77 protein-coding genes and 4 pseudogenes are annotated in these 105868 nt (G+C 67.9%); 27 read left to right on the top strand and 54 right to left on the bottom strand.

Going from position 1 to position 105868, the window contains the following annotated elements:
- Nucleotides 1-168 precede the first annotated feature (168 nt).
- Nucleotides 169-1032: a hypothetical protein gene (locus tag Raf01_RS37725; RefSeq protein WP_203922888.1), complete on the bottom strand. Its 864-nt coding sequence runs from the start codon at nucleotides 1030-1032 to the stop codon at nucleotides 169-171.
- Between the two features lie 104 nt (nucleotides 1033-1136).
- Nucleotides 1137-1604: a peptidase inhibitor family I36 protein gene (locus Raf01_RS37720; protein ID WP_203922887.1), complete on the bottom strand. Its 468-nt coding sequence runs from the start codon at nucleotides 1602-1604 to the stop codon at nucleotides 1137-1139.
- Between the two features lie 485 nt (nucleotides 1605-2089).
- Here Raf01_RS37720 and Raf01_RS50705 point away from each other — a divergent pair, with 485 nt between their 5' ends.
- Both Raf01_RS50705 and Raf01_RS37715 read left to right on the top strand, forming a co-directional pair.
- Nucleotides 2090-2221, top strand: a complete 132-nt coding sequence (locus Raf01_RS50705) for a hypothetical protein (RefSeq protein WP_275413136.1) — start codon at nucleotides 2090-2092, stop codon at nucleotides 2219-2221.
- A 67-nt stretch (nucleotides 2222-2288) separates the two neighbouring features.
- Entirely contained in the window at nucleotides 2289-3812 is a 1524-nt protein-coding gene (locus tag Raf01_RS37715) for a glycosyl hydrolase (protein ID WP_203922886.1), read from the top strand.
- A gap of 107 nt (nucleotides 3813-3919) precedes the next feature.
- On the opposite strand, the gene Raf01_RS37710 is transcribed toward Raf01_RS37715, so the two are convergent.
- Nucleotides 3920-5161, bottom strand: a complete 1242-nt coding sequence (locus tag Raf01_RS37710; protein ID WP_203922885.1) for a glycoside hydrolase family 27 protein — start codon at nucleotides 5159-5161, stop codon at nucleotides 3920-3922.
- A gap of 262 nt (nucleotides 5162-5423) precedes the next feature.
- On the opposite strand from Raf01_RS37710, the gene Raf01_RS37705 reads away from it, so the two are divergent.
- Nucleotides 5424-6587: an NADAR family protein gene (locus Raf01_RS37705; protein WP_203922884.1), complete on the top strand. Its 1164-nt coding sequence runs from the start codon at nucleotides 5424-5426 to the stop codon at nucleotides 6585-6587.
- 6 nt (nucleotides 6588-6593) lie between these two features.
- Here the strand turns inward: Raf01_RS37705 and Raf01_RS37700 are convergent, their stop codons facing one another.
- Nucleotides 6594-8048 (bottom strand): hypothetical protein, encoded by a 1455-nt coding sequence (locus Raf01_RS37700; RefSeq protein ID WP_203922883.1) that lies wholly within the window; start codon nucleotides 8046-8048, stop codon nucleotides 6594-6596.
- 648 nt (nucleotides 8049-8696) lie between these two features.
- Between Raf01_RS37700 and Raf01_RS37695 the strand changes: the two genes are divergently transcribed.
- A complete protein-coding gene (locus tag Raf01_RS37695) occupies nucleotides 8697-9200 on the top strand; it encodes an NUDIX hydrolase (RefSeq protein WP_203922882.1) in 504 nt (167 codons plus the stop codon).
- Nucleotides 9201-9486: 286 nt separating this feature from the next.
- Here the strand turns inward: Raf01_RS37695 and Raf01_RS37690 are convergent, their stop codons facing one another.
- From Raf01_RS37690 to Raf01_RS37645, 10 genes are all read right to left on the bottom strand, one after another.
- Nucleotides 9487-10347, bottom strand: a complete 861-nt coding sequence (locus tag Raf01_RS37690; protein WP_203922881.1) for a DUF350 domain-containing protein — start codon at nucleotides 10345-10347, stop codon at nucleotides 9487-9489.
- 16 nt (nucleotides 10348-10363) lie between these two features.
- The gene (locus Raf01_RS37685; RefSeq protein ID WP_203922880.1) at nucleotides 10364-11674 is read right to left on the bottom strand and encodes a glutathionylspermidine synthase family protein; all 1311 of its coding nucleotides are present in this window, start codon (nucleotides 11672-11674) and stop codon (nucleotides 10364-10366) included.
- Nucleotide 11675: 1 nt separating this feature from the next.
- Entirely contained in the window at nucleotides 11676-12032 is a 357-nt protein-coding gene (locus tag Raf01_RS37680; protein WP_203922879.1) for a hypothetical protein, read from the bottom strand.
- 323 nt (nucleotides 12033-12355) lie between these two features.
- Nucleotides 12356-14194 (bottom strand): hypothetical protein, encoded by a 1839-nt coding sequence (locus Raf01_RS37675; RefSeq protein ID WP_203922878.1) that lies wholly within the window; start codon nucleotides 14192-14194, stop codon nucleotides 12356-12358.
- Entirely contained in the window at nucleotides 14191-15327 is a 1137-nt protein-coding gene (locus Raf01_RS37670) for an acyl-CoA dehydrogenase family protein (protein ID WP_203922877.1), read from the bottom strand. Before Raf01_RS37670 ends, Raf01_RS37675 begins: the two co-directional genes overlap by 4 nt.
- Nucleotide 15328: 1 nt before the next feature.
- A complete protein-coding gene (locus Raf01_RS37665) occupies nucleotides 15329-16498 on the bottom strand; it encodes an acyl-CoA dehydrogenase family protein (RefSeq protein WP_203922876.1) in 1170 nt (389 codons plus the stop codon).
- A complete protein-coding gene (locus tag Raf01_RS37660; protein WP_203922875.1) occupies nucleotides 16495-22560 on the bottom strand; it encodes a non-ribosomal peptide synthetase in 6066 nt (2021 codons plus the stop codon). Before Raf01_RS37660 ends, Raf01_RS37665 begins: the two co-directional genes overlap by 4 nt.
- Entirely contained in the window at nucleotides 22557-23567 is a 1011-nt protein-coding gene (locus Raf01_RS37655; RefSeq protein WP_203922874.1) for a sulfotransferase-like domain-containing protein, read from the bottom strand. The genes Raf01_RS37660 and Raf01_RS37655 overlap by 4 nt, the downstream gene beginning before the upstream one ends.
- Nucleotides 23567-26629 carry a non-ribosomal peptide synthetase gene (locus Raf01_RS37650; protein WP_203922873.1) on the bottom strand — a complete coding sequence of 1021 codons (3063 nt, stop codon included), beginning with the start codon at nucleotides 26627-26629 and terminating at the stop codon, nucleotides 23567-23569. The genes Raf01_RS37655 and Raf01_RS37650 overlap by 1 nt, the downstream gene beginning before the upstream one ends.
- Before the next feature lie 8 nt (nucleotides 26630-26637).
- Nucleotides 26638-29682: a non-ribosomal peptide synthetase gene (locus Raf01_RS37645; protein WP_203922872.1), complete on the bottom strand. Its 3045-nt coding sequence runs from the start codon at nucleotides 29680-29682 to the stop codon at nucleotides 26638-26640.
- A 734-nt stretch (nucleotides 29683-30416) separates the two neighbouring features.
- Between Raf01_RS37645 and Raf01_RS37640 the strand changes: the two genes are divergently transcribed.
- Complete coding sequence (locus tag Raf01_RS37640; RefSeq protein WP_203922871.1) at nucleotides 30417-31481, top strand: radical SAM protein; 1065 nt, start codon at nucleotides 30417-30419, stop codon at nucleotides 31479-31481.
- A gap of 56 nt (nucleotides 31482-31537) precedes the next feature.
- Here the strand turns inward: Raf01_RS37640 and Raf01_RS37635 are convergent, their stop codons facing one another.
- Nucleotides 31538-31711, bottom strand: a complete 174-nt coding sequence (locus tag Raf01_RS37635; protein WP_203922870.1) for a hypothetical protein — start codon at nucleotides 31709-31711, stop codon at nucleotides 31538-31540.
- A gap of 17 nt (nucleotides 31712-31728) precedes the next feature.
- Complete coding sequence (locus Raf01_RS37630) at nucleotides 31729-32343, bottom strand: TetR/AcrR family transcriptional regulator (protein WP_203922869.1); 615 nt, start codon at nucleotides 32341-32343, stop codon at nucleotides 31729-31731.
- Between the two features lie 91 nt (nucleotides 32344-32434).
- On the opposite strand from Raf01_RS37630, the gene Raf01_RS37625 reads away from it, so the two are divergent.
- A complete protein-coding gene (locus tag Raf01_RS37625; protein WP_203922868.1) occupies nucleotides 32435-33430 on the top strand; it encodes an alpha/beta hydrolase family protein in 996 nt (331 codons plus the stop codon).
- 164 nt (nucleotides 33431-33594) lie between these two features.
- Complete coding sequence (locus Raf01_RS37620; protein WP_203922867.1) at nucleotides 33595-34089, top strand: hypothetical protein; 495 nt, start codon at nucleotides 33595-33597, stop codon at nucleotides 34087-34089.
- Nucleotides 34090-34130: 41 nt separating this feature from the next.
- Here the strand turns inward: Raf01_RS37620 and Raf01_RS37615 are convergent, their stop codons facing one another.
- Nucleotides 34131-35372, bottom strand: coding sequence for an acyltransferase family protein (locus Raf01_RS37615; RefSeq protein WP_239134279.1), 1242 nt, complete (start codon nucleotides 35370-35372; stop codon nucleotides 34131-34133).
- 174 nt (nucleotides 35373-35546) lie between these two features.
- On the opposite strand from Raf01_RS37615, the pseudogene Raf01_RS51030 reads away from it, so the two are divergent.
- The 3 genes and pseudogenes from Raf01_RS51030 to Raf01_RS50115 all read left to right on the top strand — a co-directional run.
- Nucleotides 35547-40154 (top strand): annotated as a pseudogene (locus tag Raf01_RS51030) (type I polyketide synthase); the annotation flags it as partial.
- 44 nt (nucleotides 40155-40198) lie between these two features.
- Nucleotides 40199-42061 (top strand): annotated as a pseudogene (locus tag Raf01_RS51305) (SDR family NAD(P)-dependent oxidoreductase); the annotation flags it as partial.
- Nucleotides 41982-42653 carry a thioesterase domain-containing protein gene (locus Raf01_RS50115; protein ID WP_308442688.1) on the top strand — a complete coding sequence of 224 codons (672 nt, stop codon included), beginning with the start codon at nucleotides 41982-41984 and terminating at the stop codon, nucleotides 42651-42653. The pseudogene Raf01_RS51305 and the gene Raf01_RS50115, both read left to right, overlap by 80 nt.
- A gap of 282 nt (nucleotides 42654-42935) precedes the next feature.
- On the opposite strand, the gene Raf01_RS37585 is transcribed toward Raf01_RS50115, so the two are convergent.
- Both Raf01_RS37585 and Raf01_RS37580 read right to left on the bottom strand, forming a co-directional pair.
- Complete coding sequence (locus Raf01_RS37585) at nucleotides 42936-43313, bottom strand: hypothetical protein (RefSeq protein WP_203922863.1); 378 nt, start codon at nucleotides 43311-43313, stop codon at nucleotides 42936-42938.
- A gap of 276 nt (nucleotides 43314-43589) precedes the next feature.
- Nucleotides 43590-44783, bottom strand: coding sequence for a WD40 repeat domain-containing protein (locus Raf01_RS37580; RefSeq protein ID WP_203922862.1), 1194 nt, complete (start codon nucleotides 44781-44783; stop codon nucleotides 43590-43592).
- A 370-nt stretch (nucleotides 44784-45153) separates the two neighbouring features.
- Here Raf01_RS37580 and Raf01_RS50110 point away from each other — a divergent pair, with 370 nt between their 5' ends.
- The 3 genes from Raf01_RS50110 (at nucleotide 45154) to Raf01_RS37565 (ending at nucleotide 51370) form a co-directional block, all read left to right on the top strand.
- Nucleotides 45154-45366 carry an SDR family oxidoreductase gene (locus tag Raf01_RS50110; RefSeq protein ID WP_239134277.1) on the top strand — a complete coding sequence of 71 codons (213 nt, stop codon included), beginning with the start codon at nucleotides 45154-45156 and terminating at the stop codon, nucleotides 45364-45366.
- 84 nt (nucleotides 45367-45450) lie between these two features.
- Nucleotides 45451-49530 carry a M14 family zinc carboxypeptidase gene (locus Raf01_RS37570; protein ID WP_203922861.1) on the top strand — a complete coding sequence of 1360 codons (4080 nt, stop codon included), beginning with the start codon at nucleotides 45451-45453 and terminating at the stop codon, nucleotides 49528-49530.
- Nucleotides 49531-49570: 40 nt separating this feature from the next.
- Nucleotides 49571-51370, top strand: a complete 1800-nt coding sequence (locus tag Raf01_RS37565) for a M1 family aminopeptidase (RefSeq protein ID WP_203922860.1) — start codon at nucleotides 49571-49573, stop codon at nucleotides 51368-51370.
- Between the two features lie 157 nt (nucleotides 51371-51527).
- On the opposite strand, the gene Raf01_RS37560 is transcribed toward Raf01_RS37565, so the two are convergent.
- The 6 genes from Raf01_RS37560 to Raf01_RS37535 all read right to left on the bottom strand — a co-directional run bounded on the left by Raf01_RS37560 (nucleotide 51528) and on the right by Raf01_RS37535 (nucleotide 57424).
- Nucleotides 51528-52625 (bottom strand): hypothetical protein, encoded by a 1098-nt coding sequence (locus tag Raf01_RS37560; protein WP_203922859.1) that lies wholly within the window; start codon nucleotides 52623-52625, stop codon nucleotides 51528-51530.
- Between the two features lie 80 nt (nucleotides 52626-52705).
- Nucleotides 52706-53455 (bottom strand): HAD family hydrolase, encoded by a 750-nt coding sequence (locus Raf01_RS37555; protein WP_203922858.1) that lies wholly within the window; start codon nucleotides 53453-53455, stop codon nucleotides 52706-52708.
- Nucleotides 53452-54138, bottom strand: coding sequence for a glycerophosphodiester phosphodiesterase (locus Raf01_RS37550; RefSeq protein ID WP_203922857.1), 687 nt, complete (start codon nucleotides 54136-54138; stop codon nucleotides 53452-53454). The genes Raf01_RS37555 and Raf01_RS37550 overlap by 4 nt, the downstream gene beginning before the upstream one ends.
- A gap of 2 nt (nucleotides 54139-54140) precedes the next feature.
- Complete coding sequence (locus Raf01_RS37545; protein ID WP_203922856.1) at nucleotides 54141-55520, bottom strand: ABC transporter substrate-binding protein; 1380 nt, start codon at nucleotides 55518-55520, stop codon at nucleotides 54141-54143.
- A 72-nt stretch (nucleotides 55521-55592) separates the two neighbouring features.
- On the bottom strand, nucleotides 55593-56453 hold the full coding sequence (locus Raf01_RS37540; RefSeq protein ID WP_203922855.1) for a carbohydrate ABC transporter permease: 861 nt from the start codon (nucleotides 56451-56453) through the stop codon (nucleotides 55593-55595).
- Nucleotides 56450-57424 carry a carbohydrate ABC transporter permease gene (locus Raf01_RS37535; RefSeq protein ID WP_203922854.1) on the bottom strand — a complete coding sequence of 325 codons (975 nt, stop codon included), beginning with the start codon at nucleotides 57422-57424 and terminating at the stop codon, nucleotides 56450-56452. The genes Raf01_RS37540 and Raf01_RS37535 overlap by 4 nt, the downstream gene beginning before the upstream one ends.
- A 206-nt stretch (nucleotides 57425-57630) precedes the next feature.
- Here Raf01_RS37535 and Raf01_RS37530 point away from each other — a divergent pair, with 206 nt between their 5' ends.
- Nucleotides 57631-58620: a sugar-binding transcriptional regulator gene (locus Raf01_RS37530; protein WP_203922853.1), complete on the top strand. Its 990-nt coding sequence runs from the start codon at nucleotides 57631-57633 to the stop codon at nucleotides 58618-58620.
- 278 nt (nucleotides 58621-58898) lie between these two features.
- On the opposite strand, the gene Raf01_RS37525 is transcribed toward Raf01_RS37530, so the two are convergent.
- Nucleotides 58899-59978 carry a helix-turn-helix domain-containing protein gene (locus Raf01_RS37525; RefSeq protein ID WP_203922852.1) on the bottom strand — a complete coding sequence of 360 codons (1080 nt, stop codon included), beginning with the start codon at nucleotides 59976-59978 and terminating at the stop codon, nucleotides 58899-58901.
- 195 nt (nucleotides 59979-60173) lie between these two features.
- Between Raf01_RS37525 and Raf01_RS37520 the strand changes: the two genes are divergently transcribed.
- The 5 genes and pseudogenes from Raf01_RS37520 to Raf01_RS37505 all read left to right on the top strand — a co-directional run bounded on the left by Raf01_RS37520 (nucleotide 60174) and on the right by Raf01_RS37505 (nucleotide 68878).
- Nucleotides 60174-64523: a S8 family serine peptidase gene (locus Raf01_RS37520; RefSeq protein WP_203922851.1), complete on the top strand. Its 4350-nt coding sequence runs from the start codon at nucleotides 60174-60176 to the stop codon at nucleotides 64521-64523.
- Nucleotides 64524-65144: 621 nt separating this feature from the next.
- Nucleotides 65145-65300: pseudogene (locus Raf01_RS51020) on the top strand (hypothetical protein); the annotation flags it as partial.
- Nucleotides 65301-65358: 58 nt separating this feature from the next.
- On the top strand, nucleotides 65359-65697 hold the full coding sequence (locus Raf01_RS50105) for a hypothetical protein (protein WP_239134276.1): 339 nt from the start codon (nucleotides 65359-65361) through the stop codon (nucleotides 65695-65697).
- A 65-nt stretch (nucleotides 65698-65762) separates the two neighbouring features.
- Nucleotides 65763-66299, top strand: a complete 537-nt coding sequence (locus Raf01_RS37510; protein WP_203922849.1) for a thioredoxin domain-containing protein — start codon at nucleotides 65763-65765, stop codon at nucleotides 66297-66299.
- 29 nt (nucleotides 66300-66328) lie between these two features.
- Complete coding sequence (locus tag Raf01_RS37505) at nucleotides 66329-68878, top strand: S8 family serine peptidase (protein WP_203922848.1); 2550 nt, start codon at nucleotides 66329-66331, stop codon at nucleotides 68876-68878.
- Nucleotides 68879-68945: 67 nt separating this feature from the next.
- Here the strand turns inward: Raf01_RS37505 and Raf01_RS50700 are convergent, their stop codons facing one another.
- The gene (locus Raf01_RS50700) at nucleotides 68946-69068 is read right to left on the bottom strand and encodes a hypothetical protein (protein ID WP_275413135.1); all 123 of its coding nucleotides are present in this window, start codon (nucleotides 69066-69068) and stop codon (nucleotides 68946-68948) included.
- Between the two features lie 368 nt (nucleotides 69069-69436).
- Between Raf01_RS50700 and Raf01_RS37500 the strand changes: the two genes are divergently transcribed.
- The gene (locus tag Raf01_RS37500) at nucleotides 69437-69694 is read left to right on the top strand and encodes a hypothetical protein (RefSeq protein ID WP_203922847.1); all 258 of its coding nucleotides are present in this window, start codon (nucleotides 69437-69439) and stop codon (nucleotides 69692-69694) included.
- Between the two features lie 246 nt (nucleotides 69695-69940).
- On the opposite strand, the gene Raf01_RS37495 is transcribed toward Raf01_RS37500, so the two are convergent.
- From Raf01_RS37495 to Raf01_RS37485, 3 genes are read right to left on the bottom strand one after another with little or no spacing between them, the layout of a single operon-like run.
- Nucleotides 69941-71047: a Gfo/Idh/MocA family protein gene (locus Raf01_RS37495; protein WP_203922846.1), complete on the bottom strand. Its 1107-nt coding sequence runs from the start codon at nucleotides 71045-71047 to the stop codon at nucleotides 69941-69943.
- On the bottom strand, nucleotides 71044-71856 hold the full coding sequence (locus Raf01_RS37490; RefSeq protein ID WP_203922845.1) for a sugar phosphate isomerase/epimerase family protein: 813 nt from the start codon (nucleotides 71854-71856) through the stop codon (nucleotides 71044-71046). The genes Raf01_RS37495 and Raf01_RS37490 overlap by 4 nt, the downstream gene beginning before the upstream one ends.
- A gap of 23 nt (nucleotides 71857-71879) precedes the next feature.
- On the bottom strand, nucleotides 71880-72611 hold the full coding sequence (locus Raf01_RS37485; protein WP_203922844.1) for an alpha/beta hydrolase: 732 nt from the start codon (nucleotides 72609-72611) through the stop codon (nucleotides 71880-71882).
- 257 nt (nucleotides 72612-72868) lie between these two features.
- On the opposite strand from Raf01_RS37485, the gene Raf01_RS37480 reads away from it, so the two are divergent.
- Nucleotides 72869-74146: an RNA-guided endonuclease InsQ/TnpB family protein gene (locus tag Raf01_RS37480; protein WP_203922843.1), complete on the top strand. Its 1278-nt coding sequence runs from the start codon at nucleotides 72869-72871 to the stop codon at nucleotides 74144-74146.
- An 11-nt stretch (nucleotides 74147-74157) separates the two neighbouring features.
- Here the strand turns inward: Raf01_RS37480 and Raf01_RS37475 are convergent, their stop codons facing one another.
- Genes Raf01_RS37475 through Raf01_RS37450 form a run of 6 tightly spaced genes read right to left on the bottom strand, consistent with a single transcriptional unit; the run spans nucleotide 74158 to nucleotide 81562 of the window.
- Nucleotides 74158-74901: a ThuA domain-containing protein gene (locus tag Raf01_RS37475; RefSeq protein ID WP_203922842.1), complete on the bottom strand. Its 744-nt coding sequence runs from the start codon at nucleotides 74899-74901 to the stop codon at nucleotides 74158-74160.
- Nucleotides 74898-76001, bottom strand: a complete 1104-nt coding sequence (locus Raf01_RS37470) for a Gfo/Idh/MocA family protein (protein WP_203922841.1) — start codon at nucleotides 75999-76001, stop codon at nucleotides 74898-74900. The genes Raf01_RS37475 and Raf01_RS37470 overlap by 4 nt, the downstream gene beginning before the upstream one ends.
- A complete protein-coding gene (locus Raf01_RS37465) occupies nucleotides 75994-78012 on the bottom strand; it encodes an alpha-L-fucosidase (RefSeq protein ID WP_203922840.1) in 2019 nt (672 codons plus the stop codon). Before Raf01_RS37465 ends, Raf01_RS37470 begins: the two co-directional genes overlap by 8 nt.
- A gap of 60 nt (nucleotides 78013-78072) precedes the next feature.
- Nucleotides 78073-79611: an ABC transporter substrate-binding protein gene (locus Raf01_RS37460; protein WP_203922839.1), complete on the bottom strand. Its 1539-nt coding sequence runs from the start codon at nucleotides 79609-79611 to the stop codon at nucleotides 78073-78075.
- Entirely contained in the window at nucleotides 79608-80510 is a 903-nt protein-coding gene (locus Raf01_RS37455; protein ID WP_203922838.1) for a carbohydrate ABC transporter permease, read from the bottom strand. Before Raf01_RS37455 ends, Raf01_RS37460 begins: the two co-directional genes overlap by 4 nt.
- Before the next feature lie 14 nt (nucleotides 80511-80524).
- The gene (locus Raf01_RS37450) at nucleotides 80525-81562 is read right to left on the bottom strand and encodes an ABC transporter permease (RefSeq protein ID WP_239134275.1); all 1038 of its coding nucleotides are present in this window, start codon (nucleotides 81560-81562) and stop codon (nucleotides 80525-80527) included.
- A 325-nt stretch (nucleotides 81563-81887) separates the two neighbouring features.
- Between Raf01_RS37450 and Raf01_RS37445 the strand changes: the two genes are divergently transcribed.
- Together Raf01_RS37445 and Raf01_RS37440 are read left to right on the top strand one after the other, a co-directional pair.
- Nucleotides 81888-82559 carry an SGNH/GDSL hydrolase family protein gene (locus tag Raf01_RS37445; protein ID WP_203922837.1) on the top strand — a complete coding sequence of 224 codons (672 nt, stop codon included), beginning with the start codon at nucleotides 81888-81890 and terminating at the stop codon, nucleotides 82557-82559.
- Complete coding sequence (locus Raf01_RS37440; protein ID WP_203922836.1) at nucleotides 82559-83287, top strand: sugar phosphate isomerase/epimerase family protein; 729 nt, start codon at nucleotides 82559-82561, stop codon at nucleotides 83285-83287. Before Raf01_RS37445 ends, Raf01_RS37440 begins: the two co-directional genes overlap by 1 nt.
- Before the next feature lie 14 nt (nucleotides 83288-83301).
- Here the strand turns inward: Raf01_RS37440 and Raf01_RS37435 are convergent, their stop codons facing one another.
- A complete protein-coding gene (locus tag Raf01_RS37435; RefSeq protein WP_203922835.1) occupies nucleotides 83302-84402 on the bottom strand; it encodes a substrate-binding domain-containing protein in 1101 nt (366 codons plus the stop codon).
- 173 nt (nucleotides 84403-84575) lie between these two features.
- On the opposite strand from Raf01_RS37435, the gene Raf01_RS37430 reads away from it, so the two are divergent.
- Entirely contained in the window at nucleotides 84576-85586 is a 1011-nt protein-coding gene (locus tag Raf01_RS37430) for a hydroxyacid dehydrogenase (protein ID WP_203922834.1), read from the top strand.
- Between the two features lie 55 nt (nucleotides 85587-85641).
- Here Raf01_RS37430 and Raf01_RS37425 read toward each other — a convergent pair whose 3' ends face one another.
- Genes Raf01_RS37425 through Raf01_RS37415 form a run of 3 tightly spaced genes read right to left on the bottom strand, consistent with a single transcriptional unit; the run spans nucleotide 85642 to nucleotide 89037 of the window.
- Nucleotides 85642-87570, bottom strand: coding sequence for a DUF2264 domain-containing protein (locus Raf01_RS37425; RefSeq protein WP_203922833.1), 1929 nt, complete (start codon nucleotides 87568-87570; stop codon nucleotides 85642-85644).
- On the bottom strand, nucleotides 87567-87767 hold the full coding sequence (locus tag Raf01_RS37420; protein WP_203922832.1) for an aldo/keto reductase: 201 nt from the start codon (nucleotides 87765-87767) through the stop codon (nucleotides 87567-87569). Before Raf01_RS37420 ends, Raf01_RS37425 begins: the two co-directional genes overlap by 4 nt.
- A complete protein-coding gene (locus Raf01_RS37415; RefSeq protein ID WP_239134274.1) occupies nucleotides 87754-89037 on the bottom strand; it encodes an L-fuconate dehydratase in 1284 nt (427 codons plus the stop codon). The genes Raf01_RS37420 and Raf01_RS37415 overlap by 14 nt, the downstream gene beginning before the upstream one ends.
- A 138-nt stretch (nucleotides 89038-89175) precedes the next feature.
- On the opposite strand from Raf01_RS37415, the gene Raf01_RS37410 reads away from it, so the two are divergent.
- On the top strand, nucleotides 89176-89412 hold the full coding sequence (locus tag Raf01_RS37410) for a hypothetical protein (RefSeq protein WP_203922830.1): 237 nt from the start codon (nucleotides 89176-89178) through the stop codon (nucleotides 89410-89412).
- A 72-nt stretch (nucleotides 89413-89484) separates the two neighbouring features.
- Here Raf01_RS37410 and Raf01_RS37405 read toward each other — a convergent pair whose 3' ends face one another.
- From Raf01_RS37405 to Raf01_RS37365, 9 genes and pseudogenes are all read right to left on the bottom strand, one after another.
- Complete coding sequence (locus Raf01_RS37405; RefSeq protein WP_203922829.1) at nucleotides 89485-92805, bottom strand: right-handed parallel beta-helix repeat-containing protein; 3321 nt, start codon at nucleotides 92803-92805, stop codon at nucleotides 89485-89487.
- A gap of 245 nt (nucleotides 92806-93050) precedes the next feature.
- Nucleotides 93051-93658: pseudogene (locus tag Raf01_RS37400) on the bottom strand (class I SAM-dependent DNA methyltransferase); the annotation flags it as partial.
- A 179-nt stretch (nucleotides 93659-93837) separates the two neighbouring features.
- Nucleotides 93838-94272: a S26 family signal peptidase gene (locus Raf01_RS37395; RefSeq protein WP_239134273.1), complete on the bottom strand. Its 435-nt coding sequence runs from the start codon at nucleotides 94270-94272 to the stop codon at nucleotides 93838-93840.
- 11 nt (nucleotides 94273-94283) lie between these two features.
- Nucleotides 94284-96149 carry an ABC transporter ATP-binding protein gene (locus Raf01_RS37390; RefSeq protein WP_203922828.1) on the bottom strand — a complete coding sequence of 622 codons (1866 nt, stop codon included), beginning with the start codon at nucleotides 96147-96149 and terminating at the stop codon, nucleotides 94284-94286.
- Complete coding sequence (locus Raf01_RS37385) at nucleotides 96146-96688, bottom strand: TlpA family protein disulfide reductase (RefSeq protein ID WP_203922827.1); 543 nt, start codon at nucleotides 96686-96688, stop codon at nucleotides 96146-96148. The genes Raf01_RS37390 and Raf01_RS37385 overlap by 4 nt, the downstream gene beginning before the upstream one ends.
- A 16-nt stretch (nucleotides 96689-96704) precedes the next feature.
- Entirely contained in the window at nucleotides 96705-97277 is a 573-nt protein-coding gene (locus Raf01_RS51015) for a MauE/DoxX family redox-associated membrane protein (RefSeq protein WP_373319697.1), read from the bottom strand.
- 437 nt (nucleotides 97278-97714) lie between these two features.
- Nucleotides 97715-98134, bottom strand: a complete 420-nt coding sequence (locus Raf01_RS37375) for a hypothetical protein (RefSeq protein WP_203922825.1) — start codon at nucleotides 98132-98134, stop codon at nucleotides 97715-97717.
- Between the two features lie 294 nt (nucleotides 98135-98428).
- The gene (locus tag Raf01_RS37370) at nucleotides 98429-98644 is read right to left on the bottom strand and encodes a hypothetical protein (protein ID WP_203922824.1); all 216 of its coding nucleotides are present in this window, start codon (nucleotides 98642-98644) and stop codon (nucleotides 98429-98431) included.
- A 657-nt stretch (nucleotides 98645-99301) separates the two neighbouring features.
- Nucleotides 99302-99592 (bottom strand): response regulator transcription factor, encoded by a 291-nt coding sequence (locus Raf01_RS37365; RefSeq protein WP_203922823.1) that lies wholly within the window; start codon nucleotides 99590-99592, stop codon nucleotides 99302-99304.
- 471 nt (nucleotides 99593-100063) lie between these two features.
- On the opposite strand from Raf01_RS37365, the gene Raf01_RS37360 reads away from it, so the two are divergent.
- Nucleotides 100064-100732, top strand: coding sequence for an alpha/beta fold hydrolase (locus Raf01_RS37360; RefSeq protein ID WP_203922822.1), 669 nt, complete (start codon nucleotides 100064-100066; stop codon nucleotides 100730-100732).
- Between the two features lie 285 nt (nucleotides 100733-101017).
- On the opposite strand, the gene Raf01_RS37355 is transcribed toward Raf01_RS37360, so the two are convergent.
- From Raf01_RS37355 to Raf01_RS50100, 5 genes are all read right to left on the bottom strand, one after another.
- Nucleotides 101018-101446 (bottom strand): SRPBCC family protein, encoded by a 429-nt coding sequence (locus Raf01_RS37355; RefSeq protein ID WP_203922821.1) that lies wholly within the window; start codon nucleotides 101444-101446, stop codon nucleotides 101018-101020.
- An 82-nt stretch (nucleotides 101447-101528) separates the two neighbouring features.
- Complete coding sequence (locus Raf01_RS37350; RefSeq protein ID WP_203922820.1) at nucleotides 101529-102002, bottom strand: MarR family winged helix-turn-helix transcriptional regulator; 474 nt, start codon at nucleotides 102000-102002, stop codon at nucleotides 101529-101531.
- Nucleotides 101999-102877, bottom strand: a complete 879-nt coding sequence (locus tag Raf01_RS37345) for an N-acyl homoserine lactonase family protein (protein WP_203922819.1) — start codon at nucleotides 102875-102877, stop codon at nucleotides 101999-102001. The genes Raf01_RS37350 and Raf01_RS37345 overlap by 4 nt, the downstream gene beginning before the upstream one ends.
- 534 nt (nucleotides 102878-103411) lie before the next feature.
- Nucleotides 103412-104593, bottom strand: a complete 1182-nt coding sequence (locus Raf01_RS37340) for an ankyrin repeat domain-containing protein (RefSeq protein WP_203922818.1) — start codon at nucleotides 104591-104593, stop codon at nucleotides 103412-103414.
- Nucleotides 104590-105252 carry a hypothetical protein gene (locus tag Raf01_RS50100; protein ID WP_239134272.1) on the bottom strand — a complete coding sequence of 221 codons (663 nt, stop codon included), beginning with the start codon at nucleotides 105250-105252 and terminating at the stop codon, nucleotides 104590-104592. Before Raf01_RS50100 ends, Raf01_RS37340 begins: the two co-directional genes overlap by 4 nt.
- 12 nt (nucleotides 105253-105264) lie before the next feature.
- Between Raf01_RS50100 and Raf01_RS50095 the strand changes: the two genes are divergently transcribed.
- The gene (locus Raf01_RS50095; RefSeq protein WP_239134271.1) at nucleotides 105265-105807 is read left to right on the top strand and encodes a hypothetical protein; all 543 of its coding nucleotides are present in this window, start codon (nucleotides 105265-105267) and stop codon (nucleotides 105805-105807) included.
- Nucleotides 105808-105868: the final 61 nt, after the last annotated feature.

The following is a 105868-nucleotide window of genomic DNA, read 5'->3' as shown; positions in this document are numbered from 1 at the left end:
ATGCGCATCTTGACCACCTCCATGGCCTTCACCACCTTTGTTGTTGGACGATCCCGCCTTCCGGACGGTTGTCGCGATCCGGCGCGCATCCGCTGCGGGGCAGTACGTTGTAACACCCAGCCGAGGACGCAGAGGAGTGAACTCGGACTACCTCGGACAGGTCGGCGTTCAGGAGGACAGGGCCCGTCGAGCGACCTGGCCGGCCCGCCCGCGAGCGGCATAGATGCTGTCGAGTTGAGCCAGCACCTGCCCGGACAGGTCGGCAGTGAACTGGGTGAGCGCGTTGCCGCGGTTGGCCCGCAGGTGGGACCGGGAGTCGCAGTCGCGGTCCGCGGCGGCGATGGCGGCCTGACGCCGGCCCAGCGACGCCGCGTCCAGTTGCGCGGTCTCCAGCGACGAGATGGCCGCCGATGGTGAGTCGAAGCTCCACTGCCGGTCCGTCATGCACGATTGCCAGTCTTTGAGCGCGGTGGTGTAGCGACCATCGGTGGCGAGGAAGGCGTTGAACTCGTCCCGGACGACCTGTGGCACGTACGCCGATGCGACATATGCGCGTACCGACCCGAACAGGCCCGTGCGGGCTTGACCGGTGCACCCGCCCGTTTCGTAGCCGATGGTGCTGCCGTCGGGAAGAGTCATCGCCGCCACGGCCGTCGGCGCACCCTCGAGCGCGGAGCGGAAGGACACCTGATCAGCGCCCGGACTGCTCGGCTGATCGTGGTGCGGGAAGACGCCATAGGTAGGCGGAGCGCCACTGCCCAGTGCATCCGCGGTCATCGTCTCCGCGTCGGGTTCGGGGTCCGCGGCGGGAAGCGGATAGGCGAATCCGTGGCCTTTCATGCACTGGGCGACGAGTTGATTCTCCGCCCGGCCCACCAGCCACGACCACTGCAGGGTGGCGGCGTCCTGCGCTATCACCGAACTGGCGTGGGCCTGCGGCATCGCGCTCGCGGAGACCCCGTTCGGCACCGTCGCGGTGGGCCGGGGTGGGCGGCTGCGGGAGCAGCCGCCCATTCCGGCGATGACGGTCATTGCCGAGACCATGGCCAATGCCAGCACGAAGAGTCGCAAGACACGCTGCCGTGGGGACCTGTCCATGGCGGGCCACCGCCCTTTCGCGGTTCGACAACCGTCGGTCATGGGCACGCGCTGGAGACCCAGTCGTTGCTGCTGATTTGGTCGTTCATCTTCACGCCGTTGTCGAAGTAGTGTGAGGTGAGGTTGCTCCACATCGTGCCGCGCGGCAGGCAGGAGCCGCCGCCACCTCCGTTGTCGTCCTTGAAGACTCGCGCATTGCTGTACTGGCCATGGTTGTAAATCGCCGAAGCGCAGTCGTTCCACGTCCCGCCGTTACACTGCGGCTCGGCGAATTTGGTCCAGGATCCGTTGTTTCCGGAGACCATTCCCATCTTGCCGATCCAGTTCGCGTCAACCCAGAAACACAGATCTCCGAGCGGGCAGTCCGCGGTACTCGATGCTGGCACAACGCTCGATGGCCGGACGCTGCTCGTCGTGGACGGATGCGCTGACGCCGGCGCGGCCAGTGCAGCCGCCGCGAGCACCGGCAGGCCGATGAGGGCCAGCTTGGTGACAATTGACTTCACGCCCGTTCCCTTCTCCTCGTGCGCGGATCCGACTGCCGCGCTAACGAAACTTCTATCCGGGCGTAGGCGGAAGGTCCACGATCTCGGACGCGCTCGGACTGTCTCGGACGTCGGGTTCGGTTAAAGCCCGCGGTGCGCTACCTTCCCGTGCCGCATCCACCCGCGGCCCGCGCCGTTGGGCCGCGCACAGCTGGAGGATCGGTGGAGTCCGGCGCCGTCCGAGAACGTCCGATCCGCTGTTCGTCGGCCCAGCACAGGCACCCCGGTGGGCGGGTCACCTGACGCGACACGGGGTCGCCACCGGGATGCCACGCCCTGGGGACAAGCTAGCTGCTGCCGTCGGCGAGCCGGATCGTCGAGGTATCGGCAGCCGTCGGTGCCTCCGCCGCGATCCGCAGTCGCCGGCCGCAAAGAATGTCCTCAGGCCAGCGACCGCCTGTCGCTCGCAGCAACCGGGCGACGGGATGCATGAGAGGGAGATGAAAATGGCAGGACCCATCCGCTACCTCAGAGGTGACGCACCAGTCGTGGGCGTGGCGGGCGCCCTCACGGCGGCCATGCCCACCAGCGCGCCCGCGGCATCGGCATACGCCAACACGGCCGCGCCCGAGCGGTGAACTGGACCGCGCACAGCTCTGCGGCCGCACCCGCGTCGCGGAGGCATCTACAGAGAAGGAGGCCCAAATGACCCGCAAGCGCCGCGCCGGCGGAGCTGCACTCGGCGCAGCGATGGCAGCCACAGCGCTGCTCACCGCTACCGGACTATCGGCCCAGGCATCCACCGCACCGTCCAAGCCGGCACCCCCGCCCGCGACGCTCGGCATCTACGCCGGCGGATCGGCTTCGCAGGGGCAACACCCCAACATTCTCAACGAGTACTACGCCTGGGGCGACACCAGCATCAGCTCGTTTCTGAACTCGGCGCACTCGCAGGGAGCGACCCCGTTCATCGAGCTGGAGCCCTGGACCGAAGCCAGCGCCAGCAACTGCACGGTATCCATGTCCGGAATCGCGAACAACACCTCCTCGGCCGTCAGCTACGAGAAGGCCATCGGCACGGCGATCGCGAACTTCGGGCATCCGGTGATTCTGACGTTCGCGCACGAATTCAATGTCTCCGGCCAGTACCCGTGGGCTACCGGCGGCGGCTGCAACACCAGTCCGTCTGGTTGGATCGCGGCGTGGAAGAGCGTTGTCACCAACGTGAACAGCACCGCAGGCCAGAACGCGTACTGGCTGTGGGCTCCGAACGCCGACACGGGTGGCACCACGCAGAGCCCGGCTCCATGGTGGCCTGGCATCAACTACGTCGACATGGTCGGCGTGGACGGCTACCCGGATACCGAGTGGGGCTCCCAGTTCGGTACATTCTCCGGCGAGTTCGGCCCCGCGTTCAGCGAAATCCGCAGTGTCGGTTGGAGCGGGCCGATTTTCATCTCCGAGACGAACCTGGCCCGGCTTGACCACAGCGGGTACGAGTCGTTGACCGGCTTCGTCAACGACCTGTTCAACGCTGGCGGTTCCGGTGTGCTGGAGTTCGAGGACCCGAGCTGGGGTTCGCCGACGATGACCAGCCAGCAGTGGACCGAGCTGGACAACGCCATCGCCGCCCACAACGGTGGCGGCACCCAGCAGGCACCGGCAGCCACCACGAACGCGGCCAGCAACGTGACCAGCTCCGGGGCTACGCTCAACGGGTCGGTCAACCCGAAGGGCGCGGCGACTACCTACAGGTTCGATTACGGCACGTCGACCAGCTACGGGAGCAGCACCACGGCCGGGAGCGCCGGGTCGGGTACGGCGGCGGTGAACGAGTCGGCCAACGTGTCCGGCCTGGCGGCGTCCACCACCTATCACTACCGGATCGAGGCGACGAACAGCGCCGGCACCACCTACGGTACTGACAGGACGTTCACCACGTCCGCCGGCGGTACCGGCGCGCCGGTCCTCTGCTGCGGCCACGTTGTCTCCGTGAACAACAACCGCGCGGTCGTCGCCTGGGACTCCACTGTGGAGCCAGGTACCTGGAAGGTGACGATCGTCGGCCCCGGCACGATCAACGGGACCACGAACACCGTGGGCATCCCCCAGGCGTCGTACTCGGGTCTGGAGGCTGGCCACACCTACACGGTGACGGTCCAGCAGCTCGACTCGAACGGGCAGCCGTGGGGGGCCTCCGGACAGATCGTGTTCGTGACGACGAGCTGAGTACCGACGCAAGGGCCTCGTCGCGGCCCGGATCGGGTCACCACACCCCGACCGGGCCGCGACGAGGCCGCGGACACGCCCGCGCATCCAGTTATGCGCCCGCCGGCTCAGCTGCTCACCGGTTTGATCACCACCGTCTCGGTCTGCCCGGCGGCGAGCGTGACGGTCACGCCGCTGAACGTGGTGGTCGTCTTCTTCCAGACGTTGTAACCGGTCGCCCGTGGCGTGCTGATCCCGAGCTGCGACAGCGTGAACGTCCCGGTGCCGCTGCCCGTACCGAGGTTGGCGAACAAAACCGCCTGGCCGCCGTCGGCCTTTTTGACCACCGCCTCGATGTGCCCGCTGGTCACGGCGGTGGCGGGCTGCGAGCCGCTCTGATCGATCGCGATGATGTCCGGGTTCTCCAGCGCGGCCAGTTCGGCCGGGGTCAGCGTGGTCAGGTCGGTGGAGATCAGCAGCGGGCTGGCCTCCTCGGCCCAGACCGACAGCTGGCTCTGCTCGTCAGCCAGCGACCAGCCGAACGGGTGTGCCGACGGCGTGCCGGGTACCAGCATGTCCAGGTCGTTCCAGTGGCCGGGACCGGCGAAGGCGTGCAGATGCAGGTCGGCCGCGAGGTGGCCGAGGATGGTGTCGGACGCCGAGTCCAGGGTCGACTCGTCGGCCGCCACCCGCCACATGTTGGCGAAGCCGGCGGAGGACTGCACGGCGGTCACGAAGTCGGACTGGCCCAGCACGTAGATGGGCAACTCCTCGCTGTACACGACGCCGGGGATGGCCGCGTGAAGATCCGCGCCGTACTGCTCGAACGCGGTGGTCAACGAACTCAGCGTCGTGCCCGATGGGAGACCGCCGCACTCGTCGACCTTCACGAAGTCGACGCCCCAGGCCGCGAACGTCCGGGCGTCCTGCGCATAGTGGTTGCCCGATGCGGTGGCGCCCCCACTGCCGGGCAGGTTCTGGCACGTGCGGGTGCCGATGGCCTCATAGATGCCGAACTTGAGGCCGAGCGCGTGGATCTGGCCGGCCAGCCACGGAATGCCGTCGGGAAACCTGGCGGTGTTCCACGTCAGCGCGCCACCGGCGGTACGGGCGGACGCCATCCAACCGTCGTCCAGGTTCACCGTGTCGTACCCGGCCGCGGCGAGCCCACTGCTCACCAGGTACCGGGCCTGCTGAAGCACGTTCTGTTCGGTCGCGCCCGCACCGTACTGGTACCACGTGTTGTAGCCCATCACCGGCAGCCGCCCGAACGGCGCCGGATCGGCGCCGGCGGCCGGAGCCGTGGTGGACAGGGCGGCTGCCAGCGCGACAGCCAGCGAGGCGGCCACCGCCGCGGCCCGTTTAATCATCGGTCACCCACCTTCTCTCGTGCGCGCCGCACCTGTGGTCACCTCGCTGTCGCCGGCATGGCCGGCTGGGACAGTGCTGCCGCGAGTACCGGCCGAAGTGCCCGCGGTACGGCCCGCCAATCGGCATGCATCCATCTTCGGGCGACCGCGTGGCAGGACGGTGGCAAGCCCGTGGCGTCAAGGCTGAATCAGCTCGCCCACCAGTCCACCCAACGCCCGTTGACGGGCCAACGACGCGTCCCAGCTGGACTACTGTTTCCCGGTGGCTATCGGACGACGCACCTACCGCAGCGTGGACGGGGAACGGGTCGAGGGCACCTGGCGGTACATCTTCACCCGTAGTCTGGACACCTACTCGCTGAACGAACTGTTCATCTACGCCGACGGCGCCGTCGACTGTGGTGGGAAGCTGACCGATCTGGAGGGACTGCGGGAGCAACTGCGCCGCGGCCGGGCGGCTACCACACTGGAGAACGGCGCACGGGCCTACGTCCACCACCTGGCGAGCTGGCGCTTCGCCGAACCGCAGGCGTGGATCGACCCGGACATGCTCGTCGGTGAAGTCGCCGACGAGATCGACCGGCTCAACGACCGGCCCGACTCGATGCAGCGTTGCCTGCTCGAGGTCGAGACCTACCTGGCAGACATCACCGAGGACAACCGCCTCGCCCTGCGCGAGCGATACCTGGCCATCCCACAACACTTCCGCCTGTACACGCTCGGCGACATGGACCGCAAAGACTATCCACTCCGAGTTCTGATCAGCGCGATAGGCGAACCGCTGCATGGTGATCCACAGGGTCGGGTCGTCACCGCGCAGATGCACGGCCAAGCGGTTGAGTACTTCCGGGAACGGGAACGCTCGATTGCCGAATGGCAAGCCAGCACACCCTCCGACGGTCCAGCCACCGCGGTAGCGGCTCCGATCAGCATCCACCACACCGTGTACCCGAAGGGATGGCCACAGGATCCCGGCGTACAAGTGCTCCAGAACGACTACCCAGCCACCATCACCATCAATGGCCGGGACTACCCCAGCGTCATCCACGCATATTGGGCGATGTCGACCGACGACTCCGACTGGCACGACCGCATCGTCGCCGCGCCACGCAGCTTCGACGCGGCCGACCTGGCCAAGCAAGCACCCCGCCGCGCGGGCTGGCCAGCAGCCCGCCTCGCCGTCATGACCGCACTGCTGCGCGCCAAATACACCCAGCACCCCCACCTAGCGCACACGCTGCTCGGCACCGGCGACGCACGCATCATGTACATCGACTTCGATTCCGCCTACTGGGTCGCCGGGCAGAAGCGGGGCACCAACTGGATCGGTCGCCTGCTGGAAGTCATCCGCTCCGAGCTGGCCGCAACTGAGGCAGGCATACCCGTGGCCCCAGCTCATGACGCCCGTCCCTCGGCGTCGCCGTGAGCGGGATCAGCCGAAGCAGTTCGGGACTGTGACGGTGCTGCCGGCACAGTTGGTGGGTCGGTTCCCGACGATGGCCGACTTCTGGTCCACCGTGACCGCGTCCCTGTTGGTGGCGAGCCCGCCGGGCGCAACCGTTGAAGAGTTCCCGGTGACCTGAGTCGCCGTGAGCGTGACGGCGCCGTTTCCGTTGACGATCCCGCCGGCCTGCGAGGCGGTCCCGATGGCTCTGTTCAGGCTCACGCGACTGCGCCTCAGCACCAGGCTGGAAACTCGGTTGCTGATCCCGCCGCCGCTGCCACTCGCGGTGTTTCCGCTGACCTCGCTGTCCTCGATCACGGCAATGCAGGATCCGCCGCCGATGAGGGGGGAAGGCTCGGTGTCGATGCCGCCGCCGTCGCCGGTCGCTGTATTGCGGTCGACCTTGGTGTTCTGCAAAGAGATGGTGGCTGCCTCACAGGCGATGCCGCCGCCGTCCCTAGCGGCGGTGTTATCGGAGACGGAGCTGTCCTCGAGTTTCGTGACGCCCGAACCGCTGGCGATGCCGCCGCCGGACGCCCCCAGGACGTCGCCGGCCGCTGCCGTGTTGTGGTCGATTCGAGCTCTCTTCAGTACCGCGTTCCCTATGTCGGTGAGCCCTCCTCCAAAACCGCCGCTGTGGTTGTAGCTGATCTCGACGTTGTCGGCGGACAGGCGACCGTCGTTGAAAATTCCTCCGCCGGAGTCCGTGGTGCTGTTGTTGTCGACCTTGCTGATGGCCTGCCCCGCGTCCGAGTTCGTGGCCGATCCGCCGCTCTGACCGCCGGGCGGGGCCTGCGTCGGCCCGTTACCGGATGCCTTGTTGGGCGCGCCGCTGTTGCCCCACGTTCCCGTGCCAGAGCCGTCGTCCTGCCCAAGGATCGTGGTGATACCGTAGTTGGCGATCCCGCCCCCGACGCTGGTGCTCTGGTTGCCGGCAACGGTGGCGTTGCGGAGGGTGGCCTGGCCGCCGGACTGCACCAGGATGCCGCCACCGCCGGCCGAGTTGGGCGCGAACCCGCCCGCGACGGTGAGGTCTTCCACCGTCAGATTCCCGCCGACCCCGACGTTGAGGATACGGAAGTTGGCCGCGCCCGCGGCGCGCGCAATCGTCGCGCCCTGGCCGTCAAGGCTGATCGGTTGGGTGATGACCGGAAGCCCATCGGGCCCCTGAGCCGCCGTCAGGGTATATACGCACCGAGCGGTGAGTCTGAGGCTCGCTCCACCGGAGGCGTTCGCGCGCACGATCGCCGCGATCAGCCTGTCGGCATTGCACGGCACCAGCTGTTCGTTCCCGCGAGAGCCTTGCTGGCCGCTGCCAACGTCCTGGACCCCGTTCCCGTTCGGGTCACCGTCTACGCGATCCGCGGCCAGAACCTGCGTCGCAGCGGACGACAAGTTCAGCAAGCTGTTGGACCCGTGCTTGAGACCGTTGGCTCCGGCCAATCCGGAAACTCCGCTGAACGCGGTGAGTCCCGCCAGTCCGGCCGCGTACCACCGCGCCCGTCCCCGTGTTCGTGGCGGCGCTGGCCGGGCGGCTTCCACTTCGCTGATACCCCGGCGTACCGGTACATCGTTAGACATCGAAGTCTACCTAACCCTCCAGTAAGCACCACGGACGCATCACTCGAGTGCCACGAATAACTGCACGTCGGATGTAGCTATCGAAGACCACCGTAGAGCGAATATTTTTCGCTTGACACCCTTACTGCAAGAAAACACGCATTCGGGGCTAGAAGGTCGCAGGCTTGGGGCGCGCGCCTGGCGCCGGAGGGCCATTACGCCTGGAACAGGGCGAGTGGTGCCTCGGCCCTTCGGTAACGCTGGCTGATCGGCGGGCCGGGAACGAGGAAGTGCCTTCGCCGACGTGGCTGGGGTGACCGGGCCGAGTGCCGGGTTTACTCAGGTGATGGGCGGGCTGCGGCAACGGCGCGGCGCTCACGACCCGGGCCGGGTCCAAGGTGGACCTGGCCGGTCCAATGTGGATTGTCCCGCATGGAGGTGCAGCCGTGACCGGGTGCGCGGACAAGCGAGCGGTTGTTAGTCTGCGGCGGTGCCGATCACCGTCTGCCTCGCCGCCGCGTCCTACACACCATGACACCGAACCTGCGTCCCGCCGTACGCGCAATCATTCTCGACGAGGACGATCGAATCCTGCTCTGCCGGTTCGTCTTCCCTCACCCGGCGGTGCCAGTCCAGACGAAAGCCGTGTGGGCAGCCCCAGGCGGCGGCATCGAACTCGGCGAGGACCCGCTGACCGCCCTACGCCGTGAGCTTCGCGAGGAGACCGGTTTGGCGATCACTGCCGATCCGCCGCACGTCTGGCACCAGCAAGTCGTGGCCGCCGGCCACGCACCGGGCTTCGACGGCATCGTCAACGACTACTTCCTCGTCCGGACCAACCATTTTGAGCCGCGTGGCGAGCTGACAGATGAGCAGCTCGCCGCAGAGAACCTGGCCGCGTTTCGATGGTGGCGACTCTCGGAGATCGCTGGTTACACCGGACCTGACCTGTTCTCACCGCGGGACCTCTCAACGCCCTTGACGACGCTGCTCACCACGGGAACGCCGACCCAGCCGGTCCACCTTGGCCTCTAGCCCCGGCCCTCACAGACCGGCCGGGCACGCGGATCTCGTTACGGGGAGGTGGTGCTCGCGTCGGCGTACGTCACCTCGGAGCTGAGTACCGACCCGGCCGCGCCGATGCTGCCGACGAGCGACGCGACGGCGCTGTAAGGTGCATGATCCACAGCCTGTGGCCGTCGTCGCGATAGCGCCGCCGGCTGCGGCCGATCCACTCAAGCGTCTCCGCCCGAGCCGGCGTCGACCCTCTCGCGCAGCACCGGCCGCACCGTGGTCAGCATCGTCACGACCGCCGGCCCGACTACTCGATATAGAGGTTGACCACAGCGCTGATCGGCAGCGCCACCATCACCAGCAGGAAGGCCAGCAGGGCGGCGGCCCCGCGCTGCTGCTGGGCGTGGATCGTCTTGAGGGTGCACTGGCCGGTGAGGACGAACCAGTCGATGAGGTACCGCGCCACGTACAGGCCCACGTAGGCCACGCCCAGGGCCGTTCCGAAGCCGGCCAGGCTCTCCGGCCACGTGGTGAAGTCGCCGGCCATCGCGCCATAGAGGATCAGGCCGACGGCGGTGAGCACGGCGGCGGACTCGAGGCCCTCAGTCTCGCCGCCGGCTACCACCGCGGTACGCAGGTTGCCGTGCGACACCAGGCTGTGCAGGAATGAGGCGATGATCAGGCCGGCGATTCCGGCGACGGTGAACACGGCGATGGACAGCAGCGACATGGCCAGTTCGGGCGCGTGCCCGACGAACGTGGCCCGCACGATCAGGGCCAGGCCGAGGTAGAAGCCGAGCCGGACCAGCCCGACCGACAGCGGCACGGCGTTGAGCGCGCCGAACGGGGTGGTCCGGGTGCGCAGGATCATCCAATCGGTGATCCACAGACCAAGGACGGCCAGCACCGTCGCCCAGACGATGCCTCCGCCGACCCAGACCAGCGAGCCCCAGCTGGTCAGGTTATGGCCGATGAGGCTCGACACGCCGATCACCTGCACGGCGACGAAGCCGATCCGCTGGACCAGGTAGCCCCAGTTGGCCCGCTCCCACAGCTCGTGGTGGTCGTCGAACGACGTGACAGCGTTGAGTAGCCACCAACCACCGCCCACGCCGACGATCACGATGAGCACCTGGAGCACCGCGATCAGGGCGGCGGTACCGTTCATTGCCGTCACTCCTACGTCAAGACAATCGGCCGTCGTGGTCGATGGTGTGCGGGACGAAGTGGCTCAGGTTGTCGGTGATGAGCCCGGCGCTCTCCCGGACGCCGAGGCCGGCCGGCTCGCCGTCGATCATCCAGACGCCGAGCACCGGGTGCCACTCGCCGCCGCGCTGGTCGGCATACGCGGGCAGCGGGGCGAACGCCTGGCACACGAACGGCCCGCCGTACTCGCCGGGAGCGCTGGCCACGGTGACGCCGTCGACGACGATCGAGACATTGGCGCCCTCGCGGCCCAGCAGCGGCTTACGCACGTAGGACGTCATCCACTCGGGGCGCTCGGACTCGAAGTACGCCGGCAGGAGCAGGTCGCGCTTGTCGGGATCGTCGCCGTACAGGTGCCACAGGATCGGCAGGAGTCCCTTGTTGCTCCAGAGCATCTTGTACGGCGGTTCGATCCACACGGTGCTGTCCCGCTGCGGGTCGGCCATGTCGCGGAAACACTGCTTGGCGAACCTCTCCCGGAGCATCCACTCCCAGGGGTACAACTTGAAGATGACGTCGATGCGCTGTCCGTCGGGGTCGTAGAAGTGGTCGCCCGCCGCGACGTCGCCGGCCCCAATCTGGTCCATCCAGAGGAACTTCGTGCGGTACCCCATAGGCTCCAGCGCCTGGCGCGCCGTCTCCATGAGGTACTGCGTGTTGAAGAGGTCCTCACCACTGTCCTCCTCGCGATCGCACGCGAAGTGGATGGTCACCGGGTTGAGCAGATGCGCGCGGGCCTGGCGCAGCCGCCCGATGTTGCGCTTCCATGCCTCGACCAGCATCTCGTGGATCGTGTTCCACTGGTCCTTGCCCTGGCCGGTCTGCTCGTGCCAATACCACTGGGAGACCGCCGACTCCGGCAGCGCCGTCGGGGTGTCGGCGTTGAACTCCAGCAGCTGCGGGCGGCCCGCGTACTCCCCCGCGTAGCGCACGTCGAAGCGGCCGTAGACGCTGGGCGAGAAGTCGCCCTTGGACCGCCCGCCGGGCTCGGTCTCGTCGTCCCACCAGGTGCGCTTGATCTGGTCCCAGGCGAACTCGGGGATGCCCAGCAGCTGGAACATGTTGTGGTCGACGACGAAGTCGCCGGCGGCCACGCACATGTCGAACAGCGTCGTCGCGCCCGCAGCCAGCGCGTCGATCTCGGCCGAGGTGAAGTCGTAGAACGGTCCCTCGTGCCAGTACGACGTCATGCCGCCTTCCGGCGTCGGGGTGTCGTTGTAGACGATCCCCTGGGTGGCCAGCTGCTGGCGCCAGTCGGGCCGGACGGTGCCGTCGGCGATGCGGCGCACGTCAACCGCCCGAGCTGCCGTGACCGCTGCTGCCAAAACCGCCGGAAGTTACGTGGCCGTTGCTCACGTGGCCGGTGGAGGGCAGCCCAGCGCGGGCGCGGCCGTTCGAGTCAGTGGAGGCGATTCGGCTGCCGCCGCCGAGCCGGTAGCCCGGCCGGCGTCCGCGGCCATAACTGCCCGTGTAGTAGTAGTAACCGGGCGAGCCGTCGTCGCAGCGCACGTCCGGCACGACGACGCCGTTCTGGTCAGCGCAGTAGGTCTGCTGCTCGCGGCCGCACGCAGCCAGGCCCCCGGTCGTGGCCAGCGCCGCGAGTGCGAGGTAGCCTCGGCCCAGCGGCACCGAAGTGGATCGCCTCATCGTCTGCTCCCTCAGGTGTGCCTCTGCACGGTAGATGACCTTCGCAACGGAGGCGACCGGACGACAGCCACCGACACGAGCGTCGGGACGTCCGCTCCCACCGTCCAGGACCTTCGCTGTTGGAACGCCTCACCCACCAACACGTCGGCAACGCCGGCTGACCCACAACGCCGCTCGCTACACCACGATCCCCGTACGCGCCGTATCGAGCGTCCATGTTGGACAATCGAGGAGGCCGCTGTGTTTCTGACCTACTGCTAGCCCAGAGGAGTCATCCCGGCGGCTTGTGCCCTGCAAATGCCGGGCCTCCCACGGGCGATGGGTCAGGTTTTGCGGACTGCGCTGGTGAAGCCGGCGATGAAGAGGGTGGCGAAGGTCCAGGCGAGCAGTTGCAGGAACCAGCCGGCGACGGTGAGGGTTTGGCCGGCGGCGGTGTCGGTGGGTTCGCAGCGGTCGCGGGCGCCGGTGTTGATTAATGGGGTGCCGAGGTCGAGGCCCACCCCGATCTGGTCGATGGTGGTGCACGCGGCGGCAGTGACTGCCCCGGTGATCGCCGGCTTTTGGGTGAGGCCGCCGTGGTGGCCTCCGGTGACACTCAGGGTGACTGCGGTCGCAAGCGTGGCGAGGAGCAACAGCAGGGCGCGCCAGGGCTGGTAGCCGTAGCCGAGAGTGAGGCCGGTCAGACGACCCCAGGCGCGTTCGGAGCCGGTCAGTCCGGCGCGCTCAATCTGGTCGCGGCGTTGAGCGATGAGAATGGTGCGGGCGTCGCGGTCGTGACCGGCGGCCCGGTACGCGGCGGCGAGGTGCTGGTATGGCTGGGCGGCATAGCCGGGGGTGTGCTCGCCCAGCAGGGTCAGCCAGCACCGCAATGACGCCGGCCGCGGCAACCCGCTGTAGGTCAGCCCGTCCAACTTGATCAGCGATCCCTCCGGCGCCATGTGCGTCGCTCGGTCGGTGTCGAGGTGGAAAGTCCCGCCAATTCGCGTACCGGTCAAGACCAGTACCGCGCGGCCATCTGCGCTGGTGGCGGTGAAACCGTCGTCCAGGAGAAGGTCCTGGTCGACCCGAAGGCCGTCGGTGTTGAGGGCGGGTCCGGTGGTGTTCTTCAGCCGCGCCCCGCCGCAGTACAGGACCCCGCCGATGTGAGCGCCGGGCAGCTCGATCGTGCCCAGCTTGCTGACGCTGGTGGCGGTGAACCCGCCATCCAGCGCCACGTCCCGGTCAACGTGGAGGTGGTCGGCTTCGAGGGCGGGTCCTTTGGTGTTCTTCAGCCGCCCCCCGCTGCAGTACATGGCGCCGAGGTGGGCACCGAGTAGCCGGACCGTGCCCTGCTGGCCGGCGCTGGTGGCGATGAATCCGCCCGACAGGAACACCTCACGGTCGACCTGGAGACCGTCGGCGTTGAGCGCGGGGCCGATGGTGTTCTTCAGCCGCGCCCCGCCGCAGTTCAGTTGAGCGCCGAGGCGGGCACCGAGTAGCCGGATCGTGCCTCGCTCGCTGGCGCAGGTGGCGGCGAACCCGTCGCGTAGGAACACGCTTTGATCGACCTGGAGGCTGTCGGCGTCGAGGGCGGGCCCGGTGGTGTTCTCCAGCCGTGCCCCGCTGCAATCCAATGTGCCGAGCTGGGCAGCGAGTAGCCGGATCGTGCCTCGCTCGCTGGCGCAAGTGGCGGTGCTCCCTTCGAGCGAGAACATCCGCGCGGCAAAGCGTGTCGCGTCGACTGGAGCGTCATCCGAACCCGCCGCTTGCTCGATGCGACACCTGGTCAAGGCAACCGCCAACAGTCGGGCATTGCGGAGATTCAAGCCGTCGGGCAGCAAACAGTCGCGCAGCTCCAGCGTCAGGTCACTGGTGATGTTCTCCAAATCGATCTGACCGGCGATCCGAGCCCCGCGTAAACGCAGACCGTGTGGGTCGGGTTCGCTGACCAGACGGCCGCGGACGAGCTCACGGATGACCGAAGCCGAGACCGTCCGCTCATCGCCCCAGGACCGCATCGCCGCCTCGTCAACCGGCCCGTCACCGGCCAGATCGAGCACCTCACCCCAGGCGACGGACTCAATCAGTCGCTGCTCGACAGGACTGTACACTCGACCGTCCGCATCCCTCACCCGCTCGCCGCCCGCTGACGTCATGGCACCAATAATGGACGGCCCCGTCATATACCGCGATCGACACGGCGCCGGTGCGACGTTCCTCCGCGCAACAGGTGCACCGTCCCGAGCCAGACGCTTTCCGTCCCGGCCACGCGGTGAAAGCGTTGTGCGGAGGCGGCCAGCGTCATTCCGTAGGCGCCATGGACGTGGACGCACTCGGCGGTCGCAGCCCGGCTGGTCTCCGCGGCCAGGGCCAGCACGTCGGCCGTTTCCTCCAGGACCGGTTCGCCGCCGTCGGAACGGACAGCGACGTCGTGGACAAGCATCCTGGCCGCGTGGATACGGCAGCTGATGGCCGCGAGGCGAAACGCAACGGCCTGGAACGACCCGATCGGCCGGTGGAACTGGCGCCGGTTTCGCGCGTACTCAGTCGCCGCGTCCAGTGCACCAGAGGCAATACCGACGAGGTAGCCGGCTTGCCAGACCCGGGCACGCGCGAGCGCGGTAGTCCACAGCGCGTCCAGTGCGCCGGGGACATCGAGCAGATCTGTGCGTGGCACCCGTACCGCGGCAATCTCGACGTCGAACAGACGACGATCCCCCATCGTCGATCGCGCCTCGATCAAGGGACTCGACGCCGCAGTCGGGATGACAACGACACACGGGGCCTTGGCGCCCAGCACCACCAGCACGTCCGCCTCGTCCGCCGATTCGACGAAGGCTCGCCGGCCGCCGAGCTCAACCTGCTCGCCGGACTCGCGCCATTGCCTCCACGCAGGCAGATTCGCAGGGTCGCTCGCTGCGGCGGTCCCGTCGGCACGATAGGCGAGCGCGACCGACCGGGACCCCGACATCACGTCCGCCAGCAGCTCGTCGCGAGTCGTCGACGGTGCACATCCGCGCAATACCTCGACAGCCATCAATGTGTCGAGATATCGGCCGGCCGGGAAGCCGGTTCGGCCCATCAGCTCGGCGAGGGCTGCCACAGCCGTGTCGCCCAACCCGAGACCGCCGGCCTCGCGCGACTGCAGCAGCGACAGCGCCCCACGCTCCACCAATGACGCCCACACCGCGGCCGGCGCGGATGGCGCCGGCGTCTCGGCCAGTTCGGCCGGATGGCGCGCTGCTGCCGGAACGTGTTCGGCCAGGAACCCGCCGAAGCGTGCGGTAAGTAGCTGTTCCAGCTGGGTGCGGTCCACCTCAGGCACCCAGGCCCATGAAAGTCGCGACGACCTTGAGCATGATCTCTGACGTCCCGGCTGACAGCGTGAGGCCGGGACTCTCGCGGTACATGGCTTCGATTGTCTGCCGCCACCCCGGCTCACCATCCCACCGGGTCACCGTGCCAAGCAGACCCGTGACCTCCAACCCGAGGTCAACGACCTCGGCAGCGAGCTCTGTGTTGTACCACTTGGCACGCGCCGACACAGCCGGGTCCACCGCCTGCGCATCGATGGCCGCGACCGCCTCGTAGGCGAGCAGCCGTCCCGCTCGGATCCTGGTGTCGAGGTCACGAAACCGCGAGTCGAGCGTGTCGGTCCTAGCGGCCGACGCCGTGTAGGCGGCACGGATCTGGTTGAACCAGCGCCGTACCCGGCCCTGGTAGTCGATGGCCGTCCGTTCGAGCGCGAGGACAGTATTCAGCACCTCGAACCCGGCGTGGACGGGTCCGATGACGTCCTCGGCCGCGACCCGGACGTCGAGCGTGACGTCGTCGAATCGCTCCTCGGTCGCATTCCAGATTGGCGCGATACGGATCCCAGCGGCCGCCATATCGACCATGAACAACGTAATCCCGCTGCCTTCACTGTCGGCCGTGCGTGCCGCACACAGCCCGACCCCGGCGAACTGCGACTTCTGACTGTAGATCTTGCGACCGCTGATCCGCCAGCCGGATCCCTCGCGCTCGGCGGTGGTACGCAGCGCACTGAGGTCCGAGCCGATCCCGGGCTCGGTGTACAGGACGCCAGCGAGCTGCTCGCCCCGTGCCAGCGCGGGTAGGAAGCGTGCCTTCTGCGCAGCCGTACCGGCCATCAGGACAAAGGACCCTACGATGTCGATACTCAGTACGTGTGCGACGTCGGGGATGCCGGCCAGTGCGAGTTCCTCGGCGACCGTCGCCGCGTCGAGGGCCGAGCGGTCGAGCCCGCCGTACTCCCGCGGCCAGTTCACGGCCAGCCACGCGCGTTCACCGAGCATCCGATAGATCCCCGAGTGGCCGGGCTCCTGTCCGGGCTCGAGCCGGTCCAGCAGCGTCAGCTCGGCCTGGACGTCCGCCGACGCGAGGAAATCTCGTACGACGTCACGAAACGACGGCTCAAGCGAACCCGCTGGCCGATCGACGTCCGCTGCGCGTACCTCGCTCGTCACGACGAAGCCTCGACGCCCTCGCGCTCCTGCTCACCGAGCACGGTGACGGTGTCGAGACGCTGCCGCGGTGACGTCACGATGGCCCGCACGACGCGTTCGAACCGCGCGCCGAACTCGACGACGGTGGTGCGATCGAACAGGTCGGTGCTGTACTCGATCTCGAGCGCGAGCCGATCGGCCGTCTCCGCCACGATGAAGGTCAAGTCGAACTTGGCGAAATCGAGGTCGACCGGCTCGCTGGTGACCTCCAACGCGCCCAGCTTCGTCATGGCGGCGAGTCCGCCCGTATGTGTGGTCATCCTGACGTGGAAGAGTGGGTTGGGGGTCAGCTCACGCGAGACCCGCAGTTCCTCGACCAGCCTGTCGAAAGGCAGTTCCTGATGCGCCGCCGCCGCGATGACGGCCGTGCGGGCGCGTTCGACGAGCGTGGCCAGATCCGGGTTGTCGCCGGTCTCGATACGCATGACGACCGTGTTTACGAAGAAACCGACGACGTCCTCGATTTCGGCATGCGTGCGCCCTGAGACTGCCATGCCAAAGACCTGCGACCCTGCACCGGCGGTGGAATCGCTGGCCGCGGTGTCGTTGTGCAGGTGTAGCAGCCCGGCCAGCGCGGCCATCATCAACACTTGCAGCGTCGTGTTGGTCTGCCGCGCGCAGTCGGCGACCAGGGATGCGAGCTCGGCGTCCCAGTTCAGCCGTACCCGGGCACCTGCTCCGCTGAGCACGTCCGGGCGGGGACGATCGGTGGGTAGTTTGACAGTCGGGATGTCGGCCAGGTGATTCAGCCAGTACGCGAGGTCCTTGTCGAAGCGTTCCTCCCGGGCGGAGCCGCGCTCCCACGTGGCGAAGTCACCGTACTGCAGAGCCGGAGCGGGCAGCGACGAGGGACGGTTCTCGGCAGCGGCGGCGTACAAGCTGTCGAGTTCTCGGAAAATGACCGCGAACGACCAGGCGTCGCAGACGATGTGATGCACGGTCAGTGCGAACAGATGCTCGTTCGGTGCCGTCCGCACCAGCCCGGTGCGAAGCAGCGGCCCGACCGTGAGATCGAACGGCTCGGACACACAAGCGTGAACGAGCCGGGCGGCCTCGCCGTCGCGAACCCGGGGGTCGGCTTCGGTCAGATCGGTGTAGGGCAGCTCGACCGCGACCGGGTCGTGCACCACCTGGACTGGCATCCCATTGACGGTCGTAAACGTCGTGCGCAGCGCCTCGTGGCGCGCGGCAAGTCGTGACAGTGCATCGGCCAGTGCCGCACGGTCGAGCGGCCCGCGCACCCGAAAGACGAACGGCGCGTTGTAGGTGGTCTGCCCGGGCGACCGCTGGTCCAGGAACCACAGCCTGGTCTGGGCAAGGGATGCGGGTACCGGGGCCGTGCTCCGCGGTCTCGGGGTGATCCGTTCGGCGACCTCCCTCTCGCGGGCCCGCTGACGGACTCGCCGTGCGACCAGCAGGCGGCGCGCCTCGGCCGGGTCCAGCGTCGCGTCAGCATCGGCGGGGTCCACGCTCTCCGCGAGCATCTGGGCCGCCTGGTCGTCGGTCAATTCGCCGACCTCGGTCTCGATCGCGGTACGTTCGTCACGGTCGGCTTGCCCGGAGGCCGCCCGCGCCGTATCGATGAGGCGCGCGAGTTCGGCCATCGATGCCGCGGAGTACACCGCCTGCAGGTCGATCTCGGTGGCGAAGGTGGCATGGATACGTGCCGCGAGCTGGGTGGCCTGCAGCGAGCTCCCGCCCAGGTCGAAGAAGTTGTCCTGCGTACCAATCTCGGAAGCGGGCAGGAGCCCGCTGACGACTGCGTCGAGCAGAACGCGTTCGGTTTCGGATCGGGGCGCGACGTAGGCGACGTCCCGGTCGGCGCCGAGTTCTGGCGCCACCAACCGCGCATAGTCGATCTTGCCGCTGGAGGTCAGCGGCATAACCTCGAGCCGGACGAACTGGGCCGGGATCATGTGCGCGGCCATCGTGTGTCCGAGTTCGGCGCGCAGTGCCGGGACGTCGAGTTCGCCTTCGGTGCGGACGTACGCGACGAGACGGGCTGTGGCGCCCTCTCCCACGAGTTGGGCTGCCGCCTGGCGAACGCCCGCGCACGACGCGAGCACCGACTCGATCTCGCCGAGCTCGATACGCAGGCCGCGTAGCTTCACCTGGCGGTCGACGCGGCCGAGGAACACGATCTCGCCATCCCACCGCTGGTGCACGAGGTCTCCGGTGCGATACATGCGCTCGTCGCCCGGCTGGAACGGGTCGCGAGGGAACCGCTCGGCGGTCAGATCCGGCCGGTCGTGATAGCCACGGGCGAGACCGACTCCGGCGAGGTGCAGCTCGCCCGGAATGCCGGCCGGCTGCGGATTGCCGTATCGGTCGAGGACGTATGCGCGATAGTTGCCGAGTGGACGGCCGATGGGCGGGCTGGTGTCGTCCGGGCCCTGGCACTCGTGGACGATGCAGGTCACTGTCGCCTCAGTCGGGCCGTAGCCGTTGAAGAACCGGCGACCGGGCAGGTTCCATGCCTCGACCAGGGAACTCGAGAACGCCTCGCCGCCGACGAACACGACGCGCAAAGAGGCGAACTCCGCGGCGGGCAACAGCGCCATCACCGCCGGGGCCATATCCATGACCGTGATGCCGTACCGCTTGAGGAATTCGCCGAGCCGGTCTGGCGCGAGCAGGGTTTCGCGCGAGGCCATGCACAACGTACCTCCGGTGACCAGCGACCCGAAGATCTCGAACACCGACACGTCGAAGGTGGGGTTTGCGAACTGGAGCATCCGGTCGTCCGGCCCAAGGTTGAACAGGCGGCCGACCTGGGTGAGGAAGTTGACCACAGCGCGGTGCTCGACCACGACGCCCTTCGGCTTCCCGGTCGATCCGGAGGTGAAGATGACGTACGCAGCGTCAGCGGCCGTGTGCCTCGGCATCGGTGCGTTCAGCGAGCTGCGGGGCGCCGGGGCGGCACCGGTCGGCGCGAACACGGGCAGGTCCGCTGGGAGGTCGAGGTCGGACCCGGAGACGGCCACGACGGCGCTGGCACCGGTGTCGTCGAGCAGTAAGGCCCGGCGTGCCGGCGGGTCGCCCGGGTCCAGCGGAAGGTAGGCGGCGCCACTGCGCATCACTCCGAGCATGCTCACGACCAGTTCCGGCGAACGGTCAACGCATACCCCGACGATCCGGCCGACACCGCCGAGATCGCCCAGCCGTTCGGCCAGCGCTGATGCCTCGGCGTCCAGCTGGGCGTAGGTCAGTGTCCGGGAACCCATCGCGACTGCGACGTGATCCGGCTGCGTCGCGGCGCGCCGCGCGACCAGGCCGTCGACGGTAGCGTCGCTCGGGAAATCGCGGGACGTATCGTTGAACTCCTCGATCAGGAACCGGAACTCCTCTGCAGTGAGCAGTGGGAGGTCGCGCACCAGGGCGTCCGGATCGGCGAGCACCGCGCGCAGCAGCGTCTCGTAGTGACCGAACATGCGCTCGATGCGCTCGGCGTCCCACAGTTCGGTCGAGTAGTCCGCCCACAAACTGTACCCATCCGCGCGCCTCTCCAGGTTGAAGGCCAGGTCGAAGCGCGACGTGCCCGAGTCGACGGGGACGTCGGTGACGGCCAAGCCGGGCAACCGGAAACCCAGGCCGGTCGCGCTCTGCAGGGCAAACGACACCTGGAACAGCGGATTGCGTGAAGCGTCCCGGACGGGACTGAGCGCGTCGACCAGCCGTTCGAACGGGACATGCTGGTTTTCGTCCGCGTCGAGAACCCAGTCCCTCACCTGGTCGAGAACGTCGGCGAAGGAGAACTCACCACGGACCTGCGTCCGCATGACGAGCATATTCGCGAACATGCCGATCAATGGTTCGGTCTCCGGCTGGGAGCGTCCCGCGAACGGCGAGGCAACGACAATGTCGTCCTGTGCCGTGTACCGATGCATCATGATCTGGAACGCGGCGAGGGCAGTCATGAACAGGGTCGCGCCACGCTCCTGCGACAGTCGCTGCAGTGCCGGCACCAGCTCGTCGTCGAGGCGGTGCTCGAGCCGCTTTCCGGCATAGGGCGGATGGTCAGGGCGGGGCCGGTCTGTCGGCAGCTCAAGGATCGGCAGATCCTGCAGATGTCTGGTCCAGTGGGCGAGCTGCGCGGCGGCCTCGGGGCCGTCGTTCCACTCGCGGTGCCACAGCGAGACGTCCGCGTACTGGACAGGCAGCGGCCGCAGTGACGGCGCGCGTGCGGACAGGTATGCCTCGTAGAGGTGCGACAACTCGTCGCTGAGGACTCCGAGAGACCAGCCGTCCAGAGCTAGGTGGTGACCCGTGATCAACAGCAGATTCTCGTCCTGGCTCAGCTGCAGCACCGTCGCGCGGACGAGCAGGTCGTGTTGAAGGTCGAACGGCGCGGCGGCCTCAAGGCGCATCAGGCGCTCGGCCTCGCGCTCGCGGGCGCGCGGCGGGAGCCGGGACAGATCACGCCACGCCAACGGGACGTCCGCGGCCGGGCGCACCACTTGCATGGGCACGCCGTCTCGTTCGACGAGGGCGGTACGCAGGATCTCGTGGCGCGCCACGATCTCGGCGAAGGCGCGGCGCAGCGCATCGGCATCGAGCGCGCCGCGCAGCCTCAGCGCGATGGGAACGTTGTAGATCGGCTGGCCTGCCGCGAGTCGGTCGAGAAACCACAGCCGTTGCTGAGCGAACGCTGCGGGCACCTCGTCCAGTCGTGGGTCCCGCGGCCGGATTTTCCTCGTGGCGACCGCACGCCGCGACGCCAGCCTTGCCGCCAACGCCGCGCGTTGCTGTGCGGTCAGGGAACCGAGCCCGGTTGCGGTGGACGCCGGCGGTTGCGGGGCGGCGCTGCTCGCCGAGGCAGGCTCGGATTCGGCGACCTCGGCCCGCTCGTCTTCGGCGAGCACCGCCCAACGGAACCCTCCTGCCGAGAACCGGGCCTGCCTGGGCACCGCGCTGCGAGCCGGCAGATCCCGCAGCGCGAAGGGGAACACGTTGCCCTTGTAGAGCTCCACGTCCACGGTACCGGTTGCCGCCGCGACAACGGTGTCGGCCTCGGCTCGGGCTTCGTCAGCCGCGGCGTCGAACCACCGGCCCGCGTAGAGGTTTTCGCCAAGGACAGCGCCGAGTTCCCGCAGCCGCCGCGCCGCGCCGGCGGGCAGTGTCGCCTGGTGCAGGCGTTGCAGGCAGTTGTGCAGCAACGTAAGCCCCGGTGCCTCGTAGACGCCCCGGCATTTGGTGCCGTTGAGTCGGTTCTCGAGAACGTCGAGAAAGCCGAGCCCGTGCCGCCCGCCGGCGGCGTTCGCGCGCTGCATCAGCTCGAGTGCGTCGGTCTCGACACCGTCCACGGCCACCGGTCGCCCCTCGGCGATGCGCAGCTCGAAGTGCTCGCAGCGGTCAGGCGCCTGTGTGGCCGCCACGCTGAGCATCCGATGGATCGCGACGTCACCCGACAGCGATTCCAAGTCCGCCGCCTCGTGGGAGAACCCGCCGAGGTTGCCGTCAACGGAGCGGACCACCTGATCACCCACCTGCAGGCCACGCGAGGAGATGAACGCGGCGAGCCCCTGGCGGTCGGCGAAGCGGTCGGCGCTGCGCGGGTCCTGCCAGGGTGTATACGCGGTGAGTCCGGGGCACAGCGACTGGATGTAGCCGGTGAAGCGACGCTGGTCGTTGCCGCCGTGCACGGACGCGTGCGCGAAGACATCGAGCTCGTCGCGCACCATGAGTGGGGACAGCTGCGAGACGAGGACGGCGCGGGCCGCACCGGTGGTGTTCCAGTACCCGTCCTCGTACCGGGCTGAGTAAGTGACGACGTCGTGGAGCAACTCGGCCATCGGACGCCGCAGGTCCACGACCTGGGTCGGCACGCCGGTCGCGGTGAGCTCGCCGGCGATCACGTCGAGGTCCGCACGCGGGCACTGCCCGAGGTCGGCGAGGTAGCCACGCACGTCGTACCCGAGTTCGGTGAGCCATACCGCGCCGGCACGCGACAGCAGCCCCTCCGAGACGCTGAACCCGATGCGTGCACCGGCGGTGAGTCCGGTCGTCGCCTCAGTGGTGGTCACAGGGTGCTCCTGGGTGTCGGGGCGAGCGCCAGCTCGGCCATGCGGTCGTAGAAGGTTTGGTGGTGGTCGCGGAACCGGGCGAGAGTGGCGTGGGAGTCGACAGTGTCGGCGTAGACCGTCCGCGGCACGCGGAACGAAGTGGAGGCGCTGGCGGCGCGGTGCCAGTGCTCGGTGCGTTGCCACTCGGGGCGCACGCCGGGTGCCCAGGTGAGTGCCTGGGGCCGGTAGGGCAGCCCGACATGTTCGCAGTAGGCCGCGACGATGCCCTGCGGATCGGCGACCAGGTCGGCGGCATCGATGACCGCGGGAACGACGCCGAGCACAGCCCGGACCCGTTCGAAGAGCCTGAACTGCTGCTCGAACCCGACCTCGGCGAGGGTCATCGCCGGGTTCACCGCGTAGTGTGACGCGATCGCGTCGGCCGGATCGCGGACCATGAAGGTGTGCGTGATCGCGCGGATCGTCGCGTTGTCGAGGTGGGGCAGGTAGTCGTACTCGGTCGTGTCCTTGAAAAACACGGTGCTTGTCTGCGCGACTTCCAGCACGCGCGCGAAGAGTTTGGCGGGCGTGTCGACATGCGTGCCGGCCACCTCAAACTGTCCGGTGCTCAACAGGTTGGACACCGGTTCGTGCAGCACCACGACGTCGCCGCGTTCCATCATCATGCGTGTGAACGCCGTCGACATCGTCCGTGGCGCTGCCCACAGCGCGATCACCGGTGGCCGGCTCATTGCGACCATTCCGTCGGCTCGCGATCCCATCGATGAGTGGATCAGGTTCTCCCCCACGAAGTAGCTGTTGCGCCAGTCGCCCGCGGGCCAGGTCATGTCCGCGGTGAGTGGACCGGTGAGGGTGTACTCGTCGAAAGGCACGCGGGCGATCACGCCGACATCGTGCTCGGCGCACGCGGCGAACAACGCATCTTCCGGTGCCTCGGCGATTCCCCACATGCCGTAGCCGATCTCGCTCACCGCGCGGTCCAGCCGGCCGAGTCTGCGGTAGCGCATCAGCGGTCCACCGCAGTTGCTGGGGCGCTCATCGCCAGCGTGACTCGCGGATTCGTCCAGCCCTCGACGTACTCGATGCAGCCGGCGGCGCAACGCTCGACGATGGCGGCGTGCTCGGCGTGGGCGATGCCTGCCTCGGCAGCGAGCCGATCGGCTTCCGCCGCGACAAAGCGCGTGGTCGTGTCGGCGAAGACCGCCGCGAGCGGATCCGCCGCGGCGGTGGCTACCGGTTCGGGCAGCAGCGCGCGCAGTCGGAGGGACCCCTCGGTCGATGCGAGCGCCTCCCAGAACCGGTCGTACGACACGGGGGCCGACGCCGACCACTGGCGGATCGCGGTGAACAACTCGTCGAGAGCGAATCCGGTGGGCCGGATCGGGTGGTACGTGTGCCCGATGCGACCCCGGACCAGGGCCGCGACGAGCAGCCGCGCGACGTGGTCGACCGGCGTGTAGTCGATGACGACCGAGGTGACGGGGCTGACCCCAAGGTCGACGGCCGTGCACAACAACGCGTCCACGAGCCCGCGCTCGCTGGGAATGCCGGTGGACGCGTTGGGCCCGAGCTCGCCGAGTCGGTACACCGAGGACGGGATGCCGCGACGGCGAGCGGCCAGGACGAGTTGCTCGGCGACCCACTTCGACTGCGAGTACCCGTCCGAGGGCGGGGCGTGCTCGTCGGGCGTCAGGGTCTCGGGGACCGGGTCGCCGGGATTGGCGCCACCGAATACCCCCAGAGTGGATACATGGTGCAGCTGCTTGCAGCGGCCGGCGCCGGCCAATCGCAGCAGTTCGATCGTGCCGTGGACGTTGGTGGCCCGGTGCGAGCGGTAGTCGAGCAGCAGGTTCACCATCGCCGCGCTGTGCACGATCGTGTGGACGGACGAGGCCAGCGTCACGTACTCGTCGGCCGTCACGCCGAGGCGCGGCGCGGTGAGATCCCCAACCAGGGGCACGATGCGCTCAACGGGGCACGACTCGCGCAGTCCGTAGCGCTCCAGGGTGCGCTCGAGGCGGTACAGGGCGGCGGCACGGTTGGCGGCCCGCACCAGGCACACCACTGGCAGGTCGGTGGTCGTAAGCAGCTCGTGTAGCAGGTGCACGCCGACGAACCCCGTCGCGCCGGTCAGCAGCACGGTCCCCGGGGTCCACACGTCGGCGGTCTCGCGGCACACGTCGTCTGGCAGCGCCCGGTCGGCCTGCAGGTCGGTCGGCGGCGCGACCGGATCGGCTGTCCTGCTCTGCGCAAGCAGCGCCTGGTCACGCACCGTGGGTCGCGCGACGACGTCGCGGACCGACACGCGCCGGCCCACAACGCGGCCGAGTTCGAGTGCGAGGCGCAGTGCGGACAGCGAGTCCCCACCCAGGTCGAAGAAGCTGGTCGTGATCCCCGGCACCGAACAACCGAGAACCGTGGCCCAGGCGGCCGCGATCTGATGCTGTAGGTCGTTCTCGGGTGCGACGCCGACGACGCCCTGGCCGCTGACGAACGACTCGCTCGCCAGCCGGGCCAGCGCCGCGCGGTCGGTCTTCCCGTTGGGCGTCAGGGGGAACGCCGCGAGGAAGCGGACCTCCTTCGGGATGAGTGCGGTGGGCAGGCGCTCGGCGAGGTGGCCGGCCAGTTCGTCGCGGTCGAGGACGCCGTCGGTGATCACGAAGGCGACCAGCCGCCTGCGGTGGACCCCTTCAGCGACGACGACCTTCGCGTCGCGGACTGCCGTGTGGCCGGTCAGGGCTGCTTCGATCTCCGCCAATTCGATGCGGACCCCACCGATCTTGACCTGATGGTCACGCCGCCCGGCAAAGTGCAGTACGCCGGCCTCGTCCTTCCAGCCGAGGTCGCCCGTGCGGTAGACGAATTCGCCGGGCAGGGTAGGGAAGGGATTGGGAACGAATGCGGCACGCGTCCGCTTCGGGTCACCGAGGTAACCGCGGCCGACGCAGTCGCCGCCGATATGGATCTGGCCGATCGTTCCCGCCGGTACAGGGCGCATGGCGTCGTCGAGGACGACGGCTGCCGTGTTGTCGATGGCCCGGCCCAGGGGAATCGACTCGCCGTCCTCGACCTCGTGGAAAACCGAGCCGATTGAGCATTCGGTCGGGCCGTAGGTGTTGGTGACGCGCACGTTCGGCAGCAGCTGCCGGAACCGGTGCACCGCCCGGGACGAGATCTCTTCGCCGCCGATGAGGACGCGCCGCATCGAGGCGAGGTCGGCGCTCACCTGTGGGTCCGCCTCGGCGAGGGCGACGAGGGCGTTGAAGATCGACGGAACGAAGTCGGTCATTGTGACGCGATGTCGCGCGATCACGCGCGCGGTCTCGGCCAGGTCGACAATCCCGTCCCGGATCGGAATGACGACCCGGGCTCCCGTGGTCAACGGCCACAGCAGCTGCCAGAGCGACGCATCAAAAACATGGCTGCTGTTCTGCAGAACGACCGCGCCGTCGGCATGGAACCGCCGTGACATCGTGAGGAAGCGGTTCAGCAATCCGAGGTGTCCGTTGAGGGCGCACTTCGGCCGACCGGTGGATCCGGAGGTGAAGAATCCGTACGCCAGGTCGGCGCACGTCGGGCCGGGCACATCGGGTGCCGCGACGGTCGTCCGTAGGTCGCGGACGTCGACCTCGATCACCGCGGAGGCACCGGTCCGGCGGGCGCTCTCGGCCTGGCCTGGCGTAGCGAGCACGACCGGAGCGTCGAGTCGGGCGAGAACCTCCACGAGACGCGGCCGCGGCCATCTCTCGTCCACCGGCACGAACGCTGCCGAGAGACTCATCACCGCGAGGAGAACGACCGGCAGCTCCGCGCTGTCGGCGACGAGCAGCGGAATCAGGTCCCCGTGACGCACCCCGGCTTGGTGCAGCTGTCCCGCGAGATCGTCCGCTTTCCCGGCGAGTTGCGCGTAGCTGAGCTTGTAGTCGCCGTGCTCGACAGCAATCCGGTGGCCATCCTCGCGTGCCGCGGCACGGAACAGGTCAAGCACTGTCGCTTCCGTCGAGTACGGGACGTATGTGTACCCCAGCAGGGCGTCGCCCGGCCGGCCGTCAGTTGGTCGCGTCGGCACAGTGCCTCTCAATCGGTGTCCGGATGCACCTGCGTGAGCAGTTCGTTGAGCTCGCTCGCGTCGAGGCCAGCGAGAAGTTCTGTGTCGATCAGGGCGGAGAACGCGGCGAGATCCGTGGCCCGCAGAAGCTGGCGCAGCGAGAGGTCGACGCCGTAGGCACGCCGCACCAGGCCGAGCATGGCCGTCGCTCTCAGCGAGTCGCCGCCCAGCCGCATGAACGAGTCGGCCCGCCCGATGCCGCCGCAGTTGACGTTCAGGACGTCGGCCCAGATGCGGGCGACCGCGATCTCAGTCTGGGTGACAGGCGGGTCGCTCGGCTCGGTTGTATCAGTGATGGACTCGGCGGGGTCGGGCAGGGAGTCAAGGTCCAGCTTGCCATTGCCAGTGAGCGGCAGTGTGTCCATCACCACGAAAGCAGCGGGACGCAGGACCTCGGGCAGTCGCTGCGCGCACTCGGCGTGCAACAGGTCGACCAGCTCCGCCGGTTCGGCTGCGGCTCGGCTCGGGGTGTTGTGCAGCGGCCCGATCACCGCGACGGCCGGGCCGAAGACGTCCTCCCATACGGTCGCGCCGATCACAGCGTCATACCGCCCATCGGCGTCGCCACGGGAACAGCTCAGTGCGACAGGGCGGTCGAAGCGCGCCAGTTCCGCGGGCGACCAACCGCGAGTCGGCAGCCGGTCGTCCACCTCGGTATGCCTCACCGCCGGCACGTGCGGGTGGACGGCGGGGTGGGTCACGCCGCGAAGGCCGAGCCGCTCGTGGCGGTTCAGCAGGTCGGGCAGCAGGTCGGTGGTCACCGTCGCCGCGTCGTACCAGGCGACCGGTGCGGCACGCGTCACCGTCGGCGTCCGCGGCAACACGACGTCGAACCGGAAACGGGTGAGCTCGTTGTCGGCGTCGGCGATTTTCGGGGCGACGCGCACGCGGCCGACGCCATGGTCGGCCGCGAACTGCTGGAACCAGCCGGGCGCAAGCAAGAGTTCGGCTTCGCCGTCACGCAACCGCGAAACGAGTTCGCGCTCTTCGACGGCGGTACCGGCGGCAATGCGGGCCCGGGCGACATCCAGGTAGTGCGTGTCGACGAGACCGAGGTGGCGCACGTCGCCGACGAAGATGTGCCCACCCGGTTCCAGCAACTGGAGAGCGCCGAGCAGGACTCTGGTGAGGTACTCCTGGTCCGGGAAGTACTGTACGACTGAGTTCATCACGACGCAGTCGAATCGCTCGCCGCTGACCGCAGCGAAGTCGGTCGCCTCCGCCTGCTGTAATGCGACGCCAGGTGCCGGGTGTTGCTCCAGTCGGTGGCGCAGCGCGCGCAGGGTCACCCCGGAGATGTCGGTACCGACGTAACGCTCGCAACTGGGGGCGATACGCCTCAGCAGCATTCCGCTGCCGACGCCGATCTCGAGCACGCGACGCGGTTCGAGGGCCTGGATGCGCCGGGAGGTCTCGTCCGCCCACGCACTCATGTCCGCGACGGGCAGCGCAGCTCCGTCGTAGCTGTTACGCCAGCCTCGGACTTCGTCGTCAGCTCCGTCGCCGTCGCTGCCATGGTGAATGTCGTCGAAGACCTGACGCCACCGATCCACGACAGCGTTGTTCCCGTTGGGTGCGGGCACCACGTATCCGACCAAGCGGTTGTTGCCGTTGGCATCGCGGCGCGACACAACCGCGACCCGCTCAACCGCGGGATGCCCGGCGAGGACCGCCTCCACCTCGCCCGGTTCGACGCGTACGCCTCGCACCTTGACCTGGCTGTCGGTGCGGCCGAGATACTCGAGGCGGCCGTCGGGACGGCGGCGCACCGCGTCCCCGGAGCAGTAGACGCGCTGCCCGGGGCGTTCGGGATCCGCCCGGAAAGACTGTGCCGTGAGATCTGGACGATGACGGTAACCGCGGGCCACTCCCGGTCCGCCGATCCACAATTCGCCTTCGGCCGTGTCGGACGTCAGAACCCGTCCGTGCTGATCAACCACGTAGATGTGGACGCCCGGCACCGGACGTCCAATCGTCGGCCGCTCACCTTCCGGGCCAGCCACCATCCGTTCGGCGGTCGCGTAGACCGTCGCCTCGGTCGGGCCATAGAGGTTGAAGAAGCGGGTTGAGGCAACGGTACGCAGCCGGTCCCACAACGATTGGGGCAACGCCTCGCCCGCGACGATCACGAACCGGGGCGAGTGCGCTCGGGCACCGCGCGGTGCGACCATGTCGAAGAGTCCGAGTGGCAGCATTACCGCCAACTGGGACGGAGTCACGTCGATGACATCGATACACTGCCGGTGCAGAAATCGAACGAACGCCGCGGAGTCCCGGCGCGTGTCATCGTCAACGACGACGACCGTATCGCCACGCAGCAGCCACGACATCTGGTTTACCGACGCGTCGAAGCCGAAAGAGGCACTGAGCGCAACTCTGGCCTGCCGCTGACCCATCGCTTCGACCAGCACGGGGTGCAGGACCACCGCGTTCACGGCGTGAAGATGAGCCAGCGAACCTCGCGTCACTTCGACGCCCTTGGGTGTCCCTGTCGAGCCGGAGGTGTAGATGAGGTACGCGAGCTGACCCGGGTCGACTGGACGCTTGGCCGCAGCCACAGCCGCAGCCACAGCCGCAGCCCGGTCTGGACGTCGCAGCGGACCGACAGCCAACACCGGGCAGTCCACCCGCACGTTCGGCGACTCTCCCGCATCCGTCAGGACGACATCGGGCTGCGCGTCGTCGAGCAGTTGCTGGCGGCGGGCCTGCGGGTGGGTCGGATCGACAGGGACGTAGGCGCCACCGGCTTTCCAGACCGCGACGACGCCAACGATGTGAGCGCACCCGCGGGCCAGCAGGAGCGCGACCGGCGAGTCTCTCGAGACCCCCGCCGCGCGGAGCCGTTCAGCAAGAGCGTCACTGATCGCATCAAGCTCGCCGAAGGTCAGTTCACCGTCGGGTCCGGATACAGCCCGGGAGTCCGGGGCACGGCCGACGACGCGATTGAAGACGACCAGCACGTCCTCTTCGGTGTCTGGCGTGTTCACCGAGACCGCCACGTCCGCCGTGACCACACTGATTCTTCCGTTCGCGCCTGGCACCGTGGTTTCTCGCGGTGCCGCCTCCTCCGGATACGTTTCCATACGCGGTGCGTAGAATCCACGTGTCACCCTCGACCCACGGGCCTAAACAGCCTGGTGAGACAGCCTGTCCCGGTCCAAAACGTCATCCCCTGGGTTGATGACCTGGTACCGGTGGCGGTGACGATCCGTGTTCGTGACCGTCGGACTTGTATAACGCCGAAGGATGCGGAGATCCTTGTGCTACGGCAGGTGGTTGCGGTGCTGGCAGGGCGGTGACCGGCATCTTCGTCTAGCCCCAGACCGCCAAGTAGGGCCGCAGGGCTACGCCCCAGACGACAACCGGAACGTGATCCGTGACCCGTCCCCGTCGGCCGGATCCGACGCCGACGCGTCCTCGGCGGCCTGGTCAACGAATACCGGACCGCAGCGTAAAGCGCTAATAAAGGCCCGCAACCTTGGTTTTGGAGCAGGGCAGGCCGGGATGTTCCGCCTACCAAGAGAGATCTCGTCACTTGACACCTACCCTCGGGCGATGATAGGAGTACGTCCCATAGCCGGCCGTGATTACCTAGCCCACTCCCTTAAACAACGCTCTATCCAGAGCCGACATCGCCGCGAACACCGACAGCCGTGAACTCCAAGTTTGGCTCGAAGGACTCGGCGACACGACTCAGACGCCGAGTCGCCAACAACGACGATGCCATGGGTACAATTTCGAGGAACCAGTGGAAAACATCGTGAACTCATCGACCACGCAACTCGTCACGTCGCCTGAGCGGTTTATCTGGGATGTGACCTATGCCTGCCCACTTCGATGTATCCACTGCTATTCCGAATCTGGGCGCCGCCCGGCCCGAATGCTTGAGCGCAAGGACATGCTGCGGGTCGTAGAGGCAATCATCAGGGCCAAACCAAAGCGCATCTCGTTCGCCGGGGGCGAACCGCTGTTGGCGCCTTGGTGGGACGAGGCCGCGGCCCTCTTCAGCACGGCCGGGATTCCGGTGACGATGTTCCTCAGTGGCTGGGTGATGAATGACGACGTGGCGGCCAGACTGGCCACCACGGTGGCCGGGGTGACGGTCAGCGTCGATGGCCCGAACAGTCAAGTACACGATCGGATCCGTGGTCGGGCTGGTTCATTCGACCGCGCCATGGCTACCCTGGATCGGCTCAATCGACTCAAGCAGAAGCGGGCTTCTCAAGGCCAGAGCTGTTACCGTCTGGGTATCGAGTATACGGTCATGCGGAGTGGCAAAAGCAATCTTGGAACCTTTGTGGAGAAAGCCTCTGCTCGATTCTCAGCACTGGACGACATCCGCTTCGGTGCAGTAATTCCTGGGGGGCTGGCACAGGAAGTGGAGTTTGTGGAGAGCGAGCTTCTTGCTGACGATGAACTGGAGGCACTCGTTGAATCTGAAACCACGTTGATTGCGCATGCAAAGAATGGCGTGCAGGCATCGGTGACCGATGTTCGAAGCTTCCTACCGAGCTCGCCGCTCAGTGCGGAAGGTGCGACGATAGCGCAAGTTGAGCCAGATGGCTCACTGAGAGCGTTTCCCCTCTATGAAGCCAAAGTCGGCAATCTCCTGGAGGAGCCGATCGAGGTTTTGTGGAAACGAGCGTTAGCGTGGCGAAATGACCCGTTCGTGCTGGAGCAGCTGAGCTCTATCCAGACCCTTACTGATTGGGCACGCGTAACGCGCATACTTGATCGACGCTTCGGATCGGAGGCGGACAAAGCGCGGATCGCACGTCGAAGCACTGTAGGAACGGCGCGGCTCGGAGTGTAAGGGCCAGCAAGACCTGTCCAGGCACCTGCAACGGTATTCGGTGGTCAACCGCGCCACTAGCAGTCAAGGGCCTGGGCGGCACGCAGGCCGATGAGGTGGATGTCGCGCCAGTCCGACCAGTACGCGAGTGAGAACGGGTTCTGAGAGCCGAAGCGTTTCGCGTACTCGCGGCGAGCCTTGCGCCGTGCCCGGCCCGCTGCGATGACGTCCAGGAGTCGGTGATGAATCACAGGCACGGCGGTAGCGCTCAGGGTGCAGTCCTTGTCGCCCGTTCCGTCGTCGGGCCCTGCCGCAGTCCGGCGAGTAGGAGCGTGATCATGCGGCGGGTGTAGTCGATGTGGGACGGGCCGGGCGTGCACAGGTGTGCGACCGCGCGGAGGAGATCCATCGCGCTCGCCCCCTCCCCCGTCGCCCCGGCGACTCGGGCGGCCTGCACAAGCTCATCGAGTGCCGGCTCCAACCGTTCCAGCAGTTGCGCGCCAAGTCCGGCGAAGGTCGCTTCGCCGGAATGCAGCGCCGCTGCGAGACCCTGTTTGGTAAGGACGAACGCGCAGTAACGGTCAAGCCACAGGGTGAGGGCATCCATCGGCGTGTGCGCCGCGGCGAGCTCTCGAGCCGTTTCGACGCACTCGTCAACGTCGTGCCGCAGCACCGCGAGTACGAGATCGGCCCGCTTGGGGAAGTGGCGGTACAGGGTCGCGACACCGACTCCGGCCTGCAGGGCTACGTCCTTCACGTGCGCGTCGACGCCATCGCGTGCGAATACGGTGCGGGCACCCTCGATGAGCGCCTCGACGTTGCGGCGGGCGTCCGCACGGAGAGGTGTCCGCGGTTCGCTCTCCACGTCTGTCCTATTGGTCATAAGGCGCCTCTTTGCTATACGGAATCCAATTCCGTATAGTAGCGAAGAGTAAACGGAATCGGATTCCACTTAGGCGAGGGCGGAACCGTTGATGACTGACGACACCACCGCGCACGACGACCTCTGGGATGGCGCCGACGCGCTCCTCGGCCGGGCACGCACGATCCCCGTCGCCGACTCGACCCCCTTCCTGTCCGTGAGCCCGGTCGTGCTCCCGGCGCCCGGACGTCCCGCTCCACTGCAGGTCCGCGTCTCCGCACCCACCACGGGGGACCGATTGCCGATCGTGCTGCTCTCCCACGGCGGCGGGTTCACGAACTACCTCTCCTCCAACCGCGGGTTCGCACCGCTGTCGGACTTCTGGGCGGCGCACGGGTTCGTGGTTGTACAGCCCACCCACCTCAGCTCGAAGTCCCTGGGGCTGCCGCGGACCGCGCCCGATGCGCGCGCGTACTGGGAGTCGCGCGTGCAGGACCTCACCGCGATCCTGGACCACTTCGATCTCGTCGAGGCCGCCGTGCCGGGGCTTGCCGGCCGCACCGATGTAGGCCGAGTCGCCGTCGCCGGGCACTCGATGGGCGGCCATACCGCGAGCATGCTCCTCGGCGCTAGCGTGGAGGAGAACAAGAAGACCGTCCGCGCGTACGACGACCGGGTCAAGGCAGGCATCCTCCTCGCATCAACGGGCGCCGGTGACGATCTCCTCTCGGACATGGCGAAGCGGTTCACCGCTCTTCGTACCGCTCGGTTCGATGAGATGACGACACCCACGCTCGTCATCGTCGGCGACAAGGATGATTCGCCTGAGCTGACCTCGCGCGGACCGGCCTACCACGCCGACGGTTACCACCAAGCGCCCGGCCCGAAGTCGCTGCTCACCCTGCACGGGGCAGAGCACATGCTCGGCGGCGTCACCGGCTACGACACCGTTGAGACCACCGACGAGGACCCGGAGCGCGTGGCGGTGATCCAGCGGATGAGCTGGGCGTTCCTGCGCGACGCCCTCACGTCCGACACCTCGGCGTGGCCGGCGGCGATGTCCGCGTTCACGAACCTCGACGCAATCGGCCGGCTACAGAGCAAGTGATCACAACACCCGTTCCGGACTGTTTCCGAAAGCTCTGGACGCGCTGAGTCGCGGCAACACAGCCGCCTTCGTCTCGATAACCGTGATCGCGGGCATGACCTCGGCGTTTGTGTCACTGGGCCCGCGGCTTCACAATTGTCGCGTCAAACTGCGGAGGGGGCCGGATGGCGGGGAACGGATCGAATTGGCGGGCCATGCTGCTCGACTTCATCGAGCGGGCAGGTTGGTCCGCTGGTCAGGTGTTCTTCGCGACGCTGCTCGCCGGGGGCACCGCGGCCGGTGTCGGAAACCTTCCCTGGAAGTACTCCTCGGCTCTGGCGCTCGGTGCCGCCGTGTCGTCAATCGTGCTGACCGCGATCCAGTACCTGACCAGGATCACCAACGTGTCGTTCTGGCCGGACCTGCTCGTTCGGCTGGCCAAGACGTTCCTGTCGTCACTCGCCGCGTCGTTCGCCGCCGCCGACATCTTCAATGTGACGACGTTCCACTGGACCGCCACGCTGAACGTCGCGTTCCTGGCCACCCTGTCCGCTCTCGCCAAAGGCATCCTGGCCCGCACCACCCCGGCGCCGGCCAACGCGACGACGCAATCGCCGAACCCATCAACCCTACCGACCCAGACCTACAAGGACGCGGTCGGCGCGACCCCGAGCGCCTGAGCAATGTTCTGGCCTGCGCCGTCGCCAGCGAAGCGGACGGCTCACCTGGGTGCGAGGTCGCCGTCGAACGGCGGATCGGCCGCCGGCCGTCGCAGCCGCGAGTCGCCGTCGTGGCCGCCCGGCCCGCCGTCGACCGGTCTCACGGCCACCGGTTGACGTTGCCCCGCGACGGCCGGATGACGCTGCATCGGAACCTGCGGTAGACGCCGTTCCAGGATCGGGCGGCTGAGCGCCTTTCTCAACCATGGCGCGAACGGCCGCTCGACCAGCCGGTGTACCAGCCACGCTGTGGACACCAGGGCGGCGAGCACCAGGATGAGCAACAGCGCGGGCGGAAGCGACAGCTTCTCATTCAGGTAGTAGATGACCGAGAACCCGATGACGTAGTGCAGGAGATAGAGCGGATAGGTGGCCTGCCCGAGCGTGGTGAGACCGCGCCAGCGCAGCCAGTTCAACTCGCCAAGGGCGACCAGGATCATAACGATGAAGCACAGGGTGACCAGGATGCTCGCCGGGGCGTAGGACTGGCGGACAATCTGCTGCCAGGGATTGCCAGCGTAGAAGTGCATCGAGAGCACCCAGGACAGGCCGAGAATCAGCCACAGCACCAGGTTCCGGCCGTACCGGAACATCAGGAAGAGGGCGATCCCGGCGATGAAGTACTGCGAGTAGCCGGGCATCACAATCGCGTTTAGCCAGGGCTGGTTCAACTCCCCGACCCACATCGTCGCGACGCTCCAGATGAGGCAGAACGCGACCACCCGCCGATAGTTGAGTCCGAGCCAGATGACGACCATGAACAGCAGGTAGAACTTCATCTCCACCCACAGGGTCCAATAGGCGTCATCTACCCGGTGCACGCCGAGCGGGTCTTGGAACATGGTGAGATTCGTCAGAACCGCCCGCACCGGCAGCGGCTTGAATACCCACGGATAGAGCCGGACCACCGCGGTAGTGACGAGGACACAGACCCAGTAGGCCGGGAACAGTCGCACCACCCGGGACGTCGCGAACTGGGCCGGCGTGCGGCCCCAGCTGCTCATGGGAATCACGAAGCCGCTGATGATGAAGAACAGCGGGACGCCGACCCAGCCATACGAGGCGGCCACGAACACGTGGCCGAAGACCGCGCTGGACGGCCGGCCCCAGATGTTCACGCCCGTGCCCCAGCCCGCGACCGCCAGCAGGTGGAACACCGCGACCGACATCGCGGCGACGAACCGTAAGCCGTCGAGCGCCGGTATCCGTGCCACAACAGCCGTTGGGGAGCCCGAGGACTTCATCGACACGCGAGCTACCGTAGCCGCCGCGCGAGCCTACGAGTAGACGGGATGCGGGTCGAGTCTCGGCCTGGTGCCCAACAGCACCGCCCCGGTCGCGAAGTGCGCTCGAGCGGAGAGCGCCATCGCGTAAGGTGAGTGACTCGCCCGCCCCTTGTTCCATCGACGAGGTGACGCATGCCGGACCCCACGGTCGTACCGGTGCCCGACGTACTGCGCCGGCACGCCGGAACGATCGGCGACAGGGTCGCGTTCGCCGACGCCACGCGCGCAGTCACCTACCGCGAGCTGCACGAGCGCACCGGCCGACTCGCCGGGCACCTCGCCGGTCTGGGGCTGGCCCGTGGCGAGCACCTGGCGTTCCTGCTGGACAACTGCGTCGAGCTGGTCGAGATCTGGCTGGCCGGGGTGCGTGTCGCCGCTATCGGCATTCCGCTCAACCCCAAGGCCACCGACGCGGAACTGGCGGCGTTGCTCGACGACTGCGCGCCTCGGGTCCTGGTCACCGACCAGAGGCATCTCCCTCAGGTCGAACAGATCGCCGCGACGCGGGGGGATTTGATTCTGCTGGTCACCGGGGACCGTCCGGTACCCGCGCCCGCGCTGCCGTTCGAGCGTCTGGCCACTACCGAGCCGCCGACGCCGCCGCGCGATGACCTGGGGCTGGACGATGCGGCCTGGATCCTCTACACGTCGGGCACGAGCGGGCGACCCAAGGGCGTGGTGAGCACGCAGCGGGGCGCCCTGTGGTCGACGGTCGCCGGCTACCAACCGATCTTCGGGCTCTCCCCCGACGACCGGCTGCTCTGGCCGCTGCCCATGTTCCACGCGCTGGCCCACTCGCTGTGCGTGCTCGGCGTGACCGTCACCGGCGCCTTCGCGCGCATCCTCAGCGAACCGGCCACCCCGGCGACCCTGCTGCGTCTGCTGGACGAGTGCGACATCACCGTGCTGTCCGGCGTGCCGACCACCTACCATCAGCTGCTGCCGGCCCTGGCTAGCGCCGGGCCCGGCCGTACCCGGCTGCGGCTGTGCCTGTCCGGCGGCGCTCCGTGCCCAGCCGTGCTGCGCGCCGACGTGGAGCGGCTGCTGGGTGCCCCGCTGCTGGACGGATACGGCAGCACCGAGACCTCGGGCAAGATCGCGGTGGAGCGACCCGGCGGCCCACGGGTGCCGGGCGCCTGCGGTGCGGTGGTACCGGGCATGGAGGTACGGCTGGTCGACTCGGCCACCGGCGGGCCGGTGGGGGCCGGAGTCGACGGCGAGATCTGGGTCCGCGGCCCCGGGGTGATGCTGCGGTACCACGGCCAGCCCGAGGCGACCGCCCAGCGGCTGGTGGACGGCTGGTACCGCACCGGCGACCTGGGTCGGTTCGTCGAGCATGAGCAGCTGATGGTCACCGGGCGCACCAGTGACCTCATCATCTGCGGCGGGCAGAACCTTCATCCGCGCGAGGTCGAGGAGGTCCTGCTGGACTGCGCCGGGGTGCGCGAGGCCGTCGTGGTCGGCCGGCCGCACCCGGTGTTCGGCGAGGTGCCGGTGGCCTTCGTGGTGACGGACCCGGCCCCCGACGGGCCGGATGCTGACGGGACGGGCGTCAACGGGACGACCGGCACCGGTGAGCAGTTCGACCCGGTACGGCTGCGCCGGGCGTGCGCCCGGGTACTCACGCCCATGAAGATTCCCGTGGAGTTCCACCGGATCGACGCGATCCCCAGGACCGGCTCCGGCAAGGTGTTGCGCCGCCTGCTGATCGACCGCCTGGGACCGGTACCGGCGCCCGGGCCGGTGCATCAGCCGTCGCCGCTGGTGGCGCGGCTGGCCGGGATGACCCCGGCGCAGCGGCGTTCGGCCCTGCTGGAGTTGGTCCGCACGGAGACCGCCGCGGTGTCGGGCCTGCCCAACGGCGCGCCGGTGCCGCTGGACGGGGCGTTCGCCGACCTGGGCATCAGCTCGCTGGGCGCGTTCACGCTGTGGGCAAGGCTGGGCTCGGCGACCGGCCTGGGGCTGCCCGTCACGCTGACGTTCGACCGGCCCACCCCGGCCACAGTGGTCGACTACCTGGACCGTGAGCTGTTCGGCTCCCCGGTCGCCGCCACTGCTTCCTCCACTGTGGACCGTCGACCCGGCACAGGCGACCAGATCGCCATCGTGGCCATGGCCTGCCGGTACCCGGGCGGGGTGCGTACCCCCGAGCAGCTGTGGCGGCTGGTGGCCGACGGCGTCGACGCCACCACGGACTTCCCGACCGATCGCGGCTGGCCCCTGGGCGACCTGCACGATCCGGACCCCGACCGGATCGGCGCCACCTACACCACGCGCGGCGGCTTCCTCGACGGCGTCGCCAACTTCGATCCCGCGTTCTTCGGCATCTCGCCCCGCGAGGCGCTGGCCACCGACCCCCGGCAACGGCTGCTGCTGGAGGTCGCGTGGGAGGCGGTGGAGCGCGCAGGCATCGACCCGCTGTCCCTGCGCGGCGGCGACACCGGCGTGTTCGTCGGCGCGATGAACGGCGACTACGCCGACCGGCTGGACGGGCACGAACTGGAGCCGTACCTCATCACCTCCTCGGCGGGCAGCGTGGTGTCCGGGCGGCTCGCGTACGTCCTCGGTCTGCGCGGACCGGTGGTCACCATCGACACGGCGTGCTCGTCGTCGCTGGTCGCGATGCACTGGGCGGCGAAGGCGCTGCGCGACGGCGAGTGCTCGCTGGCGCTGGCCGGCGGCGTCACGGTGATGGCCACCCCGAAGCCGTTCATCGCGTTCAGCCGGCAGCGGGGCTGTCGCCCGACGGCCGGTGCCGGTCATACTCCGCCTCGGCCGACGGCACCGGTTGGGGCGAGGGGGTCGGGCTGATCCTGCTGGAGCGCCTGAACGACGCCCGGCGCAACGGTCATCCGGTACTCGCGACTCTGCGCGGCAGCGCGGTCAACGCCGACGGCGCGTCCAACGGGATGACCGCGCCCAACGGCGAGGCGCAGCGGGAGCTGATCCGGCTGGCGCTGCGCGACGCAGGGCTGTCCACCGCCGACGTGGACGCGATCGAGGGGCACGGCACGGCGACCCCGCTCGGCGACCCGATCGAGGCGCGGGCACTGCTTTCCACCTACGGGCAGGGCCGGCCGGCGGACGACCCGGTGTGGCTAGGGTCGATCAAATCCAACATCGGGCACACCCAGGCCGCCGCCGGGGTGGCCGGGGTCATCAAGATGGTGCAGGCGCTGCGGCACGGCGAGCTGCCCGGCTCGCGGTACGCCGACGATCCGACGCCGCACGTGGACTGGTCGACCGGCGCGGTGCGGCTGCTGGCGGCGGCACGGCCGTGGCCGTCGGGGCAGCGGCCCCGGCGGGCGGCGGTCTCCGCATTCGGCATTGGCGGAACCAACGCGCACGTCATCATCGAGGAGGCCGGCACACGGCCCGAGCGGTCCGCGCCGGCCGCCGGTTGGCCCACACCGCCCTGGCTGCTGTCCGCCGCCGACGAGCCGGCGCTGCGCGCCCAGGCCCGCCAGCTGGCCGGCCACCTGGCGGGTGGAGGGTCTTCCGCCGCGCTGGACGTCGGCCGGTCGCTCGCGACCGGGCGGGCGGGCCTGCGCCGACGCGCCGCGCTGCTGGCGGGCGACCCCGACGGCCTGGTACGGGCGCTGCACGCGCTGGGCCGGGGCGAGTACCCGGCGGACATCGTCCGGGATACCGCCGAGCCGGGCACCCGGCTGGCCATGCTGTTCACCGGGCAGGGCGCCCAGCGCGCCGGTATGGGCCGCGGGCTGGCCGAGACGTTCTCCGTCTTCCGGGACGCCTTCGCCGAGGTCTGCGGGCACCTCGACCCGCTGCTGCCCGTGCCGCTGGCCGACGCGGTCGCCGGTTCGGTGCCCGACGCCCCGTTGGAGCGCACCGACGTCGCTCAGGCCGCGCTGTTCTCCTACCAGGTCGCGCTGTTCCGGCTGCTGGAATCGTGCGGCCTGGCGCCCGAATATCTGGTCGGGCACTCCGTCGGCGAGATCGCCGCCGCGACCGTGGCCGGCGTGCTGTCGCTGCCTGACGCGGCCCGGCTCGTCGCCGCCCGGGGCCGGCTGATGGCGGCGCTGCCGCCGGATGGCGCGATGGTGTCGGTGCGGGCCGGCGTGGACGAGGTCGAGCCGCTGCTCGCCTCGATGGCCGGCCAGGTCGCCATCGCCGCCGTCAACGGCCCCGCCTCGGTGGTCGTCTCGGGCGCCGAGCCGACCGTCGCGGCCATCGCCGCCGAGCTGGCCGGCCGGGGCCGACGCACCACCCGGCTGCGCACCAGCCACGCCTTCCACTCGCCGCTGATGGACCCGATGCTGGAGCCCTTCCGCGAGGTGGTGGCCGGGCTGACCCTGCGGCCACCGACCATCGCCCTGCTCTCGACGCTGACCGGCGGCCCGGTCACGCAACAGCTGACGTCGCCGGAGTACTGGGTGCGGCACGCCCGCGAGACTGTACGGTTCGCCGACGCGATCCGCTTCCTCGCCGGTACCGGTGTCGCGACGGTGCTGGAGGTGGGCCCGGCGCCGGTGCTGACCCCGCTCGCGGAGGAGTGCTGGCCTCAGGCGGATACCGGCGCTGCGCTGTGCGCCGTCGCCAGTGCCGCCCCAGACTCTGACGCGTCCGGCTCTGACGCGTCCGAGGCTCGGGCGCTGCTCGACGCGCTCGCCCGGCTGCACGTGCACGGGGTACCGGTGGACTGGGCCGCCGCGTACCGGGGCAGTGGGGCCCGGCCCGTCGACCTGCCCACGTACGCGTTCCAGCGCCAGCGGTACTGGCTGAACTCCACGCCGAACTCGTCGGGCGAGCCGGCCGGGCATCCCATCCTCGGGCCAGCCCTGCCCGCGCCGGACACGGCGGAGATCCGGTACCCGGGGCGGTTGTCCGCCCGGAGGCAACCCTGGCTCGCCGACCACCGGGTCGACGGGGTGGTGCTGGTGCCGGCGACGGTCTTCGTCGAACTGGTGCTGCGGGCCGGCGCCGAGATCGAGCACACGCTCGACGAGCTGACCCTCCTGGTGCCGCTGTCGCTGTCCGGCGACGCGGCGGTGGATTGGCAACTGGTCGTTCGCGGGCCGGACGGCACCGGGCGACGCCCGTTCGACGGGTACGCCCGGCCGGACGGATCGGGCCCGCACGAGCCGTGGACGCGGCACGTCACCGGCCTGCTGCACCCCACCACAGCCACAGCCACAGCCACAGCCACCGTCGCGTCGGACGGGTCGACGCCGACGGGGTGGTTGCCGGACGGCGCGCGGCCGATCGACGTGGACGGCGGGTACCGGCGGCTCGCCGCGGCCGGGTTGGCGTACGGGTCGGCGTTCCGCGCGGTCACCACGGCGTGGCGGCACGGGCCGGACCTGTACGCGGAGGTGCGGCTCGACCCGACCTGGTCCGCCGAGGCGACCCGCTACGGCATCCACCCGGTGCTGCTGGACGCCGCGATGCACGCCAGCGCGCTGGCCGAGGAGCAGGACACCGGGGACGGCCCACGGGTACCGTTCGCGCTGGCCGGCGTCCGCCTGCACGCGTCGGGCGCCGTGGCGGCACGGGTGCGGGTACGCCCGGCCGGATCCGCGGTGAGCGTCGCCGTCACCGACCTCGCCGGGCGGCCCGTCGCCGAGATCTCGTCGCTGGTCACCAGGCCCCTGCCACGGGAGAGCCAGGCCGTCTCGATCGCCCGCCGGGCGCTCTATCGTCCCGAGTGGACCCCGGTGCCGCTGCCCGCGTCGACCGACCTCGACGACCCGGCGTACACCGTCCTCGAGGCGGTGCTGGACGATCCGGCGCACGACCGCGATCCGGCGCACGACGATGAGACGCCGACCCGAGTACGCGAGCTGACCACCACGATGCTGTCCGCTGTCCAGTCCTGGCTGGCCGACCCGAAGCCGGAGCGGACCCGGCTGGTCGTGGTCACCCGCGACGCCACCGCGGAGGACCCCGACCTCGCCGGTGCCGCCGTCTGGGGGCTGGTGCGCAGCGCCCAGGCCGAGAGCCCGGGCCGCATCACGCTGGTCGACCTGGATCGTGACGCGGCCTCCCCGGCCGCCCTGGCGGCGGCGGTCGCCACCGGCGCACCGCAGATCGCCATCCGGGGCGGGTCCGGGTACGTGCCGCGGCTGGTACCCGCGACTGGCGAGGGTTCCGGTACCCCGATCGACCCGGCCGGCACGGTTCTCGTCACCGGCGGTACCGGCGCCCTCGGCGGCCTACTCGCCCGGCACCTGGTCGCCGAGCACAAGGTACGGCACCTGGTGCTGGCCGGCCGGCGCGGCGAGGCGGCACCCGGAGCCAGGAAGCTACGCGCCGAACTGGCCGGGCTCGGCGCCACCGTCACGCTGGTCGCCTGCGACGTCGCCGACCCGGCAGCGGTACGGCGGCTCGTGGCGGACTGCCGGCCGCCGCTGACCGCGGTGGTGCACGCCGCCGGGGTACTCGACGACGGGGTGCTCGACGCGCTGACGCCGGACCGGTTGGCGCGCGTCCTAGCGCCGAAGGTGGCCGCCGCCTGGGCGCTGCACCGGGCGACCCGGGGACTGGACCTCTCCGCGTTCGTGCTCTACTCCTCCGCGTCCGGCCTGCTGGGCAGGGCGGGTCAGGCGAATTACGCGGCGGCCAACGCCTTCCTCGACGCCCTCGCCGCACACCGCGCCGCACAAGGGCTGCCGGCTGTGTCGCTCGCCTGGGGACCGTGGCTGCGTCGAGTACCCCGGATTCGGCGCCGACCCCGCCGTACCGGACGACCACCGGACGCTGGTGCGCATGCTGGCCGAGTCGGCCCGCCGTACCGCCGCCGGCCGGCCGCTGGTCCTGCTCGGGTTCTGCGTCGGCGGCGGCGTGGCACACGCGGTCGCCGGTCAGCTCACCGCCGACGGCGAGCCACCCGCTGGCGTGGTGCTCATCGAGACGCACGACCCACGGCACCCGCAGCGGGATGAGCGGCTGCTCGCGCTCATCCAGGGCGGCGCGGCCCGCCCGGCCGAGGAGTACCTGGCACTGGCCGATGACACCCGCGTCCTCGCGGGCGGGGCGTACCTCCGGCTGTTCGAGCACTGGCACCCAGAGCCGATGGAGGTACCTGCTCTGCTGGTACGCGCGACCCAGCCGACGGCCCAGCTGGCCGCGCTGCCGGCCGGCCTGGACTGGCGACCACACTGGCCGCTGCCCGCCGACACCGTGGACGTGCCCGGGGATCACTTCACGCTGTTGACCGAGCACGCGGACGCGGTGGCGGCGGCGATCCGGCACTGGCTGGGCGGGCGGAGCCACGGTTAGGGATCCGCTACGACAGTGGATCGGGGTATGCAGCACGCGATCCGAGCGGGGTGCGACGTTCGCGATGACTGCATAACGGTAGGAAACGTGGACACTCCTTCCCAGTCATCGCGCCTCCGTCGAGCTACCAGCGCCGATGCCGCTGCGGGCATGTAAACGTCGACCTCTTCCGGGTCACCCAACGTGTAGTGGCAAACGACGTCCGCCGCTGTCGCTGACGCTGCGCGGCAGCGGTGCTGCCGTCCGCCGACCTGTGAGCGGTTCCAACACGCGTCCTTCCGCTCAATCAAGTGACGGTCGATCGATAACCTCGACGAACATGATCACGTCACTGACGACGTCAAGGACGAGCATGCCCGGACGCGACGGGTTGAGACCGACGTTTCGGTGGCCCTGGCCGTAGGCCCCGGCCGGCGGCGGCTGCGTGTAGAAGCTCTGGCAGAAATCGTCGCCGCAGCCGCACTCCCGATGCACTCGGAGGCCGTCGACCTGGTCCACCAGGTTGCTCTCACCGGCCTCACGGAGTGCGGCCGTGAGCTCGGCCGCAAGGCGCGGCCATCTGTCACTCACGAGCGGTGGTCCTTCGAGCGCCATCGTCGATGAAGGGTAGCGGCCGACCGCTCCTCCGTCGCCCTCATTTGCCGCGAGTCGCGTGGTCATGCCGATGAGCGGACGTTGCGGGGACCAGACGTCACTGTGCTGCGGCGTCACCGCACACCGTCGCCACCAACTACCATTCGGTGAGCATCACCCATCGGCTTAGCATCCTCAACTGTCGTGACGCGCGCGGCTTGGAGCACCCGGTGAAGGATGGGTCGCCCGGCGCGCGCTCGTGCCGAGATCAGCGGCGGCCGTACGTGACGTCGATAGACCCTTGCCCGGCCAAGCAGCGATGCGCACCGGTCGCGCAGTCGGTTTCAACGCCCCGTGTCGAGGCTAGGTAAGCGTGTTTATGGCGGCCTGGATCTTCAGCCAGGACGGGTCGCTCTCAGAGGCTTCGGTGATCGTTTCCAGATCGCCTGGCCGCCAGGTCCGGGTTCCGTCGGTGAGGTCGAGTTGGTCCATGTCGACGAGCGAAGCCTCAGAAGTGCCGGCGAGGAACTCGGTCACCGCGGTCTTCGACGACTCGGCTCGGTCGGTCCGTCCCACCGACAGGACCAGAAGCGTGCCATCCCGGCCGGCAACGATCAGATCACCAGCAGCGACTGCGGCCAGTGCGGTCACCGCCGACCCGGGCAGCACCTCATGTTCGGTTGCCTGTTTCCCATCGATGTCGAACTCGATGACGACGCCCTCCGGCGTCCCGATCCAGAGAACCCCCGGCAACGGCCCGAACGCCACGTTGTGGCGCGACCAGGCATGCATTCTGTCCAGCCACTCCTGCGGGTACGGGTACCCCGGACTCGGCTCCCCGAGTGTCAGACCGAGCACACGGCGCAGCGAGGGAAACTCGAACACCTCCAGCGAGTTGTCGTAGGCGTTGCCCCGCACCGCGAAGTGCCGCCCGTCCGGGCTGAAGATCGGAGTCTCGTAGCCATCGCAGTCGAGGACCAACACACGGCGCACTGGCCGCAGCACCGGCCCGGTGTCTCGAGAGAAGAGCACCAGCGTGGCACCCTGATCGCTCTGAAGTGTGGCCAAGAGGCCGCCCCCCGGATACGCCTCGACTCCGGTGTCCCAGCGCGGACCAGTGGCGGTTGCGCCGGAGGCGAGGTCGAGGGTGATGGAGGACTCCCAACCTTCCTCTCCGCCGGCGGGCGACAACCAGAGTGTCCGGCCATCTGGGCTGAACGCCACGTCCCGGTGGTACTCGCTCGGTGGAACGCCGTCGAGCCTAGAGGTGCCGGTCGCGGTCCAGCAGGCCGTGCTGCCGCGGTCCGCTACCACGAGCTGTGGCCTATCCGGATGCCAGGCGGCGGAGGGCGTCCGCGCGAACCGGTCATAGCCGATGGTGTCATAGACAGCCGAATCCGCACCGACAGTGCCGACCTCGCGCAGCTGCCCGATCGTGTACTCCCAGATCCGAATCGCTGGGCGTTCGGTGTCCCAACCGGCTATCAACGGCAGCTTGGGGTGGCAGAGCAGCCGCTCGAGCGTGGCCGGGGAGCGGACCTGTGCCAGGGTTTCCATCGGCACACCGTACCGGCACCCTGGACGTACCAACGCGTGCCGGACCAAGCACCGCACTCGACGGGACGCGGAACAACCCGTCCCCTTCCCGGATCGGGAAACGTCCCGATCCGACACCCGATGGTCGGGACATGTTCCGGCCAGGTCGCGGGCTTCGTCCTGCGCACGGTCGTATGGCTGGCCGGTTCTCCGAGGGGCGTATTTCGGCGCGGCCTCCGTCTGGACAGAACATTGCACATCAGCTCACAGCAGGCGCACCGCGCGTTCGTGCAGAGCGGCGCCTACGGCGTCTCCCAGGGCGCACTGGAATCGCTGGCCCGTTCACAGGCCGAAGAGTGGTCTCGATACCGAGTCATCCGGCAACACGCTCGTGCCCGGCTTCGTGATGACGCCGTTGAACTCCCGGCTCTCCTCCGACCCGCTGCGCGTGGCCGACCTGGCGGCACGCACGATGGTTGGACGCAACGGGCTGGCCGACGACCTCGCTGGCGTCGCGATCCTACTGGCAGGCCCCGCGTCCGGATACATCCTATACATCACTGGACAGATGTTGTTCGTCGACGGCGGTCTTTCCGCGCATTGACGGAAGTGCCGATCTTGTGGAGGCCAGCCGCAGGACGATAACGTGCTGGTGCTCCGTACTCTGCCGGCCTACCCGGGGGCGACGATGAGAAGGCAGCTAGGCATCCTGTCCATCGCGGTATTGGCGGTCGCGGGTTTCGCGTCCGCCGGGCATGCCGCAGGGCGAGCAACCACCCTCAGGGTCTGTTCGAACGGACCGTTCCGCACCATCCAGTCCGCGGTAGACGCGGCTCACCCCGGCGACACGGTGCAGATCTGCGCCGGCACCTACGTCGAGGGCAACGGCGCGCGGGGAAGCAACGCCCTGACGATCAGAAAGAACCTGACCATCTCCGGAGCCGGCGCCGACCAGGTGCACATCGAGGCGCGGAAGGGCGCCCAGCTCGCCGAGAGCAGCCCGGACATCCGTAGCGGCAAGGGTGTTGTCGTTGCCGTGGTCGGCGCGAACGTCGCCATCATCGGCGTCACCGTCGACGCCAACGGAGCCAACGCGACAGCCGGCGTCGCCTACGTGAACGCGCAGGGCTCGATAACCCGTTCGCGCGTCACGGGCGTCGACGTCGACGAGAGCGCGACCGGATACACCGTGCCGGGTGGGTTCCGCAGCAACAAGTTCGGATTCGGCATCGCCCACGTCGGTGGATCACATGCGCTGACGATCGACCACACCCGTGTCGACCACTACAACGCGGCCGGCGTCGTGATCGACGGCTCTGGGAATACAGCCGTGCTGACGAACGACCAGATCGCCGGGCGCAACCTGTGCCAGAACTACAACGACCCGACGGCGGGCGGCCCGATCGTCATCGACGGCGACTGCCAGGCGTCGGGCGGCAGCGCTCCGATCCCGCCACCGCTGCCGCTCGCTACCGGCCCCTTGTTCGGGCAGGACGGCGTGCGGGTGAGCGGCGGCGCGGCCGTGCAGATGGTCAGCGACACCGTGTCGTCCAACCTCGTCAACGGTGAAGGGGCACCGATCCAGAGCGTCTACGCGCCGACGCCCGACAAGGACCCGTACCCGCTCGGCGACCACTCCGAGAACAACCAGAATCTGCGCCTTGCCGCGGGTGTGCGCCTCGTCGGTGCTGCCGCGTCGAGCATCACCCGCAGCAACATCACCGACAACGCGTTCGGCGTGCTGAACACCACCGCCGACGGCACCACTGCCAACTCCGCGACCCCCGTGCGCGCCCAGGACAACTGGTGGGGACTGCGCACCGGCACGGTGAGCCTGCCGACGCCGGGACCGGCCGTGTGGCCGGACATCGTCACGCCGAGCACGATCAACCCGCCGGTACCGGAGAATCCCGTCAACGGCAACCGGGTCGCGAGCAGCGCCTGCCCGGCCGGAGTGTCGGACTCCGACGCGGTGACATTCTGCCCTTACCGCGCAAGCGACCAGTCCGACTCGGCCGGCGGCGAGTACCCCATCGCGAACGCCCCGGGAAAGCCGAGCGCCGCCGGATCGTGCAGCAGCACCGTGCAGCTCGACCCGACCATTCCCAGCTACGACGAGTTCTTCGGCACGACGCTGGGCAGCGGCGTCACGGGTGGCGGCGGCTCCGGCACGAACCCCTCGGCGAAGAAGACCGCACAGCTCACCGCGTACATGCGCGCCGTCGTCGACGCCGTCAACAAGCACGGTAGCCGCCGGGTTGCGGCCAAGATGGTCCAGGAAGGCACGAGCGTGCTCGGCGTGCCCTTCTACTACGTCGTGATCGGTACGCCGAACAACATCGCCAACCTTGACGCCGGGCGCAACGACCAGGCGTTCTGGCGCGGCGTCATCGACGGCACCACGTCGCCGAAGCAGGCGCTGGCACAGGTTGCCCAGCGGCCGGCGTTCGCGTGGATCACCGGCACCCCGCACGGCAGCGAGGTGGCCGGCGGCGAGGCGTCCGTCAAGGAACTGTACGAACTGGCCGCCCGCACCGACTGCGACAACACCTCGCGCCTGGCCAGCCTGGACACGTTCATCCAGCCGGTCACCGCACCCGACGACCGCGACCACAACAACCGCACCACCGCGTGGTCGTTCGACCCGAACCGCGACCGTGGCACGTTCCACCAGCCGGAGAACGCGGGCCTGATCAGCGCGATCACCAAGTACCCCGGGCTGTTCTTCATCGACGCGCACCAGCAGTCGTCCGGCTACTTCTTCCCGCCCGACCAGGACGCGGCGCACCACGAGATCGCACATTCGGCGCTCGACGCGATCCAGAACGTGATCGGCCCGGCGATCCAGAACGCGTTCAACGACCAGACCGGTCAGTACCGCAACTACAACAGGTACGACATGTTCGTGCCCGAGTACGGCGACACCGTGCCCTCGCTGCTGCAGGGCGGCGCCGGCATGACCTACGAAAAAGGCAACGACGAGAGCTACGGCAAGCAGGTCTACGACCACTACCTCGCGATAGACACGACGGTAAATGTCACCGCCGACAACAAGGACGCGCTGCAGACCGCTTGGATCAAACAGTGGCCAGAGGCCGTCGACCAGGGCGAGAACTGCACCGTGCAGCAGAACACCCAGGTCAGCCCGCCGGTCGTCGACCAGTACGAGATCGGGCAGAGCGCCATCAGCCAGGAACCGAACACCAACGTGTGCGGCTACTACTACCTGCCCGGCAAGCACACCGGTGACGTCGCCGAAACGATCGGCGAGTTGCAGGCCGTCGGAGTACACGTGTACCAGCTCGGCCACGACGTAACCGTGTCGAGTGCGCACCGGTTCGGCGACTTCGCCGTCGACACGCCGTCCGGACAGTCGCCGGTGCGTACGAGCACGGTGACGCTACCGAAAGGCACGCTGTACATCCCGCTCGATCAGGGCACCAAGCACTGGATCCAGGCTGTGCTCGGCGAGAACCCGTACCTCCCGTTCAACTACAACTACGACGTCGTGACGTGGTCGTATTCACTGCTGCGCGGCTTCGCCGGCGACGGCTTCCTCACCCAGCCGCTGCCGAACAACGCCAAGCTGCAACCGATCGACGACGTGAAGCTCGGCACGACACCGTCGAGGAAGCAGTCGGTGTACGCGTTCAACACCGACTCGGCCGCGGCCCTGGCGATGGTGAACCAACTGCTCGGGCAGGGCGCTTCGGTGTCGCGGGCGACCACGGCGTTCGACGCGAACGGCATGCACTTCGACACCGGCGCGGCGCTCGTGTCGGGAGTGCCGCTGGCCGTGCTCGCCGACGACGCGGCTCACTGGCAGACGCCGGTGTCGGGCCTTTCCGGCTACCCGGTCGCGCACCGCGCCGTCACGCTGCCGAAGATCGCGATCTACACCGGCGGCACGACGGTCCCCACCAACCCGGCGTTCCCCGGCACCGACGACGGATACTGCCGGTCCACCAACTATTGCGAGGCGATGTTCGACCTCACCCAGCGCGAGGGCATCCCGACATCGCAGATCGGCCAGCTGACCTCGACCGACCTCGCCAACGGCGTACTGCAAAGCGGCGGCTACACGGTGCTCGTCGATCCGAACTCGGCGATCTCGGCAACCACGCCGGTCGGGACAGCGGGAACGCCGGCGCAGGCTCTGCAGGCGTTCGTCAATGCGGGTGGAACGTTCGTGGGCACCAGCACGGGCGGCGTGACGAGCGCACGCAACGCCGGCCTGACCACGGTGAACACGAACACGATCAGCGGTATCACTACGCCGGGCTCGACGTTCGACGCGACCTGGAACACGGCTGACCCGGCCGGTTGGGGTATGGACGCCGGCGGCTGGATCTTCCGCTCGTCCAACGGCGACCCGAACTTCGATCCCACGACGCTCGGTGGAGACGGTGGCGGCATCCCGCAGGCGACGGCAGTAGCCACGTTCGGCCCCGCTGGCGACTGCGGCGGCCCGGCCGGGTTCGGCAACTGCTACGGCTACGAGGTCAACGCCAACGCCAACCTGCCGGGACGTCCGGCCGTCATCGACCAGCCCTTCGGCGCCGGGCACGCGATCATGCTGGGCTTCGACCCGTGGTACCGGTCCTGGACGGTGCAGGGCGAGCGGCTGGTGCTGAACGCGCTGCTCTACCCGAGCGACACCGCCGCGCCGGTCAGCGCCGCAGCGTTGCCGCAGGTCGCCAACCGTCCGGTGCACCCAAGCGGCGGCCGTCCCGACCTGCCCACCGACCGTGATCGGCCGCAACAATGAGCGCTCGCGCGAAGAACCCGCCGGGATACAGGAGGACGTCATGATTCGTCGACTCGCCGCCGCGTCGGCATTACTCGTCGCGGCCGTCGCGGCCCCCGCCGGCGCCGCGGCGGCCGCGCCGCCCGGCGCCCCGGGGCACTGCGGCTCCGGCCTGCGTACGCTTTCGCACTACGGCGACCACGTTTATCCCGAAACCGGCAACGGCGGCTACACGAGCCTGCACACCGACGTGCACATGATCTACGACGCCCCGTCGAACCAGTTCCTGCCTGGCAACCACGTCGTGCTCACCGACCGGGCCACGCAGTGCCTGACCGACTTCAGCCTCGACTTCGAGCGCCACGGCGTGGACGCCAACGGTGGCCCGGACATGACGATCCAGGCGATCACCGTCAACGGGAAACCGGCCTCGTTCCGGTTTGTGCAGCCCACCTACCCGGGCGACCCGAACGGCCAGAACGATCCGAACCCACTCGCCCACCAGGCATCACAGGTGAACCCCGTCGGCGGGCCGGACAACAACCCGCTGCCGCCGGCGTGTGCTCCACAGGTCACCGGCGACGACGTCAACGCCCAGAACGGCGAGCCGTGCCCGGCGAACAAGCTGGTGATCACGCCCGCCCACTACATCCATCCCAGCGAGACGTTTCAGGTCACCGTGTATTACACGGGACGACCCGGCGTGCACACCGACGGCGACGGCACCACCGACGGCTGGTTCCGCTCCGACAACCCGCCCGGTGACGGCAGTTTCGTGACCACCGAGCCGCTCGGCACCGAGGACTGGATGCCGCTGAACAACCACCCGAGCGCAAAGCCCACGTACGACTTCTACGACACGGTCAATGCCGGCAAGACGGCAATCGCCAACGGAGTGCTGCTCTCGACCGTCGGCAACGCGCCGGACAAGAACTTCCCGGGCGGCTCGACCACGTTCCATTGGCACTCGGCCGCGACGATCGCGTGCTACCTGGTCGAGAATAGCGTCGGCGACTACGACCTGACCTCGCGCAGGGGCGACGACGGGATCCTCTACTACGAGGCCCAGGGCAGCTCGATTCCCGCCGCGCAGAAGCAGACCAACCTTGCGATCATGGACCAGCAGCAGGACATCACCGATTTCCAGGCACAGTTCAACGGGCCGTTCCCGTTCACCTCCGACGGCGTCCTGGTCGGCATCCCCTCCGCGAGCTTCGAGGAGGAGATGCAGACGATGATCACCTTCCAGGGCGGCCGGATCGGACTGGGCACGTTCTACCACGAGAACATGCACCAGTGGTGGGGTGACAACGTCTCCGAAGGCAACTGGAACCTGACGTTCTTCAAGGAAGGCATGGCCACCCTGGGCCAGTACCTGCTCAACGCGCGCACCGCGCAGACCGCTGCCGGCGGGCCCGGCACGCCGGCAGGCGACGCCGCGTTCGATCAGAGCCTGGTCAACCAGTTCAACGCGAACTACACAACTACCCGGGCGCTCTGGGTGGGCGCACCGTCAGATCCGACGCCTGCTTCGTTGTTCTCGAACAGCCCTACCTACACCCGGCCCGGCACCGCCTACCTCGCGCTACGCGAAATCCTCGGCCACGACAACTTCGCCAAGGCGCTGCAACGCATCCAGCGCGACTACGGCGGCGGCAGCATCACTGAGCGGCAACTCGAGAACGGCTTCGCCCACTTCCTGCCCAACCGCAGCAAGCCGTGCCAGGCGCGCCTGTCCGAGTTCTTCACCCAGTGGTTCGACACCTCGTACCCGCCCGGTGGCGGCGCCAACCGGCCGCAGCTCACCGGCCCCGGACTCGCCGGTCCCGGTTTCTACAACGCGGACGGCAGCTGCAGCTAGTTCTACGCATCGGCCCTTGACCATCTCTGCTAGATCCGCGAAGTTTCGCGGCTACGCCAGAGATGATCAAGGGCCGGCGGCTGCGGTGGAGCGCTCGTTTCAGCGCTCGTAGGCCGGGGGCGGGGCAGCGCGACCGGGTCCGAAAGCCCCATGAAACTCAGAGCGGGCAACCTTCCGGCTGCGGCGTGACCACATGTGGCAACCAGCCGGTCTTGCAGACGATGCTCACGACCTTGGGCAGGTTCTGATCGGCCACGAGTCGGGAGTTGAAGCCGAAGAAGAGGCCGATGTTACCGCTGGCGTCGGTATGGGTCGCGATCCCCTCCGGCTCACCGCTCAGTCCCTCGAGAGACGTGGTGAGCGCCGCTGTATGAGCACTCTGACTCACCGTCGCTTGTCCGGATGACCCGACGCTGTTGAGATTCATCTCGATCAGCTGCGTTGAATCCGTGCAGCCATCATCACTCGGCAGGCATTTGCCGTTTAGCACGTAGTAGTACTGGCCATACAGCACGAAGCCCTGAGCGAAGCTGGTCTGCGGGATGGACACCCGCAGCAGCGCCGGATCACGGACATCGTTCCAGTTGTAGACCGCGACTCGGAACGAATTCAGCGACGCGTTCCAATAACGAATGGCCAGTCGTTGGTGCACCGGATCTGACGAAACGGAGATGTGATAGCTGCCGGCGAAATGCGCGACGAGGCCGGCCGGCCGAGTCGTCGTGGTGATCGCGTTCGGCTGGTACATGAAGCTGTCGATCTCGGTTCCGAAGATCTCCGTGTTGTTGGACGCATCGCAGACATGCTGACCTGCACACGGACCGTCAGCGGGCCCGTTCGGGTCACCCTCCAACCAGATCTGCGACCCCGACCCGACGGGCACCACGCCGATCGAGCCGTGTCCCGCGTCCGGCACGGTCATGCCGTCGATCACCTGTCCTGCGTTGGCACCGGTCGTCGGGATGCGGTTGATCACCAGCGTGTCGGTGTATGCCTGGAAGACCCCGTCAGCGGTGTAGGTGTCGTAGACGTTGTGGTTTTGCACGACGAACAGATAGTGATGCACGTCGTCGAACGCGAATGCCTGGACCGGCCCGCCCCAATAGGGGTGCTGCATCTCCTTCTCGAGCAGCACCGGTTGCTTGGCGACCTGGGCACTCAGGTCGAAGCTGTGTGAGGCCGGCAGGGTGTCGGCTGCCGCCGACCTCGCCGTGCAGACCACAGCGAGCACAGCCGTGCTCAGCACTGCGATCATCTTGACCGCACGTCGTGGAAGACTCCGTGCACTGCGCGCGGTTGCTGCCGTCATCGCTTGACCTTCCCATCTGTTGGTGTCTACGGAATTCGGTCAAACTGCGTTTGTTGCTCACCGATGTGATCCATGCGGTTCAGGGCGACGAGGCGGTGGTGCCGCATCCTGGCGTCCAGCCAATCGACCGTGATCTCGGGCAGTGCCCGCACGAGGACGCCATGATCATCGGCCCGCTGCTGCGGCTCCTCGGGAACCGCGATCACCAAGCAGCCGGCATCGACAGCCGACCTGATCCCGTTACGACTATCTTCGATCGCGACGCAATTCGCGGGGCTCACGCCGAGGAGTCCGGCCGCGGTCACATACGGCTCGGGGTCGGGCTTCGGATGATCGACCTCGTCACCACAGATCACCAGACCGAATGTGTCGGCCGGGATCTGATCGAGAACCACGTCGACGAGAACGCGAAAGCTCCCCGTCACCAGGGCTGCCGGGATCCGCCGCGATCGCACGGCAGCGACCAGTTCCTGCGCGCCAGGTCGCCACGGAACACCAGCTGCGAACAGCCGACAGGTTCGGTCCAGTAACCATGCCGCCAGATCCTGATCATCGCCACTGACCCCGAGATCGGACTGCACGATGCGTACGGTGGTCAGCAAGTTGCTCCCGACAATCCGCTCCCGCGCTCGGGCGGACAGCCTCCCACCCAGTTTGTGCGCCAGGTCGGCCAGGCTGACATCCCAGATCCGTTCGCTGTCGAACAAGGTGCCGTCCATGTCGAACAACACTGCCGCGATGCTCGTGTCATTCGCTCCGCCGCTCTCGGCATTCATACGGGCGCCTCGATCACATCGGCCGGGTAATCCGTTGTGACTCCGTCGGCTCCCCAATCGCGAGCACGCTCCACCTCGACCCGAGTCGGTGCTGGCCACAGACAATATTCCAGCCCCCTCTCGTGCGCGGCTCGGATCAGCTCCGGACTGCTCCCCGGCCAGCCGACACCGACCCATGCAACTCCGAGACCGACGGCACGGTCGAGGAGATCTTCCGACCCCTCGTCGGCCAGCAAGGCACATCGGACGTCGTCGAACGAACGGACTAGCGGTTCGAGATTTCGCGCACGGAAGCACATCGGCTGAATCCGGTGCCGAAGCTCCGGGCGCGCCGCCAACAGGCGGCGCAGCGGCTCAACCACGGCATCGGCCTTGATCTCGGCCAGGATGGTGATATCGATGGCGGCAAGCGCCTCATCGAAGGTCGGGATCCGTTCACCGGCGCCGGCATCGAGTGACTGCAACTCCGCAAGTGTCAGATCTTCCACAGCACCGTGCCCGTCCGTGGTGCGGTCGACGGTCGAGTCATGCAGCAGGACGATATGGCCGTCCTTGCTCAGTCGAAGATCGAGTTCGATCTCGTCGACCCCGTCTTGGACCGCCTGGCGATAGGAGGCCAAGGTGTTTTCGGGCATGTAGCCCATAGCCCCTCGATGCCCGGTGATGCGGAACGGTCGCGCCATGATCATTCCTCGCCGCCGACGAGTTTGTCGTACTGCGCTTTGATCTTCTTCTCACCTGCTTTGAGCTGGTCGGCGACATCGTCCAGAACGCCTTGCGCAGGCCGGTTGTCGCCGTAGATCTTCTGAAGCCCGCCGAAGATGATCGGCGATGCGTTCTGCACATAGGCATCGACCTCGTCGAGATTGCCGGTGTGCGCCAACTGGGCGATCGCGACGCCGCGATTCGGATCCTTCCTCAGCGCTGCCTTGTAAGACGGTTGCTCGACCGCTGCCTTCACCACGGGCAGGTATCCGGTCCCCAGCGACCAAGTCGCAGCCGATTCTGGAGAGGAGAGGAACTTGATCACTTCCCAGGCGGCCTCCTTACGCTCTTTGGGCACACCCTTGAAGATCGAGAAGCCGCCACCACCCGTCGGTACGCCACGGGTGACCTGCGTCGGCAGCTCACTGACGCCGACATGGAACTTGGCCGCCTCGTAGGTTCCGGCGAGCGCACCGGTGGAGTTCATGTAGGCCCCGACCAGACCGTTGTTGAAGTTGGTGCCGTATTCGCTGGCGAGCATCGCCATCTTGTCGTCATAGATCAATTTCCGCATCCAGTCCGCGCATTCGACGGCGCCACCCTGATTGATCGTGACGTCGAGGCCCTTCGAGATCCGGCCGCCGAACTGCCAGACGCTCGCTTCGAATTCCCAGCTGTCACCGCCGGAGAGCTCGGTCACCTTCACCGGCTTTCCAGCCGCCTTCTGCTTCAGCAGCGCCGGTCCCCATTCCCGCAGCTCCGTCCAGGACTTCGGACCGCGGTCGGGGAGGCCCGCCTGCGCGAACAGGTCCTTGTTGTAATACATGATCGGCGTGCTCCGCGCGAACGAGATCCAGTAGAGCTTGTCCTTGATCAGACCAGCGCCGAACAGATTGTCGTAGAACGACGACCTGAACGCGTTGTCCGCGTAACTCGTGAGGTCCTCCAGCGTTTCGTTCAGGAAGAAGATCTGCCACGCTGTCTGCCCGAACGCCATGATGTCGGGGACCGATTTTGCCCGCAGTGCAGCGGTGACCTTCGATGTCGCGGAAAAGTAGTCACCTTGGAACTGCGCCTGAGCGTAGATGTCGTTCTGCGACTGATTGAACTTGTCCACCAACCCGCTGAGTACCTTTCCCGCCGACCCGTTCCAGGAAGTCCAGAGGACCACCTTCTGATCGCGCTTGCGGTAAGCATCCGGCACCTTGACGTCGACTTGGGCAAACCCGCCACCGCCCGCCCCCCCACGAGAGCAGGCGGCAAGAACGGGACTCGCGAGCGCACCGGCGGCGGCGAGGCCGAGGAGAGAGCGACGGCTCAGAGCCGTCCCGGAAATGGTCGGAACCACATGTCCTGACATCAGCAGAAGTCCTTATCTGTCGGGCATCTGACGAGATAAATTCGGGTCGTGCACACGGCACGAGGTGACACGTCAGCCTTTGACCGCCCCACCGGAGAAGCCTGCGACGATGTACCTCTGAGCGAGCAGGAAGACGATGATCATCGGCGCGGCGACCATCACGGTCCCGGCCATGATTGCGCCCCAGTCGTTGTAGCCCTCCTGTGACTTGAGGTAGAGCAGACCGACCGGCAGCGTGCGCATCTGGGTGGTGGTCGTAATGATGAGAGGCCAGATGAAGTCGTTCCAGACTTCGATGACCGAGATCAGCGTGACGGTGATCATCATCGGACGCGACATCGGCACAGCGAGTCGCAGCAGGATTCGCAGATGACCGGCACCGTCCACTCTGGCCGCCTCGAAGACCTCGCGCGGGAGCGTCATCATCTGCTGCCGGAGAAGGAACATGCCGAACGCCGAGCCCGCACCAGGGACGATCAGGCCGGCGTAGGTGTCGACCCATCCAAGGTCGGACGCCGTCAGATAGTTGGTCAGCAGGGTAATCGTGCCCGGCGTCATCAGCGCGCCGAGCAACAGTAGGAAGATCACGCGCTTGAAGGGAAAGGGCAGGAAGGTGAAGGCATAGGCCGAGCCGGTGGCGAGCACCATCTTGATCGCAGTCCCGATCACGGTGACGATGATCGAGTTGACGAAGAACGAGCCGAACGGTGCATCGTGCCAGGCGTTGATGAAGTTGGACCAATGCAGGTGATGCGGGATCCACTCCAGGGGAAAGCGGTAGATCTCCCCACTCGGCTTGACTGCTGAGCTGAACAACCAGTAGAGCGGCATGATGAACACGGCGGCGATCACCACCAGCAGGGCGTACATGATGATCTTGCTCGAACCGCGCCGACGGGAAGTGGTAGAACGGGACTCGATGTCGACCTTCACTGATACGTCACTTTCCGCTCCGCATACTTGGTCATGAGAATGGTGATCGCGAGGATCATGATCAACATCACCATCGCCGCCGCGGCCGCAAGACCAGCGTCGGAGGCCTGGAACGCCTTCTGGTAGATGAACCAACTCAGGGTGGTCGACGACAGCCCCGGACCACCGCCGGTCATAATCGCCGTCACGTCATATGCCTGGAACGCGCCGATGATCGACGTCACGACGAGGAAGTAGGTGACCGGCGACAGCAGCGGAAAGGTCACATACCGGAAGCGCTGCCACCCACCCGCTCCGTCGAGCCGTGCAGCCTCGAACAGGTCGGCGGGCAGATTCTGCATTCCAGCGACATAGATGATCGCACAGAAGCCGATGCCCTTCCAGACATAGACCATGACCAACGCATACAGTGACAACTGCGAGTTGGTCGTCCATTGCGGCGAGGAGATGCCGAGTGGGTCAAGCACGGCCCGCAGCAGTCCGAAGCTCGGATCGAGGATGAACAACCACAACGTGGCGATCGCGGCTCCGGACACGATGTGCGGGGCGAAGCTGACCGTGCGTACGATGCCGCGACCGACGAGCCGTTGATTGAGGATGAGCGCAGTTGCCAGTCCCCCGACGATCGAACCGACCACGATCAGCACAACAAACTTGCCCGTGTTGGCCAGCACGTGTCCGAAGTCAGCGCTCGTGAACAACTCGCGATACTCGGCCAATCCAACCCAGGTCGGGTTGGGGCTGATCATGTCCCAGGACGTGAAGCTGAGATAGAGGTTGTAGATCACCGGCCAGTACGAGAAGACGAGGATCAGCGCGAGGTTGGGACCTACCAGGGCGACGAAGAGAAGATATTCCTTTCCATGCCTCCGCACGGCGCGACGTACCCGGCGGCCTGTGGATGACCTGACCGTGGATCCGCTCGGCGGCGCCGTCGCCTCGAATGTCCGCTCAGTCGCGATGCCGGCCACTACGCGACCACCGATTGTGGCCGCCTGGATTGTGGCCGCCCGGCGGCGCCCGCCTCGCCGCAGGGTGGTTGTCTCATGAGGCACCTTCCAGTATCGCTCATCTGATTGTTTCTGCCGCCGTCGGACGGACTGATTAACACACAGACCAGCGATTGAGCGCAATGGCGCTGTCGCGGATGCCGGCAACAGTGCATTAGAGTGCTCAGATGAGCGAATCCAATGTGGGGCGGAGCCAGCCCAGGATGGACGGTCGCCGGCTTCGCGGGAAGCAGAGCCAGGTCATGCTGATGGCTCGCGTCGCGCGCCGGTACTACCTCGAGCGGCAGTCGCGGGTGCAGATCGCCGAGGAGTTCGGGCTGTCCCGCTTCCAGGTTGGCCGCTTGCTCGAACGGGCAGTCGCCACTGGGTTGGTGCGGATCGAGATCGGGTTGCCCGATGACGTCGAATTCGATCTGTCCGGTCGACTGCAGGACCGCTTCGGGCTGCGCTACTGCGCCGTCACCGAGGCACCGGACGAAGCACTGCAGTCCTTACGCAGCAGCGTCGGCCAAGCCGCGACAGCACTGTTGCAGGAGATCGTCACCGCCCGCGACGTGCTGGGTATCTCGTCGACCCGTACGCTGATGGGCCTGCCTGAGCCGCCCGACCACTTCAGCCGGTGTACCGTCGTGCAGATCACAGGCGCGGTATCGCGGATCGACGCCTGGGATGTGATGGAGGCGGTCCGCCGCTTCACCCGGGTCGGCGGCGGTCCCGCCTATCTGTACTACGCACCGATGGTCTGTCCCGACGATGCGGGCTCACGGATCTACCGCCAGCAACCCGACTTCGTCCGATGCGCATCTCACTTCGACAAGCTCACCGTCTGCGTCATCGGTATCGGCGCGTGGGGCGATGGTCTCTCCACTGTGTACGAGGCCGCCTCCGAACAGGACCGGAACACTGCGCAGGATCTCGGCGTCTGCGCCGAAGTCGTCGGACTGTTGCTCGACGCCGAGGGACGACGCCTCGACACTCCCCTCGACGGACGCATGATCGGCATCTCGGAGCAGGAGCTCCGCGCCGTGCCGACCCGAATCGGCATCGCCTTCGATGCCCGCAAGAGCGACGCTGTCCGCGCGACCCTCAAGTCGGGACTGATCAACGGCATCGTCATCGACCGCGGGCTGGCCGAAGCCGTACTCGTCGAGAGTTGACGACCAGCCAGCCTTCTTCAGCTGGGCTCAGCGGCTGGACAACCGGGGCGCCGAGGCCGTCGCGTTGGTGGCGTCTCAGGAGAGCGATGATCGCAATCACGTACTCCTCGCCGCGTTGACACGCCGACTCCACCGACGCCCGGGCGGCGTGATACGACACGACCACTGGAATCTTCACCGCCACCCTCCGATCTCGCCGGTGCCGCCCTCAGCCCGGCAGCCGACGTCCCTGCCCCGCCCGTCAGGGCAAAGGTTGCCGCTCGGTGGCCTGCCAAGGCTCAGTGTGCGGCCCGCCGTGTCCGCCCGGCCAATCTGTCATCTGCCGCGGACACCCCTGCCGCCGGTTCGCTGCCGGCGGGCGTGCCCTTGCTGACGGATCCAAGTCGTCCGAGGATGAGGCCGGCCTGGAACCTGGTCTTGGCGCCGAGCCGCTCCATCAATTCGTGTACCCTGCGCTGCACGGTGCTGGAGCTGACGCCTAGCGCGCGCCCGATCGTCTCGTTGCCGAACCCGGCGGCCAGCAACCTGACGAGCCGGGCGTCGTCCGCGTACAACCCAGTGCTCGTGCTCGTTGCGCCGCCGTCCGGCTCGCCCGGGAGCGGAGCGGCCTGGTCCCAGTACACCTCGAACAGCGCCGACAGCGCGTCCAGCAGCGGCGAGCGGTGCACAACGATGACTGCGCGCGAGCGTTCGCCCGCGCCGTCCATTTGTCCCTTCACCGGCAGTGTGGCGGCGAAGTCGTCGAACAGAGTCAACTTCACCGGCAATCGGTGCGCGACGCGCGCCTGCTCACCGGCGGCGATGCCTGCTTCGAGGTCGCGCCACCGACCGGGCTGTTCGAGCACCTCGTCGGCGTAGATGACGCGGTATGACACGCCCTCCGCCAGCCGTTGCAGTTCGATTGGATCGGGGTCGGTCGGGTCGGCGAAGTACGGCGGGCAGTCGAAGCCGCGCACCTCGCGCTGCGCCGCACGCTGCAACTGGTACCACCGCTCGGTGATGCTGTGCTCGTCGGTGACCACGTCAATGAAATGAAGTGATTCCGGCTCCGGTCGTCCCTGCCAGAACAACGCCATCAGCTCCGGTACGGCCCGCTCCGCGCTGCGCGCCGCATCGACACGGGCACGTACCAGCGCGGCGAGCGCCACGTCCGGAGCTATCGCGGCGTAGGTGTCGCCCGTCTGGTCGTTAGGAACCGCGAGGCCGAGCGGGACCAGGCTGCGCAGCACCGCTTCAGCCTGCGCCGACGTCCACTCCGGTCGCCGGGCTACCAGCCCGGCCGCGGACAGGCGTGGGTTGTCCAGGAGGTGAAGGTATGCCTGTTCCTGCTGCGGGCGAAGACCGAGTCCTTCGAGCATCGGGCTCCCTGCCGAAGGTGTCCGTTTGGTGGAGGAGTGCGTCCGTGATCCTTGATCAGTTTAAGTCAGTGACAACTACTGGTCGCCAACGATTATTGACCTTGAAAGTCGGCGTTTCTTACGGTCGATCCGCCGGCCTACGGCCGATCGCTGCGGTCGCCTCGCTGCGGCGCCCCTTCTCGACCGGAGGTTCGTGTGCCACAGTCCTTGACCACTCACCGACGCCGTCGGAGCGGCGCGGTCATCTGTGCGCTGACCGCACTCATCCTGCTCGCCAGTGGCCCGCCGGCGCACGCGAGTCCGGTGGCCGCGCACCCCCCGGCGCCCGCTGCCGATGCACGGGCGGTGTTGGTCTACCGGCACCTGACGCTGCCCGGTGGCCGGTGGGCCGCGGTGTACTCCGATGGCATCGCCGAGGTGCACCGCGGTGATCAGGCCAAGGGCGACCAGGTCATGATGGTCCGGTTGCCGCTGCCTGGCTCGGACGCCGTGAGCGGCACGGCCGGCACGGCAGCCGGCAAGCAGGCGTCGGGCACCGGCGCGTCCGGCGCGAGCCTGCCGTCGCAGGAGCAGATCGTCACCGACCTGCTCCACAGCGACCAGACGCCCTACGCCGCGCAGCAGGTCGTGGTGGTCTACCGCACCGGGGTGAGCTCGCCGGACCACCAGGCGGTCGCCCCGAACCAGATGAAGTCCGCCGCGACGCCGAATTACACCAGCGCCGCCGGTCTCAACCGGACCCTCGCGGGACTGGGCGTGGATCGGACCGACCGACTGTTCGCCGGGGTACCACGTGATCGGCTGGCCGGTATGCGGTCCACCGCCACGCAGCGGCTCGGCCGCACCCTGCTCGACTTCTCCAACGCGTACCAGCTGCACCTGACCGGCTCGTCGGTGCCGGCCGCGATCAGCGCTCTGCGCGCCAGTCCCGACGTCACCTACGCCGCGCCCGACTGGACGGTCACCACCGCGAACACGCCGGCGGTCCCGCTGCCGGCCGGCGACGTCAAAGCCGCGGCGGCCGCCGCCACCGCCGGCCGGGCCACGGCAGCCGGTACCCCGGGACGCGCGGCGGTCGCCGCCACGGCGTCAGGCGTACCAGACAACTACACGCTGACCTCCAGCGCGCAGAGCCTGCTCAACCGCCCCGCCACAGACACGATCCCGGCGTTCACCGCGCTGGCCGCCCACGGCCAGTTGCCGGGCCAGGGGGAGATCATCACCAACGTGTCGTTGGGCGACCTCACCGACTCCGCCGCGGCGGCAAACCAGGCCGACTCGTGCAACTTCTACGCCGCGAACTACGGCCCCACCACAGTCATGCGGAACAACCAGCGCTACCTGGACTGGCCGTCGATGCCGCTGATCCCCACCTACACCTCCGACGCCAAGGGACATCTGGACGGCACCGGCGAGACCTGCGGCCAGGACCCGGCCCTGACCGAAGTTGGCCTGGACTTCTCGATGATGGCGCCGCTGCCGCACGATCGGCAGCGGGTCGACGCGACCGGAACGGGACTGACCGACCTGCTCGGCATCGCGCCGGGCGCCAGCTACCGGCTGGTCGTGCCCGGTACCCCCGGGGGAGCGGTCAGCGACGTGGACGCCGCCTTTCTCGCCGCCGCGAACCAGACGCCCAGGCCCGATGTGATCACCGCCTCCCTGGCCTTCGGCCTCGACCAGTACGGCTTCCCCAGCCGCTACCTCGAGGAGGACCCGCTGACCGAGGCGATCATCGCTTCGATCGTGCACGCGGACGGGATCGTCGTGTGCGTCTCCGCCGACGACGGTCTGCGCACGTCCACCAACGCACCGGTACCACCCTCGGGCGGCTCGGTCGCGACCGAACTGCCCGGGCCCGGCCACGCCGTTACCGACATCAACGACCTCACATTCTCCAGTGCCATTTCCCGGGTGGAGGACTCCGGCGCCATCGACGTCGGCGGCTCCACGCTCAACGACATCTTCTCCGCTCCGCCCGGCGACCCGCGCAACGCGGCGCTCAAAACGCAGCAGGCGTTCCCCACCACCCGGTACAACGGTGCCCGCAACTATTCCAGCGGATTCGGCGACCGGGTCGACATCTCCGCGCCCGGCGACAACGTGCTCAGCGTCTCCCATTCTTTCGGCGGTAACGCCCAAGCCGTCCAGGTAAACCTGGAGGGCGGCACCTCCGCGGCGGCGCCCGAGGTGGCCGCCGCGGCTGCGGTCGTACTGCAGGTGGCGCGGCTGACACATGACCGGGGAGTGTCACACGACCCGGCCGCGGTGCGCCGGTTCCTGACCCAGACTGCGACCCCCCTACCAGCGGTGCCGCAATCGGACGTTCCACTGTCAGTCGGCCCGCAGCTCGACGTGGGCAACGCCGTGCAGACGCTGTTCGCCCGGCACGGATGGTCCGCGACACCGGACGCCGCCCGCGTCGCGGTGGCACAGCGCCGGCAGTCTTCAGCCCTCGGCGGGTCCATACAGACCACCACAGACCCGGCGGACATCTCGCTGGCGGGGCGGCAGCTGGACGCCTGGATCACGGTCGCGCCGGACTGGACCGGACTACCCGGCCACGGCGTGACGTACCGCCTCGCCGCCGCGACAGATCCACAGACGACACTGGCGAGCACTCCATGGGCGCGGCTGTCGCCGACCGAGATACTCACCGCCGCCGGCCTGCCCGTCGTGTCCGCCACTGTCCGCAGCGTGCCGCTGGTCTACACCGCGACCATCGGCGGCACGATCGCGGCGCGGGCCAACGCGACGCTGACATTCGGCGCCACCGACGGCACCGTCGACAGCGCACCCGGGCCGATCGTCGACCCAGTCGTGCACGGCTCGACGCTGCACGTCGCCTACGACGTACGCAACCTGACCGGGGCGACCAAACCCACGCTGGTCGTCTCCCAGCCAGGGCGCATCGAGTCGGCGACCGGGCTGTTCTTCCGACCCGCGTACAGCGTCGCGCTGACCGCGCCATCGGGAACCGTGGACATTCCCGTCTCCGCGCTGCCTGGGGCGGGCATCTACGGTGTCGGCATCCAGGACGCACCCGGCGGCTGGACCAGCCGCAACGACTCCGCGTTCGCGTTCACCCGCCTCGCGCCCACCGGCGACGCGCAGCCAGCCGTACCGTTACTCGCGGCGGCAGGTTCCCCGTTCGGCCACTACGCCGAGCCGTCGTACAACGGCGACTTCCAGGTCCGGTACGACGTGAGGGGTGTCAAGAACGCGGATGGCGCGATCATCGAGATCAGCGCACCCGGGCCAACCGCCTTCGACAACTGGAACACCTTCAACAACCCCAACGGCAGCCAGCGCGACGCCAACGGCCACGACAGCGGATCGGTGTTCTACCGCGCCGTTTCCGGTCCTACCGGCACGGTGAACCTGAACGCCGCCGCCGTCGGCCTCGACGCCACGATGAACCACGTCGTGCGGGTGCTTGCGACCAGAGCAGGCAAGGTAGACGGCGAGGCGAGCGGCGTCAGCGCGATCACCATGGACGGGGTGCGGGCCGCCGACGGCGGCACCGTCGCGGCCGGCTTCGGCGTCAACGCCGATGGCAGCGACGGTTTCATCACCTCCAACCAGGTGACCTCCGACGGTGCGACGCTCGGATCGGTGGAGACGTTCCGGCAGTCCGACCAGCAGATCACTCATGTCGCGCGGTCGTCCCATGACGTGTACCAGACCCTGTTCGGTGGATGCGCCGGGCAGTTCCACGGTGACGTGGGCCTCTACGAGGACATCGACCCGACCACCAGCGACGACAACTTCCGCGTTCTCGACCGGGTCGCGGACGGCAGATCCGGCGGTCGGTGGACACCGCCGGACTCACTCGGCGGTGTGATCTGCGCCGCCGGCCAGCAGGACTCCTCCGCCACGGCGATCCTGGCCGGGCAGGGCGGTATCCAGCCGACGCTTAAGGTGGCCACCTCCCAGATCGTCGACAACACTTTCACCGGGCCGGTCGACTTGACCCCGGGACTGGACCCGAACGCGTCATCGCTGCCGGGTGGCATCGGGCAGGACACGGCGGCAAACGAGGCGGTCGTTCCCGTGGTGGACGGATCCAACCCGAACGCCCCCGGCCGTATCGTCCTCGCCCACCTGGATACCGGCCAGGTCAGCGCATTCCCGTCGGTCACGACCTACTTCGCCTCCGGCGTGGCGGTCGACTCCACCACGCACCAGGCCCTGGTAACCAGCACCGACACGTTCGGGGTGTACGACCTGGCCGGCAAGACCGGCACGACGGTATCGCCGGGCGGCAATGGGTACCAGCACCCGGCCGTTGACCCGAGGCGCGGGGCGTTCCTGGTTCAGGAGGTGTCCCCACCGGACATGTTCGGGACGACGCCGAACAACAACGCCACCTCCGCCGTCGACGTGGTCGACGAACACGGCGCGCTGCTCAAGCGCATCGAAAGGTTCAACTTCTTCCGTATATACCTGCTCGACATGGGCAGCTACCTCCAGGTCAGCCCGGCCACCTCGACCGGATATACGCTGGGCCCGGGTGGCGCCCAACTCGTCCCGTTCCGCTACTGACCATCTACCGGGGTGAGGGCGGCCCGGTGTCCGGGCCTCCCCACCCCGCGCGGTTTCAACCGACGGTGGGTTCAACGATTCACGCCGCTGCTGGCCGACGCCGCCCGGTTCACAAGTCACGGCCACCATCGTCACGCGGACGGTCTACCGCCACCAACTCCGCCCTGTGCTTCTGGGAGGCACCGTAGCCATGGATCGAATCTTCGCTTCACGAGCCCCCTGAACGCCGGCAGCCTAGGCCCAGACGCCAGGGACGGGCATCCACGGGTTAGGCCCGTCCCTGGTCTGAGTCGGCAGCCGACGCCTGCTGCCCGACGGGCCTGCCCACGAATTCCTAGGCACTGCAACGCCCTGACTCAAGACCAAGGCGAAGAGTGAGGTGCCAGCTCGGCCTGGATGCCGTACTAGCTTTTGAATCTAAAATCTCTTGTGCGTGATGTCAGACAGTGATATCTATCAAACGACGAGGTTGGCACGAGGAGCCGCGGATGTCGGGTGTCTCGCCCCAGGGGACCTGGGAGCCCATGGAACCGCCGGCCAGCCTGGTTCGACCTGAACCCCAGCGCTCGCGGCCACCTAGCGCCCCTGACGGCTTTGGTGACCGTATAGGGAGGGGCACTCGTGGGACCGTTTCAGTTCGCCGTTCTGACGTGGCAGGGTTTCCTTCTGATCGCGGCTGCCGCCGCAAAGGTGCGCGCACCGCGTCGGTTCGCAACGGCCGTTGCCGGTTCCCGGCTTGCGCCGTCTGCCTTGGTCGAGCCACTGGCATGGAGCGTTCCCGGCGTCGAAGTCATCCTCGGCGCCGCCCTCATCAGCGGTTGGTACCCGACGATCAATGCTTCGGCTCGCGGCTGCACTGTTCGCTTCCTTCGGGCTGGCGATGGCATCGGCACTCCTTCGAGGGCACCGACCGTCCCGCGGCCGCGGTGTTGGCGAGGACAGACCCGTCAGCTGGCTGCTCGTCGCGTGGACCGGTGGCTTGGCTATCTTTGCGGGCCTGTCCAGCGCTATTCCTCCCCCTTCGGGTTTGCAGGTGTTGTGGCGCGCGACATCGGGCTTGTCGCGTGATGCAGCACTCGCCACGCTCATCGCGCTGCCGCTACTTGGCTTGACCTGGCGGGCGGTGACGGTCGGCCTTCGCGTGCACAACCGTTTGGAGGCGCTGCGGCGATGACGGGTCCATGGATTGCTGCCTTCGGTGCGCTCGTAGTCATGGTCGTTGCGCTTACGACTCTTGTGTTGGGCGTGCTCGCCAGGGTGGACCGCGCGCTGGATGAGATCACGTCAAGGCCGCCAAGCAACGTATGCGTCCTCCGTGGACTGGAGATCGGCCAGGCCGCGCCCCTGTTGGAGTTCGCAGCGCCCGACGGGGGCGAACCCGTGCAGCTGGGTCGTTCGGTGATGGTCTCCACGTCTGAGGGTTGCGCCTGGTACAAGTCTCTTGTCGCTGCCCCGATCATCCACCCCTTTGATCCGGGCCAGTGGGGTCGGGTGCTGGTATGGGATGCCAAGGATCAGTCGCCGATTCCGCCTCTACCCGGTTGGGTGGTGATTGGCGCGACCAGCGCCACCGCGCTCGAGAGCCGATTCCAGGTCCAAGGAACGCCGTATGGCGTCGTGATCGACGGCGATGGCCGAGTCGCCGCAGTCGGTATCCCGAACAAAGCCGTCGACATCCGCTGCCTGGAAGACGCGGCAGAACGGCACATCATTTTGTCTCGACCAGCGCGTGTAGATCATGGGGCTGGGACGCAGCTGGCCGTCCCGGTCCGCTAGAAATATCGACCCATCGGGAGGAGCCGGAGATGAGCAACAAGAGGTCGGTGAATCGGCGGCAGTTCCTGCGGCGGCTGGGAGGCGCCCTTGGTGCAGGAGTAGGCATCGCATTGGTTCCGGCCGGATTCGCCTCGGCATCGTCCAAGGCCGGTCCGACATCGGCCCCTGGCCATAAGGGCGGCGGGCCGGCGGACCCGAGAGACCCCGGCCAGTTTTCGTACCCGGGAGACCCCGGCTTTGTCGCCACGAGTCCAGGGGAACTAGCTGCCGCTAAAGCCAGTTGGGAGACGCCGGAATATGGTTTTTTCGCCGGCCACAATCCTTCTAATCCTGGCACAGCGGTCGATTCCCCGTGGCAGCTCGCTGCGGTAAACGCGTCCACCGCCTACGCCCTGGGATACTGCGGGCAGGGCGTCACGCTGGGCATTATGGATTCGGGCTACAGGGCTACACACGAAGCATTTCAGACCGAGCTGATCGCTTCGGTGAGTGCGGCGGGTGTCTACGCCACGTCCGGCTTCTCGTATCGTACCTCGGCAATCCCGTCGAACCCTTTTACTGCGGGCGATCCGTTCACTGTGGCCGGTGATCAGGCGAGAACAAGTGACTACTCGCACGGGACCGGTATGCTTGGGGTTATCTCCGGCAAGCGCGATGGTATAGAACAGCACGGCATCGCCTTTGGATCGAACATCTATGCCGCCAAGACCGGCGGTTCCGACAACATGTCCCACGGCCCCTTCCACGATTACCTGTACTTTCACACAGGCCATAAGGCCCTGGTCGACGCGGGTGCCGAGGTCATCAACGAAAGTTGGGGCCAATATGTCTACACTCTTGACAGAACCCGCTTTGATGGCCTCGGAAACGATCTTGGAGCCAACGGCAACCTCACCAACGCTTATCAAGTAGCTGGCAAAGACAGCGTCAGCGCCACGGCAAACGCGGTTGCGATTCCCAACGAGTACCTGAAGGATCTGGAGTACCAGTTTTTCATCTTCAAGAAATTCTATTCGGTAGGCGGCGAGCAATACAATCCGAACTATCCTGGACTGTCCTTTATGGACGCCATCTGGGACGCCATCAAGGACAGCGGTACCGTCGACGTAAGGTCGGCCGGCAACAACGACTGGAGCAACCCGTATTTTCGCCCGGCGTATCCCCTCTTCAATCCCCTGGCGGAAAATCAGTTTGTAGCCGTCGGCGGGGTGCAACCACCCACTGCGACCAATCCCGAATACACAAAGCAGTACGGGTATAACGAGGCAGGGCTCGCGAAATGGTGGGTCGTGTCCACCCCTTCAAACAACGTCCGTACCACGAGCAGCGCTGGTGATAGTAGCTATTCAAACTCAAGCGGCACGTCACCGGCCACGCCCGTTGCGACAGCGGTGATGGGGGTTCTGCTCTCCCGCTATCCGAACATGGACGCCAAGCAGGTGCGTGACCTGATGTTTACCACGGCGAACAATAAGATGTCGGACGGCGTGAGGTTCCTCGGCACCGGGCAGACCTCCCCCTCCGGGGCATCCATCGCCTGGACCGCTCCCGATGGTCTTCCGGACGAACGCTGGGGTTGGGGGATGCCCGATCTGGCCAAGGGCATGTACGGCCCCGGCCAGTTCCTGAGCCCCATGACCTACAACATGAATAAAGCGCCCCTGGACGTCTGGTCGAACGACATCAGCCAGATCGCGATCAAGGAAAGGGAAAAGGAAGATCTGCAGTGGCTGGCGGGCTACAAGCGGCATGGCATCACCTACGCCGGTGAGTTCAGCCCCAACGTGCTGAACCCGGACGGCACGCTTAACGAACAGGCCTTCATGCTTCAGGGCATTTTGGCTGATCCTTACATCCAAGCTATTACCAACGGCCATCCCGAGTTGTACGACAAGATCGCCTATAAGGACGCCGTCAAGTGGCGCAAGGAATGGATGGATGCGCGCGCCGCCTACATTCAGCACAAGATCGACAAAAAACTCTACACGGCTTCTCTGGTCAAGCAAGGCCCCGGGATGCTGATCATGACGGGGAACAACACCTATAAGGGCGGCACGACGGTTGAAGGCGGTAAGCTTTCGATCACCGGCTCGCATGCAAGCTCGATCGACGTCAGGGGCGGCACGCTCGGCGGCAGCGGTTTTGTGGCAGGCAGCATCGACGTCGACAGGGGCGTGCTGCAGCCCGGTCTGTCGTCCGGGGAAGCGGCGTCCGCGGCGTCCATCACCTTCGCCGACGTCGCGCCCGGCAACGTCCTGGACGTCGGCGGCGACGTGACCGTCAGCCGAGCGGGTCGACTGGCCATCACCATCTCCGGCAACCACGACTACACGAGCGTGCGGGCCGCGGGTCACCTGGTGCTGGCCGGCGAACTCGCCCTGGACATTCGCGCGCCCCTCACTCCGGGCACGGTACTGACGATCATGAGTGGCGACTCGATCAAGGGCAACTTCCATTCCCTGCCCGAACGGCGGATGCTGAACGCGGGCCACCACATGTTCAGGGTGTCCTACCAGCACGGCGATGTGACGCTGACCGTCGTGCGGACGCTGCCCGGAGCAGGGTCCGGCGGCGTCTAGCCGCACGTGGCCTGGCCAGCCAGGCTCAGGTTCGCCTGGGCCTGGCTGGCCAGGCATTCGCCCAGGTTCAGCCGCCCTGACCGCCACGCTCGACAAACCTGCCGAACCAGTCCGGAACCCGGTCGCGGGCCTGCGCCGCGACGTTGGCGTTGCGGTTCGGGCCGGTGTCGTTGAAGAACGCGTGGTTCACATCAAGACGACGATCTCGTGTTCCAACCCGGCGGCCTCGACGTCCAGATGGCGACCGCACAGCAGCCCCGCCGCCAACGCCGAACGGACACGCAGGTTATCCGCTCATGTTTGGTATGCAGGTGATCGCGAGGCTCCATAGTGGAGGCGCGCAGCACCTCGATCACTCTGCATATCAGGCATTATGCGGCCCGCCAGGGCGAAGGCGATCGAAGATCACCCGCATAATGCCGCGATACGCGCTCGCCGGATCGGTAACGCTGGGCTTGCCCCACCAACCACCGCCCAGCCAGGCATCATGGTCGAATGCATCCGCAAACCCCCCAGAATCCTGGCGCGCAGCAGCCCGCTTCGCCATACGCCGTGATCGTGGAAGAGAAGAGGCGCCGCAACGGGGCGTGGCACATCTCCCTGATACAGCCGGTTGGCGGCGACCTCACTCAGGCGCGGGCCACCGGCCAGAACATCGCCTTTCAGCACCAGCCCCAGACCGCCGGACGCAAGCACCGCAGGGACGTGTACCAACTGGGCGAGGACTCTTGGCTGATCACCTATAAGGCGCCATGGCTTACGGACGCCGGGCACTTCCGGGTCAGCGTCGTCCGCTATGTCGGCTCCATCGCCTGAGGCGAGCCGATGGCCAGGGCGCAGCCCAGCATCGTCGTCGGGCGTACCGGCCAGTTCGATACCCATTGCGCTTCAGCGCCAGTCCCGACTCTTCTACAACGAACACAGGCCGCATCAGGGCATCGCCAACATCCGACCACTCAGGCCACTGCCGCAACCGATCACCGATCACCGATCCACCCCGCCCCGCTGAACATCCACCGACGTGACCGCAGGTACAGGGTCCGCCGACGCCGCCCAGAGACGCTACTGCGCGACCGTCGGGTCCCATCCCTCCGGCAGCGGGGCGATGGGCTCGACCCGCGACGTGATGTCGACGGGCTGGCCGCTCTCGGCGGCGTCGCGAATGCCGCAGAGGATGTCGAGCACGTGCATGCCGAGCGCACCGGACGCGCGCTCGGGAACGCCCGCGCGAATCGCGCGCAGAAGCTCGATGATGCCCGTGCCGCGGCCGACCGCCGCACCCTCCGCGGCGACCGTGACCGGCTCCTTCCGGTCGTAGCGGTACAGGGTGCTAGCCCCGCCGAAGAGGTTCGGGTCGGGCAGGCTGATCGTGCCCTCGGTCCCGTTGACCTCGACAAAACCCATCCGGGGCAGAGCGTGCTGGAAAGAGAAGGTCGACTGCGCGGAACGCCCGCCCTCGAACTCGATCAGCGCCGCGTGGTGTGTCGGCACCTCGACCGGGAACGTCTCCCCCGCGCGCGGGCCGCTGCCGATCGCACGCCGCTCGCGAGACTTCGAGGAGACGGCCTGCACCCGCGTGGCCGAGCCCAGAGCGTGCACGAGGGTCGTCGCATAGTACGGCCCCATGTCGAACAGCGGACCGGCTCCGGTGGCGTAAAGGAAGTCGGGGTCCGGGTGCCAAGACTCCGGGCCAGGCACGTGGAACATCGTCGTCGCCGTCAGCGGCTCACCGATGTCGCCTCGCGCAATCGCGCGCAGACCGGACTGAATCCCCGCGCCGAGCACGGTGTCCGGCGCGCAGGCGACCCGCACACCGGCCGCCTCCGCAGCCTTGAGCAGCTCGTTCGCCGAGTCACGGTCGAGGGCTACGGGCTTCTCGCTCCAGACGTGCTTGCCCGCGGCGACGATGCGGTGACCGACCGCGGTGTGCGCGGCCGGGTTCGTCAGGTTGGCGACGATCTCGATGTCGTCCCGCGCGAGGAGATCCTCGACCGTGCCAAAGTCGGCGACCCCGAACTCGGCAGCCTTCGAGGCCGCACGATCGACGACGAGGTCGGCGACGAACCGTACCTCGACCTCCTCAAAGGACGTGAGGTTCTTCAGGTACTGCGGCGAGATGTTCCCGGCACCGATGATGCCGATCCCCGTGCGGTTGCCCTGCGTGGTCATGCGGACACCTCCGTGTCGTTCGTGGCGAGCCAGGCATAGGACTCGGCGATGCCGGCGAAGACGTCACCCGCGTAGGCGTCGAACTCGACGACGCGCAGGGCCCGCGGGGCGGCCCGGAGGATCGCGGGGACGTCCACATCGCCTTGGCCGGCGGGCTTCTGGTTCTCGAAGGCGCGCCGCAGTGCCTCGGGAACGATGAGCGCGCTCTCGCTGCTGGGCAGGACGTCGCGGATGTCGTCGTCGACGATGCCGTCCTTGACGTGGATGGCGCGCACCCTGTCTCCGAGACGGCGCAGGAGCGCGGGGGTGTCCTCCCCGCCGACCGTCGCCCAGAACGTGTCGACCTCGAGCACGACGGCCGGGTCGAGCTGGTTCACGAAGAGGTCGTAGACGGTTCGTCCGTCGACCTTGTTCGTGAACTCCCACTGGTGGTTGTGGTAGCCGAACTCGAGGCCGCGCTCCGCCGCGAGAGCGCCGAGCTCGTTGGCCCGCGCCGCGACGCGGGCGACGTCGTCGGCCGTCTGCCACCGGTCGGTGGGGATGAACGGGTCGATCACCGTGCGGATGCCGAGCGCGGCGGCCGCATCGAAGACAACCTCGGGCGCCTCGGCGTCGATGACCGGCGCGTGGCCGGACGGGGCGGTCACGCCCGCCGCCGTCAGGGCGCGCTTGAGGTCCGCGACGTTCTGGTGGAACGCATACGGCTCGACTTGCGTGAAGCCGATCTCGGCGAGACGAGCGATCGCGGCGTCGACATTCTCGTCTACCGCGTCGCGCACCGAGTAGAGCTGGACAGAGGGGGAACGCACTTCAGGACTCCCTTGTTGAAACCTCACGGCTGACCGAACCCTTGTGCTCGCAGCCAGAAAAGACAGCCTTCTCGCCATTCGTAGCCCGGCGGCCCGGCAAGGCCGAGACCGTGCGCGCCGTGCGGATAGACGTGCAGCTCGATCTCGCGCCCACAGTCGACCATGTTCTGGGCGAGGAGCAGCGAATGGTTCGCCGACACCCCGGGATCATCCGCCGTGTGCCACGCGAACATCGGGGGCGTGAGCGCGTCGACTCTCCGCTCGACGGACAGCTCCCGGGCCCGCGCCTCCCGCTCGCCCGGTGGGATGCCGTCGAGCAGCGAGTCCCGCGAGGCGCCGTGGGCGCGTTCGGTCATGGACACGAGCGGATAGGCGAGGACGGCGGCGTCGGGACGGCGGCGCCCCGGCCCCAGCTCGTCCGCGGTGGCCGTCGCGGCGAGACCGGCGAGGTGACCGCCGGCCGAGAAGCCGAGGACGCCGACGGGTCCCTCGACCGCGCCGTACCGCCCCGCGCGCACGTCGGTGACGGCGGTGAGCACCTCGTCCAGCACGGTCGCCACGGGCGCGGGGTTCACCGTGTAGTCCAGCACGGCCGCGCGAATGCCGACCTGCTCGAGCCACTCGGCGACCGGTGGGCCTTCGTGATCGGCGAGCTCGCGGTAGCCGCCGCCGGGCAGCACGACGACGAACCCGCGCCCGTCCCCGGCCTGCGGATCGCTGACCCGCAGGCCGGGAGACCTGCCGGCTAGTGCCATGTCAGGGAGCCTTTCCCCTCGTTGTATGGGCGGTGTTGATGGCTTGTGAGCGGTGTGTTCGTGGTGGTCGGCGGATTCTTGTCGTACCCGGGTGGTGGGCTGTCTGGTATGCCGCGGCGTCGGGATCCGGATGTAGTTCGGGTGGTCTATCGGACCGCCCGTGTCGGGTTGCGTCTGAGTCGGGCGCAGCGGCGGCGGTGTTTCGGGTTGCTGCGTTCCGCGGGTGATGTGTGGGCCTGCGTGTTGGAGATCAATCAGTGGCGGCGCCACCGTCAGGCCCCCCGCTGGTCGGCTACCAGGACCTGTGCCGTGAGTTGACCGTGGCGGGTCCGGGCACGTTCGGCGAGCTGTGCACGGTCGGGGCGCGGTCGGTGTTGCGCCGGTTCTCCGACACCTGGTTCGCGGCGGCTAAACGTCGCCGCGACGGCGAGGTCCAGGCCCGGTTTCCCCGTCGGCGGCGCGGGTTGATGCCGGTGCGCTGGTATCACGGCACGTTCACCCTCCACGGGCGCCGGGTGCGAGTGCCGACCGCGGCCGGCTGCGCGGCGTTGTGGCTGCGCCTGGACCGGGAGGTTCCGTACCCGGTGGAGCGGGTCAGGTCGGTGACCCTGCTGTACGCGGATGGTCGGCTCGTGTTGGAGGTCACCGCGGAAGTGCCGGTAGCCGCCTACCCGCCCGGGCAGGAGCCGGACCCGGCCCGGGCGGCCGGAGTGGACCTGGGCGTCATCCACCCGTACGCCCTCGCCGGCCCCGACCGGCTCGGGCTGCTGGTATCCGGGCGGGCGATCCGCGCCGAACACCGCCAACACCTGACCGACACCCGCCACCGCAACCGGGCGGTGGCCGCCCGCGCCCCGAAACCCGGCCACCACGGATCCCGACGGTGGAAGCAGTACCGGCGCCGCCGACACCACGTCGAAGACCGACACCGACGGCGAGTCCGTCAAGCCCAGCACGAAGCCGCCAAGACCGTGATCGGTTGGGCGGTGCGGCACCGGGTCGGCACCCTGACCGTCGGCGACCCCCGCGGCGTCCTTGACCAGCCCGCCGGGAGGCGGCATAACCTGCGGCTGCGTCAGTGGCAGATCGGCCGCGCTATCAACGTGCTGCGGGACAAGGCCGAGCTCGCCGGCATCACCGTGCACCTGGTCAACGAACGCGGCACCTCCTCGACCTGCCCCACCTGCCACACACGAATCAGCAAACCCCGGGGCCGGACCACGAACTGCCCGCACTGCCACACCATCGGGCACCGCGACCTGATCGCGGCGGCCATCATCGCCACCCGCACCCCGGGCGGCGGAACCCTTACCTCCGGCAGCATCCCGCTGCCGGAAGTGATCACGCACCGTCGAGCCGGCCGACACCTCCCCGGTGCCGGCCAGTCCCGGCGTGACCCACGCCGCCGCACCCCAGCGGCGGCACCAGGGTCCGTTGGCCAGCCGTGGCCCGCCCCACCACCTCCGGTGGGGAGTCGCTCGACCGCCACCCCGCGGCGAGGATCCACAACCCACACCCAACCGGGCAAAAGTTAGTGGACGCGGCACTAGACATCCCAGGCCTTCACCGTGGCGTGCCGCACCTCGGGGACCGCCCTCGGGTCGCGAGCGTCGCCGGCCGCCCACCCCACCGCGTTCGCGATGACACGACGGATGCTCGCGTCGTGATAGATCGGGTACTCCTGGTCACCCGGGCTGAAGTAGAAGATCCGGCCTCGTCCACGGCGGAAGGTCATGCCGGAGCGGAAAGCCTCCCCGCCCTCGAACGAGCTGATGAAGATCAGCTCGTCCGGCGTCGGGACGTCGAAGAACTCGCCGTACATCTCGTGTGCCGCGAGCGGTAGGGGGCTGGGGACGCCGCGGGTGATCGGGTGGTTCGGCGCGACCGTCCAGACCAGCTCCCGTTCGCCGACGCTGCGCCACTGCAGCGAACAGGTGGTCCCCATCAGGGAGATGAACGGCTTCGAGAAGTGACCGGAGTGGAGCACGATGAGCCCCATCCCGGCGAGCACGTGACGGTGCACGCGCGCGACCACCTCGTCCGACACGTCGTCGTGCTTCGCGTGGCCCCACCAGAGCAGGACATCCGTCTGCGCAAGTCGCTCCTCGGTGAGCCCGTGCTCGGGGTCGGTGAGGACCGCGGTCTCCACCACGACGGCGTCGCCGAGGTTTTCGCGGATCCCCGCGGCGACGGCTCCGTGGATGCCCTCGGGGTAGAGCTCCTTGACGTGCTGCTGCATCGTCTCGTGGAAGTTCTCGTTCCAGACCAGGACGCGGATCGGGGCGCTCATGCCGAGACCTCGACCTGCTGCGCGGTCCGGGCGGACTCGTAGCAGGCGTCGATGATCCGCGCCCTCGACAGGGCGAGCGAACCGTCGTACGCCGGCCACGCGTCCGGTCCCGCCAGCACGGTGGCGACGAACGTCTCGGCGACGGCCGCGTGACCCCGCCCCGGCTCAGCGGTGAGCTCCGTCTCCTTCTCCGGACCGACGTCGTCCTTGAACACCCGGAGGCGGCCGACTGGCTTGTAGCCGGTGATCACCAGCTCTGCACCACCCTCGGTGCCGTAGAGCGTGACGCCGATCTCGTCCGCCTTGGCGCGATATCCCGCCCAGCTCGTCTCGATCGTGAGTGCCGCGTCCTTCTCCAGGCGGAGCAACGCCGTCGCGAAGTCCTCGACGTCGAAGACGAAGTCCGTCGCGCCCGAGGGCTCCCCGCCGCGGCCGCGAGGACCGAACTCGGCAAAGGTCGTCGCGTTCGCCGCGGTCACCGCGGGCTCGCCCATGAGGTGGAGCGCGAAGTCGAGGACGTGGATGCCGATGTCGACGAGCGGCCCGCCGCCGGCGCTCTCCTTGCGCGTGAACCAGCTGCCCGGCTGCGGGATGCCGCTGCGGCGGAGCCACCATGCCTTGGCGTAGTAGATCCTACCGAGCTCGCCGCGGTCGACGACGCCCTTGAGCATCTCGATGTCCCCGCGACGCCGGTGGTTGAAGGCGATCTCGAGCACCCGGCCGGCCTTGCGTGCCGCGGCCACCATCGCCTCGGCGCGCTCGGCTGACTCTGCGATCGGCTTCTCGCACAGGACGTGCAGGCCGCGCTCCAGCGCCGCGATGGCGATCGGTGCGTGCAGCGCGGTCGGCACGGCCACGACGACGGCGTCGATCTGCGCGGAGTCGAGCAGGTCCTCCCAGCGCTCGTATCGTGATGCGACGCCGTGCTTGTCTGCCAGCTGGCCAAGCAGCTCGGCCTCCATGCCCGCGAGCGCCACCACCTCAACATCGGCCCGCGCCGACAGAGCCTCCAGGTGCTGCTGCCCCGCCCAGCCGATCCCGATGACGCCCATCCGAAGCGGGGCCTCGGAACGCGTCTCTACCGACCGCGTCTCATTCATTCCTCTGATGTCCTTCTTCTTGTGAGATTCGACGGTCGGCAGCTGCCGGCCGTGCGACGACGAGAGCGTGCCCGTCGAGGACCGTCACCCTCGTGCGGAGGTATCCGCGTTCCCAGGTGAACGGAAGTGCCTGTCCCGCGGGTTCGCGCGTGACCTGAGCGGGCGGGTCGTCCATGCGCACCTCCAGGTCGACGTCGACGAGCGGGAAGGGATCGCTGACCACGTCGAGGTCGGTGCCGACCCGGGTCGACAGGAAGCTCACGAGGTTGACGACGCGCGCGTCCACGGTGTCGATGACCGAGGTCTCCAAGTGGGCCGGACCGTCCGCTCGCAGCAGTGGCTCCGGCAGCAGCGCGTCGAGCGCATCGCCTATCACGTCGCGATGTGCGGCCAGTCCGTACTCCCCGAAGATGGTGAAGATCGGTGCGGCGATGGTCGCAGTCCGTCCCCGCACCGCGAGGAGCGCCCAGTCGGTGGGTCGGTCGGCCGGGGTGTACTCGTGGCCGCTGAAGTGGTCCCACTCACGCTCGAAGAACGGCTCGACGAGCCGGGACAGGACGCGCACATCCTTGCCGCGGGCGGACATGAGTAGTGGACGGCCGTAGAGGACGGTGTCGAAACCGCTGTCGGCGCCGGTCCGGAAGAACGGGCGGGAGAACTCGGACTCGCCGTGGAAGTCGACGCCGAGCGGTAGCACGGGTGACCCGTCCGCGGCCATGGCCGCCATCCCGGCGACGAGCAGTGACCCGCCTCCGGCCAGGTACACCTCTAGCCGCCTCTGAAGCGCGGCGTCGACCACTGTCGTCTCCGGGACGACGGTGACCCGGTACGGGGAGAGGTCGCTGTCGGGGCCAACGATGTCGAACTGCTGCCGAAGCTGCTGCAAGGCCCGCACCGCCCCGAGGCCGGCCATGTCCGGGTCGTCCCCGCGCGCCGGGTCCACGACCACCGCAATGTCCGTGCGCACCGCTCCTCGCGCCACGAAGGGCTCGCAACGGCGCAGATGCGCGAACGCGTCGCCGATCAGCTCGTAGACCGGACGCTGCGGCATCCCGCGCGGAGGAAGCACGTCGCCGACGCTCACCCCGAGGCCCTGCGCCAGTGCGGACGTGGTCTCGTAGCGGAGCTCGGCTCGGGGCTTGAGGGCGCCGTTGTCACCCCAGCTGCGGTGGAACCGTCCGGTCATCGCCAACGCCGGAAGGCCGATCGACCGGACGAACCGCCCCACGTAGGGCAGGTAGGCGTACCCCCATCCGCCGGTGGAAAGGGCCTCCACCTCGATGTGGTCGACGTACGTGCTCTCCTCGCGCAGGTTCAGCTTCGGCCGGCTGTTGAACCACACACCCGCACGGCGACCCGCACTGGTCCGCCGGCCTACGAGGTCGGCGTAGCGCGCCATGTACTGGCGCGACACCTGGGCGGCGTAACGCCGTCGGTCCGCGGGGATGCTCGGGTCGAGCCCCGCGCGCCTGGCGCCCGCGATCGCCCAGGTGCTCACGCTGGGCTGGTCCCAGCACATGTCGAGGAAGATGCCGTCGTCGGTCGAGTACCGGTCGACGACCTCCTCGATCTGCTCGCTCAAGTAGTCCTGGTACGGGCTGGACATGTCCAGGATCTGCCAGCCGGCCTCGAACGCTCCGCCCGACACGGACTTCACCGCGGCCAGCGAGTCATCGAGCGCCCGCCACTGTGGGTACAGGTTCGCCGCGTACTCGTCGCACTGGACGCTGAGGTAGATGGGCGTCCTTATCCCGACGCGGTGAAGCGCGTCGATCTGCGAGCCAAGCAGGTCGAACCCGGGTGCAAGCCCCGGGTGACGTTCCGGCCGGTTCGTTTCGTAGTAGAGGTGGCCGTGGTGGCACTTGGCGAACAGCGTCACGCTCTCGACCCCGGCCTCCGCGAACGTCTGGGCGAACGCGTCAGGCTCGAAGTCGGCGCCGATCGCCGGCACGTCTGGACCGTTGTGGAAGTCCAGGTGTACGGCACGGGTCGGCTGGGGGCTGGGGATCATTCGGCGTCTTCTCTTCCGGTGACGTGGCGGAGGCCCGAAGGCCCCCGCCACACCCCCTGACTATGCGTTCTTCTTCCAGGCGTCGAGCTGCTTCTGGAGCTCTGTCTGGGCCTTCTCGATCCCCGCGCTCTTCAGACGGGAGTTGAGGTTGTTCACGCCCGCATCGACGTTGGCGATCTGGCCGAGCAGCAGCGGGGTGAGGTACTGGGTCATGACCGAGGTGATGTTCGCGTTCTCGGTGTTCAGCGCGGCGCCGTCGAAGCTGAACCCCAGGGCCTCGGACCTCTTCGCCGACTCGTTGATCGCCTTCTGCTTCTCCCACAGTCCTTCCTTGGCGGCCGTCTCGTCGCGGTAGTAGGCGTTGAACTGGTTGCCGAAGACCCAGTCCGACTGAGGGTTGTAGAGGTCGGTGCCGTTCGGGAAGTCGACGAATCCGGTCGCCGCGTCCGCCAGGCGGTAGTGCTTGCCCTCGATCCCGAAGCAGAGCAGGTTGTACAGCTCCTTGTCCGTGTTGACGAGTTCGAGCCAGGCGACGGCGTCCTTGGGGTTCTTCGCGTCCTTGTTGATGGCCGTCAGGGTCGCGACCACGGCACCGGTCGTGAGAAGCGGGTCGATGAGCGACTTCTGCACGATCTCGAAGGGGTACACGGCCGTCCTGTGCGCCTGAGCGAACTTGAAGGCGATCTGGCCGTTGTTGAACGCGGCGGTTGCATCGGTCGTGGACGGCGGCGTCGCCGCCATGTACCCGGCCTCACGCCACCGGCGGGTTCGCTTGCAGAACTCGCGGAACTCGTCCCTCTCGTACATCCGGAAGACCTTGAGGTTGGGGTCGTCGGCTTTGATCGCCACAGCGTAGCCGAACGACGTGTCGAGGCCGAGGAAGGCCTGCTCGGCGGGGATTCCCGTGCCGGCGTTGTCGGTGTACATCGGCGTGAACTTGCCGTCGCCCTTGATCTGCTTGAGGAAGGGCTCCGCGTCGTCCAGGCTCGTGACAGCCTCGGCATCGAACCCGAACTTGTCCGCGACGTCCTTGCGGGCGATGAAGCCCCACGTCGGCGGGAAGAGCTGCTGGTTGATAGCGCCGTAGATCTTTCCGTTGATCCGCGCCGCGTTCCACATCTCGTCGCTCATGCTCGCCTTGAGCTTCGGCGCCTTGGTGTCGAGGTAGTCGTCGAGCGGGAGGAAGAAGCCCTTCGCCGAGTTGAGGGCGTAGTTGTTCGCCCACGGCGCCGTGAACATCAGGTCGCCGGCGTTGCCCGCGGCGAGGTCGAGCGGGATGCGCTTCTGGAAGGTCTGGGTGTCGAGAGCCTTGAGCTTGACGGTGAAGCCCATTCCACGCTTCTTGAGGAGGTCGTTGACCGCCTTGTTCACGAGGTCCTGGTCGGGCTGGGCCTTGGAAACGAGGTACTCGTAGGTGACCTCGCGCGTTCCCGCGGCGGTGGTGGTGCTCGTGCACGAGGCGAGGACGAACGTTCCGATGCCGGCGAGGCTGCCGCCGAGGAATGAGCGCCGGCTGATGGTCGAGGTCATGGGAAACAGCTCCCTTGTTATTTGAGATGCCTGGGTGACGCTGTGCGACGTCGAACGTCGCTTGCTCACTCGCGGATTCCGCCGAGAGTGATGCCCCGCACGAAGTACTTCTGAAAGAAGACGAAGGCGGCAACGATGGGCCCGATCGCCAGAACGGCGACGGCCATGCGAACGGACTGGACGGGAACCGCTCCGCCGCTGGCGAAGATCGGGTTCTGCGAGACCGAGTCGATGCTGCTGAGGATGTGGTACAGCCACAGCTGCACGGGGCTCAGTGCGGGGTTGTCGATGTAGAGCAGACCGAGCCACCAGTCGTTCCAGTACATCAGCATCGTGAACATGCCGATCGTGGCGATCGCCGGTGTGGCCATGGGCAACGCGATCCGGAAGAACGTGCGCCACTCCCCCGCGCCGTCGATCCGAGCGGCGTCAAGCACGCCCTCCGGGAGCTGGCTGAAGAAGGTGCGCAGGAGGAGCACGTTCCAGGGGATGACCAGGTTGGGCAGGATCAGCGCCCAGATCGTGTTCTGCAGGTGCAGGTACTTCGTCATCAGGATGTAGCTCGGCACGAGCCCGCCGCCGAAGAGCATGGTGAACAGCACGTAGAACGACAGGGCCCGGCGCGCCTTGAAGTTTCGCCGCGAGAGCACGTAGCCGAGCAGCGCCATGACCAGAACCGACAGCACCGTGCCGACGAAGGTGACGAGGATGGAGACCCCGTACGACTGGATCAGCTGACTCGGGTCGCTGATGACGTACCTGTACGCGGCCACACTGAACTTCGAGGGGAACAGCGAGTACCCGTTGCTGCTGATCGCCTTCTCGGACGTGAAGGACGCGGAGACCACCAGGAACAGCGGCATGAGGAAAGACAGCGCGCAGAGCAGCATCGCGAAATGCAGGAGCAACTGCATCGGGGTCAGTGCCCGGCGCCCGTGGGGCTGTCGGGTTGCGACGGTTGTGGACATGGTGGTTCCCCGGTTCAGAAGAGGGCTTGGTCGGCGTGCCGGCGTCGGACGAGCCAGTTTGCGATGAGGATCAGGACGAAGCCGACGATCGACTGGTAGACGCCCGCTGCGGACGACATCCCGATGTCGCCGAGGTTCACCAACGACCGGAAGACATAGGTGTCGATCACGTCGGTCGTGGAGTAGATCGTCGCGCTGTTGTTCGTGACCAGATAGAACAGTCCGAAGTCCGCGCGGAAGATCCCGCCGACGGAGAGCAGGACGTTCAGGATGACGAGCGGTGTGAGTGAGGGCAACGTGATGTGCCGGACCTGCTGCCACTTGCTCGCGCGGTCCACCTCGGCTGCCTCGTAGAGCTCCGGGCTGATCGCCAGGATCCCCGCCGTGTAGACGATGACCCAGAAGCCGACGCCCTTCCAGACGGAGACGACGGTCAGGATGACCGGCCACGCACCCGGCGTGGAGTACCACTCGACCGGTGCGGCCCCGAAGAACCCGAGAACCTTGTTCAACAGGCCGGTCTGTGGGTCGAGGAACGCGAGCGCGAAGTACGCCACGATCACGTACGAGAAGAAGTGCGGCAGGAAGAGCACTGACTGGTAGAACTTGCTGAGCCACGCCCAGCGGCCTCGGAGCTCGTTGAGGACGATGGCGATCGTCAGGGCGAGGACCAGGTTCGCAGCGATGAAGAGCGAGTTCATGAACACCGTGTTGAAGGTGATCCGCCAGGCGTCGCTCGTCGAGAACAAATAGGCGAAGTTCTGCAGGCCCACCCACGGGCTTGCGAACACCCCGCCCACGGCGCTGTAGCTCTGGAAGGCGATGACGATGCCGGCCATGGGGATGTAGGCGAAGACGAAGAGCAACGCCAACCCAGGCAGCGCCATCAGCCAGAGCGAGACGCCGCTCCCGCGGCTGCCGCGCCTGCGCGCCCGCACAGCCCGCCGAGGCGAGCTCTCGGCAGGCGCGGCGTCGTCGGCCAGCACCGGCTCGGCGGTGACCTCAACGGCGGTGGCACCGGCGGGTCCGTGTCTTGCATTCGACTCCAACATGGTCCTCTTCGACTCCTTCACCGAGCAGGCCGCGACCGAGTATGAATGACCATTGATCCGATGTCTAGCCCGCCGTAGCGGTCTCCGTGACACCCGTACCCAACGACGGCCGCCGCCGCCCCACAGTGCGATCCACGCGACACAGAGCTTGATAGTGCCAGTATGTGTGCCGAACGGCGGCGCGGCGCAGCGGCTCAGCCGGCGTCGACCGAGCCGATTGCGCACGGCAAACTGAAGGACATAATCTGATCAGGCGACGCCAGACATCGGATCAATCGGATCCGACGAGATGCCAGCGGCTCCACCAACGACAGCAGGAGCGAAAGTGATCACAGAGGACGAAGCGGGCCTGACCCGCTACGTGTCCGGGCGACGGGTGCACGTGCGTCCGGGCGACCGGGTGCTGTTCATCGGCGACAGCGTCACCGACAGCGGACGCACCGTGACAGGCGCCGATCCGCTCGGCGACGGGTACGTCCGCCTCATCGCCGATGCCCTCGTCGAACGCAGCATCGACGCACGCGTGATCAACCAGGGCATCAGCGGGAACCGCACTGGTGACCTTGCGCAGCGATGGACGACGGACTGCGTCGACCTCGCGCCGGACGTGCTGACGATCTTCGTCGGGATCAACGACACCTGGCGGCGGTACGACAGCGGACTACCGACGACGGCGCAGGAGTTCGAGGCGACGTATCGATCGCTTCTCGACGCCACGGCAGCCGCGACCTCGGCGCAGGTCGTGCTCATCACGCCGTTCCTGCTTCCGGTCCAACCGGGGCAGGCGGACTGGTTCGAGGATCTGGCGCCCAAGATCGCCGTGGTGAACCGCCTGGCAGCCGAGTACGGCGCGACCCTCGTCTCCGCGGATGCGCTGATGACCCAGGTCGGCGGCTCCAGCCCGGAACGGCTCGCGGGAGACGGCGTGCACCCGACCGCCGAGGGCAACCGTCTGCTTGCGGACGCCTGGCTCGCGACGATCGACGGGACCGAGTGATGAACGACCAGATCTCGCTGCAGCTGTACACCGTTCGCGAGGCGTTCACCGCCGACCCGGACGCCGCGATCCGGCGCGTCGCCGACCTCGGCTACCGCCACGTGGAGCCGTACGACCTCACCGTCTTCGCCGACGTGCTGCACGGCGCACTCCACGCGAACGGCGTCACGGCCCCGTCCGCGCACTCGCACGTGATCGACGTCGACCTCGATCCCGTCCTCGATGCCGCGGAGCACCTGGGCGTCGCGACGGTGATCGACTCGTCGATCACCGCCAACCACTGGGAGAGCGAGGCGCAGATCGTCGCCAAGGCGTCGGCGCTCAACGCGGCCGCAAAGATCGCCCGCCGTCACGGCATCCGTCTCGGCTACCACAACCACTGGTGGGAGTTGGAGGCACACTTCTCCGGTGTCACGGGCCTCGAGGTCTTCGCGGCCCACCTGGACCCGGACGTCTGCATCGAGCTCGACGTGTACTGGGCTGCCGTCGGTGGCGCCGACCCCGTGCATCTGATCGACGCACTGGCCGGCCATGTCCGCTTCCTGCACGTGAAGGACGGCGACCTCAGCCGGGACATGAAGCGACAGATGCCCGCAGGGCGCGGCATCGTCGAGATCGACCGGATCCTGGCCGCAGCTCCCGACGCGCTCCGGATCGTCGAGTTCGACGATTACGCCGGCGATGTCTTCGACGGGATCGGGCAGAGCATCGCCTACCTCCGTTGCTGACGCTCGAAGCACGATCACCTCACCGTGGACTCGCGAACCTGCAGGTGCGGGACGACGTGCACCCGCTCCGCCGGGCGGTCGGGCCCCTCGGTCAGCCGTGTCAACAGGATCTCCACGGCCCGTCGGCCCACGTGAGCCTTCGCCGGGCTCAGCGACGTGATGGGGGGCGACGCGTTGCCCACGATCTCGTCGTCGTAGGCGACGATCGACAGGTCACCCGGAACCGACCAGCCCTGATCGATCGCGTACTGCTGGACGAGCATCGCCTGAGGGTCCGGGTGGATGAGGATCCCCGTCGCGCCTGCGTCACGAAGCCGCTGCAGCACCTCGCCGGCGAGGCCCGTCCGCTCGGGCGCAGCGACCGAGTCCAGAGGGCTCACGTTCATGTCCACAACCGGTTCCATGCCGAGCTCGGCCACCGCCCGATCCCACCCGCGGCGCAGCCGCGCGGAGGTCGGCGAGTTCACCGACGTGACGATGCCGACCCGGCGGTGGCCGAGCGATGCGAGGTGCGTGGCCGCGAGAACAGCACCGAACTCATGGTCCGAGGTCACCCACTCGGCCTTCTCCAGCGCCAGCGACGGCGGAACCTGCCGCTCGACGAGGACCACAGGAATCGGCAGCTCGTCCAGCCAGGTCAGCAGCGCGTGCCCGTCGGGGCCCTGGGTCTCGGGGGCCACGATCAGTCCCTGAATGCCGCCGGAGCTCATCACGGAGCTGATCTGCCGGCGCTGGTCCGCCGCGTCGTAGCTGGCGCCACGCAGCACCAGCTGCACACCGAGCTCGGCAGCGGTAGCACGCGCGCTGTTGACGATCGACGGCCAGTAGTAGGTGAGCGACGGCACGACGATCGCCACGCGGTACCGTGGCGCACCGGTCGACGGGCTGGTGCTGGACGTGCTGTCCAGTCGGCTACGCACAGTGGCACCGCCGTGCACCCGCGTGACCAGCCCGCGGTCGGCCAGCTCGCCTATGTCACGGCGGATCGTCAGCTCGGACACGTCGAACTCGCGCGCCAGGTCGACGACACGCACCGCCCCGGAGGTCCGGATCATGTCCATGATCCGCTCGCGACGAGCGATCCCGAACAACGGCGTCGACTCCGACCCGCTCATGCCCGCAACACCGGACCCGCCGGCAAGTTTCGCATGTCAACCTTCCATTGGGTGTTCGAGTCTGATCGATCTCAGCCGACCTCGAACGAACGGTTGTTAATCGCTTCGAAGCAGTCTCTACTGTGCACAACTCTGAACGCAAGTGAACGCATCCGATGGAGGTTTGCGAAGAGATGACCCCTCGCCCCCGGGCACGCGCGGCAATGTCGCCCGATGCCTTCGAACTGCTTTTCGACGACAACCGTCGCGAGCGGTTCAGGCTCCTCGCCGACGTGCCCGAGCTCATGCTGCTGCCGACACTGCATGACGTCGCCGAGGAACAGCTAGCCGAGGTCGAGGTGCTCATCACGTCCTGGGGGGCGTCCCGTCTCGACGCCGAGCTGTTGGGCCGCATGCCACGGCTGCGTGCCGTGTTCCACGCCGCGGGCAGCGTGCGCTCGCTCGTCTCGGACGCATTCTGGGCACGCGACATCAGGCTGACCTCCGCGGCCGACGCGAACTCCATCCCGGTCGCAGAGTTCGCCCTCGCTGCGATCCTCTTCGCGGGCAAGCGCGCCCTGTTCAGCGGGAAGTCCACGACATCCCCGGAGCGCGAATGGGACGACCGGCTGCGCGCGCACCGGCTCGGGAACCTCGACCGCACCATCGGCATCGTGGGCTTCTCCCGCGTCGGCCGGCGAACGGTCGAGCTGCTACGCCGCTTCGACGGGTTCGAGATCCTCGTCGCCGACCCCTACGCCGACGCGGCCGCAGTCTCCGCGGCGGGTGCCACCGTCGTCTCCCTCGACGAGCTGCTGCCCCAGGTCGACGTGCTGTCCCTGCACGCTCCCGAGCTCCCCGCCACCCGCCACCTGATCGCAGCGGCCCAGCTCGCCGCACTGCGCGACGGCGCCACCGTCCTCAACACCGCCCGGGGCTCGCTGCTCGATCACGACGCGCTGCTCCGGGAGTGCCGCAGCGGGCGGCTCGACGCCGTCCTCGACGTCACGGACCCCGAGCCGCTACCGGACTCGTCCGAGCTGCTCACGCTGCCGAACGTCTTCATCACGCCGCACCTCGCCGGTTCGCTCGGCAGGGAGGCTCGACGGCTCACGGACGCGGCGCTGAGCGAGCTCGAGGCGTTCGTCGCGGGTGGGGACCCACGCCATCCCGTGCGCCCGCACGATCTCGTCGTCGGCGCCTGAGACGTCGTCGCCTCTCACCGGCGCTCGGAACTCCATCGACCGAGCCGCCGAGGGATCACCCCGCTGTGAACGCGAGTGCGTGCGTCGTGCGCGCACCGTCCGGCCAGGTGACCGTGATGGCGTCGTCCTCTACTACGGCGTCCGGGTACGGCGCCGCCGGCACCGTCGCCCCGAGATGAACGGCGACCACGTGCCGCTCGCCTGCACGCGCCGCGAAGCGGACCACCGGGACGGCGGCGACGAAGCCGAGCGGGCTCGCGCCGACACGGCGCTCAACGCCGGCATCGCCCCCGCCGAGGGAGACGATCGTGCTCACGACGTCCGCCGTCGCGGAGGCGAAGGTTGGTGACGTGGTGCTTTCGACGGCATCGGCCGCGACCGCCCAACCACCCACACGCAACTCGACGGCGGTCGCTCCCTCCTCGAGGTCGTCGATCGTCGTGATGCGCACCTCCCAGGCACCGCGAACCACCGAGCAGGTGGTCAGCCGACCGGCGGAGGTGACGTCCCCGACGATCCCCGGCCCGTAGCGATCCTGGGTGGCGAACGGGTCGAGCCAGTGTGCGCGGGTCGTCGATGCGGCGACAGCGACGTCGCCGTCGCGGCGGATGCCGAGCAACGACATCGCGGCGCGGTGCGTTGCGCGCCCGCGTGCGTCGATCAGTGCGGCCGACTGTTCCAGCGGCTCGGTCCAGGCGTCGCCGTTCAGCAGCGGGCTCGCGGCGGTGGAGTAGCCGAGGCGTGCGTACAGCGGCGAGTCGCCGACGACGTCGTCCGGCGCGGCGTGGTCGGTCCCGTGGTTGACGACGCGCACGATGCCGTCGGATGCCGTTCCCGACACGACCCATCCCGCTGGCGGCACAATGCGCAGGTCGTCCGCGTCCGCCGCGGGCAGGGGTTCGGCCGGGATCCGCCACACCGGGTGGTCGGCGGGCAGCGCGACGCCCAGGAGCCCCTTGGACGCCCAGTACGGCGAGCCTGGACCGGAGTAGCCCTGCGCGAGGCGGCGCCACTCGTCATGCCAGCCCAGGGTCAGCCGCTCGTCGGCATCGGGGATGCCGTGCTCATCGAAGTGCGCGACGATCCCCATCGCCACGTCGCGCAGCCGGCCGTGGGGTACGGACGGCACGTCCGCGAGGACGCCCACCCAGAACGGCGCCGCAGCCGCGAAGCGGTAGATCAGGCTTCGCCCCTGGATCAGGGGCGACCCGTCCGCGCCGACCAGGTGCACGGCGTCCTGGAGGTACTCGTCGAGCGCGGCGCGGTCGCCGGCGAACCGTTCGGGAGCGATCTCGTCCGCGCCCTGCATCCGAGACCACAGCACCGGATACAGGTGCAGCGCCCATCCGACGTAGTGGTCGTACGACCGCTCGGGCCCGTCCGAGAACCAGCCGCCATCGCGGGCGAACGAGTCGTGTCGCGCCAGGTCGACGGCGATGTCGGACGCCGACCAGGGTCCCCCCACCGACCGCAGGAACGTCTCGACCACGATGCGGAACCAGACCCAGTTGTTGCGCGGCGACGTGTCGTCGCCGACGACCGGCGAGAGGTAGTCGATCACCCGCTGCTGCGTCGTCACGTCGAGGCGGTCCCAGATCCACGGGCGTGTCATGTCGAGGATGAGCGCGATCGAGGCGGCCTCCACCTTCGCCTGTCGGTGCTCGTCGGGCCGCACCCACCGCTCCGACGAGGCGGGGTCGACGCCCGCGACGATCCCTCGCGTGTAGTCGGCGATCAGCTCGTCGACGTCCTCCCCCCGTGCACCCACGATGCGGAAACCGGCGAGGAGGAACGTGCGGGCAAAGCCCTCAAGGCCATCGATCGCCGTGCCGTACCCACCCTCGGGACCAGGCGGGGTGATCCGAGCGAAGGTCGGTGACGCAAAGGCGGCGGCGCCGCGCAACAGGCGGTCTGCGTAGGCGATCAACGCGGCCCGCTGCCCCGTGCGCAGCGGAGAGTGCGGGGGCTGTGCGACGGTACTCATCTGTGCTCTCGCAGGAACGCTCCGAGCCGCCGCTCGGACAGACCGAGGCCGTGGTGCGACGCGGTGTCGAAGTAGCGGATCCCGGCATCCCAGGCGGCCTCGAGGATGGCGTGGGCGGCGGCGTCGGAGACCTCGCGGTAGAGGTTGCCGACGTTCGCGGCGCCGAAGCCGAGGCGAGGCACCTCAGGCACGGACATAGTGCGCTCCCTCGATCGACGCGGCCAGCATCTCCGCGCCAGCCCCGGGCGTCGTGGGGGTCTGGTAACGGCCTGCGGTGACGACGGCCGGCGTGGCGAAGTGCTCGTGGAGGTGATCGACGAACTCGATCATACGGCCCTCCGTGGTGCCGGAGACCGCCACGTAGTCGAACATCGACAGGTGCTGCACCACCTCGCACAGCCCAACGCCGCCGGCGTGCGGACACACGCGCACGCCGAACTTCGCGGCGAGCAGGAGGTTCGCGATGTTCTCGTTGACTCCAGCGACGCGCGTGGCGTCGATCTGGAGCACCTGGATGGCCTCGGCCTGGAGGAGCTGCTTGACGATCACCCGGCTGGCGGCGTGCTCGCCGGTCGCGACGGGGATCGGCGCCACTGCTCGGGCGATGGCGGCATGGCCGAGGATGTCGTCGGGGTTCGTCGGCTCCTCGATCCAGGCGATGTCGAAGGGCGCGAGGGCGGCCACCCACTCGATGGCGTCGCCGACGTCCCAGCGCTGGTTGGCGTCGACGGCGATGGCGATGTCGGGGCCGACAGCCTCACGGGCGAGAGCGATCCGACGCACGTCCTCGGCCTGGTCGGCGCCGACCTTGAGCTTGATCTGGGAGAAACCGTCAGCGACGGCCTCCTTGCACAGGCGCACGAGCTTCTCGTCGTCGTACCCGAGCCACCCGGGGGTGGTGGTGTACGCGGGGTAGCCGTTGGCGAGCAGGGCGATCTCGCGCTCCGCGCGGCCGGGCGCTGCCTTCTCGAGGATCTCCAACGCCTCGTCGGGCGTGAGCGCGTCGCTGAGGTACCGGAAGTCGACGAGGTCGACGAGTTCCTGCGGGGTGAGCGAGGCGAGCAGCTGCCACAGGGGCTTGCCCTCGCGCTTGGCGCGGAGGTCCCACACGGCGTTGACGACGGCCCCGACCGCCATGTGCATGACGCCCTTCTCCGGCCCGAGCCAGCGCAGCTGGGAGTCATGCACGAGCTCCCGCCAGAACCCGCCGAGGTCGGCGAGGGTCGCCTCGACGTCACGCCCGACGACGTGGTCGCGCAGTACCTCGATGGCAGCGACCTGGACGTCGTTGCCGCGGCCGATGGTGAACACGAAGCCGTGACCGAGCAGGTCGTCGCCGGCGTCGGTGCCGAGGCGCAGGTAGGCGGCGGAGTAGTCCGGGTCGGGGTTCATCGCGTCGGAGCCGTCCAGCGCCAACGACGTGGGGAATCGGACGTCGCTGGTTTCGAACGTCGTGAACCTGCTCACCAATGCTCCTTCGCAGTACCTTCGGCCTGAGCCGTGACGGGTCCACCCTAGGCATCGGATGTATGCGCGGTCAACAAGGTGGCACGCGAGCATTTCGTACCTATTCTCCCGGATGCCATCCGATCATTGAGGAGCACGATGGGACTTGCCCGCTATGGGGCCGTGGGCGCCGAACGCCCCGCGCTCGTCGCCGATGGCGTCGTCTACGACCTGTCCGGCCTCACGCCCGACATCCAGGGGGATTACCTCGCCGGAGACGGCGTCGCTCGCGCTGCCGCCGCCCTCGCCGCAGGGGACCTGCCGGTGCTCGACACGACCGGCCTGCGCGTCGGCATCCTCACCGATCACGTACGCCGTGACGTACTCGATCGGTGAGGCGCTCCAACCCTGCCGGCTGCCAAGTCAGATTGAGAACGACTCCTCAATCCGCATGAATCCAGCGGTGTGTCAGTGGTGGGGTGTTGTGGGGTGCTTCGCTCGGGCCGCGAGCGACACCGGGTGGAGGGCCGTGTCATCGACGATCACGTTGCTGTAGCGAGCGATCGTCGCTGTGCTGGGTCCCTTGGAGAACATCGCGGTACCAGCCATCGTCGTACTCCCCATCGATACCGTTGCTGAACCAACGGGCACCCATGTGTCGGTGCCGTACTTGAAGTACCCGGTGAAGGTGTCACCGTTGCGCACGATCTTGAGGGCGGTGGGGAGCTGACCTGACGTCCGGTTGACGAACGATGTCGCCCCGCCGTCGTCCGTGCGCCAGATGAAGAAGGTGGCACTCGGAGTGACGCGAAGGCTCACCTCCTTGGAGTCCGCGGCGTCGTGATCGCGGATCATGATGCCGGCGGCGACGTTGTCGTTGAGCTGGGCGAGATCCTCCACCGTGGCCTCGACGGTGGTCTGGGTGGATGTCGCCGTCGTGTGCACGAAGGTGAAATCGTCGGCCGTACCGTAGACGTTCTTGCCGTCGCTCATCTCGACCAGCTGCCCGTTGTTCCAGACAAGGCCGCCCTTCGCTGTGCCGTAGTTGGTCAGCGACCAACCCGAGGGAAGGGGTGCTCCGCCGACAGGTTGCACCAGGATGTAGATGGTGGAGCGGGTCGTCTGGCCGTTGTAGGTCGCTTGGCCAACGATGCGGGTCATACCCGGCGCGACTGGGTGCAGGACTTTGCCGGAGACGGTCGCGACCGTGGGGTCCTCGCTGCTGTAAATGATCGAGCCGTCCGGCAGCGGCGTCGTGCTCCCGTCGGTCATGAGCACTGACGGCGAGATGTTCGCGTCGCTGCCGACGGTCGCCACCGGGTTCGAGACGCCGAAGCCGAAGGTTTTCACCAACGAGCCGACGACGTTGCGGTTCTTTGTCGCCGTTACGGTGGCGCCGTTCAGGGTGACCTGTGCGCTGATCGTCGACGTTCCGGTCGCCACGTTGTTGAGATAGCCGCTCGCCGCGATCGTCGCGAGCGCAGGATCGGACGAGGAGAAGGTGGTGTTCGCGTATGCGTCGAGGAGATCCCCCTGCGCGTCTTCGGCCATCACCATGGCACGTCCGGTCGTGGAGCCTGCGGAGCTGATGGCGTCGTCGGAGAAGTGCAGCTGCGCACTGGCTACAGCGACCGGGTCGGTGAACGTCCCGATCTGCGACGAGTCGACGATGCCGATCTTGCCGAACGGAATGGCCTGGAAGCCGGGGACCTTGGTGAAGACTGCCGCGTCGCTCGTCAGGTCGTAGTCGTGCGCGGCTGCGTTCACGAAGCCGACGTCCGAGACGCTCTTGGTCGGCCAGTCGTTGATGTTGGCCTCGGCCGAGGTCCCGTTCGTCGTGGAGACGATGTCCGGGCTGCCCGATCCGACGTAGACGTTCTTCGTGATGGAGTTGTATTTCGGAAGCGTCTGCTGGTCGTTGAGGATGTTGGCCAGGTGCGGATACCGGGTCAGCCACGGGTCGGCCTGGTAGGGCACGGCCTTCAGCTCTGTCACGAGGGGACCGCCCGGACCGGCGAAGACCGAGCCCCAGTTGCCGATTAGCACGGGCTTCTTGACGTTGATCATGATGTTGTTCTCGATGTTGTTGTCGCGACCGCTGTGTTTGATCGCCGTCGGAAGGTTCTCGAAGACGTTGCCATAGACGTACTGGCCGCTCTCCATGTCGTCGAGGTAGATGCCGACGTCGTCGTTCGAGCCCTGACCCAGATCGTGCAGGTAGTTGTAACGGATCACCGTCCCCTGCTGGGTCCAGTCGCGTCCGGAGTAGATCGCCCCGGAGTCCGCAGTGTTGGTCACCACGTTATAGATGTCGTTGTACTCGATGATCTGGTCGTTGCCCGAGATCTTGATCGCCAGATGGATCGCATCATGGATTTTGTTGTGACTGATCCGATTCCCAACCCCGTACACCTGGATTGCGGCGGAATAGGTCTGATACCTCGTGGCGTAGCGATAGATGTCGTTGTTCGTGGCGAACAGGTTGCCGGGCCGGAGCGTCGCCAGGTTCCCGGCGCCGATGCTAAAGCCGCCGCTTCCGGTGTCGTGCACAACGTTGTCGGAGAAGCCAGAGTAACTTCCGCCGTCCATCGTCCCGGCCTTCAACCCCAGAGCCTGGAACGTGCACCCGGTGACGAGAACGTGGTTTCCATTGGTGATGGCGACACCCGTTCCGTTGGAGCCGGAGAAGTTGAGCCCCTTGACCGTCACGTAGGAGGTGTCGGTCATAGTCATGAGCGGCGTGTTCAACATCGTCAGGCTGTACGGCTGTTGGGTGATGGGAGTCGCCGGGATTACGTAGAGGATGCCCGTCGATCGATCGAGGTACCACTCGCCCGGTGTGTCCAGTTCCTCGAGGACGTTGAAGTAGTAGTACCGCGCACCGGTCTTCGTGCCGAACTCGGATGCCGGAGAGGCGCTGATGGTCGAGGTCGAGGTGTTTACGTTGTCGATCTGGAAGGTCTGGAATGCCCAGTCTTGGTTCGGGAACGCTGCGATCCTGGCGTCGTTGGGGGTGGCCCAGGTGGAGGGGCGCGGATCCGTGTAGGCGAACACTGGGTTTCCGGTCGTAGCCGAAACGGTGCCCATGGTTGTGTACCCGGTGTTCGGCCACCGGGCCAGCGTCTGCAGCGTGTCTCCCTGGACGAGCTGCGGCGGTGACGCTACTGCCGGGTTGTCGTAAGCGTAGTTCGCAATCGTGCCGTAGTCGGTGACGCCCTGCGGCTTCAGTGAGGTCTGCAGCACGGAAGAGCGCACGGACGGGTCGAGGCGATTCAGGATCGCAGGATCCGTGACATTGGTGAACAGGCCGCTGTTGAGCCGCTTCTCGCCGGTGATGCGCACCCGCTCTCCGGGGTAGGCCTGGTATGTGATCGGCGCTGTGGCAGTTCCCGAGTCCGCTGCGGTAAGGGCGAAGGAACTCGTCTGCGTGTACGTGCCGGTGCGGAGGTAGACGTTGACGCCTCCGGCAGGCAGCCCCGTGTCTGTGCTCAGCGCGCGGACGGCGTCGCGGGCCTTCGCGAGGGTGGCGAACGGGGCGTCGATGCTGCCGTCGTTGCTGTCGCTCCCGGTTGTCGAGACGTAATAGCTGGCTGGAGTGTCGGCCGCGGCTCTGCTCGGCACGGTCAATCCGGAGACGATCCAGGCGAGCGCTAGGCCGCCGGCGAGTATGGCGATCGAACGAGCGGACTTCATCGTGCTCCTCTCGAAGGTTTCAGAGCCCCGACTGCCCTCACGCCGACCTTCCTTGGTCGGCTGTCCAGACATCGCTGGCTGCTCCTCAGCACTCAACCAAACATTGGATGTATCCGTCAAGAAGATCGTCGAACTTCCCTATTTTTGGGACCTTTGCAAGAGCAGGGCGCGAGAATTCGCCTTAGACATCCGACTAATGACTAGATTCGGAGTCCCAGGCGGGGACGGTCGCACGGCGCACCTGCGGAATCTGCCGCGTGTCGCTCCGGCCGATCGCACTCCACGCTGTTGCGTTGGCGACGCGCCTGATGTTCTCGTCGTGATAGATCGGGTAGTCCTGGTCGGAGCACGTCGGCGACTGGCGTGACGCCGGCGAAGGCGAGTTCCAGGCCTTCGGCCGCGTCAAGCTCATCCCAGCTCACCGTGCTGGCGAGAGTCGGCCCCGACGGCTTCCGCTTGCGCGAATCGGGGTTGCGGCCGAGGAGTGCCTGCAGGCCGGCGATCCACTCCGCGACGGTCGGCGGAGCGATCTGCTGACCGTCCACAGTGGTGGTGTCGGGGGTGAGATGCCAGAACCACAGGGCCGTCCAGGCGTCCAGGACGCGGCGGAGTCGTTGATAGGCGCCGTTCGGGTCGGCGAGGGCGCGCTCGATCTGTTCGCGTTGCACGGCGCCGCCGGCCGGTAGCTCGCCGGCCTCCCAGACCGGGATCGAGCGGCGGATCTCCGGTTCGGCGATGTCGAGGCGGCGGTACGCGATCTGCCAGAGTGTTTCGACGCGGTGCGCCAGTTCCACGTACAAGTCGACGGTTTGCTTTGTGGGTTTGATTTTGGTGGTGTTGCGCCACGTCTTGAGCAGTTCCGCGGCGTCGGGGGCGAGGCGGCGGCCTCCTTGGCGTCGGCGGCGGCGCCCCAGCCGTCGGCCGGCAGCGGGAAATGGTGGACGCCGTCGCGCCAGCGATGCTGATCGAGAATCGCCCCGCCGTCGTCGAACTGTCGATCCGCGACATCCACCGACTGCCCCGCGACGACATCCATCTCTTCAACTTCGAAGCTACGACCCTGATCCCAGGCGTGCCGTGGCCGCGCGAGCAGCCGGGCTCGCGCTGGGTGTCCATCCCGCCCGCGTTTCAGCGCAGGCGTCTGACAACCGCGCCGAGGACCAGGTCGCCGGGAATGCATCCGAAGGTTCGGGAGTCGAGGCTGCCCTCGGAGTTGTCACCGAGCAGGACGAGATGGCGCGGGGGCACGTGGATCTCACGACCGGCGGCGGCGGACACCGAGTCCGGCACGGGGTCGCCGGGCAGCGCGGCGACGCGTTTGATCAGCCATGGGCGGTCGGATCCGGGCTGGTAGGAGTGGTGAAGAGTCGGCCATGAGACGACGACCACGTTGCCAACGGTCAGTCGTTCCAGAGGCGAGCGCCGGACGAGGACCCGGTCCCCGTCGGCGAACGCGGGCGCCATGCTGTCGCCGGTCACGGTGACCGCGACCCAGCGGCCGGCCGCCCAGCGCACCGCCGCGACGGCCAGTGCCGCCAGCACGAGCAGTCCCGCCAGTCCCACCAGCACAATCGTCATTCCGTTGCCCCAACCCGAGTGTCGTATCCGCTGGCCTGTAGCCGGAACAGCCGCGCATAGATGCCCTCGGCGGCAAGTAGCTCCTCGTGACTGCCCAGCTCGGTTACCTGCCCCTCTGCCAGGACGGCGATCTGGTCGGCGTCGCGGACCGAGCCGAGCCGGTGCGAAATGAGCACGCTGGTGCGTCCGGCGCGGTGCGCGGCCAGCTCGGTGTGGATCGCGTGCTCGGCCTCGGCGTCCAGACCGGAGGCGGGCTCGTCGAGGATCAGCAGGTCGCGGGCGTCGCGCAGGAACGCCCGCGCCAGCGCGACGCGCTGCCGCTGCCCGCCCGAGAGCAGCACCCCGGTGTCGGGGTTGGCCTTGTCCTCGGAGTCGAAGTACATCCGCGACAGCAGCGTGTCGTAGCCGCGGGGCAGCCCGGAGAGCAGGTCGTGCACGCCGGCCCGACGCGCGGCCAACTCGACTCCGTCGCCTCGCCCGCCGCCGATGTCGTCCGCGCCATCGACACCGCCGAGCTCGATGTTCTCCCGCGCGCTCAGCTCGTAGGACATGAAGTCCTGGAAGACCGCGCCGATCCGGCGGCGCAGCTCGGCCACGGACAGGTCGCGCAGGTCCACGCCGTCCCACAGCACCGCACCGCGCGTCGGGTCGTAGAACCGGCACAGGAGCTTGACCAGGGTGGATTTGCCAGCCCCGTTGCGTCCCACCAGCGCTACCGACCGCCCGAAGGGGATGTGCAGATTGACGCCTTGCAGCACCCACGGGTGACCTTCGCTGTAGCGGAACCACACGTCGCAGAACTCGATGCCGCGGCGCAGCGGGCCCACCGGCACCGGCTGCGCGGGCTCGGTCAGGTCCGGCTCCGCCCGCACCACGGCGCGGTAGTGGCCGAACAGCAGCAGGGCGTTGTGCGCCGCGGCCAGCCGGTCGATGACGGTGCCCAGCGCGCCCTGCACCCCGGCGACGGCGGTGACGAACACGGACACGTCTCCCACCGTCAGCCGCCCAGCGCGTGCGGCCAGCACCGCCCAGACCAGCCCGCCACCGGTGACAGCCGCGCTCAGCACGCCGAGGGCGCCCTGGGCGGCGAACTCGCGCCGGTCCAGGGCCCGGCGTACGGCGTTCGTAGAACCGAGTTCGGCGAGCATTCGGCGGCGGAACAGCGGCCCGAGCCCGAACAGCCGGGCCTCCTTAGCCGCCTCTAGGCTGCTCAGCAGATCGGCGTAGAACATCTCGCGGCGCTGGGCCGGGGTGATTCCCTTCATCGCCTTTGCGCGGATTCGGCTCAGCCGCAGCTCCGTGGCCAAGGCCGGGAGAGCGGCGATCACTGCGATGGGTGCCATCAGCCAGTTCAGCGTGGTCAGCGCGGCCAGCAAGCCGACCAGAGTGAGGCCCGACTGTGCGGCGCCCAGGACGCCTTCGACCACCGCGGTCGGGCCGATGCGGCTGTGCTCCTGCGCCATGAGCAGCCGGTCCTGGAAGGCCGGATCCTCCAACCGGGCCAGCCCACGCAGCCGCCCGGTGGCAGCGTAGAGGCGGTCGCGGGTATGCAGCCCGACGCGGCGGTCGAGTTCGAGCCGCAGATACTTCGCGGCCTGAGCGAGCATGGCCCCCAGCAGACCGCACCCGGCCAGCGCGGCGGCTGGCGCCAGCACCCCGCCGGTGCCGGCACCGATGCGGTCGAGCGCGAGCTTGGTCAGCCACGTGGCCAGGACGGGGACCAGACCGCCCAGCACGCTGGCCACCACATAGCCGGCCAGCACCGCCGGCGCGGCGCGCCAGGCCACCCCCAGCGCCTCGGCGACTTCTCCGGTGATTCTGGTGCCACCGCGCCGCGCGGGCCGCCCCTTCGTACCGTTCATACAGTGGTATGGGTCAATAGCGCCTCCAGGCGGTACCCACTCGCCGTCACGATTCCGTCCGCGTCGACCGTGGCCATCGCTGGCAGTCCCTCGACCTTCAGGGCTTTGGCGAGCGGCCCCTCTTCCAGTTCCGTGACGACATCGGCCACCGGACGCATGTCCTCGATGATGCCGCGGACGTCCTTCGGCATGCCGACGGCCACCCCCAGCACGCGGCCGTCGAATGCCTTGGCGTACTCAATGAAGCCCGGCAGGCGCTGCACACAGGCGGAGCAGGTCGACGAGAAGAACCCGATCAGCAGCGGCCCGGTGTTCGGCGCGACGGCACCGTCCACTGTGGTGGCGGAGAACGCGGGCAACGGCGATCCGGCCCGCATGATGAAGTAGCCTGCGTCAGGATCCTCTGCCGCCTCGCCGCTGAGCGCCTTGCCGATGAGATCCGCGTGCTCACGCAGCCGCCGGACGATGCCCAGCGTGAGGACCAGGTTGACGACCACCAGCGCGCCGAACAGCACCAGCGCGGCGATGACAAACAGCATCAAGGGCTCCTACCGACTACCGACGGTTTCCCACCGCATCCCGCGGCGGGGCAATCCTGAACAGGGCGACCAGATCGTCGAAAAGAACCAGGAGCGCCGCGATCGGTGCACCGGCGACCACCGCCAACACGACCCCCGGGGCGGCGTACCCGCCGCCTCCCGCGGCCAGGGGTCCGGTGACCGCCAGCGCGAGCAGGAGCACGTTGCGCACGACCTGGGCGAGCCCCAGCGGCGTGTCCCGCACCCCGAAACAGTGGCAGGGCGCACGCTCGCCCCGCCGCAGCAGGACGCCGATGGCGATGGTGAAGACCAGCAGCAGAACCGCGGCGCCGAGAAAACCGAGCAGCAACACCGCCCGCCCGGCGCCGAGGACAGCCATGACCCCACCCGCCACCAAAGCCGCGACGGTGGCCGACTCGGCCACCGTCGCCGCCGTTGCGGCCCTCCCGCGCCATTTCCGCGGGAGAAGGTCTAGCGGGCCCGCCGTGGCCACAAAGACCCGGAAGCGACTCCCGCCGAGCTTGCCCCGCACGGAAACGAAGAACACTCCGGCCAGTGCGACGGCACAGGCAAGACCGACGTAATCCATCGACAGTCAGCAGGTATAGCTGGTACCGCACCTGCCGCACGAGCCTATCGCGTTTTGGGAGTAGGCAAGATAGCCGAATTTGCAGCCGCAGTACCAGGGACACTGAGGCGGGTTGGCCCTGGCGGTCACCTGGGGTACCACACGGCCGAGCAGCCGGTCCCCGAGCTTCTCCAGCGTCTTGATCACTTGTCCTCCACTCACTCTGGGCGGCCAACGAGCACAAGGCCGCGTCTGGGCATACGCGGCGATGCGCTGGAAGCCAGCGTTGAACGCGTTCGCTATTACCTTCAGCGACCGATTCCCGGCCGCTGAAACCTACTAACAAGATCGCCGGAAACACCGTTCAAGAAACAGGCCCGTCATCCGGGCCAGAGTTGTGCCGCATCACGCGGGTGGCCATCCGTCGTGAACCCAGTGGGAGCAGGGTGTTGCTCTGATCAGCGACCGGTGATCGTGAACCCGGTAACCTCCAGGTCGTAGCCGTCAAAGACGTAGTTCGTCCAATCGGCGAGGTTGTCGCTGATGACGCCGCCGGTCGGGCTGTAGTACCAGACTGTCCCCGAGTTGTTGTGCGTGTAGATCCTGGACACGTCGTAGTACTTTGGGTAGATATCGACCGAGCCGTTGTTGGCCCAGCAGTACCAAGTCCCGCTGATCTTCATGTCCCAGAAGTCGTCGCCGACGTAGCAACCCACCTGATTGGTGTCGGGTTGCATGCCCGTCCCGGCCTCGATCGCGCCGACGGGCAGCACCGAGTGGGGAGCGGCAGTGGATTGGGGCGACGTGGGCGTGGCTGCGGCCGCCGCCGTCCCGGTGATAGCAATCGAACCCAGTAGCGACATGAGCGGAACAGCCACCAACGCTCGCGCTCGCATGCCTTTCCGGCGACGTGGCCGCGCTGCCTGTCCCCGCTGCTCTGACGTAGATGTCATACAACATCCCCTCACGAACGAAAGCAGCGGTATCGCTGCGCGTGCCACAGGTGAGTCTGCTTCAGCAACCTCGCACGATTGTCTGCACACTATCGACCGCGCTGAAGGTTGACATCAATCAATAGTTGTAGATCGACCTGAACCTAGGTGGTAGCCCTGAGCGCGGAACGCCGGCTACTCCTCAACAGATACGCAACCGGGGACGACTCGATCTCCGGTTTAACCAAGCTTTACGCCAGAGCCCAGCACGCGGAACGTGGTGCCGGTGGCCGGATCGTAGTGGGCGAAGGCCCAGTCGTCGGCGGTGCCGAGAAAGTCCAGCCTGCACAACGCGATACCGGGCTCGTCGACGTCGATGTCGCCGGCGTCTTCGTCGCCGGTGTCGAGGTGGCCGATGACGTAGCCGGGCGCTGTTGCATAGCGGGTTCGATCCACGCGTCACAACCGGATCGCTACCGCGTCTGCGACGGGTCGGGCCGCCACCGCCACCGCCAGCAGCCCGCGCGGTGACGGCGGGCAACACCGCGACGCCGACCCGGCCCCGGACCTGATCGCCGACCTGCTAGAGCCCGGCCACGACCAGGCCGCGGCCACCCACGCCGCGGCGGTCTACGGCGACTGCGCTTACGGCACCGGCGAGATGCTCGACCAACTCCCCAGGCGGGGATCGACGTCAAGACGAAAGCGCAAGCACCCAACGCGCCGGGCGAGAAGTTCACCAAAGACCAGTTCGACATCGACCTGCAATACCAGCAGGTCACGTGCCCGGGCGGCGTCACGATCCCGATCCGTGCGGTCAGTGGCCACCCCGCAACGCCGGCAAGGCCGACTTCGGACCCGCCTGCCCGCTGCGTGCGCAGTGCACCGATTCCAAGACCGGACGCCACATCACGTATCTCGAGTCTGGTCGCGCCGGCCCGTCTCGCTGAACGCGCCGATCAGAAGGCTCACCGCAAAAGCGTCGGGTCGCTGGCCGACCACCAATGTTCAATGCCCGAGACTACAAGGCACGGCACGCGGTTGGGGCGCACGGCCTCGGCGTCGTCGCGGCTCGGAAGTTCGGCCATCGGCACCCGCGTTCATCGCCGGCCGTCAGCCGACCAGACCGTTTTCATAGGCGACGATCACCAGCTGGGCGCGGTCACGCGCGCCGAGCTTGGCGAGCAGCCGACCGATGTGAGTCTTGGTGGTCGGCATCGAGATGTGCAGCCGTGCGCAGATCTCCTGGTTGGATAGGCCGAGACCGACGAGCTTCAGCGTTTCACGTTCGGGACCGGTCAGGCCGCGAAGGTCGCGGGCGCCGCGGCTGACCGGCGGGCGCGCGGGACTTGGCCCAGGGCCGGCCTCGGGTTCGGATCCGCGCGTGCGGGCGGGCGGGGACATGGCGCGGCCGGCGTAGGCGGCGATCAGCCGGCGAGGTAGCGCCCGGCGCGAGCAGGCAGTCGCCGCCCGCGACGATCCGGATCGCGCTGAACGTGCGGCACACGCCGAGAAAGTACGACATCGGCCTCGTCCTGTTGCAGGTCAACCACGACGGCACCGTCTGGCTGCAGGCAGGACCAACCGGCGCGATCGACCCACCGGCACTCCCCCGCGTCTACGGCTGGGTCGATCCCAGCCAACCGGAGACGGCACCTCACGGAACGGCTCGCCAGACGACCGACCTCACTCCGGCGATTCGGCAAGCTTGGCGGCAAACGGGCATTGGTTGGCGTTCTAACGGTAGTAAGCCACACCTTGATCCGGTGACACTTTCTCCACGCGGTGATCTTCGGTCGCGCACAGCGCCCGACCGAACCACATGTCATCGGGGCGGCGTGCCTCGATGCCGCGGCTGGAGAGAGGGAGAAACGCATGGCGACGTTCGTCCTTGTGCCCGGCGCTTGGAAGGGCTCCTGGGCGTTCGAGGCGGTGGTTCCGCTGCTGGAGCGTGCTGGTCATACTGTTCACGCCCTGACCCTGACCGGTCTGGCGCCAGACGACGACACCGCGACGGTCGCGACCGCCAACCTCGACACGCATGCCGACGACGTGTTGCGGCACCTCGACCGCCACCACATCGCCAGCGCGACGCTGGTCGGTCACAGCTACGCCGGGATGGTGATCGCCGCCGCCGCCGATCGCGCCGACGGTCGGATCTCCCGACTGGTGCATCTCGACGCCTTCGTACCGCGCGATGGCGAGTCGTGGTGGTCGTCAGCGAACGAGTACTTCCGGGACGTGGTTGCTGCCGGCGCCGCGGCTACCGGCTACGCGGTCCGACCGCCGGACGGCGGCGATCCCCGCCGCCGTCCCCATCCCCTCGCCTCGTTCCTGCAAACGATCCGGCTCACCGGCGCCGCCGGCCGCGTGCCCCGTCGGGAGTTCGTCTACTGCTCGGGATGGGAAGACCGGACGCCGTTCGCTGAACTCCGTGCCCGACTCGAAGCCGATCCCGACTGGCAGGTCCACGACCTTCCCACCGGACACGACGCGATGCACGAGGCCCCGGAGGCGGTCGCCGCAATACTGCTCGGCGATTGAATTGCGGATGTGTCCGGACCGGCCGTGGCCGGACGCTGGCGCTTACCTCACCCGCGCCGACCACGTGCCGGTCTCCCGCCGCTGGGTGACCGCGCTTGGGCACGAGCAGGACCTCAAACCGCACCGCTGCAGGCCGATTCAGTTCGACCGTTGAGCTGCGGTTTGTGTCCGAGACGATCACAGGGCACCCACGTGAGGGAGGAGCGTGTGGGGCAGTTTGCACGCACGTGCGCACCCATCCCGCCCGGGGTCGGCGGCGGTGCACTGGCCTACCCGGCTGGCACCTCACCTCTCCAGGAGGTTTCGCAATACTTCCAGGTTCTGCGCCACGGCTTGTTTGACGGAATGCTTTGCTATGCCTGCGAGAGCGCCTCGGGCGCCTCGGCCCGTGAGTTCGATCTCGTTAATCAGTCGGGTGGCGTCGTTCGTCGGCTCTAGCAGGTATGTAAGGCTGCCGTCGAACACGCCCAACCCGCCGTGTATGACGAGGCGGCGGTTGGGTGCGAACTCGGTGATTTCGAGGGATTCTTCCATCGGGTGGGGCAGGGTGCGGACCTGTCGATAGACTGTTCCGACGCCGATCGGGCCGGTACCTATCCGGCGAGTCTGGCGGATCGCGTAGTTCCATCTCGGCAGGTTTTCCAGGTCGGACAGGTACGCGAACACCGCATCCACGGGACGCTGAATCAGAAGGTCGTTGCTGAACCGTGCCATCATGCGCTCCTTGATTCGATTGTTGTGGGTCGCGGGGTTGTGGTGTGGCGCGACCGTCAGCCGCGTCGGGGCGGCCGGCCGGTCACGATGGCCTCCCCTTGCGGTGTTCCCGCCGACGGGCGAGGGCCTGGCCGGCGGGGAAGGCGTTGGCCAACGTCCGCAGCAGCGCGAGGGTCGGTTCGACGGGTTGGCCGGTGATGAGGGTTTCGATGGTGTGGTGCAGGCGTTCCTCGACGGTGGCCACCCGGCGGGCGAGTTCGCTGCCGGCGGGGGTGAGGGTGAGGGTGACGTGGCGTCGGTCGGTCGGGTCGGGTTCGCGGTTGATCAGCCCGGTCCGGACGAGTCGGTCGACGAGTCGGCTGGGGTTGTCGCCGGTCTCGCAGACCAGCAGCTCACCCAGCCCGCTCACGCTCAGCGGTTGATGATCGGCCAGCACGCGGAGCGTTTCGGCCTGTGAGGGTGTCAGGTCCAGTGGTCGGAGGTCGGCGGCGTAGAGGCGGTTGCCCTCGCGTTGGATCGCGAGGATCAGGTATCGCAGTTCCTCGGCCGGGGTCATCGTTGTACGGATGCGTTCTGGACGGTGGCGAGGAGGTTGGCGGCGTTGGGGTCGTGTGCGGCGAGGACGACGAGGTCGGGGTGTCGCTGTCGCAGCGTGTTGACCATCCCGATGGTGTCGCGCATCTGTCGGCGGTTGCCGGCGCCGGGGATGTTGCCTGCCGCGAGGAGGCGGGCGTCGTAGGTCAGGTCGCCGACCATCAGCAGCGGCGGTCGCCCGGGCCGGCGTACCAGCATGGACAGGGATCCGGGTGTGTGGCCGGGGGTCGGAAGCAGCACGATGGCGCCGTCGCCGAACAGGTCGTGCCCGCTGGTGAAGGGACCGAGGTCGGGGTCGTTGATCGGTTCGGGCTGGATCTGCTGCCACCGCAGCCGGGGCAGGATGATGTGTGAGCGCAGGAATCCCCGTGGTTCGGGTGAGGGGCGCATCATCTCCTGCCACTCGGCCGGGGTGGTGACGATGGTGGTGTTGCGGCCCGCGAGTTCGGGGAGACCGCCGATGTGGTCCTGGTGTAGGTGGGACAGCACCGCGGTGTGCACGTCGGCGATGTCGTGGCCGAGGGTGTGAAGTCGGGCGTTGAGGGTTTCGTGGGGTTCGATGGCGAACTTCGCGAGGCGGTCGTAGACGAGCCCGTTGAGCCCCTTGGGGAAGTAGTTCGGGTCGGTGACCGAGGCGCGGTCCTGGCCGGTGTCGAACAGGACGAGGCCCTCGCGGTGCTCGATGACGTAGGCGTTGATGGGCCGGGGCGGCGTCCACCGCCGCGACGTGAACAGCCACCAGTACAGCGGCTTCCACGTCGGGCCGACGTGCTCGGGGTGAATGGCGACGGTGCCGGTACTGACCACGGATACGCGGCGGATCGGGTCCGAGTTCATGAAGACGTGCTCCTTCAAGGCTCGACGTCGTAATCGATGTCGTGTCATTAAGTTACACGACATCTAACTGGAAGGGCAACGCCCATGATCGGGATTTCCTGTTCCGGCCGGAGCTGCGGCCCAGACCGCGCCGAGGACATGTCCCGGCGCCAACGTCACCGGCCGGATCGGCCTGGACGACCTGCGCCGCGTTCTTCGCGGACCGGGCGGACGAGCAGCGAGGCAGGGCGCCACGTCGGGATGTCGTTCAATCCCCTGGTTCGGCGTCGAGGTTCTGTCCTGTCGATCATGTAAGCCAGATGACCGCTGCTACAGAAGATCAGTGGGCTCGACGAACTGGACTGCGGCCTTCTTACGCGGTGACCGCAAGCCGAACCGAACGCTGGCTGGGTGAGGTCGAAGGTATCGACCTCACCCTCACCTTTCTGCGTCAAGCCAGATGAGGCACGGCGACTGTCCCAGCGGCCCTTGCTACAGATCCGATCCTCAGCTCCCACCGACACCGAATCGCCGTAGACGTCGCCTTGGCCCGGCCTACCACTGCCCGAGCTGCCGGTTGAGTTCCTCAAGCAGGTCGACGACCTCCAGCCTGCTGGTACCGGTGGGCGGGACGCGTGTGGTGCCGTAGGCGAGCTCGACCAACGCCGAGCGTGTGGCAGCGAGTTCGCCTGCGGTGACATCCAACTGTTGCCACGATGCGTTGTCCGCCTGCACGAGCTGGTTGCGTAGCCGCAGGGCCACGGTCCGTGGTGTATCGGCGTCGACGCCCGTCCGAGTTGCCCACTCGTCGTCGCCGAGGTCGTCCAGAACGATGTCAATGACGCTGGCCAACAAGCGCAGCATCCGCGGGTCACTCGTGAGCCGGACACCGGTCGGAGTGATCCGGACGACGGTGCGGATGATTGGCACGTCGTCCAGGCCGGCGTGGTGTTCGCCCAGCATGAACTGGACGTTCTGGTGCTGCCAGCCGCGCGCCAGTTCCAGGGCGGTCATGCCATCGGTGCTGACCGTGTCGATAGCGGCGCCAGCCAACAGCAGGGCGGCGATGACCGGTTGTTCGTTGCGCTCGATCGCGTGCATCAACGCGGTCCGTCCCTGCGGGTCGGGAATGTCTACCTCGGCGCCCGCCTGCAGGAGCACGTCCACCGCAGCATGATCTCCTCGACGGGCGGCGATGACGAGCGCCGGCGTGCCATCGGAGCGCCGCTGGTTGACGTTCGCGCCGCTCATCAGGAGAAGACGCAGGACCACAGGTGCGACGGATCGCATGACTGCGGTGATCAGAGGCGCCTCCTCGCCTGGGTGTGGTGTTGCCCCCGCTTCCAGCAGCACCCGCAGCGTGGCAAGGGCCGCCGGTCGAGGACGGTGCCGCGTGTAGGACACGGCTTCCGTCAAGACGCTCGTCCTTGTCGTGGGCTCCGCCTGGAGTGCCCCCTGGGCGATGAAATACTGCACCACGCCCGTATGTGCTTCGAGCACAGCGACGCGCAGCGGCGTCACGTGAAAGTAACCGAAGGGTCCGATACGGGCGCCGGCGTCCACCAGCAGACCGACGATTCCCAGCTTGCCGCTGCGCGCTGCCTCGATGAGCACCGACCCCCGGTACCGGCTCGCCGCAGCATTCGGGTCCGCCCCGTCAGTGAGCGCCTGCACGACGGCCACCTCGTCACCGGTCTGCACCGCCTCGATGAGTTGCTGATCGACAGCATGGTTCATCGATCATCACCTCCCTTCAGGTCAGCGAACGCGCGAAGGTGCAGTCGCGTCGCCACGTTGCCGGCGAACCAGACGAAGTAGTCGTTGGTCGAGTCGAGACCCGCGCGGACCGTGTCGCACCAGTCGGGCCGGTCGAGCACCGTGAGGTACTGCTGCACGATGCGGTCACGCTGCTCGGTGGTGCACCCGCATCGGCGTGAGGGCTTGTCCGTCAGGTGGTCGGCGATGATCGCGGCGTTGACGTACCGGTTCACCGTGGGGACCTGCCGGGCAAGGTGAGCCGCGTGTGCAGCCAGGACGATGGGTGCCGGTGGATAGTGCTCGAGGGTCATACCCATGCCACCGCAGTTGGCCATGATCTTCAGGAGTCGGCCGGTGTGATCGATCAGGTCATCGTCAACCTCGGCACCTGTGATCGCTTCGCGCAGGTGAGCGGCGGTAGCGACCCGCCCGGCGAAGTAGCCGTTGAGGAAGTCGCCATCACAGGCGTGGCGCAGCAACCACCCGCGGGAGGCGTACATCCAGTGGTGGCACAGCGCCTCGACGACGTAGACCCGGCCCCAGCCAGCGACGCGTTGGGCTAGCCACAGCAGCGCCGATTCGCCTCCGCGGCGGCGTTGCAGCGCCTCCGCGGCCAACGGCCCAAACCGGTTCGACAACAGGCCGATAGTTTGGATCAGCGCAATGTCTTCCTCGGCCCAGTCTGTGACCAACAGCGCCAGCCCGACGGTCGCGGCGCAGCGGTCCGTACTGTGCCGTACCAGCCACCGGCCGGTTTGCCGCACTCGCTGCCGGTCGGCCCGCAGTGCCGCGGCGGCGATGTGCTCGTTGCGGTGGATCGGTACGTGGACGTCGTGGAACGCGTCGGCGAGTTCGCTTGGTGGCGCATCGGTCTTGGCGAAGTGCCTGTCGAGGATGGCGGCGACGTCGGCGCCCTCGAGTCGCCGATCTTCTGGAGGCTGGGGTCGCGGCCGCCGACGGTGGAGTTCGTCATCGGGATACGGCTCGCCGTCGCGCGGCAGAACGCCGTCAGGACTTTGCTGATGAAGGCGAAGAGCGTGTGCGAACAGAGTGTTCTGGGGTCCGAGCAATCCGGGCTCGGTCGTCACGCTCACCGGCGGACGGAGGACTCGATTCTCACGATCATGGCGGCGATGATGCCACCCCAGTCCGACCTGAGCAACTACGGTCTGTCTCAAAGTCGTGTTTGTTGACTCGTCTGACAGGGCCAGTTCACCCCGGAGCAGCAACGCACCGTCAACGCGGCCGTCGAGG

Origin of the sequence: Rugosimonospora africana, assembly GCF_016862975.1 — a bacterium.
GTDB lineage: Bacteria > Actinomycetota > Actinomycetes > Mycobacteriales > Micromonosporaceae > Rugosimonospora > Rugosimonospora africana.
Note: the sequence above shows the minus strand (reverse complement) of the source record. Positions and strands in the feature narration are given on the sequence as shown.

Coding starts and splice junctions, on each gene's coding strand:
- Raf01_RS51015 (WP_373319697.1), bottom strand. CDS start 97,277: ATGGATTACGTCGGTCTTGCCTGTGCCGTCGCACTGGCCGGAGTGTTC.
- Raf01_RS37560 (WP_203922859.1), bottom strand. CDS start 52,625: ATGATCGCAGTGCTGAGCACGGCTGTGCTCGCTGTGGTCTGCACGGCG.
- Raf01_RS37620 (WP_203922867.1), top strand. CDS start 33,595: ATGGCGGGGAACGGATCGAATTGGCGGGCCATGCTGCTCGACTTCATC.
- Raf01_RS37715 (WP_203922886.1), top strand. CDS start 2,289: ATGACCCGCAAGCGCCGCGCCGGCGGAGCTGCACTCGGCGCAGCGATG.
- Raf01_RS37570 (WP_203922861.1), top strand. CDS start 45,451: ATGAGAAGGCAGCTAGGCATCCTGTCCATCGCGGTATTGGCGGTCGCG.
- Raf01_RS37555 (WP_203922858.1), bottom strand. CDS start 53,455: ATGAATGCCGAGAGCGGCGGAGCGAATGACACGAGCATCGCGGCAGTG.
- Raf01_RS37580 (WP_203922862.1), bottom strand. CDS start 44,783: ATGGAAACCCTGGCACAGGTCCGCTCCCCGGCCACGCTCGAGCGGCTG.
- Raf01_RS37435 (WP_203922835.1), bottom strand. CDS start 84,402: ATGAGCGGGTCGGAGTCGACGCCGTTGTTCGGGATCGCTCGTCGCGAG.
- Raf01_RS37485 (WP_203922844.1), bottom strand. CDS start 72,611: ATGGCACTAGCCGGCAGGTCTCCCGGCCTGCGGGTCAGCGATCCGCAG.
- Raf01_RS37675 (WP_203922878.1), bottom strand. CDS start 14,194: ATGACGGGGCCGTCCATTATTGGTGCCATGACGTCAGCGGGCGGCGAG.
- Raf01_RS37455 (WP_203922838.1), bottom strand. CDS start 80,510: ATGTCCACAACCGTCGCAACCCGACAGCCCCACGGGCGCCGGGCACTG.
- Raf01_RS37710 (WP_203922885.1), bottom strand. CDS start 5,161: ATGATTAAACGGGCCGCGGCGGTGGCCGCCTCGCTGGCTGTCGCGCTG.
- Raf01_RS37525 (WP_203922852.1), bottom strand. CDS start 59,978: ATGCTCGAAGGACTCGGTCTTCGCCCGCAGCAGGAACAGGCATACCTT.
- Raf01_RS37495 (WP_203922846.1), bottom strand. CDS start 71,047: ATGACCACGCAGGGCAACCGCACGGGGATCGGCATCATCGGTGCCGGG.
- Raf01_RS37425 (WP_203922833.1), bottom strand. CDS start 87,570: ATGAGTACCGTCGCACAGCCCCCGCACTCTCCGCTGCGCACGGGGCAG.
- Raf01_RS37625 (WP_203922868.1), top strand. CDS start 32,435: ATGACTGACGACACCACCGCGCACGACGACCTCTGGGATGGCGCCGAC.
- Raf01_RS37430 (WP_203922834.1), top strand. CDS start 84,576: ATGACCCCTCGCCCCCGGGCACGCGCGGCAATGTCGCCCGATGCCTTC.
- Raf01_RS37680 (WP_203922879.1), bottom strand. CDS start 12,032: ATGAGGCGATCCACTTCGGTGCCGCTGGGCCGAGGCTACCTCGCACTC.
- Raf01_RS37505 (WP_203922848.1), top strand. CDS start 66,329: ATGAGCAACAAGAGGTCGGTGAATCGGCGGCAGTTCCTGCGGCGGCTG.
- Raf01_RS37450 (WP_239134275.1), bottom strand. CDS start 81,562: ATGTTGGAGTCGAATGCAAGACACGGACCCGCCGGTGCCACCGCCGTT.
- Raf01_RS37365 (WP_203922823.1), bottom strand. CDS start 99,592: ATGTCCCCGCCCGCCCGCACGCGCGGATCCGAACCCGAGGCCGGCCCT.
- Raf01_RS37530 (WP_203922853.1), top strand. CDS start 57,631: ATGAGCGAATCCAATGTGGGGCGGAGCCAGCCCAGGATGGACGGTCGC.
- Raf01_RS37390 (WP_203922828.1), bottom strand. CDS start 96,149: ATGAACGGTACGAAGGGGCGGCCCGCGCGGCGCGGTGGCACCAGAATC.
- Raf01_RS37690 (WP_203922881.1), bottom strand. CDS start 10,347: ATGAACGGTACCGCCGCCCTGATCGCGGTGCTCCAGGTGCTCATCGTG.
- Raf01_RS37470 (WP_203922841.1), bottom strand. CDS start 76,001: ATGAATGAGACGCGGTCGGTAGAGACGCGTTCCGAGGCCCCGCTTCGG.
- Raf01_RS50105 (WP_239134276.1), top strand. CDS start 65,359: ATGCTTCGGCTCGCGGCTGCACTGTTCGCTTCCTTCGGGCTGGCGATG.
- Raf01_RS50705 (WP_275413136.1), top strand. CDS start 2,090: ATGGCAGGACCCATCCGCTACCTCAGAGGTGACGCACCAGTCGTGGGC.
- Raf01_RS37695 (WP_203922882.1), top strand. CDS start 8,697: ATGACACCGAACCTGCGTCCCGCCGTACGCGCAATCATTCTCGACGAG.
- Raf01_RS37410 (WP_203922830.1), top strand. CDS start 89,176: ATGGGACTTGCCCGCTATGGGGCCGTGGGCGCCGAACGCCCCGCGCTC.
- Raf01_RS37440 (WP_203922836.1), top strand. CDS start 82,559: ATGAACGACCAGATCTCGCTGCAGCTGTACACCGTTCGCGAGGCGTTC.
- Raf01_RS37360 (WP_203922822.1), top strand. CDS start 100,064: ATGGCGACGTTCGTCCTTGTGCCCGGCGCTTGGAAGGGCTCCTGGGCG.
- Raf01_RS37585 (WP_203922863.1), bottom strand. CDS start 43,313: ATGACCACGCGACTCGCGGCAAATGAGGGCGACGGAGGAGCGGTCGGC.
- Raf01_RS37355 (WP_203922821.1), bottom strand. CDS start 101,446: ATGGCACGGTTCAGCAACGACCTTCTGATTCAGCGTCCCGTGGATGCG.
- Raf01_RS37475 (WP_203922842.1), bottom strand. CDS start 74,901: ATGAGCGCCCCGATCCGCGTCCTGGTCTGGAACGAGAACTTCCACGAG.
- Raf01_RS37545 (WP_203922856.1), bottom strand. CDS start 55,520: ATGTCAGGACATGTGGTTCCGACCATTTCCGGGACGGCTCTGAGCCGT.
- Raf01_RS37725 (WP_203922888.1), bottom strand. CDS start 1,032: ATGACCGTCATCGCCGGAATGGGCGGCTGCTCCCGCAGCCGCCCACCC.
- Raf01_RS37350 (WP_203922820.1), bottom strand. CDS start 102,002: ATGACCCCGGCCGAGGAACTGCGATACCTGATCCTCGCGATCCAACGC.
- Raf01_RS37345 (WP_203922819.1), bottom strand. CDS start 102,877: ATGAACTCGGACCCGATCCGCCGCGTATCCGTGGTCAGTACCGGCACC.
- Raf01_RS37550 (WP_203922857.1), bottom strand. CDS start 54,138: ATGGCGCGACCGTTCCGCATCACCGGGCATCGAGGGGCTATGGGCTAC.
- Raf01_RS37565 (WP_203922860.1), top strand. CDS start 49,571: ATGATTCGTCGACTCGCCGCCGCGTCGGCATTACTCGTCGCGGCCGTC.
- Raf01_RS37340 (WP_203922818.1), bottom strand. CDS start 104,593: ATGAACCATGCTGTCGATCAGCAACTCATCGAGGCGGTGCAGACCGGT.
- Raf01_RS37615 (WP_239134279.1), bottom strand. CDS start 35,372: ATGAAGTCCTCGGGCTCCCCAACGGCTGTTGTGGCACGGATACCGGCG.
- Raf01_RS37465 (WP_203922840.1), bottom strand. CDS start 78,012: ATGATCCCCAGCCCCCAGCCGACCCGTGCCGTACACCTGGACTTCCAC.
- Raf01_RS37420 (WP_203922832.1), bottom strand. CDS start 87,767: ATGTCCGTGCCTGAGGTGCCTCGCCTCGGCTTCGGCGCCGCGAACGTC.
- Raf01_RS37655 (WP_203922874.1), bottom strand. CDS start 23,567: ATGCGCTACCGCAGACTCGGCCGGCTGGACCGCGCGGTGAGCGAGATC.
- Raf01_RS37630 (WP_203922869.1), bottom strand. CDS start 32,343: ATGACCAATAGGACAGACGTGGAGAGCGAACCGCGGACACCTCTCCGT.
- Raf01_RS37385 (WP_203922827.1), bottom strand. CDS start 96,688: ATGCTGTTTGTCATCGCCGCGCTGGTGCTGTTCGGCGCGCTGGTGGTC.